We start from the raw sequence: 93,087 nt of genomic DNA, 5'->3' as shown, positions 1-93,087 counted from the left end.
GTTCGGTGTGTGCGGGATTCAGGAGTGGCGTTGCTGCCCGGGGTGAAGATCCTGCCGTTAGTGGCACTGGCCGAAGCGATCCGCTCCGGCGCGGCGATCAAAACCCTGTGGCTACCCGGCCCCGACCCAGAACCCCACTACCGCCCCTCAGCCAAACTGGCGGCGTTCGTACGTGCCCGGGACCTGTTCTGCCGCTACCCCGGCTGTGACGTGCCCGCCGAACACTGCGACCTCGACCACGTGGTGCCCTATCCGTACGGGCCCACCCACCCGTCGAAGCTTAGGTGCTAGTAAACTACCCTCATGGCGAAGGTAAAGAGTCCAGGTCAGCGCGTCGGGGTGCGGTCAGTGGCGATCTATGCCCGAATTTCGGCGGATGTGGAGGGCACCGGGCTCGGGGTGGCGCGGCAGTTGGAAGATTGCCGCAAGCTCGCCGCCGATCGGGGCTGGCCGATCGGCGATGAATATGTCGACAACGACGTTTCGGCCTACTCCGGTAAGCCGCGCCGCGAGTATGCCCGCATGTTGGCCGACCTGACATCCGGTGCCCGGGATGCGGTGATCGTGTACAACCTCGATCGGCTGCACCGCCGGCCAGTCGAACTGGAAGAATTCGTGACGCTGTGTGAATCGTCGGGCGTGCGCGATGTCGCTACCGTGACCGCCGACATTGACCTGGGTAATGATGACGGGCTGTTCATGGCCCGCATCTTTGCCGCGTTTGCTGCCAAAGAATCCGGGCGCAAATCCGCCCGCGTGCGTCGCAAGCTGTTGCAGAACGCCGAACAAGGACTGCCGCACGGCTCGGTACGCCCATTCGGGTACGAGTCCGACAAGATCACCCTGCGCGACGCTGAGGCCAAGGTCATTCGCGAGATGGTCGACCGCTACCTGGCCGGCGCCTCGATCCGGTCATTGACCATCTGGCTCAACGATGCCGGCATTGCCCCGGCCGTCGCGAAGTCGTGGCAGACCTCCGCGGTACGCCAAATCCTTACCTCCGGGCGTATCGCTGGCCTGCGCGAGCACCACGGCGAGGTGATCGGCCCCGCGACCTGGACAGCGATCATCACTCCGGCCGAACGCGACCGCATCTTGGCCCGCATGGCGACCCGGGCACTGACCAAAACCCGCGCCCCACGCACCTACCTTCTGTCGGGCATGTTGCGCTGCGGGCGCTGCGGGAATCGATTGTTTTCCCAAGCACGCCACAGCAATCCAGACAACCGGGTCCGCCGCTACGTGTGTTTGAAAGGCCCCGATCACGGCGGCTGCGGCCGTCTGACGGTGGTGGCGTCGCCGGTCGAGGAACTGCTCACTGATGCTGTGTTGACCCGGTTGGACTCCCCGCAGCTCGCGGAGGCATTGGCAGGTAAGTCCAGTGTGGATGCTGATGTCGCCGCATTGGCGACCCAGCTGGAAGCCGACCAGGCCCGCTTGGATGAGCTTGCCGGACTGTATGCCGCCGGCGCGGTGTCTGCGCGGGAATGGATTGCCGCCCGCGACCCCATCACCGAGCGGATCGCCCAGGCTCGCCGCGACATCGCGCACGCTACCGACACTAGCTCGGTGGTGGATCTGGCTGGCTGCGGCGAGGTGCTGCGCGGCCAATGGGACGACCTCGACATCGACCGCCAACAAGCCATCATCAAATCAGTGCTCGATCACGCCGTCATCGCACCCGGCAACCCCGGCTCGCGCAGCCTCGACATCAATCGCGTCCAGCCAGCGTGGCGCATCTAGATGTCGTTCGGCGTGCCGTTGGCTTCTCGGATTTGAGCCAGCGTCGGTCGATCGCCAGTTCGCCCGGGGACGCGCCCACCGAGCGAGCGGCTGGCCAGGTCGGCGACGATTGACACGTATCGACGCGCTTCTCGTGCGGCTTTGCTTGCGCCCCAGAAACACTCCACTGGGAACCCTCCGCTTGCCGAACGTTTCAGGTGTGTCGTGGATATTGGTACCCGTCGCGGAGATCGGGCCGAGAGTCGATGTGTGCCCACAACTTTGACGAGTACGTTTTGTCCCTGCGGATGGTGTCGACGAGGTCGGCGAGCATCACCAGCCATGCCCATGGTGAGGCTGTCTGATATAGCTGCGGCTCGACGTGCTTGAATTTGTTGAGTACTGGTGGCGGGACGTCGGGAACGCGATGCCATACACGTGAGTGGTGAGCGCAGATGTTGCGCAGGACGACCATCGATCTCATGAGTGATGCGGTAAATCCGGAGTGGGGAAACCCGAAGGTTTTGCACACGGCGGTGCGCACGGTGTGCTGATCGAGCAGTCCATACATCTTCGACAGTGTTCCGAAGCTGAACACCTCCACCGCTGCCCATACCGGCGGCGTCTCGTTCTTTGCGGTGTGATGCGCCACGAATTTCTCTTTTGAGCGGGTGAGTTCGTCGTGGATGTCGGCGATCAGCAAATCGCGAAGAACGTTGCCGTAGCGGTCTCGCCTGTCGATGTAGGACGCCGGTTCCAGATAGCTATCCACCGGCATATGCATTGCGATGTAGTAGGCAAAGCGCGAACGGAAGGTCACTTCCAGGATCGACAGTCCCTCCATCAGGATGCAGCGAAGTTCGTGGTCGAAAGTGTAGGTCGCAGTGATCTGTGCCACGGTGCCGCCGGCGGTGAACCGGTTGTCCCCGTGTCCGGGCCGGACCTGGAAGTATCTCCAGTAACCCGAGAGTCGGTAGTAGTTGTTGTCGATCAGCAGGCGTACCGCTGCGTGGTACTCGGCCTTGCGCTGCTCGTAATCGTCGTCCGGTGGCAGCGGGATGGGCAGTCCTCGTTGGACCAGCAGCTCGATCTGCTTGTCAATCGGCAGTGCGGGTTTGGCCATTCCGGGGATACTAGCCAATAAAAAGCCCCGCCTGGTTGGGGAAGCTTGCGCTCTAGCCCTGGCGGGGTCTGTTAACTACAACCTACACGACTTTGGCGACAATGAAAACTGCCCGTGCATCGCGATGTTCACCACTGTAGATCACAGTATGTCGGGGAGGTTACCCGCTGTTGACCGTTCGTATGCATCGAAATGCCTGATGAGGTCGGTGTTCCGATGCCCACCAGTTGAGCGTCGGGGCCGACGAACGTCGGGGGCAGATACGACGTCATCGCTCGGGTAACCGTGTGCCGACCGAGGGGTCTGCCCGGCCAGCGGCGGGACTAGCAATGGGGACGACCCCGTCTGCCCGAGCAGTCGCGACGTGGTCACAGCGAACGGTGCGTTGCTGGGCATCTTCACGCCGGAACGTGATCCGCCGAGACCGTTCTCAGACGCACGAGGCAAGCACGCGGCGGCCAGCGTGCCTAGCCGATAGACAGCCTGCGCGAGATGGTGGTGTGCGCCCCCGTTCGGGATCAGTATCCACGTAGATCTTTGATCTCCGGGGGAACGTTGGTTGCGTGCTGTTTTGTCCAGGTGCCGTCGTTGTCGGGCGCGACGTGGAAGGTTCCTACGTCGCTGGACAGGATCCACAGCTGATTAGGTTCTGTCGATAGCCAGGTGAACAGCACGCCGTGGCGGGTGCTGTAGGCGGCATCGTCGCGGTAGACCTCGTTGCCGTCTTTGTCGCGGATGACATCGACCAACGTTTTCACGGTGTTCTGAGGAGCGCCGTCCTCGGCGTAGGCGGTATAGAGCCCTGATGGCGAGGGTTTCGGTTCGCCGGGGCGCACGGCGCGCTCATCGGTCTCGCTGTCGCGACCGAAGAGGCCGCAGCCCACAACGGCCGCAGCTACGGCGAGTACCAGCGTCACAGTGGTGACGATTCGGAATGTCATTGGTACGGGTAGCCTTTCGCGGTGACCAAAGCTCCGCTTTGGTCGAGGACAAACTCGGTTTGACTGTGCCAGCCGATGTGAATCTGGTAAGGGTGCGCCTGACCGAGGGTGATGATCTCGGCGATTCGGTCTTTGAACGTGTCCGTCGCATACTGAGCGTTGGCATCGATGATGTCGTTCCACTGATAGCCGCCGTCGACCGTCACCTTGTACGTGCCGGCGGATAGCGGTTCCACGTGGGTTGTCCCGTTGATTCTGAAGCCGCCCGCGTCATCGTTGGTGCCGTTGAGGTACTGGTATCCGGTGATGGATTCGCCGTTCTGCGTTGTCGCCGCGAACTGCGCAGAGTAGTCACGCTGCGCCCCGTGGCCGGCCAAGTACTCGTTGAGTGACTGTTGCGCCTGGCCACGTACCTGGCCGTCGAGTTCTCGGGCCAGCCCGTTGTGGTCCATCATGTACTGCGACCATTCGGGGTTGTCCTGGATGGTCCAGTCACGGCCACCGCCAACCAGGTAGCGATCGAGGATGGCCCGTCCCGCCCAGTCGCTGTCGAGCCAGTCAGCGCCGCCGCTGTCTCCGCCTTCGGGTCGCCGGAACAAGCCATCGTCGCGCACCCGCCGCCCGTACTCGCCGTCGGGATCGCGTTCGCGTCCGTCGGGATGGCGGGCGTCCCGATCGCGGGTTTCGCTGTCGACGAGCTGGACGGTGCCGTCGTGGCCACCGTTCTCCTCGACGAAGGTGATTCCGTCGAGTTCGGTGGCTTTGGCGGTGATCCGCCGGCCGATTAGGGTGTCGGTGGCTACGAGTTGTTCAGTGTTCCACCGGATGTTCTCGGTGTGCTCGGCGGCGGCAGTGTGGCGGGCGGCGATGGTCGACAAATCGAGGCGCCGAGTATCGGTCACGCTCAAGTCGTCGCCGACCCGAAACCCGTCGGCTTCGGCTTCGGCGATCGCTTCCAGCGCAGCCCGCTGGGCCGCCCGCAGATCGTCGGCGCCGGCCTGCGCTAGGTCGGCAGCGGCGCGCACGGTGTCACCGGCCGCGCGTACGACGTTGGTGTCCTGTGTGACCCGGTCGAGTGCGGCGTCTTTGGCGGTGCCTTCCCAGTCGGTGCCACCGGGCGCGGCGATGTTGCGGCGGTGCTGTTCGAACAGTTCCTCAGATTCACTGGCTGATATTCGCCATCGCGCTGCCGCGTGCTCAAGGTGGGTCCTGTCCCAGGTTTCGATCTGTGAGCGCGTCAGTAGCGCACCTACTGGTGTTGTCACCGCGCTCATATAGTCCTCGTCACGTTCTCGGCGGCGGCCTCGTCGCTGTGGGTGTACACCGTCGCCGCGGTCCGCAGATCACTGCCCTGGCCCGCGACCCGTCGGGATTGGCCAACCCGCAGCGCGGCCAGCGCGCGGTCCAGCGCCGCCACACCAGCATGGCTTGGCTGGCTCCCTCCTGCGTTACCACCGGAGTCGGTGGCAAGTCCTTGCGCGATCTCCGCACTGCCGACCGCAGCCTTATCGAGCCCCGCCGCGTCAACGGCCAGCCGATCTGTCACCACATCCCCCTCGACCACAGATAGCTATCCAGCACAGTATCACCTGACCACCACACTGTTCGCCAGCGTCGACGGGTTTGCTGTCACTCGATATGGCCCGCATAGGACCGGGTCGGACAGCCATCCCGACCGAGGAAACGGTGCCGTGCTCGTGGGGGCAGGGTGAAGAAGGTGAACGGCACGCCTTCGCTGGGCCAGAGGGCGCCATGCCGCATCAGCCAAGCGGCTTCAGCACTCACTGATTGTCTGAAGCTCCCCCGGCAGTGGTCGGGCGTCGACCGGCCGCAGTTCTTCGACGATCGTCTCGACTGCGCCTTGTTGGCGCATCGCCTCCGCGCGGTGCTGACCGTTCATGAACCTCAAGGGCTCGCCCGGTTCGCGGATGAGGCTGATCGGGTCCCACCACAACGACCGCGCGGCCTCAGCGATATCTGCCGGCAGGTCCGCGGGCAGATCGTGTTCGCTGCTGCCCTGCAGGGCAGCGATGCTGGCTGCGGCCCAGTCGACGGCCAGGTAACGCCCCATGTCTCGGAACGGCTGGCTGCCGGGGAGTTCACGCACCGGGATACGCCGGAGCACGACGGCATGGGTGGGAGGCGGCGGGGTGTAAGGGACGTATCCCCCGCCATGATCCCACTGGGCGCCCAGACGGTGCAGTGTTGCCAGTTCCTCGGCGTCGACCTCCCGGCAATGCGCGAACCTACCCTGGGTGTCGTAGTCGATCGCGACGACGTTCGGCCAGCCCTTGTAGCGAAGACGCGGGTTGAGCAGGTTGAAGATGAGGGTCGGCGGCGCTGTGTGCTTGCCGAAGAACTCCGCCCAGATGGTGCGTCGGTAGGCTTCGGCGGCGTTAACGTGACTGGCGCCGCGGTCACCGTCGCGCAAGGTGATCAGTGCCAGGCCGTGTCCCCGTTCGTCGCGGAACGCCTGGACGCGGGAAGTGGCGACAGCGTCGAGATGCCACATGTGGATGTCGGCCGTGCGGCCGGGGCGCTGCCACAATCTGCGCAGCGTTGCTGCTGCGTGGCGATGCCAACCAGTCATGAGATCAATTCTGACGGTGCGGCGCCCACCGTGGGTGCGACGCGCCGTGTCCTGCCGTAGCGAAGGGACGCGTGGTCATGTTGTGGCGATCTTCGGACACCGTGAGCAGGGAATCCCACCAGCGACCGCCACACCAATGCGGTCGCCGGCGGGCCGTTGGCCGGGGGGTTTTCTGGCCGCGACTGATGGTGCGCGGCGGCCAGGGGCTGGCGTCAAGGCGCGAACCGGGGTTCGCCCGCGTTGCAGCTGTGGCCTGGACATCAGCCCCCGCCCACCGCAAAGTGTCGTGATGCGCCCAGAGACCGAAAACAATGCTTGACCGGGCAACCTATCGGTAGTGCTCGCCCACGTTCGGTCAGGTGCTGCGCAGCAGGGTGGCGATATCGGCGAGAACAGCCGGGTTGGTGATGGTGACCGCGAGCTGTTGCCGCTCACAAGACTGCACAAGCCAGGCGGTGAATTCTTCACGACTGTAGGACTTTTCACTTTGGTGGTTGCTCACGTGCGCCTGTGGGTTAGCCATCGGGCACCTCGCCCTGCATGTCACGACGCTGGTTCTGTAGCGCTTCGCACGCAGTGCGTCGTTGCTGGATGCGGTGTAGTGCGGCGGTGATGGTCAGGGTGCGCTCACCGAGGCTGGTGTGGCCGGCGCGGTCGAACTCCCACGCCACCAGTTCATCGCCGTCCCCGTCTTGGGTGACCGGGTTGTGCTGGTGTGCAGTATTTTTCGCGTTCTGTTCGCGGGTCCAGGTGGCGCGATGTTGGCGTAGTGCGGTCATTGTGGTCGAGTAGCGGCGGGATTTGCTGGTGATGTGACCTCGGAACCCGAGGGTGTGCAGCCAGCGCCTGACGCCGCTGAGTCCTCTGTCGGCGAGATCGCTGATGGTGGTCAGGATTGCGCGCACATGCTCGGACACGTCCAGGTCGGGTATGGCTTCGGTGGACAGGCGGCGGGCGCTGATGCCGAGGTCGGCTAGGGATTTGGTGACGTATTTGGCGAGGTAGCGCGCTACCCGCCGGCCAGACAGTGACCGACCGGTCGACGAATCCTGCTCTGGTGACACCTTCTTCACCGGATCGGTGGGTGTGATGGGGCGGGTGTCGATTTGGCCGCCGAAGAGGATCACCCGCACGCCATCGTCCGCGCAGGGGTCGTTGACGGTCAGGCTGACGCTGCGGGCGGCGTGCTGGATGATCGCGGCGAGCTCGGTTGCGCCCACGGGTGATTCCCAGTCACTCTGCTGACTGTCGTCGTGGGGGTCCAGCCGGATCAGGGTGTGGATGTGTGGGATGGCGCGGGCTTGCAGTTCAACGACTTTGAGGAAGCTCACCCGGATCCAGTCGGGGTCGACCCCGACGGCTTTTAGGTTCTTGCGGAGTGCGCGGCGCAGGGCGATGGTGAATCGTCGCCACAGTTCGGGCAGGTGCCAGGTGAACAGCACGTGCCCGACATAGTCATAGCATTCGGCACACAATGGCTGACCGACCTGGTCGTCATCATCGTCATGGACAGTGCTGCACCACAACGGTTTTCCGTGGCGGCAGCGCTGATAGCCACCGGTGCGATGGTGGTCCCGACACACCCGCTGCTTGTGCGCGCTATCGCCTGTGGTGTGGACGGGGCCGAAGCTGGGCGCGGTCAGCGTGAGGAACACTTGCGGGCGATCGGCCACCGTGATGGGCATGTCGTGGTGGCCGCCGGCGGCACCGGCGTGCACGAGTTGCCAGGTGTCGCGGGCGTAGAGGTCCGAGCAGGAGGGGCAGATGTGGGCGCGGCGGTTGTTGCACCGCGTCCATACCACCCGCTGCCGCCCGTATTCATCGGCGCCGACCAGTTGGATGGGGTGGGCGCAGAAGCCGACCGATTCCGCACGCCGCCACCATGATTCGTACCCCATCGAGGCCGCGCGGCGCACCATCTCATCGATCACTGTGGCGGTGTCGACCGTATCCGGAATGCCGGGCAGGGCGAGTTGTGGTGGTGTGGGGTTATTCACCAGTGCCCTCGTTCGGCGTCCGGCCGCTGTCGGTGCTGCGTGGCCGCTGGTTGTGTGTCGGCCGCCGAGCGGGGCGCGGGAACTGTGTGGCGAGGGTGGTGATGTCGTGGTCGGTGACGTGGAAGGCCCGTACCCGCACGGGTTGGGTGGTTCCGTCGATGAGCATGTAGCCCACGCCCGGGGTGGCGTCGGAGATGCGGTCGCATTCCGCCCCGGCATCGCGGGCGCCTTGTCCGAGGACCATGGTGGTTTGGGTGGCTTCGGTCAGCCGCAGCCCGATCCGGACGGTGAACAGCTGCCGCACCGGGAGAGTGTCTTTGGCGGGGTCTTGCACCGCGGCCACCACCGAAATCCCCACCGCCCGGCCTTGGGAGAGCAGTAGCCCGAGCAGTTGTTCGATTTCGGTGCGGATCTTGCGGTCGGTCACATAGGCGGTGAGTGCGGCGATCTCATCGATCACCACCACAAACAACGGCTCAGATGGGGTCGGGGTGTGCAGCCGGGTGTGGCCGCGCAGCCGATTGGCCCGCTCGTGCATCACCGTGACGAGCGTGCGCAGGAGTTCGAGGGTGGTGTCGGTGGCGTCGTGGCTGAATACCGTGAACATGGGTGCGCCGGCGCCCAGTTCCATGCCGCCTTTGGGGTCGATGACACACAACCGGACCAGGCCGGTCTTGATCCCGGGCGCGATCCCGGCGATCAGCGACCACAACACGCTGCCTTTACCCGCGCCGGTCGCGCCCGCGACCAGGAGGTGATGCCCCAACAGCGGCATGTGCCAGGGGTGGCGGGTTTCGGTGATCCCGACCCGCACTGACTCCAGATCCACCGGTGTGGCCGGGGTGGGCATCGGTAGGGCGATCGGGTCGGCCAGCACATCCCCGCGCATCAGCGTGATCCGCAGTTCGCCGGGCGCGGTGGCGGTGATGGTGATCCGGTCGGCGCGCCAGGCCGCGGCCAGCGCCTCGGATTGTTTGTGCCAATCTGTCGGGGAGTGGCCGGTGACGATCCGCACCGCCAGCACATCGGTGGTTCTTCCGATCGTTACGGTGCGCAGGGTTGGTGTGAGGGTGCGGTCACCGAGTTTTGCGGTCAGTCCGTGCAGGGTGCATGTCGATTCCCAGGCGCGGGTGTAGCGCGACCAGGTCAACCAGCGGCGCCGTACCGGTTCGGTCACCCACGAGCGAAACGACCGCGGGTCCAGCCACGCCCACCCCGCATACCCGGCGCAGAACACGATCGCACAGACGATCCCGCCGCGGGGTCCGTGGGTGATGCCGAGCGCCAGGCTGGCGATGATCGGGAGACTGATGGCGGGGAACAGCACCGCCCACCACAGCAAGTATCCCGCGGCGGTGAAGAGTGACATGACCAGATCCCCGAGCCAGTCGTCATTGTCAGATTGAGTGTTGTTGGTGTTCTTATTGTTTGAAGTCATTGCAGGTGCCCTTCGTGAGCGAAGTGGTCGACGACAGACCCGGGGCCGGGCGTGACACGCTCTTGGTGCCGCGCCTCGGCCGCGGGGTGTTATTTCTGGGTGCGCGACCCCTGCTCACCTGTCGTGGCGCCGGTGATGGCATCGGCGCGGAAGGCCACGCCGCTGCGATCACCTTGCGCCCAGGGGATGGCGACCAGGCTGGTCACCGACACCGGTTGGGTGACCGTGACGTTCGGGTCTCCGGCTACCGTCACGTTCAACACTTCGCCGCCGGTGTCGTCCAATGCCAGCAGCTGCACCGAATGCTGGGGCAGGCCGGTGGAGGTGTCGATTTTGGGGCTGCCCGTCTCGAAGTTGAGTCGCGGCTCGGCCGCCCGGGTGACGATGAACCGTGTCCCGGAGGTATCGATTCTCAAACGCATTGTTCTGCTGTCCTTTACTGGGTTGTGGTGTGCGGTCGTGTGTGCCGCGATCCCAGGACAGCCCTCGGGTGGTGGTCGCCGGAAGTGACAGCCAGTAACAGCCGGTAGCACCCCGACACGCGCACGGCAGTGCTGAGCTGCGCTGATGTGTCAGGCATGATCGAAAGATGGCCGCCGCCGATCCGAACCGTGCGCGCAACGCGCAGCGGCTTCGCGATGCGCGCGCCGAGTACGGGTTCAGCCTCAATGAGCTGGCTGTGGAGGTGCAGAACGTTCGCCGGCTACGCGGCGATACCGAGATCCCGCAGCGGGAATCGTTGCGTCAGATGATTCTGAGTATCGAGCGTGGCGGTGCGTTCGGCGACATGTGGCGCGCCGATTTGGCCGCGGTGTTTGGCCGCGAGCCTGATGAATTGTTCAGCGTGCCGATCGCCTCACCGCTGCCGCACCCGTTGTTGTTGCGGCTGCCTGTCGACGAGGGGGTGTCAGATGGTCTGTGTAAGTCCTGACGGAAGGATCTCAGGACATGGTGACAGGCAAGGACGAGGATTTGCAGCTGGGTGAGGTGGTTTCCACCGTGGAGATGGCCGAGGCGCTTCGGGCTTCGGGTGCGGTGGACGATTTGCTGGCTCAGATCGATTCCGGCGAGGTGGCGCTGACCGGTGAGGGTGGCCTGCTGCCCGGGCTGATCAAGCTCGCTCTCGAGCGGGGCCTGGCCGCGGAGTTGACCGATCATCTGGGTTATGAGAAGGGCGACCCGGCTGGTCGGGCGCTGCCCAATGCCCGCAACGGCAGCTCAGCCAAGACGGTGCAGACCGAGGCCGGCCCGGTCCCGTTGGATGTCCCGCGTGATCGTGACGGCTCGTTCACGCCGCGGCTGGTGCCCAAGGGGCAGCGCCGCATCGGCGGGCTCGACGACATGATCATCTCGCTGTATGCCGGTGGAATGACGTTGCGCGACATCCAATTTCACCTTGATTCCACGATCGGAACCGACGTTTCGCATGAGACGATCTCCAAGATCGTCGACGAGATCTCCGAGGAGGTGTTGGTCTGGCAGCGCCGGCCGCTGGACCCGATCTACCCGGTGATCTACCTCGACGCGATCGTGGTCAAGGTCAAAGACGGCGGCCACACCCGCAACAAGGCCGCTCACATCGCCGTGGGCGTCGATATGGCCGGAATCAAGCACGTCCTGGGCATCTGGGTCCAGCAGAACGAAGGAGCGGCGTTTTGGGCCTCGGTGTGTGCCGACCTGTCCAACCGCGGTATCCGCGACGTGCTGATCGTGTGCTGCGATGGGCTCACCGGCTTCCCCGAAGCGATCGCAGCGACCTGGTCGCAAGCAGCGGTTCAGACCTGTGTGGTGCACCTGATTCGCAACGCGTTGCGGTTCGTGTCCTACAGCGACCGCAAGACGGTGGCTGCAGCACTGAAACCGATCTACACCGCACCCAACGCCGAGGCCGCCCGCGCCGAGCTCGACGCGTTCACCGCATCGGAACTGGGTAAGAAAAATCCCACGGTGACACGGGTTTTCGAGCGGGCATGGGAGCAGTTCATTCCGTTCCTGGCGTTCCCGCCCGAGCTGCGCCGGGTGATCTACACCACGAACTCGATCGAATCGCTGAACTACCAGCTGCGAAAGGTCACCAAGACCCGCGGCCAGTTCCCCAACGACGCCGCCGCGGTGAAACTGCTCTGGCTGGCCATCTGCAACATCGAGGACAAACGCGCCGCTGAACGCGCCAAAGAACGCAAACAGAAACGTTGCCGAACAGCCCCCGGACGACTTGTGGAAGGACAGGTCGTCACCAACTGGAAGAAAGCCCTCGAACAACTCGTTCTGGTCTACCCGGACCGCATCGAGCCGTATCTGTAACGACAACCACCAGGAAAATCACACAACCGACTTACACAAAAAACTTGACACGCTCGTCGACGAGGACATCCTGGCGGTGATCACGGCGCAACGCTCGGCGCATATTGAGGCCGAACATGCTCTCGGCCCGCAGCACGCCCGCCCGTTGGTGGAACGTGATCTCGATACCGTCGAAGCCCTCATCAAAACGGCGCCGCGACGGCTCAAACGCGCGGTGACTGAGGCGGCCGGAACGATCGCCGAGGTGGCCGGCTGGATCGCCCAAGACCTCGGTGATCACGCCGCCGCCCAAACTTTGACGCATAAGGCGTTTCTGCACCTGCGGATGGCCAGCCCCGAGGTGCAGGCGATGATCTTGATGCGCCAATCCAACATTCTGGCCCACAGTGAGGCGAGTCTGGCCGTCGATCTGGCCGCCGACGCCGCCGAACTCGTCGAGGGCCGCGAAGCGGGGCGCTTGAAGGCCAGCATTGCCCGCCAGCAGGCCCTGGCCGCGCTGCACAATGGTGATGAACGCAGTTTCTACCGGCACGCTGCCGCCGCACTCGATCTCGGTGATATCGACCCGGTGCCTGGTGATCGGGCCCCCTATGCCCACGCCGCCTATGTGGCCAGCGACATCGCCGCCGGGCATCTACGGCTCGGCAACAACGACAAGGCGCTGGAACTGCTCACCGGTCATCACGCGCAGTGGACCTCCCAGCAGCATCGCGACCGCGCCGTGGCCGATATGCGGCTGCTGCACGCCTACATCGCTGTGCGCGAATACCGCCTCGCGCTGGTGTTGGCCGACACCGCGATCCCCGCCTACCAATCAGCACCCTCACAACGCGCGCACCGACATCTTGCCCGGGCACACACGCTCGTGCGTAACCGCCGCCGCAACGACGCCGACCCGCTGCTACAAGCACTCGGTGCACGCATCCGAAACGCCACCCAAGGAGACCCGTCGTGAGCCACGACATCATCCCCGACCTCACCACCACCGACCCCGCCGCGACCAGCGCGGTCGCGGTGCTGCCGGTGGGGGCCTTCGAGCAGCACGGCCCCCACCTACCGTTGGGCACCGACACCCTGATCGCCTGCGCGATCACCGCAGCCATCACCGAGCACCACCAGGTTCTAGCGCTGCCGCCGATCACGTTCGGCTGCTCACATGAACACGCTGCCTACCCCGGCACCATCAGTATCAGCGCCACCACCCTGGCCGCGATCATCGCCGATATCGGCCAGTCCCTGACCGGCCAGGGCATGCGTGGGTTGATTGTGGTGAACGCGCACGGCGGCAACGCCGTGCTCACCAATGTCGTGCAGCAAGCCAACCAGCCCGCCGGCCCGCTGAACGTGGGCCTGTATCCGAGTCGTGAAGACTGGACCGAGGCCCGCACTGCCGCCGCCATCACCAGCAGCAACCACGACGATATGCACGCCGGCGAACTCGAAACCTCCATCCTCCTCGCCAGCCACCCCGACTACCTGCGCGACGGCTGGGCACAGACCGATCACACCGCCACCGACCGGCGCCACCTGACCACCCTCGGCATCAGCGCCTACACCACCACCGGCGTCATCGGCTACCCCTCACTGGCGACCGAAGCCAAAGGGCACGCCGCCCTCGACCACCTCGGCTGCCACGCCGCCACCCTCATCGACCTCCTCACCATGGTGCGCCGAACCTAGGCACCGCAGCGCAGCAAGGCCCCCGCCACCTGCCGGAACACAGCACTGCCACGAACCGAAACAGCCCCTGGTGTATCCCGAAACGAGGCGTCGCCCCCAGCCTTAACGACAGGGGGCGACTTCAGACAAGCCTCAGACTAAAGCGGCCGAACACCGCTCCCGAGGATCGCGGCGCGCGCGTTTCTCGACAAACAGCGGAACGAAATCCCGGATCCGACTCGCATCGAACCGCGCATACGCCCGCCGCACCGCAGCATCAATGTCCACGCGGGTAGTGCCAGGAAAATCCTGCACCAGCGTGCCCGTGATCTCCATCAGTAGCGTCTGCTCGGCCACCGCACTCATCACCCACCAGCATCCCCACACCACGGCAGCGCCGTCAACACACCGCAGCCAGCGCACGGACCTGTGCCGACGACCTCACAGCCACCGACACCGGGCCGAATCACCGAACGCTCTCGGCAGTCGTGTCCACCACCGCACTGGCACGTCGTCGCCCACGCACGCCATCACCTCATCTCTGACCACGGTTCCGTCACTTTGGCGGCTCCCTGCGGGCTTCGCTTCGCTCCCTGTGCTCCCGTCCGCTGGCGCTCCCGTCCGCGCCGGTCGCTACGCTTCACCCTCCGTCCGCCGCCCGTACGACCAAGCAGCCAGGACAATCATCCGACGCCCGCAGATCAACAGCCACCGCGACGATCCACAGCCTCATCGCGTCCGCCAGCACGACAACCGCCACCGGCAACCCAGTCGACAGCCCGCCCGGCAGTGGCAACACGAGCCGACGCCAACCATCAAGTCGCGGATAAAAGAACGTCTCTGACCTGCAATGTGAGAACTTTCTTTACTGGTATCGAGGAAAGTCCGGACGTCACAGAGCAGTGTGCTTGTCAACGGCAATCCGGGGAAACCCGCGGGACAGTGCCACAGAAAGTAGACCGCCACCCGCAAGGGAGGTAAGGGTGAAACGGTGCGGTAAGAGCGCACCAGCATCCCGGGTGACCGGGATGGCTAGTGTCCTGAGTCATTAATTACGGCTCAGTTGTTAGACTGGGTCATGCCCACTCCTCAGGCTGCTGCGATCGTGTTGACCGATACTGAACGTGCCGAGTTGGAGGGGTGGGCGCGGCGTCGGAGCAGTGCGGCGGGGTTGGCACTGCGGTCGCGAATTGTGTTGGCGGCTGCCGACGGCGGGTCCAACACAGAGTTGGCGGCCAACCTGGGGGTCTCGCGGTCAACGGTGAAACGGTGGCGCAATCGGTTCGTGGAGTTGCGCTGTGACGGCCTGCTCGACGAACCGCGTCCAGGCCGGCCGCGGGTCGTGGGTGACGAGCAGATCAAGGCGTTGATCACCCAGACGCTGGAGTCTGCTCCCAAGGACGCTACGCACTGGTCGACGCGGTCGATGGCCGAGCATCTCGGGTTGAGTCAATCGATGGTCTCCCGTGTCTGGCGGGCGTTCGGATTGGCGCCGCACAAACAGGACTCGTGGAAGCTGTCGAAAGATCCCTTGTTCGTGGAGAAGGTCCGTGACGTCGTCGGGCTCTACCTCGACCCGCCCGAACGCGCGGTGGTGCTGTGTGTGGATGAGAAAACCCAGATCCAGGCACTCAATCGCACCGCGCCGGTGTTCCCGATGCTGCCAGGCACCCCGGCGCGTGCCAGCCACGACTACGTCCGTCACGGTACGTCGAGCCTGTACGCGGCGTTGGATCTGGCCACCGGCCAGGTCATCGGCTCGCTTCACGCCCGGCACCGTAGCCAGGAATTCCTGGCCTTCCTCAAAAAGATCGACGCCGAAGTCCCCGCCGATCTGGACTGCCACGTCGTCCTCGACAACGCCTCCACCCACAAGACGCCGGCGGTAAAGCGTTGGCTGACAAACCATCCCCGGTTCGTCCTGCACTTCACACCGACAAGCTCCAGCTGGCTCAACCTCGTCGAACGCTGGATCGCGGAACTGACTACCAAGAAACTGCGCCGCGGAACCCACACCTCGGTACGCCAACTCAACGCCGACATCCGCGCCTGGATCCAGCACTGGAACAACAACCCCCGGCCCTACGTCTGGACCAAGACCGCCGACCAAATCCTGGCCAACATCGCCAACTACTGCACCCGAATTAATGACTCAGGACACTAGGTAAACCCCACCCGAAGCAAGGCCAAGAAGGCCGCAACCTGGTTGTGGCTGCGCAAGCGTTCAAGGGCTGCTCGCCCGAGTTTGCGGGTAGGCCGCTTGAGGCACCCGGCGACGGTGTGTCCAGATGGATGGTCGCCACCTCGCCGGAAGATCCCGGCGAGGTACAGAATCCGGCTTACAGGCCAACTCGTCCCACCGCTATTCACCACGCGATATATGGACGCTGAATCCCTCTGCTACGCAGCGACCACGCACGGCAGCTTACGATCCGGCTATGAAACATTCGGTGAGGTCAGGTGTCGAAGACCAGTGGCACCGGGCACGCCGCAAGCGGACGGGCAGGTGTTCTGCCCCGTAGCCAACTGGGGTTCCCCAGAAAAGTGCAGCGCGGCGGAACACGTGGAGAGTTGTTTACGACTCCACACCTATCCGGTGCCCGGGGTCAAACCCCGCCCTTCTCGCCACTCAACTCGCGGAAGAAGGCACTCGTGACACACTTCCTTCGCACGCCTTCAAAAATCTCTGTTGATAGCTGATGACATGGGGGCTGCTCGCCCAGCGCGCCAAATAGCGTGGATCAGTCGTGAGTAACACGCGATCCTGGAGATCGATGAACTCTGGCTCGACCAGCATCGACATCACCATCGGGAACAGCGTGTCTCCGTCGAGAGAACAGACGATCAATCGTGAATCAGGCAGATTTGATGCGCGCAGCCAGCGCACTGAGGCACGAGCGCTGTCCAAGCCATCGCTGCTTTCATTGTGGCGATAAGCCACCATCCGCTTGGCCTGAGACAGGGTTTCAAGGAGGTCGAGTTCAGCGTCGCCCTTACCCAAGTAGTGGTTCGCAATCAAGTACTGCCGAAGTTCTCTGATGAACCAGGAATCCTCAGTGGCTTCGAATGCGGCCAGCAACCCCGATATACGACGCGTGGCACTGAGCCGGTTACGTATGAAAGCGTTGATGAAATATGGCCGGATCTGCAATGCGAGAGGTGTCTGATACGGCTCGAACATAAGCGTGAAGTTGACGCGGTGACCCAACTCATGCAGCTTGTGCGCCAAGGAATGTCCGCGTAGGAGATCCTCGGGAGATCCGTCATAGTATCGGTTGTTCAGTAGACCATCGCCAGTCAGGAGCTGACTCGAAGCTGAGGGTGAGATCGCTCCTGTATGAGGGACTTTGACCACCAGGCGGTAGCGCGACAGGATATCCTCGTACATCTGAATCTCGTCGAGTATCTTGGCGAAGTCCTGTTCGTACGGATCGTGGAGTTCGACGGAGATGTCACACCCGGGGCCGACCTCGTCTCCTATTGCCTGTAACACTTCGTTGAGATCAGAGAATTGGCCGCCAACGTTGGCCTCCGGGTTGTTGAGAAAAAGGTCGTAGACGATCCCCGGATTGCAGGTCACATTGGCAATCAGATCGCGACATTCGGCGATTTCGTACGGGTTGGCAGAGTCTGCCGAGAACAGCAATGACGTCGGCCTACGTTGCCCATCCCGGGCATAGCCGATATCGCGAACGAGATCCAGGGTGACAGAGTGTGTCCCGGTGGTCTCCACACGGAAACCGGCTGGTGTGGATTCTCGCTTCGGCTCGAACAGATCAACAACCTCGCGGAAGCGAGCAGAGACATTCACCGCCGAACCAGTCTCGACCTGCGCCAGGATCGAGGGGTGAACTGCGTGAACGTATTCCGAGGCCCCCGACTCGACCCGCAACTGTCGTTCCCTGATCACTGTGGCGGAGTCGAGGTTTGGGTGAAGGGATGTTACGAGCACTGCACTTCCTTTATCTCAGTGGTGGCTTTTACCAGACTTAGGCTGTCTTGGAACGCTTTGCTGGCGGCGATGTCGTCCAGGCGCGTCATACAGGCGCGGCTATAGGCGGAATGGTCGAACTCGGTGAAGTGCGTGGTGCTGGCCGCCGCCGCCCATAGCGCCTCGCGCAAGCGGCTGTGGAAGCGATACATTCGCAGAGCCGCGAGCAGATATTCGAGTGAATCCCCCGTCGAGTTGTACTCGTCGGCGAATTGGCGTTCCTCGACGGCACTCAACTCCCACTTCTCGGCAAAATCACCACAATCGAAGAACCTGTCTCCGCCGCCCGCATACTCCCAATCGATGAGGCTTACGCCCGACTGCGAGACCAGCACGTTGCCAACCGAAAGGTCTGCGTGTAGCAAGCAGGGTTCGTACGTGCCTCGAGCCCGCTGGCAGCGCCTACTCAATTCGATCGCCCACGTGAAGGGAGCGGACGCCTGCGGGATCAATTCCTCGACCCTCCGGAATAGCCACTCAGCGCCATCGAACGGGTCCGAGATGTAGTTTCGCAACCGAGTCCCGCGGGTGTTCTTATGCAGTCGAGACAATGCGGCGGCAGCCAGGGTGATTACCCGCGAGCGGTCTTCGGGTCCGGATGCGCCGGCGTTCTCGAGGAAGTCAGTGATCAGAGCACATGGATCGCCTTGTCGCCATGCCACGAGTTTCGGGCCCAGCTTCAGTTCTTCGACAATCGGCATTACCTGCTTCTGAGTGTGGCGGTTGATTCCGATACGCGCTGCGAGCTCGTTGGAGAGCAACAGTTGAACGGCGAAATCCTCTTGTGCGCCACTGGAATCTGATTCGACGGTGACCCGCCAATTACGATTCGTCATGCCGCCGTCTAGCGCGACCGACTTCCAGGGTCGGCTCGGCCATTGCGCTCGAACGACGGTTTCCAAGTCACGCTGTGCGGTGGAATCTGAGTTAGTCATGGGTCGCCCTGGCCGCTACGCGTGTGTGCCGGAGTCGAGGAACGGTTCGTCCTTCTGAGCCAATCGCTCAGCGGTGGGTACCGCGATGTAGCGTGCCAGGACGATGGCGAGAATGGCCGCAGTCAGCTTTCCTACGAGCACAGCGCCGATCAAGTTTGGCTGGAAGTTGGCCGTGAATGACAGGTGATCGCCCAGCAAGAAGCCACCACATACCACGAACGCGATCGATATCACCTTATCCCGCGGCGACATGTTCTTGACGACGTGGAAGAGCGCGAGCGCATTTGCAGCACCGCCGAGCATTCCGGTGACTCCGGTTTCGCCGATTCCTACCCGATTCCCCAGGCGGCTCAGTGGCCCGGCGAGAAATTTGTTGATCGCGTAGACCATGGGAAACGCACCTGCGAGCATGATTCCGACCGCACCGACGACCTCGAGGGCACGGAAGTGGTCATCCGCCGTGGCAATGATCGGCTCGAATCCCCACGCTCCGAACATCTTCGTGAAGATACCGGTGAAGTACTCGACGATCGACAGTGCGAGGATTATCTTCACGGCCGCATCGATCAGGCGGCCAAAGATGATGAACGCCTTGATCATAAATCCCGGTGCGAACTTCAGTCCGGCGGCGATGGCTACGACGATCAGCAGCAGGGGGAGCAGATTGGCGAGTAGCTCTTGAATGTTGAGGCCGTCAATCACAGTCTCCGAAGGCCCGGTTGTTCGCACATCTCCACGGATGAGCGGACGCGTGATCATTATGATCACCATGGTCACCAAGACCCCGATCGGGATTGTGAGCACGCCCGACATGATGCCCAATGCCATGTATCGCTGGTCGGTCTTCTGTAGCATCGCGAGACCAACGGGGACGGTGAACACAATCGTCGCACCGGCCATGAACCCTGTCACCATTGCCGTGATCCACGCTCCGCTATCACCCGCCGTAGCGAAGGCAAGTTGATACCCGCCCATATCGGAAGCGATGAATGTGGTTGCCGCGATCGAAGGGTCGGCCCCCAATGCTTGCCAGATCGGCCCGGCGCCCTTCTCGACCGCGGTGGTCAGGTATGGGATGGACGCCATGATCCCCGCTACCGGGACGAACAAGTGGCCGATGGAATGAATACCTTGAAGAAATTCCTTCCCAATTCCGGAATCACTGTTACGTATCGCAAATGCAGCACCGATGAGGACGAACGCCATCATGGTGTAGAGAACTATGTTACTGACTATTTGCATGACCCCTCACTTCTGTATGCGGAGCCTTGACGTTCAGGAGTTCTAATAGATGTCTGTATTCGACTACTCCGTCAGTCATGCTCTCGTCCAAACCTTTCCCAGCGTTCTGTATCGGTTGGCCCGGGTCTCCGAGCTCGCTGACGACCACTGCTGCAGCGCTGAGATCTTCATGGATCGTGTAAGTGCTTGGTGTCGCGATTACAGCAGTGATGCCGGCTGTGAGCGCCGCCTGTACACCTATCGCGGAGTCCTCGACAACAACTGCGTCCCCGGCCTTGACGCCCAACCGATTGAGGGCAAGCAGATAAATGTCCGGTGCAGGCTTCTTCAGCTGAACATCATCGCCCGCGCACACAGTGAAGTGGCCGGCCAGGTCCGCTCCCATCACCTTGTTCAGGACCGCACGGACTGATTCGTGCGCAGAGGTCGACGCGACTGCGAGTAGCCAACCTTGTCGAAGCGCTTCGCGAGACAACCGTCGAACGCCGGAGCGAGCCTTAATTGCACCAGAGTCGAGCAATTCGACATATAGTTCGGTCTTTCGCCGATGCCATGTCGCGATCAGGGTTTCGAGTTCGATTCCATTGGTGAGTTCGTGTTGCTCGAGGAATTCTCGGGATAGGAGAGCGCGTAGCCGCTCCTTGCCGCCGCCGACCTGCAGAGCCTGCCGGTAAGTCTCGTCGGTCCACTGGAATGCGACTTTGTTTTCCGCAAAAACCCTATTGAACGCGACTCGATGGCCGTCCCGTTCGGTGTCGGCAAGAACACCATCGCAGTCGAGAATAAGCGCTTTCACGACGACACCGAGCCGGCACTGCCGAACTGTCGGATGTAGTGGACCACGATCTGTTGAAGGTCTTGCCGTACTTGCGCGATTACTGTCAGCGGTTCCGCGGCCGAGGGGTGCGCAGTGAGATAATTTCGGTATCCCTCGATAAAGGCACGCTTCAATGCGGTCGAAATGTTGACCTTTGCACACCCCGCGGCGATCAGTTCGCCGAATTGTTCTGCAGAGAGTCCCGATCCGCCGTGCAAGGCCATAGGGATGTTTGTGGCGGCGACGAGATCCCGGACCCGCTGGATATCCAGCTGGGGCTCTTGCTTATAGAGGCCGTGTGCGTTTCCGATGGCTGGTGCGAAACAGTCGATCCCGGTGACATTGATGAACTCGATGACCTTCTCGAGCGGGTACAGAGTAGGAGCGTCGTCGCTGCCGATGCCGTCCTCGACGCCTTGGATTCCCTCGACCTCGCCTTCGACGTTCACCCCGCGGGCGTGAGCTTCCTCCACCACCTCTTTGGTCTGGGCAGTCGCCTCGCCCAACGACAAGTGGGATGCATCGAACAACACCGAATCCCAGCCCTCGCGGATGCATTCTGAGATGACACCCCGGTCCGGGCAGTGGTCCAGGTGCAGTGACACCGGCGATCCGGAAGCTGAGGATACCAGCTTGAAATGATCCGATAGGCGCCTTGCGCCAATGGATTTCACTGTCTTCACAGATGTCTGGATGATGATCGGCGCTTTCTCTGCCTCTGCAGCCTCAACGGCGGTTCGCAATGTCAACTCATCAAAGACATTGAGCCCCAGGACGCCGTAGTGACCGGCCAGCGCCGCACTGACGATCTCGTTGAAAATGTTGCTTGCCAATTTATTTCGTCCGTTTCGAGGAGGTTGACCAGCGTCCGATACCGAAGGCGGCCAGCGGTACAACGCCCAGAACTGCCAGAACGACGGACACCAGTGGTAGATCGGATCTCTCTAGCGTGACCTCGGATCGCCACGCACCCAGCGAGGCCTTCACGACAATACGGCGGTCTTGGATATGGACACCGTCGACGGTTACGGGGAATCTCCCTACGGGCGACAAGACTTGCATGATCTTCTCCAGTGTTCGTGCCTCAGCGGAGGCGGCTGTCTATTTGACGGACGGTTTCGGTCGCCACAGCCAGCGACTCGTGATCTGTCTTTGGATCCGCCGTTGAAAAGCACTCGTAGACCGTCGGAGCGTCGGAGAACACGGCTCCCTCGATGTTGCGCATAGGAATTCGCCCGGCGGCCAGGATCACCGAGTCCGCGTGAAGCTCTACAGGACCGTCCGCAGTCTCGATCACGAGAGTGTGAAGGCGCGGAAAGCCAAGCACGGCTTTGGGAGTCGCCTGGTCGTATACCTGCACGCCTGCTTGCCATACACCTGTTCCCGGCCCGGCAGTCACCACGGTCACTCGCTCAGCACCCTTGCTCAGCAGCTTGCTGCTCAGGTGATGCGCCAACTCGCCGGCACCGATAACGACGGGTCGACGGCCAGGCAGTAAGCCGGCGTCCAGAAAGTGAAGGGCTGCTGATCCCGGCAACACGCCACTTCCTCGCTCACCACCGATGTTGAGCTCAGCTCGGGTTCGGGGTCGCGTTCCAGTCGCGAGAACGAGCGCTGTGATAGCGGTGCTGGTGGCGCCGTCGATACCCAGTGTCGACAGGCTTCCGTTACGGTATTCGACTGCCAGCGTGCCCAAGACCAGCTTGACACCCGCGGCTTGTGCCGCTTTGACCAGTGTCGCCGCATCGCGCTCAGGCTCCTGCCCCCCGGCCTGTGGGAGTCGTTCCACCAGAGTCACCGTCAACCCTCGTTCGGCCAGCATCCGGGACGCGTGAAGTCCACAGCGGCCACCGCCGGCCACCATCACGTCAGTCATTGGTGTTTCCCACCCCCAAGTCGGAGCCTTCTTCGTGATATGGGATCTGCCAGGGCTCATGGCCCGTGTAGAGCGAGGTGATGAACGAAACACCGGACAGACACGCTGAACCTTGGCACCGGCCCCATGTTGCGTGTGTTCGGCGGGCGACGCCGGCGATCGACGTCGCGGGCAAAGGCGATGACAGCGCTTGGTGAATATCAGCCGCAGTGACCTTCTCGCACGCGCAGATGACGGTGCGCCCGAGCGGGTCGGCGGCTGCGCGTGCACAATCCAGGTCCTGCCAGAGCGGGCTAGAGTAACTCAGGGTGCGAACAGGATTCGGCGCCGCATGGGTGCTAAGGCCTCGTTCCCAGAGCAGGGTGGTCACGTACGGGCCAATCCCCGGCGAAGCCGAGACGCCAGTGGAGCGAATTCCGGCGACTTGCAAGAGATTCTCGGCAGACTCCGACCATCCGATGCGATAGGTCGGATCGGAATTGGCGCGCACGCCGGCAAAACGTTTGGTCACATAGCTCAAGTCGATAGACGGCATCATGTCCATGCACCGACGCAGGACGGCGTCGAGCCCGTCCTCATCCGTTGACCGGTCGAGCTTGTCGTCTTGGTCTTCGGCTGTCGGTCCCAACAACACCGAGCCGTGCGCGGTGGGCAGCACCATCGGGCCGTGCCCAAGCTTCCCCGGGACCCCGGTCAGCATGCCCGGGACCTGGGCGCCGAATTCGCGGTCGAGCAACGCCCACTGTCCGCGTCGCGGCGTGACCGTGAACTCTTCGCCGCCGAGTGCGCGCGACACCTGGTCGGCACCGAGCCCGGCGGCGTTCACCACGAACCTGGGCCGGAAGGTTCGTCGTGAAGTCTCGACGGACAACACCCGGCCGTCGTCGTTCTTCGCGCTCTTGACCGGTTCCGAGAAGTAGAAACGGACACCGTTGAGCGCAGCCTGCTCGGCATAGGCCACCGATAGGCGCACCGAGTCGACCACGCCTTCGTCGGGGATGTGGAGGCCCGCGAGCGTTTTGGTGGACGCGTGCGGTGCCTCCTGAGACACCTCGTCCCCAGTCAGGAGATGGGCGTCGACCCCGTTTTTCTGGGCACGTTCGGCCCACTTCGGCAACTCTTTGACCTCGTCCTCGGTCAATGCGAGCATCGTGATTCCCACACGACGGAAGGCGACACCGAGATCTTCCGCGATCTTCTCCCACTGGGGCGCCGAAGCCAGGATCAGCTGCGCTTCCAGGCTGCCCGGGGCAGCCGACCATCCGCAGTTGGCCACACCACTATTGGCTTTGGACGTCTCTTCTCCGACGTCGTGCCATCGCTCAACCACGGCGACGTCGATGTCGAGGAGCGAGAGCTCCCGCGCGATCGATGTTCCCACCACCCCTGCGCCGATGATCAAGACGTCAACAGCGTTGTCTCGCAACGACAATCTGGCACCTCATTCGATTAAATCTTGGTCCACCCACTGCCCATTTGGACGTCCACCGAAGAATAGGATTAGCCGATATCAAAGGCCAAGGAAACGGCGTCGTATATATGCAAATGGCATATGACCGAGATCGGACCTCGGAATTACCAATAGGTGGACGGTAGCCAACGCGCACATTCACAGCGGGCAGGGTGAAGCGGTGGCCAGCTACGGGCTGGCGACGCCTCAGGTTCCAGATCCCTTGGCGATCGCTTCGGTGAGCAGCGCCTGGAAGTATCGATCAGCGGGTGCCTGGACTACGTTCCGCAATGTCACCGCACGGACATCCCGCTGGCCCCAATCGACCCCCGAGACCGTGAAGTCGACGAGCTCACCGCGCCGTCGCTCATCCGTAATGGCATAAATGGAAACGAACCCGATTCCGGTGCTCTGGCGAGCTACGCGCTTGATCGCGTCGATCGAGCCCATCTCCCACACCGCACCCCAACCCGGATCTGCCGTGTGCAGCCGCAGGGCTTGCGCACGGGTGCTCGAACCATGTTCCTGAACCAACAGTGTTCGAGACTTCAACTGGTCGAGGGAAACGCAGCCATCGGAGGAGATGTCGACTGCGCCGGGACTGCAGATGCCGACGATCTCGTCAGCGCCGATGCTCTCGGAGCGAAGACCGGGCAACTTGGACTCACTGCAGATGATGGCAAGAGTAATCCGCCCCTTGTGTAGCCACTCCATCACGGCTTCAGTCGAACCGACGGAGACCCTCACGGCGACGTCTGGGCAGCGGGCGATGAAAGACGCGACGACAGCGGGCAAGATGTAAGTACCTGGCACCGACGACGCGCCGACGGATAACACTCCCGATCGCAATCCGGCGCGCGCGGCCAGCGTTGATTCACCTGCAGCGAGGCTGGCCAGTGCCTGCGAAGCGCAGCGTGCCAGGATCTGGCCCGCGGGGGTCAGTACCAGTGACCGACCAGAACGTTCGGCTACGGGCTCGCCGGCTGCCGAGTTCAACAGACGTAAATGCTCGCTGGCCGAAGGCTGGCTGATTCCGATGGCAGCAGCCGCTGCGGAGAGGCTCGAAGCCCGATCCAGTTCGATCAGCAACCTCATCCGTGTGGAATCCCACACATCCATCAGTGTCGGCATGACGTCATAGTTCCCTAGTCGGGGCGACATGACCAGCCTGAATCGCTTTGAAGCGCCCGAACCGGCGCTGGCGTGAAGTCGATGAATCTCACGCTGCCTTATCACGCGCACGCCGTCGAAGCGGGCCGGGTCGGCGATCAGCACTCGCTGGCCTTCGGCCAGGACGGCGTTGTTGGCGGTGTTCCACGATACTGCCAAGGCTTCGGCGACGCCGGTGACGGTCAGGTGTTGGCAGACAATGGCTTTGAGCGCCCACTGCAGAGCGCTCCGGGATAGCTTGGCGCGTGGTTCGGCGGCGTTGCTGAGGTCTTGGCGCCACACACGGGCACAGCCGGCGCAGCGGTAGCAACGGATCGTGACCAGCAGTGTGGTGGGGCGCCCGAACGGCTCATGAGCCAGTTCTCGGGTGAGGCTGTCACGGGCACGGCCTTCCTCGCCGCAGCGGCGGACCAGCGGTCCTCGTCGGTGACTCGGCACGCCAGTACCGCGTGATCGGGGTGGACCTGCTGGCCGGTCACCTCCAACCCGAGGTCGTCGAGGCGGCAGAAAGTGGTCAGGTCAGCGCAGGCGAAGCCCGCTCGACCGGTAGCGTTGGGCACGTCGAGGTCTTTCGGATGAGGCGTGTAGGAACCTTCATCTTCGAGAGACCTCGACCCCTATCCGGCAGCGACGCGCCGATCACCTCTACACCCTCAACTGCGAAGAGCCCCTTTACCCGGCTAATCTTGAGCCTCCTGGCGACCGGTATCGCACCGCGCTCCTTCTATTCCGCCGAAAACGCAGAATCCAGGATTACCGCTCACTTTGACGGCCTGCCGGCAGATTTCGTCGCTGCGGCAGTTGCAGCACTTGGCTCACAGTTCGAAGAAGGGTTTCATTCGTACAACGTCGTCAACCCGCATGAAGACGCCGTATCGTTGGATGTCATCGTCGACTGGCTCATTGAAGCGGGCGAGCCGATCCGACGCATCGACCACTATGGTGATTGGTTTATGCGGTTCGATACTGCTGTCCGCGGACTGCCAGAATCATTACGGAAGTACTCCGTCTACACACTGATGGACGGCTACCGGCAACCGCAAACTGCGCTGAGCGGCTCAGCCGTCCCGGCGGATAAATTTGCCACAGCTCTCCGAGAATCGGGTAATGGCACCTCGTCCATCCCGCACATTACTCCGGGCCTCGTCGCGAAATACGATAGCGGACCTGAGGAAACTTGGCCTGGTGGGACTCGCGTGACCTACCGCTCGTTGTGGCAGTCACTGAGCTGATCATCCTGAGCGCCATCAACAAGTTGACACGGGCGAATAGAAGCAAGCCATTAGTTATATAAGGAGACGCAAATGATACGACCCGGAACTACTGCACTAATTACGGGAGCAAGCGGCGGCATAGGCGCAGAGTTCGCAGCACAGCTCGCTGATCGAGAGGTCGACCTCGTCTTGGTGGCACGTAATACCGATAGGCTCGCTGAAGTCCGCGACGTGCTCAACAAGCGCAAACCTCGCGTCCGTATTGATTTGATAGAAGCCGATTTGTCGACTCCTCAATCGGGAGCGGAGATTTCTCGGCAAGTAGCCTTACTCGACCGGCATATCGATGTTCTGATAAATAACGCGGGCGCAGGTATTCATGGTGATTTTTGACTCAGAATATTGAAACGCATTTAGCGCAAATTCAACTTAATAGTATAACTGTAGTAGACCTGACTGCGCGGTTCCTTCCGGGAATGGTGAAGGCAGGCCACGACCTTGTCATCAACATCGCTTCGACCGCCGCGTTCTGGGGTTGACCCCTGATGGTGGACACCTGACTGGTGGGACTGCTGGTCTCACGGGAAGGATGTCCGTATGTCGGGCAAGCGTAAGAAGTACACCCCGGAGTTTCGGGAGCAGGCTGCCCGCCTGGTGATCGAGACGGGTCGTCCGATCGCTCATGTGGCCGCCGAGATCGGTGTCGGTGAGCAATTGCTGGGCCGCTGGGTGCACCAGGCTCGGCGCGCCGCCTGCGCCGGGGATAATGGCGCGGTGCTTGATGCTGATGAGCGGGCCGAGTTGGAGCGGTTACGCAAGGAGAACGCCGAATTGCGTTTGGACCGGCAGTTTTTGAAAAAAGCCGCGGCCTTCTTCGCCTCCGAACAGAACCCGTAGACGCCTACGTTCTGATCGAAGCGGAGAAGGCCACCTACGCGATCACCCGGATGTGCGAACTGCTGGAAGTCTCTCGCTCAGGGTTCTACAAATGGCGCAAAACCCAGGCCGCGGGACCCTCGCTGGCGGCGCAGCGGCGTGCCGAGCTCGACGCCAAGGTCGCGGCCTTCCACAAGGCCTCTGACGGCGTGTACGGCGCTCCACGGATCCTGGCCGACCTGCGCGATGGCGGTGAGACGGTGTCGCGCAAGACGGTGGCCGCCTCGCTGCGTCGCCAGGGCCTGGCCGGGATCAGCCCACGTACCTTCGCGCCGGCGACCACGATCGTCGATCTGGATGCCCCGGTGCCCAAAGACCTGGTCAAACGCCGGTTCGACGTCGGCGAACTCGACCGGGTCTGGACGTCGGACATCACGTATTTGCGCACCGGTGAGGGCTGGCTGTACCTGTGCGCGGTCCGCGACGGCTGCAGCCGGCGGGTGATCGGCTGGGCCATCGATGAGCACATGCGCACCGACCTGGTCGAGGCGGCCGTGGCGATGGCGGTGGCGATGCGCGGCGAGTTGGCCGAGCAGGTCGTGCTGCACGCTGACCGCGGCTGCCAATTCACCAGCGCGCAGCTGGCCCGGTTCGCCCGCGATCACAACCTGGCCCGCTCAGTGGGCCGTACCGGAGTGTGCTGGGACAACGCCCAGCAGGAATCATTCTGGGGCACAATGAAAGTCGAGTTCTATGACCGCTACTTGTGGCCCACCAAGGCAGCCGCTAAGCTCGCCGTCGGCGACTGGATCGAACGGGTTTACAACCGCCGCCGGCGCCACTCGGCCCTCGGAATGACCTCACCGGTCGACTACGAGAACCGGATCACTCAGACGGCACAAGCCGCCTGACCCTGTGTCCACCAAACGGGGTCAAGCCCAGTTCCAACCAACTCCCAGCATGGCGGTGTATGGAGCAACGAAGGCGTTTGTCCTCTCTTTCACCGAGGCTCTATGGCAGGAAACCCGCGAAGCCGGCGTCCGTGTGTTGACCGTATGCCCGGGACCAACCGAGACCGAGTTTTTCGCACGCTCGGGTGAGCAGTTCATGTCGGAAGCGCGACAGACGCCAAAACAAGTTGTAGACGCTGCCCTTAGTGCTGTTTCTAAGTCCACCCCTACCGTTGTATCGGGTGCACGGAACAGTTTACTTGCCTGCTGTTACCGCTTTATGCCAAGACGGGTCATGCTGAAGGTCACACAACGGATGATGAGGCCAGCAGCCGTTCACTAGTAACACAGGGGTGCGACCCGCGGCAACGAGTCGGGCAGGATTCCAATCAAGCCACCGAAGCAGGACCGGGCCGGCGTTGCCGCCCCCGATCGGATGGACAGATCCTCGGAAGAGCACCCTTCACGGGGGCCCGACGATTCACGAGTCACACCCAATCAGGAGGGCGACAGCGATCCTGTCAGCCAGCACAGGGCCAGCCATGCAAATACTTACAGACGGTTCACACTGCCCGAACACACCCCATAGCCAGGCCCGCAACACCAAAACACCGTGGGCTCCCGATGAAACCCCTTCAGTCCGAACGAACCCACGGGACTGGGACGTATTAACGACTTGTCACCAACCTGAACTGCAAATGCCGCACCCACCACCTCGGCAAAACCTTCGCCGAAGGCTGGCAGGAACAGCAACTCCCTGATGGCACGGTGATCTGGACCACCCCGGCCGGGCAGCGCCACACCACAGTCCCTGGCAGCCGGTTGTTCTTCCCCGCCTGGGACACCACCACCGCCGAACTACCACCGATGACCGCTCCGCCACCAGATCCCAACCGACTGGCCAAAATGCCGAAACGACGACGCACCCGCGCCGCCGACCAAGCCGCCCGCATCAAAACCGAACGCGAACACAACGCCACCCAACGCGCCCTCGAACGACAACAGGCCCTCGACCGACAACCGAGAACCGAAGCCGGACGAATTGGGTGCGAAGGCCTACCGCCGCCACCCGGCTACGGCGACGACCCACCACCCTTTTGAGCGGTGCGGGCATCAGCGACGCCTGCGAGGTACTGGGCGACGCGGTCGGTCAACGCAGCATGCGTCGCCCTCGGGTCGCGGTCACACTGGCGAATCCACATGTTGATCAGACGCATGTGACGCGCGCCCGGTTCCCTCTCCGGGGCTACCGGAAGTTTTCCGTTGTTCAGTCCTGGCAATCCATGATGCTCGCCTCGACCACCTGCATCGCCGGTTTCTGGCCGTCTGCGAGGGTCTCCCTACGGATGCAGTCGACGAGACGCTGCTGGTCGCCTCGGTGCGTCAGCTCCATGTACGCCCAGAAGCCCAGAATGCCGCCGGAGACCACAATGATTAGCGCTGACGAAAAGATCACCATTTTGAGCTGAAATGCCACTACCTTCGCCTCCTCCCTGGTGGAGACGGTAACTCCGTCCAAGCGGTGATAGCTGAGGAGAATCTGTGGGTTGATACGCCGTCGAACCGCCAACGTGACTAGTTCGGAGACATGCCACCGTTGCGAGCGGCGCGGGCAGGTTGATCAGACGCAGGTGACCTCAAATCGGTTCTCTGCCCGAGGCAGTCATCGATCCATCCGTGGATGTCGTCGAGGGCGGCGTGGGCCATCGCCGTGGGGTGCAGCGTGAAGCCGTGCGGAGATTCCGGATAGACGCGAAGTTCCACATCGACGCCGGCCGCCCGGCCGGCGTCTGCGCACTGAGGTCGAATGTCCCGTACTGCAGGACCGCCCCCGCGAAGGCGTCGATGCCCCGGTCTCGCAGGCGCAGCAGCGTCGTCATGGCCAGCGTCGCCCCCGCCGACACACCGCCGATGACGAGCCGGCCCGTGCCGAATCTTGCTTCCGCCGATTCGGCCAGCCACTTCGCCACAGTCTCACAGTCATCGGGCGCGGCAGGCCAGGGATGTTCGGGAGCCAACCGGTAATCGACGCTCACCACTGCCACCCCGAGCCGGTCGGCGAGCGCGCTGTTTCGCACATCGTTGTCGCTGGCGGCGCCCATGTAGAAGCCGCCGCTGTGAATGTCGAGCAGCACCCCGCACGGCGCGTCGGCAGGCGTGATGATCCGCACCGGGACGTCGCCGGCGAGCTCTTCGGTCGCCGGCGCAACGGAGACCGTCTCCTGGCGATGCTGGGCACGAACCATTTGCAGCTCATCCCAATTGCGCGGTCCCCGCGCACCTGACCGCCGCAGGCGGAATGCGTGGGCTTCGTCCGCATACTGCATCAACCGAGGGTCGATCAGATGGTCCAGCCCAGCCTCAACGAGATCCCACTAGCCGACGACGATCACATGCAGCGTACGCGGGCCGTGCACGCCTTCGACGCGGTCCAGCTCGATGTCGCTGGTTGCACTGGGACCGCTGATCCACGTCAACGGCCGCGTGTGGAGCTCCGAATCCATCAGCCGTGCAACTGCTTTCGGCATATCGTCGACGATCTGGTCGGCGCGGACCACACAGACGTGGACGTCGGGTACCAAGCTCAATGCCCGGCGGCCCTGTCCGGGTCCGTGCGACAGCACGATTGTCCCGGTGTTGGCCACGGCCACCGTCGCCGTGGTCACGACCGCATCGACACCGTCGAGTTGGGAGGCCGTCAAACCGCCGTCGCCGACCCAGTCAGCGCTGTCCGGCCAGGCCTCCCGCACCACCCCGTCGGCGACGACCTTCCGAAGTCCCCGCAGCGCCAGCGCGATCGCCTCGCCGACGCCTGCCTCACCGACCCGCTCGATCGTGGCCCGATAGTCCGCGACGCGCTCGACGAAGCGGTCGACGAGATCGAGGCCACCGGTGCCGACCGGTCGACCGTAGGTCCACGGCACTTCGGGGACCGCCGGCCGGTCACCCAGCGCCGCCCGGATGCGAGCGAGAATCTGCGCCCGAGCCTCACTCACGAGTGCCGCCGTCCGTCCGATCCCACCACGCCCGGAACGACTCGGCCGGCGGCACCGGCGCGTCCCGCGCCCCGGACCATGCGCCGGCCGGCCACGGCAGCGATCGCAACGTCTGCTTCCCACCGAACAGATTGCTGCGCAGGGCCTTCCCGCCGGCACCGGCGGCCTTCTCCACCGCCTCCAGCCTGCGGTGGTCGGCGAACACCCAGCCGGCGGCCTTCATCGCCAGCTGCTCCGCCGACGGCACGCCGCCCCGGTTCTCGTCGACCACCCGCGTGCGCAGATGTACGAGCATCGACGGGATGTCGATACGCACCGGGCACACGTCGAAGCACGCCCCACACAGACTCGACGCAAAGGGCAGTGACTTGTCCACGTCGCTGGCCGTACCGCGCAGCTGCGGCGTCAGGACAGCGCCGATCGGCCCGGGATACACCGAGCCGTAGGAGTGCCCGCCGGTCCGCTCGTACACCGGACACACGTTCAGGCACGCCGAACACCGGATGCAGCGCAGTGCGGCGCGCCCCTTCGCGTCGGCGAGCACCTGGGTGCGGCCGTTGTCGAGAAGCACGATGTGCACATTCTGCGGGCCGTCACCGCCCGCAGGACCCGTCCAGATCGAGGTGTACGGATTCTCCCGCTCCCCCGTGCTGCTGCGCGGCAGCACCTGCAGCAGCACTTCCAGGTCCCGCCACGACGGCAGCACCTTCTCGATACCCACCACCGAGATCAGTGTGTCCGGCAGCGTGAGGCACATCCGCCCGTTGCCCTCCGACTCGACCACCACCAGGCTGCCGGTGTCGGCGATCGCGAAGTTGGCGCCCGACACTGCGACCCTGGCCCGCAGGAACTTCTCCCGCAGATGCAGCCGCGCCGCCTCTGCCAGCCGGCGCGGATCGTCGGTCAGGTCCTCCGGAGCAGCCCGCCCCACCTTGCCCATCTCCCGCAGGAAGATCTCCCGCACCTCGGCCCGATTGCGGTGGATCGCGGGCACCAGGATGTGACTGGGCCAGTCGTCCCCGAGCTGGACGATGAGCTCGGCCAGGTCGGTTTCCCACGCGGCGATCCCGGCGGCGGCCAGCGCCTCGTTGAGCTCGATCTCCTGGGTGGCCATCGACTTGACCTTGACGACCTCGGACGCACCCTGCTCCCGCACCAGGTCGACGACGATCCGGTTGGCTTCTTCCGCGTCCCGGGCCCAGTGCACCGTGGCTCCGGCCGCGGTGGCTTTGGCTTCGAACGACTGCAGATGCTCGTCGAGCCTGTGCAGCGCCGAGTCCTTGATCGCCTCGGCGGCCAACCGCAGTTCCTCCCAGTTGTCCAGCTCGCCGACCACCCGGGCCCGCTTGTCGCGGATGATCCCGGTGGCGTGCGCAAGATTTCGCCGCAGCACCGAATCGCCGAGGGCGGCCCTGGCCGCGGCCTGAAACGTCGGATGGATGCGTTCGGTCATGCCGCATCACCTTCGGTGGAGGCGAGGATCTCGGCCAGGTGCATGACCCGCATCCCGCTGCGCTGGCGAGACAACAACCCGCCGATGTGCGCCAGGCATGAATTATCGCCGGCCACAAGGACTTCTGCACCCGTGTCGCGCGCCGCCCTGGCCTTGTCGAATCCCATCGCCACCGATGTGTCGGCGTTCTTCATCGCGAAGGTGCCACCGAATCCGCAGCACTGGTCGGCCCGCGGCAGCGCCACGAGGTCGATGCCGCGCACCGCCTCCAGCAGTCTCAACGGGCGGTCCCCGACACGCAGCATCCGCAGCGAATGACACGTCGGATGGTAGGTGACGCGGTGCGGGAAGTAGGCGCCGACGTCGGTGACACCGAGCACGTCGACGAGGAACTCCGAGAGCTCGTACACGTTGGGTGCAACCGCATCCACCGCGCTCCGCAACCCGGGGTCCCGAGCCCGTGCCGCGATGTCGCGGTGTTGGTGGCGCACCGAGCCGACACAGGACCCCGAGGGTGCGACGACGGCGTCGTAGCCGGCGAAGGCGGCGACGAAACTGCGCACCGCAGGGATGGCTTCGTCGGCATAGCCGGTGTTGGTGAACATCTGACCGCAGCAGGTCTGCGCGGCCGGGAACTCGACATGGCACCCGAGCCGGCGCAAAAGCCGCACAACGGCTTTCGGAGTCTCCGGCCACATCAGGTCGTTGTAGCAGGTGGCGAACAGCGCCACCCGCGTGTTCATGCGCGCATCCACACCACCGTAACCGATACGTCGGTCATACTGGCCGAATGGCAGACAAGGGTGGCAGACCAGTACGGACCGGCCCGGAGCGGATCCGCAAGCTCGCACAGGCGGCAATGAACGCCGACGTCACCGTCGAGCAGGTCGACACCATCCTCGAAGGCCTCGGGGAGACGCTGGAGGACCTCAACAAGGCCACCGCCAACCTCGACGTCACGCTGGAGCGGTTCAACGACACCATCAATCAGATCAACGAACTCGCGCCCCGCCTGCACGGTGTCGTCGATCGGATGGAGGGCATCGTCACCCGGGTGGAACGCATCGTCGGCGTCGGCGAGTCGGTGATCTCCCCGCTGGCCGCCACCGAACACGCGATCCGCGGCGCGGTCGACAGGGTGCGCCGGAGCACGGGGCTGTAGCCACCGTCGCGACAGCGACAATCCAGCCACCGTCGCGACAGCGACAATTCAGCCGCTGTTGCGCAGCGCGGTGGCCAGTCCGCTCATCGTCAGCAGGATGCCGCGCTGCACCAGTTCGTCCTGATCGCCGGAACGGTAGCGGCGCAGCAGCTCCACCTGAAGATGATTGAGCGGCTCCAGGTACGGGAAACGGTTGAACACCGACCGGGCCAGCGCCGGGTTGTCGGCCAGCAGATCGTCGTGCCCGGTGATCAGCTCGTGCATGCGGATCGTGCGTTGGTGTTCGTCGGCGATCTTGTCGAACACCCGTCGGCGCAGCGCCTCGTCCTCGACAAGCTCCGCGTACCGGTACGCCAGCCCCAGATCGGATTTCGCGAGCACCTGAGCCATGTTCGACAACACCGTCGCGAAGAACGGCCACCGTCGGTACAGGTCCTGCAGCACCGCGAGGCGCTCCGCACTGCCGGGGCCTTCGCCCACATACTCCTCGAACGCGGTTCCGGTGCCGTACCAGCCGGGCAGCATGACCCGGGACTGGCTCCACGCCAGCACCCACGGGATGGCGCGCAGGTCCGAGATGGACGTCGTCGGCTTGCGCGAGGTGGGACGGCTGCCGATGTTGAGCGCACCGATCTCGCTGACGGGTGTCGATGCCTTGAAGTACTCGACGAAACCCGGTGTCTCGTGCACAAGTTCGGCGTAGGCCCGCTGCGCGCGCGCCGCGAGATCGTCGAGCACCTCGTAGGCCGGGTTCGCGGCGTCTCCGAGCCCCTCGACGTCGAGCAGGGTGGCCTCCAGCGTGGCGGCGAGCAGCGTCTCCAGGTTGCGGCGCGCGATCCTGGGCTCAGCGTACTTCGCGGCGATGACCTCGCCCTGCTCGGTGAGGCGCAGCGAACCCTGCACTGCGCCGGGCGGCTGCGCCAGGATCGCGTCGTAACTGGGTCCACCGCCGCGGCCTACGGTGCCGCCGCGGCCGTGGAACAGGCGCAGGCGGATGCCGGTCCTGCGCGCCGACTCCACCAGGTCCAGCTCCGCGCGGTAGAGCGCCCAGTTCGCGGCCAGATAGCCGCCGTCCTTGTTGGAGTCCGAGTAGCCGAGCATGACCTCCTGGCTGCCGCCGCGGGCCGTGACGACTGCCCGGTACAGCGGAAGGTCAAGCGCCGCTTCGAGAATGGACGCGCCATGCTGGAGGTCGTCGATGGTTTCGAACAGCGGCACGATCCCGACGGGTGCGTACGGGTGCGCCGAGGTCGCATCGAGCAGTCCCGCCTCTTTCAGCAGGATCGCGGCCTCGAGCATGTCCGAGACGGACTGGCACATCGAGATGACATAGTTCGGCACGGCCTCCGGCCCGAACACGTGCACGGCTCTGGCCGCGGCCGCCACGATGTCGAGTTCCTTGCGCGCCAGTTCGGACAGCTCGGCGTCTTGGCCGATCAGTGGGCGGCGGGTACCCAACTCGGCGGCCAGGATCTCGACGCGTTCGGACTCGCCCAGACTCGCGTAGTCGGGGTGCACACCGGCCCACGCCAACAGCTCGGCGACGACCTCTTCGTGCACGTCGGAGTTCTGCCGCATGTCGAGCCCTGACAGATGGAACCCGAACACCCGCACCGCTTCCCGCAGACGAGCCAGCCTGTCGTCGGCCAGGACCGCGCTGCCGTTGGCGCGCAGCGACGCGTCGATGACGTCGAGGTCGTCCAGGAGCTCGCCGGGTGCGGAGTAGGGATCCATTCCGAGGTCGAGCTCGTGCTCGGGCTGACGGTCGAGGATCTGCCGGGCGGTCGCGGTCAGCCGAGCGTGCACCACACGAAGGGCCCGACGGTACGGTTCGTCGGCCCGCGCCGGCTCGTGGCAGGCGTCGGCAAGGGCTCCCAGCTGATCGCTGATGTGCACGAGCCGCGCCGACATCGACAGCTCCTGCTCGAGGGCGGTGAGCTCGGCGAAGTAGTGCGCGAACGCGGTGTGGGCGGCGCTTCCGGTGGCGAGCCGGACCACATCGGCGGTCACGTTCGGGTTGCCGTCGCGGTCGCCACCGATCCACGACCCGGGCCGCACGATCGGCTCTTCGAGCAGCCCGCCCTCCGGCCAGCGGGCCTGCAACGCCGTGCGCACCTCGGCGTTCACCTGTGGGATCACCTCGAAGAACGCCGCCGCGTAGTACCGCAACCCCGTCTCGATCTCATCCTGGATCTTCAAGCGGGACAACCGGATCAAGGCGGTCTGCCACAACGTGAGGATGTGGCGGCGCAGTTCGCGGTCGATGTCCCGGCCGTCCGCGGTGGTGTGCCCGTGCAGTCGCAACCGCATCAGCTCGGTGATGCGGTGCTGGGTGTCGAAGACGGTGCGGCGGCGCGTCTCGGTGGGATGGGCGGTGATGACCGGGGAGACCAGCGCGCCGGCGAGAGCGTCGGCAACGGCGACCGCATCGAGTTCGGCGCTGTCGAGTTTGAGGTAGGTGGCGGCAAGGCTGCTGTCCTGCGGCGGTTCCCCGGCCGCTTCGTGGACTGTCCTGCGGCGTTCCCGGTGGATGTCCTCGGCCACGTTGGCCAGCAGGGCGAAGTGCGTGAAGGCGCGGATCACCGGGAGGGCGAGGTGGACGTCGACCCCGTCGAACAACTTGGCGATGTCGGCACGGTCGATCTCGGAGCGGCGCACCCGGAACGCCTCGACACGGGCCCGCTCGATGAGGTCGAACACCTCGTCGCCGTTCTGCTCGCGCACGGTGTCACCGAGGATCGCCCCGAGCAGCCGGATGTCCTCGCGCATCGGCTCGGTGGCGTCCCGGCCCACCTGGGTGCGGTGGACGGCTCCGATCGGTTCGAGCGCGGTCTCGGACATCTCCGGAGCTTGACCCATCAATCGATTATCTCCGCTGCCCGTCGAGGCTGCAGAACGAGACAGGTCAGGTGGCAAGCAGAATTAGCCGTACTTGATCTGCAGGGCCATCCCCACGATGGAGACGATCCAGATGCCGGTGACGAACAGCGTCAGCCGGTCGAGGTTCTTCTCCACGACGGTGGAGCCGGACAGGCTTGACTGCACACCACCACCGAACAGGCTGGACAGGCCGCCGCCCTTGGCGCGATGCAGCAGAACCAGGAGAACGACCAGCACGCTGGTCACGACCAGGGTGATCTGCAGGGCCAATTGCATAGCGGCCAGACTACCGAACGACGCAGACGGTCAGGGAAGAGGCCCGCCTGCGGCGATTGCCGACAGCATCGAGAACTGCTCGCCGTCCAGCGACGCGCCACCGACCAGCGCACCGTCGACATCGGCCTGGCCGACGATCTCACCGACGTTCTTCGCGTTCACCGAACCGCCGTAGAGCACCCGCACACCGGCGGCGAGCTCCGGTGAGGCCAGGTTGCCCAGCTCGTCCCGGATCGCTTTACAGACCTCTTGGGCATCGGCGGCGCTGGCCACCCGGCCGGTGCCGATCGCCCACACCGGCTCGTAGGCGATAACAGCCTGACCGATCTGCTCGACACTCAGTCCGGCCAGCGAGCCGCGCAGCTGGTTGACGTTGTACTCGACGTGGTTGCCGGCCTCGCGGACGTCGAGGTGCTCACCGATGCAGATGATCGGGGTCAGCCCGTGCTTGAACGCCGCGGCCGCCTTCGCCGCCACCAGCGCGTCGTCCTCGTTGTGATAGGTCCGCCGCTCGGAGTGCCCGACGACGGCGAACGTGCAGCCGAGCTTGGCGAGGAACGCGCCGCTGATCTCGCCGGTGTAGGCCCCGGAGTCGTGCTGCGACACGTCCTGCGCACCGTAGGTGAGCCGCAGCTTGTCGCCGTCGACCAGTGTCTGAACGCTGCGCAGATCGGTGAACGGCGGGATGACCGTGACATCGACCTTGTCGAAGTACTTGTCCGGCAACGAGAATGCGATCTTCTGAACCAGCGCGATCGCCTCGAAGTGGTTCAGGTTCATCTTCCAGTTGCCGGCGATCAGCGGCTTACGGGACAAGTGGCTCTCCTAGGTTTGGAAGTCAGGACTACTCGAGTACTTGGATACCGGGCAGCTCTTTGCCCTCAAGGTATTCCAGCGACGCGCCGCCGCCGGTGGAAATGTGCGAGAAGCCGTCTTCGGGCAGCCCGAGCTGGCGCACCGCGGCGGCAGAGTCGCCGCCGCCGACCACGCTGAACGCACCCTTGCCGGTGGCACCGATGATGGCCTCGGCCACCCCCTTGGTGCCCGCGGCGAACGCCGGGAACTCGAACACGCCCATCGGGCCGTTCCAGAAGATCGTCTTGGCGTTGGACAGCAGCGCGGTGAAGCGCTTCACCGACTCCGGGCCGATGTCCAGGCCCATCTTGTCGTCGGGGATCCGGTCGGCGGCGACCGTCTCGGCGGGTGAGTCGGCGGCGAACTTCTCCGCGACCACGATGTCCACCGGCAGGTGCAGCACGTCGCCGTAGTCGTCGAGCAGCTTGCGGCACGTCTCGACCATGCTCTCTTCGAGCAGCGAGCTGCCCACCGAAAGCCCTTGTGCGGCAAGGAAGGTGAAGCACATTCCGCCCCCGATGACCAGGCTGTCGGCCTTGGTCGCCAGGTTCTCGATGACGGCCAGCTTGTCCGACACCTTCGAGCCGCCGAGCACCACGGCGTAGGGTCGCTCGCCTGCCTCGGTCAGCTGGGCCAGCACCTTGATCTCGGTGTCGACCAGAGTGCCTGCGTAGTGCGGCAGCAGCGTCGCCACGTCGTAGACCGACGCCTGCTTGCGGTGCACCACCCCGAAGCCATCAGAAACAAAGGCAGCAGACGAACCATCTTCTCCACCGACGAGTTCGACGAGCGCCTTGGCCAGCTTGAGCCGCTCCGCGTCGTCCTTGCTGGTCTCGCGCGGATCGAAGCGGATGTTCTCCAGCAGCAGGATGTCGCCGTCGGTCAGCCCTTCGGCGCGGGCCAGGGCGTCGGTGCCGACCACGTCGCCGGCCAGCTGCACGTGCCGACCGAGCTTCTCCCCGAGCGCCTTGGCGACCGGCGCGAGGGAGAACTTCGGATCCGGCTCGCCCTTGGGCCGGCCGAGGTGGGCGGTGACGACCACCTTGGCGCCGGCGTCACTCAACGCCTTCAACGTGGGCACCGAGGCGATGATGCGTCCCGGATCAGAGATGTTGCCATCGTCGTCGACGGGCACGTTCAAATCGGAGCGCACCAACACGCCCCGCCCCGTTACCCCTTCGGAGAGAAGGTCGTCGAGTGACTTGATCCCCATTGCAGTTAGAGCGACTTGCCGACGAGGCCGACGAGATCGACGAGGCGGTTGGAGTAGCCCCACTCGTTGTCGTACCAGGAGACGACCTTGGCCTGATTGTCGATGACCTTGGTCAGGCCCGAATCGAAGATCGAGCTGTGCGGATCGGTGACGATGTCGCTGGAGACGATCGGTGCGTCGTAGTACTTGAGGATGCCCTTGAGCGGTCCCTCCGCCGCCGCCTTCATCGCCGCGTTGATCTCGGCGGCGGTGCCCGGCTTGGCCAGCTCGGCGGTCAGGTCGGTGCACGAGCCGGTGGGGATCGGAACCCGCAGCGCATAGCCGTCCAGCTTGCCCTTGAGTTCGGGCAGCACCAGGCCGATCGCCTTGGCGGCGCCGGTGGACGTGGGCACGATGTTGAGCGCGGCCGCCCGCGCGCGGCGCAGATCCTTGTGCGGGCCGTCCTGCAGGTTCTGGTCCTGGGTATAGGCGTGCACGGTGGTCATCAGGCCCTTGACGATGCCGAACTCGTCGTTGAGGACCTTGGCCAGCGGGCCGAGGCAGTTCGTGGTGCACGACGCGTTGGAGATGATGTTCTGGCTGCCGTCGTACTTGTCGTCGTTGACGCCGAGCACGATGGTGATGTCCTCGTCGCTGGCCGGCGCGGAGATGATGACCTTCTTGGCGCCCGCGTCCAGGTGGCCCTGCGCCTTGGCGCGGGCGGTGAAGATGCCGGTGGACTCGACGACGACGTCGACACCCAGATCGCCCCACGGCAGTGCCGCCGGGCCTTCCTTGACCTCGAGGGCCTTGATCTTGGTGTCGCCGACGACGATGGTGTCCTCACCCTCGAGGCTGACGTCGTAGGGCAGCCGGCCCAGGATCGAGTCGAACTTCAGCAGGTGCGCCAGCGTGGCGTTGTCGGTGAGGTCGTTGACGGCGACGATCTCGATGTCGGTGTTCTTGCCGTCCGCCTTCTGCGCGTCCAGTGCGCGGAAGAAGTTGCGCCCGATACGGCCGAAGCCGTTCACGCCTACCCGGATCGTCACGTCTGTCTCCTCTGGTTCGATCATGAATCGTCGGCAATGCTCGGCAGCCAGCCTAGTAGTAGCCCTTCCACCTGCGCACGGTCGCCCCTGCCGCCGCTAGAGCATTCCTGAACTCTGGTCGACGTACGGGTTACCGAGCCATTTGCGTCGGATGCGCTGCATCGTGCCGTCCTCCTCGAGCTCGGCCTGGGCGACCTGGAGGCGCGCGAGAAGCTGCTGGTCCGCCGGATTGACGGCGATCGCGATGTTCTCGGCAGACAGATTGCGCTGCACCACCTCCACGCCGGGCACGTCTTTCACCAGCTCGGCCAGCACCGGGGCGAGCTTCATCACGGCATCACAGCCGCCTGCGACGAGGTCGGCGATCGCGGTGCTGATCGCGCCGTAGTCGTAGACCCGCACGCGTGCGGCCTTGCCGTCGGCGACCAGCCGCCCGGCGATCGACTCACTGGTGTTTCCGCGCTGCACGCCGATCGTCAGACCGGCCAGGTCGTCGACGGAGTGCACGTGCGGCAGCCGCGTGGTGTCCACGGCAAGGCCCTGACCGGAGACCAGGTACGGCGGCAGGAACGCGGCATTGTGCTCCCGCGCGGGCGTGACGGTGGTCCCGGCGATGACGCAGTCGTAGTCGCCGGCGGCGAGCCGGTCGAAGATGCCGTCGAAGTCCGCGCCGTCGTAGGCGATGAACTCGGCGTTCTCCCCGAGCGCGTCCGCGAGCGCGGTCATCACGTCGATGTCGAGACCGGACTGGCCGGGCATGGCATTGAAGGGCGGATCCGGATACGCCACACCGACCCTCAGAACACCCATGAGGCCACGGTATAGAACGCGATACTCGGTGCATGACCGACTGGGTGATTCCGGCGATCACCGCCTCCGCGAGTCTTCTCGGCACGATGGTAGGCGGGTTCGCGGCGTACTGGACCTCGAAGAAGACGCATGAACAGCAGAGCATCCAGGAGGAAGAACGGCAGAAGTTCGACCTGCTGCGCGACGCCACGGTCCGGTTCGTCGCCGCGATGACCGAGATCTCGGTGGCCAGCGCCGGACTCAAGCAGATCTCCCCGGAATGGGTCGGGTTGACCAAGCGGCTGGCGAACGCCGAAGACCACGCACAGCTGGTCGAAATGGCCCGGGAGATCGACCCGTCCATCCCGGAGAACCTGAACCGCCTCGCCGTCCTGTTCCGGGTCGTGCGCGTCACCGGACTGCTCGAGGACGACATCAAGCGCGCCATCACGCTGCTCACCGAACTTCGCCTGGTCGCGCCGAGCGACATCGCCGACAGCGCTCAGCGGGTGATCTACAGCGCGTTCGCGCAGGAGATCACCTCGGCGCTGTCATCGGAGAAGCTCAGCGCGGCCACCGACGTGTTCAACGCGTCGATCAACGACTTCGTCAACCGGGTCCGGCATTACATGCACGTCGAAGACCACGACTTCCAAGTCTTGGACCGGAGGGCGCTCGACACACTGCTGGACTAGGCGTCCTCGAGCAGGTCCGGCGTGACGGCGGACTCGGTGTCGGGGATCCCGTCCTGCTTCGCCTTCCGGTCGGCCATCGACAGCAGCCGCCGAATACGGCCCGCCACAGCGTCTTTGGTCATCGGCGGGTCGGCCAACCGACCGAGCTCCTCCAGTGAGGCCTGGCGGTGCGCGACACGCAGGTTGCCCGCGGCGGCCAGATGGTCGGGCACCGTGTCGCCCAGAATCTGCAGCGCGCGCTCCACCCGGGCGGCCGCGGCCACCGCGGCGCGCGCCGACCGGCGCAGGTTGGCGTCGTCGAAGTTGGCGAGCCGGTTCGCGGTGGCCCGCACCTCGCGGCGCATGCGCCGCTCCTCCCATGTGAGCCGGGTGTCCTGGGCGCCCATCCGGGTGAGCAACGCGCCGATGGCCTCCCCGTCGCGGACCACGACGCGGTCGCTGCCGCGCACCTCGCGGGCCTTGGCGCTCACCCCGAGTCGCCGGGCCGCGCCGACCAGCGCCAGCGCCGCCTCAGGCCCGGGGCAGCTGACCTCCAGCGCCGACGAGCGGCCCGGCTCGGTCAACGAACCGTGGGCCAAAAACGCTCCGCGCCAAGCAGCTTCGGCGTCGCCCACGCTGCCGCCGACCACCTGGGCCGGCAGTCCGCGCACGGGCCGGCCGCGCAGGTCGAGAAGTCCGGTCTGACGGGCCAGCGCCTCCCCGTCCTTGGCCACGCGCACCACGTACCGCGTGCTCTTGCGGATGCCGCTGGCCGAGAGCACGTGCACCACCGCGTTGTAGCCGTAGAGGTCGTAGATGTCCTTGCGGAGCCGGCGCGCGATGATGCCCAGATCGACCTCGGCCTCGACCACCACACGGCCGGACACGATGTGCAGCCCGCCGGCGAACCGCAGCAGCGAGGCCACCTCGGCACGGCGCGCACTTACCGAGTTGACCACCAACCTGCTGAGTTCATCCTTGACCTCGGCTGTCATCGCCACGGGTCGTCACCTCTCGGTCCGTTCGCTGTCGGGGTGGGCACGGTCGGCTGCTGGACGCCCTGGTTCATGCCGTTGGGCGAAATGCCGCGCTTGCGAACCCCCTCCAGCGCCGCGGCCAGCCTCGCCGGGTCATGTAAAGGTGTACCAGGTCTGGATACGTCAGCAAACTCAACGTCGGCGTCGAGGATGGTGGCGGTGCGGCGCAGTTGCTCGCGCTCGCGCTCGCTCGGCACCCTGGCCGAATCGACGATGATGTCGTGCACGGTGAACCCGGGCGCGTGCTGTGCCAGGACGTGGATGTGACGCTCCACCGAGAAGCCTGCCGTCTCCCCCGGCTCAGCGACCAGGTTCAGCACCAGCGCGCGCCGCGCGGTGGTGGCCTGCAGCGCGGCGGCCAACTGCGGCACCAGCACGTGCGGGATGACGCTGGTGAACCACGAACCCGGGCCGAGGACGACGAGGTCGGCGTTCATGATCGCGTCGACGGCCTGGTGGGTGGCGGGTGGGTCGCTCGGCAGCAGCCGCACCCTGCGCACCTTGCCCACGGTGGTGGCGATCGCCACCTGGCCCCGGATCGCGCGGCTGACGCGCGGATCGGATTCCAGCCCCACCACGTCGGCCTCGATACCGAGGCCTACGGGGCACATCGGCAGCACCCGCCCCTTGACGCCCAGGATCCGTCCCAGCTCGTCGAGGGCGGCCACCGGGTCGGCCAGCACCTCGTTGAGGCCGGCGATGATCAGGTTCCCGATCGGGTGGCCGGCCAGCGCGCCGCTGCCGCCGAACCGGTGCTGGATGATGGTGGCCCACAGACGACCGTGCGGGCTGTCGGAAGCCAACGCCGCCAACGCCATTCGAAGATCACCGGGCGGCACCACGTCGAGTTCGCTGCGCAGTCGTCCCGACGAGCCGCCGTCGTCGGCGACGGTGACGACCGCGGTGACGTGCGGGGTGAGCCGGCGCGCCGCCGACAGCGTGGCGTAGAGGCCGTGCCCACCGCCGAGCGCGACGATGCGGGGGCTCATCGGTCCTCCTCGCGTGCGGAGAAGCTCATTTGTCCTCCTCGCGTGCGGAGAAGCTCATTCGCGCCCCAGATCCCGGTGCAGCACGCGCACCGTCAGGTCGGAGTCCTGCAGGCGTTCGGCGAGCGCCTCGGCCATCGCGACACTGCGGTGTTTTCCTCCGGTGCATCCGATGGCGACGGTCATATAGCGCTTCCCCTCACGGCGGTATCCGTCGATCACCACGTCCAAGAGCTGATGGTAGGAGTCCAGGAATTCGAGGGCACCGGGCTGGCCGAGCACGTAGTCGCGGACCTCGTGGTGCTGGCCGGTGTTCGGTCGCAGCCTGTCCACCCAGTGGGGGTTGGGCAGGAACCGCACGTCCATCACGGTGTCGGCGTCCATCGGCAGCCCGTACTTGTATCCGAACGACTCGACCGTGACGTTGGTGTGGGCGACCGTCTCACCCGCGAAGGCCCGCTCGATGCTGTCCCTCAGGGCGTGCACGGACAGCGACGAGGTGTCGATCACCAGGTCGGCCGACGCCCGCACCGGGGCCAGCATGGTGCGCTCGGCGGCGATGCCCTCGGCAAGAGTCTGGTTGCCCTGCAAGGGATGGCTGCGCCGGTTCTGTTCGTAGCGTCGCACCAGGATGTCGTCGGAAGCCTCCAGGAACAGCACCCGCGGCACGATGTTGCGGGTGGCCAGTTCCCTGCGCACCCAGTCCAGATCGCCGGTGAAGCCCCGCGAGCGTACGTCCATCACCACCGCCAGCTGGGTGATCCGCGAGCCCGCGGCCAGACCGAGGTCCACCATCTGTGCGATCAGCTCCGGCGGCAGGTTGTCGGCCACATACCAGCCGAGGTCTTCGAGCACCTTGGCCGCGGTGCCCCGCCCCGCGCCGGACAGACCCGTGACCAGGACGACGTCGATTCCGTTGTCCGCGCCACCGTCCATGGCAGCTGCTTCGAGGCCCCCCTCGCCACCGGCGGTGCCGGCTCCCCCACGCAGTTCCTGATGCATGCCCTGCTCTGTCATCCCGATATCCTGCTCTGATCATTGCCGATATCCGTGGGCGCCGCTCCGGAATCGGCTCCCAGCGCTTCCAGGACGGCCCGCGCGGTCGCCGCGCCGATGCCGGGCACCGCGGTGATCTCGTCGACACTGGCCTGCTTGAGTCGGGCCAGTGACCCGAAATGCGTGACAAGGGCCTTGCGGCGGTGCTCGCCCAGTCCGCGCACCGAGTCCAGCGCGGAGGCCGTCATCCGCTTGGACCGCTTGCTGCGGTGGTAGGAGATGGCGAACCGGTGCGCCTCGTCGCGGACCCGCTGCAGCAGATACAGGCCGTCACTGTTACGCGGGAAAATCACCGGGTCGGGCGCCGTGCCGTCCAGGTTCGGCACCCAGACCTCCTCCAGCCGCTTGGCCAGACCGATCACCGCCACGTCGGAGATGCCGAGTTCGTCCAGCACCGCTGCTGCAGCATTGACCTGCGGTGCGCCGCCGTCGACGACGAACAGGTTGGGCGGGTACGCGAACCTGGCCGGACGAGCGCTCGGAGGCCCTTCCGGTTCCGGGGTTTCCTTCAGGTGGCGGTGGAACCGCCGCCGGGTCACCTCGGCGATCGAGGCGACGTCGTCGGACCGACCGTCGCCCGCCGCCTCCCTGATCGCGAAGTGCCGGTAGTCGGACTTGCGCGGCAGGCCGTCCTCGAACACCACCAACGAGGCGACCACATCGGTGCCCTGCACGTGGCTGATGTCGACGCACTCGATACGCAGCGGGGCGTCCGCCAAACCGAGCGCTTCCTGAATGCTCTGCAGCGCCGCACTTCTGGCGGTGAAGTCACCGGCCCGCTTGAGCTTGTGCTGGGTGAGCGCCTGTTCGGCGTTGCGCTTGACCGTCTCGGCGAGCGTCCGCTTGTCCCCGCGCTGGGGCACCCGCAGCGACACCCGCGAGCCTCTCAGCTGCGACAGCCAGGTCTCCAGCTCCTCCGCCGTGTCGGGCAGGACCGGGACGAGCACCTGTCTGGGCACCGGGTTCGTCGCCTCGTCGGCTGCGCCGCCGAGTTCGGCCTGGTCGCCGTAGAACTGGGTGAGGAACTGCTCGACCAGGTACGCGGGGGTGGATTCGCCTGGCTCGCCGGACTTTTCGATGACCCAGCCGCGCTGGCCGCGGACCCGGCCACCGCGCACGTGGAACACCTGGACCGCCGCTTCGAGCTCGTCGTCGGCGAACGCGACGACGTCGGCGTCGGTGCCGTCACCGAGAACCACGGTCTGCTTCTCCATGGCGCGGCGCATCGCCCCGATGTTGTCGCGCAGCCGGGCGGCCCGCTCGAAGTCCAACTCCTCGGCGGCGGCGTTCATCTGTTGTTCCATCTCGCGGATCAGCCGATCGGTCTTACCCGCGAGGAAGTCGCAGAAGTCGAGCACGATCCGCCGGTGCTCCTCGGCACTGACCCGGCCGACGCAGGGCGCCGCGCATTTGTCGATGTAGCCGAGCAGGCAGGGACGGTCAATCTGGCTGTGCCGCTTGAAGACCCCGTTCGAGCAGGTGCGTGCCGGGAACACCCGGGTCAACAGATCGAGTGTCTCCCGGATCGCCCACGCGTGCGAATAAGGGCCGAAGTAGCGCACCCCTTTGCGGCGCGGACCACGGTAGACCTTCAGCCGCGGGTATTCCTCGTTGAGGGTCACCGCGAGGACAGGATAGGACTTGTCGTCGCGGTAGCGGATGTTGAACCGGGGGTCGAATTCCTTGATCCAGTTGTATTCGAGCTGCAGCGCCTCGACCTCGGTGCTGACGACCGTCCACTCGACACTGGCAGCGGTCGTCACCATCTGCCGGGTCCTCGGGGCCAGACCCGAGAGATCGGCGAAATACGAGTTGAGCCGGCTACGCAGGCTCTTGGCCTTGCCGACGTAGATCACCCGGCCGTGCGGGTCGCGGAATCGGTAGACGCCCGGTTCGACGGGAATCGACCCGGGGGCGGGTCGGTATGTCGATGGATCGGGCACGGCTCCCAGGTTACTGCCGGGCCCCGACGGCCCCGTCAAGGACGAGGTGAGGTGGCGTCCGCCTGGTAGCGCCGCAGCAGGGCCCGAACGCGGTCCATCGCCTCGACCGCGCGGCGCTTGTCGACGGCCTGGATCGCCATCACGGGGACGTACTCGTCGTCGGGCAGATCCAGCCGGGCCCAGCGCGCGCCCTTGTGGAACGACACGTCGATCACCTGATCCCACGGAAACAGCCGATATCCGAACAGGTTTCGCACCGCCACGCCCGACGGCCCGACCCGCAGCCGGGGCCGCGCGAACAACGAGACGAAACACGCGATGACCACACCGACCATCGCGATCGCGACCTGGTCCCAGGTACGGAAGACCACACCGGAAGAACCCACCTTGAGCAACGCGCCGACGATGACGTGCGCGGCCACGATCAGCGCTGCCGCGCCGTAGGCGAAGTACGGCGTCAGGTGCGGCCTGACCTCGATGTCCCAGTCGCTCCCGCTCATGACGTCAGCTGGCGCAGAGTCAGCGCCGTCGACAGCGCGGCGGCCGCCGCCTGGGCGCCCTTGTCCTCGGCGGAGTCCGGCAGCCCGGCCCGGTCCAGCGCCTGGTGTTCGGTGTTGGTGGTGAGCACACCGTTGGCGACGGGCGTGGAGGCGTCCAGCGACACCCGGGTCAGGCCCTGCGTCACGGCGTCACACACGTAATCGAAATGCGGTGTCTCGCCGCGGATCACCACGCCGAGCGCCACCACGGCGTCGTGAGTGCGCGCGAGCGCCTGTGCGACCACCGGGATCTCGATCGCGCCGAGCACCCGGACCACGGTCGGATCGTCGATACCGGCCCCGGCGGCCACCTTGCGGGCACCGTCGAGCAAGGCGTCGCAGATGGTCTCGTGCCAGGTGCTGGCGACGATGGCCAGCTTCAGGTCCTTGGCATCGAGTGCGGGCAGTTCGGGGACACCGGCCGCAGGGCTCATACCGCGCCACCGAGCTCGCCGGGGACCGCTTCGTCGAAGTCCTCAAGGCCGACCAGGTCATGGCCCATGCGGTCGCGCTTGGTCATCAGGTACCGGATGTTCTCCGCGTTGGCCCGCACCGGAAGCGGCACGCGCTCGATGATGTGCAGGCCGTAACCGTCCAGGCCCACGCGTTTGGCCGGGTTGTTGGTCAGCAGTCGCATCGACCGCACACCGAGGTCGACGAGGATCTGGGCTCCGGTGCCGTAATCGCGGGCATCGGCGGGCAGACCGAGCTTGAGGTTGGCATCGACGGTGTCGTCGCCGGCGTCCTGCAGTTGGTAGGCCTGCAGCTTGTGCATCAGGCCGATGCCACGGCCCTCGTGCCCGCGCATGTAGAGCACCACGCCCCGGCCTTCGCGGGCCACCATGGCCAGCGCGGCGTCCAGCTGGGGCCCGCAGTCGCAGCGCCGGGAACCGAAGACGTCGCCGGTGAGGCATTCGGAGTGCACGCGCACGAGCACGTCGTGTCCGTCGCTGTGCGGCCCGGAGATCTCTCCCTTGACCAACGCGACGTGTTCGACGTCCTCGTAGATGCTGGTGTAGCCGACGGCCCGGAACTCGCCGTGGCGGGTCGGGATGCGGGCCTCGGCGACGCGTGCGATGTGCTTCTCGTGCTTGCGGCGCCATTCGATCAGGTCGGCGATGGAGATCAACGCGAGGTCGTGTTCGTCGGCGAAGATCCGCAGCTCGTCGGTCTGCGCCATCGCGCCTTCGTCCTTCTGGCTGACGATCTCGCAGATCGCGCCGGCGGGCTGCAGCCCCGCCAGCCGGGCCAGGTCGACGGCGGCCTCGGTGTGGCCGGGCCTGCGCAGCACGCCACCGTCCTTGGCGCGCAGCGGCACCACGTGGCCGGGTTTGGTGAAGTCGTCGGCGACCGCGTCCGGATCGGCGAGCAGCCGCATCGTGGTCGCCCGGTCCATGGCCGAAATGCCGGTTCCCACACCCTTTTTCGCATCGACGGTGACGGTGTAGGCGGTGCCGTGCTTGTCCTGGTTGACCGCGTACATCGGCAGCAGCCCGAGCCGGTCGCAGATGTCGCCGGCCAGCGGCACGCACAGGTAACCGGAGGTGTAACGCACCATGAACGCCACGAGCTCGGGGGTGGCCTTCTCGGCGGCGAAGATCAGGTCGCCTTCGTTCTCACGGTCTTCGTCGTCGATGACGACCACGGCCTTGCCTGCGGCGATGTCGGCCACCGCGCGCTCGACCGAATCCAGCCTCGTCATCCTCACCACCCTTGCCGGTTCCGGCACCCCGGAACCTCGTGTCAATACCCTTCAGTATGAACCACGGGTCGGGGCGCAATATTGCCGCCGGTCCGATGCGCGGTCAGTCGGTACCGCCGGTGGGGGCGTCTTTCTTCTCCAGGAGCCGTTCGACGTACTTCGCGATGACGTCGACTTCGAGGTTGACGTGCGCACCGACTTCGGCGTGGCCCAGCGTCGTCAGCCCGAGCGTGGTGGGAATCAGCGACACCTCGAACCAGTCGTGACCGAGGCCTGACACGGTCAGCGACACGCCGTCCACGGTGATGGAGCCCTTCTGGACGACGTAGCGCGCCAGTGCCGCGGGCAACGCGATGCGCACCACCGTCCAGTGTTCCGACGGCGTCCGCGAGATGACATGGCCTGTTCCGTCGACGTGGCCCTGGACGATGTGACCGCCGAGCCTGCTGCTGACCGCCGCGGCGCGTTCCAGGTTGACCTTGGCGCCCACGTCGACGCCGCGCAGACTCGACCGGTTGAGCGTCTCGTCCATCACATCGGCGCTGAACGAGCCGTCGGCGAGCACGTCGACGACGGTCAGACACACCCCGTTGACCGCGATCGAGTCGCCGTGACCGGCGTCCGAGGTCACGACGGGCCCGCGGATGACCAGCCGGACGGAGTCACCGAGGTCCTCCTTGCCGACGACCTCACCCAGTTCTTCGACGATTCCGGTGAACACGCCGCCCAGCCTAGGCGTCTTCGCGCCCTCGAACGTGCGGCGGGTGTGCGGCGCCCACGTGACCCACAGAGACGCGGTGAAAGTCCCGATCAGGGGCCATCTTTGCGCTTCCGCCCCGGCACCGGGCCGCGCGTCCACACGTCCGCACCCTCTACGATGCAGGCATGCAGACCCGCCTGTTGGCGATCTTCGCCGCCCTCTTCGCCGTCGTCGCCCTCGTCGCAGGGTGCTCCGGATCGTCCTCGAAGGATTCCGGTAAGGAACTCCCCGACGCCGCGACCCTGCTGCAGCGGTCGAGCGAGACCACCAAGGCGCAGACCAGCGCGCATCTGAACCTGAGCGTTCAGGGCCAGATCCCGGACCTGCCCGTCGAGTCACTCGAGGGCGACCTCACGCAGTCCCCCGCAGTGGCCGCCAAGGGCACCGCGAACATCATCTTCCTCGGACAGCGGCTCAACGACGTCGCGTTCGTGGTCTCCGACGGCGATCTCTACGCCGCGATCACCGCGGGTGGCGCCCTGTCGAACTTCGGACCCGCCTCCGACGTCTATGACGTCGCCGCGATCCTGAACCCCGACGTGGGTCTGGCCAACGTGCTGGCCAACTTCTCCAATCCCACCGCCGACGGCCGCGAAGAGGTCAAGGGCGCGCAGACCGTCCGCGTCACCGGTGAGGTCAGCGCCGACGCGGTCAACAAGATCGCGCCGCAGATCGCCGCCACCGGCCCCGTCCCGGGCACCGCATGGATCACCGAGGACGGTGACCACGAGCTCATGCAGGCCCGCCTGGAGCCCAGCCCCGGTAACAGCGTGACGATGACGCTGTCGCAGTGGGGCGAGCCGGTGACCGTCGACAAACCCGCTGTGTGATGCACCGGACGCCGATTACGGCCAAGCCGGCGCCCCACGCAGGTCGGGGGGCGATCAACCGGCGCATCGCGATCAGCGCGGGCAGCCTGGCGGTGGTGCTCGGCGCGCTCGACACCTACGTCGTCGTCACGATCATGGTCGACATCATGCGCGACGTCGGCATCGGCGTGAACGAGATCCAGCGCGTCACCCCGATCATCACCGGCTACCTGCTCGGCTACATCGCGGCGATGCCGTTGCTCGGCCGCGCCTCGGACCGCTTCGGCCGCAAGATTCTGATCCAGGTCAGCCTGGCCGGTTTCGCTGCGGGATCGGTCATCACCGCGATGTCGACGGACCTGGTGGTGCTCGTCGTCGGCCGGGTGATCCAGGGCACTGCCAGCGGCGCCCTGCTGCCGGTCACCCTCGCGCTGGCGGCCGACCTGTGGGCCGCCCGTAACCGGGCCGCGGTGCTCGGCGGGGTCGGCGCGGCGCAGGAACTCGGCAGCGTCCTCGGCCCCGTCTACGGCATCTCGCTGGTGTGGCTGTTCGGCCACTGGCAGTCGGTGTTCTGGGTCAACGTGCCGTTGGCCGTGATCGCGATGGTGATGATCCACTTCAGCCTGCCCGGCCGCTCACCGACCGAGGACCCGCAGAAGGTCGACGTGGTCGGCGGCCTGCTGCTGGCAGTCGCCCTCGGCCTGGCGGTGATCGGGCTCTACAACCCCAAACCCGACGGCAAGACGGTGCTGCCCAGCTGGGGCCTGCCCGTTCTGATCGCGGCGGCAGTCGCGGCCGTGGCTTTCTTCGGGTGGGAGAAGTTCGCCAGGACCAGGCTGCTGGAGCCGCGCGGTGTGCACTTCCGGCCCTTCCTGGCCGCGCTGGGGGCCTCGTTGACTGCGGGTGCGGCGCTGATGGTGACCCTGGTCAACGTCGAACTGTTCGGGCAGGGCGTGTTGGGTCAGGACCAGAACGAGGCGGCGTTCCTGCTGCTGCGTTTCCTGATCGCACTTCCGGTCGGTGCCCTGCTGGGTGGCTGGCTGGCCACCCGGGTCGGGGACCGCCTCGTGACGTTCGCCGGGCTGCTCATCGCCGCCGGCGGCTTCCTGCTGATCTCCAAGTGGCCCGTCGACCTGCTGGCCGCCCGGCACGACCTCGGCTTCGTCAGCCTGCCGGTGCTGGACACCGACCTCGCGATCGCCGGCCTGGGCCTCGGCCTGGTCATCGGCCCGCTGACCTCGGCCACCCTGCGCGTGGTTCCGGCCGCCCAGCACGGTATCGCCTCGGCCGCGGTGGTGGTCGCCCGCATGATCGGGATGCTGATCGGCATCGCGGCGCTCTCCGCGTGGGGCCTGTACCGCTTCAACCAGCACCTCGCCAGCCTGCCGGCCAGCACCGCAGGAGGCTCCCTCGCGGAACGACTGGCCGCCGAGGCCAACCGGGTGCGTGAGGCCTACGTGCTGCAGTACGGCGAGATCTTCACCATCACGGCGGTCGTCTGCCTGGTGGGCGCGCTGCTGGGACTACTGATCGCGGCCAAGGACGACCACGCCGAAGAGCCCTCGGACGAGGCTCAGCAGCGCTCGAGTCCGGGCCCCATCAGCTGAGGCTCCTGACCCTCGCCGGCCGGGCTGGACGTCAGTTCCCGCCACACGTCACGAATCGCGCCCATGACGTTTCGGGGATCGACGGGACTGAGCCAGTGCTGCAGTGCAGTCATGCTCGTTTCCTTTGCTCGTGCTCACCATGCGCAACTCATCGGTGAAAGCGCGAATTCCCTGCCGATTTTACCGGCAGCCGGGGCCGGATCTGCGGCCCAGCGCGCCGGGCCGCGGTGTGAGACCGCGCACTCACACCTCTAAACGGGAGTGAGGCTGAGCAACACGTCGGGCCCTACGGCGGTCATCCCGTCGAAACGCCAGCGCTGGGCCTGCGCGATGCTGAGCACACCGACGTCGTCGACGGCGGTGATCGGACCGCCGAGCAGGATCGGGGCGACGTAGGCCAGGATCCGGTCGATCACCCCGGCGCGCAGGAACGCCCCGGCCAACGTGGGGCCGCCCTCGACGAATACGTCCGTGCGATCCGCCAGCGCCTTGATGACCTCGTGCGGGTTGTGGGTGCGGATCACCATGGTTCGCGAATCGTCGTTGAGAACCGTTGCATCAGGCGAGATTTCACGTTTCCCGACCACCACCCGCAGGGGCTGGTGGTCGGCGAGACTGCCGTCGGGCAGCCTGGCCGTCAACGCGGGGTCGTCGACGAACACGGTGCCGGTGCCCACGATGATCGCGTCGGCCGTCGCGCGCCTGCGATGCACGTCGGCGCGCGCCGCCTCGCTGGTGATCCATTGACTCGAACCGTCGGCCGCGGCGCTGCGCCCGTCTACGCTCGTCGCGAATTTCCATGTCACGTGCGGCATCCCGGTGCGCTGCTTGTGCAGCCATTCCCGCAGCGGCCCTCCGGTGACGTCGGCGGCGAGCACGCCCGCGCTCACCCGCACCCCGGATTCGGCCAGCCGGGCCGCTCCGCCGGCGGCCACCGGGTCGGGGTCGGCGACCGCGAACGCGACCTCGGCGATGCCGGCATCGAGGAGGGCATCGACGCAGGGCGGGGTGCGGCCGAAATGATTGCACGGCTCCAGCGTCACCACCGCGGTGCCGCCGACCGCCCTCTCCCCCGCCCGCCGCAGCGCCACCACCTCCGCGTGCGGTCCACCCGGCGGCGCCGTCGCACCGACGCCGGCGATCTCACCATCGCGATCCAGGATGACCGCTCCCACGGGGGGATTCGGATACGTCCGGCCCTTGACCCGCTCGGACTGCTCGATGGCCGCGGCCATCGCGGCGTCGAGGTTCACAGCGTCAGGTGTTTGGACGCCGACGCGGCCTGCTTGCGCAGCGAGTGCACCGCCGCCGCGGGGTCCTGCGCGCTGTAGACCGCAGAACCCGCGACGAAGCAGTCGACGCCGGCCTCGGCGGCCGCCTCGATGGTGTCGGCGTTGATGCCGCCGTCGATCTCGATCACGATGGTCAGCTCGCCCGCGTCGACCAACCGCCGCGCGATGCCGACCTTGGGCAGCACCTCGGCGATGAACTTCTGCCCGCCGAAGCCCGGTTCCACCGACATCACCAGCAGGGTGTCGAACTCGCGCAGGATCTCCAGGTACGGCTCCAGCGGCGTGCCGGGCTTGACCGACAGACCCGCCTTGGCGCCGGCGGCACGGATGTCGCGGGCCACCGCGACGGGGTTGTCGGTCGCCTCGGCGTGGATGGTCACGTTGTAGGCGCCCGCCTCGGCATAGGGCGGCGCCCACCGCTCGGGGTTCTCGATCATCAGGTGGCAGTCCATCGGGATGTCGGTGGCCTTGAGCAGCGATTCCACCACCGGCAGACCGAGCGTCAGGTTCGGCACGAAGTGGTTGTCCATCACGTCGACGTGCAGCCAGTCCGCACCTTCCACGGCGGCGGTCTCCTCGGCCAGCCGGGCGAAATCGGCGGCCAGGATCGACGGGGCGATGAGCGGCGACTTCTTGGCTTCTCGGGCGAGCGGTCCAGACATGGGCAACACCTTATCGGTGCTCAGTTCACCCGAAGTGCGGCGGCGAACATCGCGTCGGTGCCGTGCCGGTGCGGCCACAGCTGCACAGACGTCCCGTCTCCGGTGTCGGTGGCGGGCTCGAACAGCTCACGGGTGTCCAACGCCGTCACCGGATGCCTGCGCAGCGCGTCGGCGACCACACCGGCGGTCTCGGCCAGATGCGGCGAGCAGGTCGCGTACAGCACGACGCCGCCCGGTCTGGTCAGCCGGATCGCCGAGGCCAGCAGCTCGCGCTGCAGCTTGGCCAGTGGGGGCACGTCGCCGGGCTGACGGCGCCAGCGCGCCTCGGGTCGGCGGCGCAGGGCACCGAGCCCGGTGCAGGGGGCGTCGACGAGGACCCGGTCGAATCCGGGCGCCAGCCCCGGTTCGCGGCCGTCGACGCGCACGACCTCGACGGGAAGGCCCGCGGTGTTCTGCTCGACCAGGTCGGCGCGCCGGGGCGCGGGCTCCACCGCGGTCACCGTCACCCCCTCGGGCGCGCCGAGCGCGGCCAGCAGCGCGGTCTTGCCACCCGGCCCGGCGCACAGATCCAACCACCGCCCACCGTCGGGGCCGACCAGCGGCGCCAGCGTGAGCGCGCGGGCCACCAGTTGGCTGCCCTCGTCCTGGACCAGCGCTGTGCCCTCGCGGACGGCCGCCAGCTGGCCGGGGTCGCCCTCGCCCAGATAAACGGCGTAGGGCGAGTACCTGCCGACCCCGCCACCCACCTGTTCGGCGAGCTCGGCAGCCGTCAGCGCCCCCGGCCGCGCGACCAGATGAACCTCGGGGCGGGAGTCGTCACTGGCGAGCAGCGCACCGAGCTCACCTGCGCGGGCGCCCAGCGCGTCGGCGAAGGCCTGCGCCACCCACCGCGGGTGGGCGTGCACAAACGCCAGATGCCCGATCGGATCACCGGTAGCCGAGGGCGCGAGTTCCTCGACCCAGGACGCCTCGTCGCGGCGCGCGATGGTGCGCAGCACTCCGTTGACGAATCCTGCTCGGGAGGAATCGAATTCGATGCCGGCCTGGTCGACGGTGGTCGACACCGCGGCGTGGTCGTCGACGCGGGTGCGTAGCAGCTGGTAGCTGCCCAGCCGCAACAGGTCCAGCAGCACCGGATCGATTTTGTCCACCGGGCGGCCGGCGGCGGCGGCGATGACCGCGTCGAGCAGACCGCGCGTGCGGCAGGTGCCATAGGTCAGTTCGGTGGCGAAAGCCGCGTCGCGCCCGGTGATTCCGCGGTCCCGCAGCAACGCGGGCAGTGCCAGGTTGGCGTAGGCGTCCCGCTCGGACACCGCCCGCAGCACGTCGAAAGCCGCCTGGCGGGCGGGGTCGAGACGTTTGCGCTTCACCGGGCCCACCCGTTCTCGTCCAGTCGGGCGCCCCTGGCCCAGTCCGCTGCGTTCATCGGTTTCTTTCCGGGCGGCTGCACGGTGCCCAATAGCACCGCATCCGAACCCGTGCCGACGTGAATGTGCTTTTTGTCCACCCGGATCTCGCCTGGCTCAAGACCTTTGGGTCCGTCGCCGGCGACCGTGACGGGACCGACCTTGATCCGCTGGTCACCGATCATCGTCCAGGCACCCGGATTGGGGGTGACGGAGCGGACGCGCCGGTCGACGACGTGTGCGGGCAGCTCCCAGCGGATCCGGGCGTCGTCGACGGTGACCTTGGGCGCGACGCTCACCCCTTCGGGCGGTTGCGGCACCGCGGTGAGGGTGCCGTCCTCGATGCCGTCCATGGTCGCTTCCAACAGGCCGGCGCCCGACACCGAAAGCCGCTCCAGGAGATCGCCGGCGGTGTCGGTGGGCCGGATCGTCTCGGTCACCACACCGTAGACCGGTCCGGAGTCCAGGCTGCGCTCGATCTGGAACGTCGTCGCCCCGGTCACCTCGTCGCCGGCGGCGAGCGCGGCCTGTACGGGCGCTGCGCCCCGCCACGCCGGCAGCACCGAGAAGTGCAGGTTCACCCAGCCGTGGGCGGGCACCGCGAGCAGAGCGTCCCCCAGCAGCGCGCCGTAGGCGACCACCGCGCAGCAGTCCGGGGACAGTGCGCTCAGTTCGGCGACGAACTCCCCGGAATTCGGGCGGGCGGGCTTGAGCACCGGGATGCCGTGCGCGGCCGCCAGCTGCGCCACCGGCGAGGGCGACGGGCGGCCGCGACGTCCGGCGACCGCGTCCGGGCGGGTCATCACGGCGATCACCTCGTGGCGGTCAGAGTCGATCAACCGTTGCAGTGAGGGCAGGGCGGGCTCCGGGGTGCCGGCGAAGACGAGACGCACCGCGTCAGTCTAGGGACGCTCATCTGGGCGTCTGGTAGTACTCCTTCTCGGCCACCCCTGTCAGCGGCGCGACGAACATCCACGGAATCGTGGTGAGCTGCCGGTTGAGGGTGGCCACGGCGTCGTTGTAGTACTGCCGCGCGAAGGCCAGCTTGTCCTCGGTGTCGGCGAGGTTGCGCTGCAGATCCAGGAAGTTGTTCGACGAGTTCAGCTGCGGGTAGTTCTGGCCCAGCGCCAGCAGCGGCACCAGCGCGGAGTCGAGTTGCTTCTCGGCGGCGCTGCGCTCGGCGATCGACTTGCCGCCGGTGGCCGACGTCAGCGCCGCCCTGGCATCGGTCACGCGGTCGAGGATGCCCTTCTCGTGCGTGGCGAAGGTCTGCACGGTGTGCACCAGACTGGGGATCAGCGAGGCACGCCGGGTCAGTTCGACGTCGATACCCGACAGCGCCTCGGCGACGCGGACGTCAGCCGAGCGGATCCTGTTGTATCCGACCACGAAACCGATCAGCACCAGCACCGCCAGAACCAGAGCCACGATCAGCAGGAATCTCACCACGATCCACCACCTCCTCCGCCGCCGCCACCGCCGCCGCCACCGCTGCTGGAGCTGCCACCGCCCGATGAGGACGAGGATGACGACTGAGAAGCGGTGTAGGCGCCGATCGAGGACGACAGCGCCGATTCGAAACTGTCGAAGTCGGCGCCGCCTCCGCCGCTGATCCCCCGGCTCGTCGATGACGAGGTCGACGTGCCGTACCAGTCCGGTTGCGGCGCAACGGCACCCGTATAGGCCTCGTACTTCTTCGCCCACAGCGCTGCGACCCCGGCCGCGACGGCGAACGGGATGTAGGCGGTGTAGAGATCTTTGCGCGCCGAGAAGTCGAAGCGGGTCTCGGCGGAGTCGGTGGCCAGCATGCGGTGGAAACCGCCCGCCCGGGACCACAATTCACGCCCCGCCGCGGTGCGCCGGGTGCCGACGCCGTCCCGCCACGAGCCCGCCGAGAACAGGAAGAACGCCGCGAACGGCAGCGCCCACATCGTGGCGGGGAATCCCCAGCGGAAGAACCCACAGATCATCAGGACGAACGCGGCCACGTTCGCCGCGCGTAGCCACAATTCCTTCTTGCGCGGCACGAGCAACCCGGACTCGACGGCCCACTTCTCGACCGCCTTGGCCATGTCGGCCTTCGCCTTGTTCAGCTTCTCCCCCGACTTGACCGTCTTCTTGGCGTCGAACTCGGAGCCGGGGTTCAGCACCTTCAGCCTGGAGGCGACCGCGATGCTGACCGGGTCCACGTCGGCCCATTTCCCGGGTTCGGCGATGCCCTTGATCTCCCAGTGCTCGTCGCTGACCTGGCGCAGCGCGACCAGGTTCCGCTCGGCGAGGTAGAACAGCGTGGCCGTCAGACCGTGCTTGGACACGGACTCGGTGCGGATGTACTCGGCCTGCACCGGCCCCAAGCCGGGTGGCGGGGCGTACTGCAGCGGGAATCCGGGCGATCGCTCCAGGACCGAGCGGAACCACAGCAGCGCGAGGATGCCGAACGCCACGGTGAGCCCCACCATCCAGGCCACGCCGTCAACCGACCGGCCCAGCACCCGGTCCCAGGTGTGGGGCCACAGCACTTCGGCCCTCGGCGGCGTCGGCACGTCGACCCCGGCGCGGAGCGTCACCGGGGTCCGCGGCGGCAACGATTCCGCGGTCAACTGGACACGGTTGCCGTCGACGGTCAGTTCGTCACATTCGCGGCCCACCCCGAAGCCGACCGAGCACTGCGCGGTACCGATGTCGCCGGGCAGCGTGACGGTGATGTCGGCACGGTCGATGCGGTTGTTCCAGGCGGGGGCGATGACGTTCCAGTAGAAAACCGACGGTGATGAGTCTGGGCCGCCGGTGGATCCGGCGAACTGCCGGTCCGCACCGGTGCCTCCCGGGTCCAGGACGCCGGGGATGGTGTAGCGGATCTCGAAGACGTGCGTGCCGTCGCTCAGGTAGCGGTCGGGGTCGCCGATCTTGGCCACCCGGAACCGTCCGGCGTCCTCCCACAGCATCTGGTAGGGCACCGGCCGGCCGTCCAGCAGCACCGAGGTGACCTCGGGTTTCTGCCGCACATACGGGCTGTTCGGGTTGGCCACGTCCCAGTACCGGAAGATGCCGTGCCGGGCGGTGGTGTAGAACTCGGTGGTCAGTGTCTCCACCGCGGTCATGTCGCCGGCGTCGTCGACGACCATGTCGACGTCGTAGTCGGCGATCACCACGGGGTCGTCGATCTCCGAGGCGCTCGACCCGCCGTGGAACACCACGGGCCACAGCACCCCGAAGGCGATCAGGATCAGCGGGATCAGCGCTTTGACCAGGCGTCCCACCGACATGGGCATCACCCTATGTGCAACGGGTCGATCTGGACGCGAACCGGCTCCTGGTCGTGGCGCGCGCTCTGCACGGCGGTGGCCCGTCGCAGGGCGGCAGCGAGCGCCAGCCCGTCGTCTCTGGGCACCCGGACCAGCATCCTGTTGACCGGCATGTCGGTGTCCAGCCCCGCGGGTCGGCGGGCTCCCAGCGGCAGGTCGACCGGTCCCAGCACGTCGGCTGTCTGCGGCAGCGCTGCGGCGCCGAGCAGCGCGTTCACCGCCTGCGACGGCCCGTCCACGGCCGCCATGTGCACGGCGGGCGGCAGTCCGACCTCGCCGCGCGAAGCCAACTCCGACTCGGCGTGCCCCACCGGGTCCCACCGGATCAGCGCCTGAACAGTGGGGATCGAGGAGTCCGCGACGACCGCGACCACCCCTCCGTCGGCGCGGCTGCGGACCAGCGCGGCTGCCGCCATCCAGCGGCGCAGGGCGTCCTCGGCGGCCCGCAGATCCTGACGTCCCAACAGCGCCCAGGTGTCGAGCAGCAGCGCGGCCCCGTATCCACCGTCGGCCCGGGGTTCGACGCCGGGTGTCGCGACGACGACAGCGGCCCGCTGCGGCACCGTCGCAACGGCGTCGTCGCCGCCGGAAGTGACGACGGGCGTCCCGGGGAACGCACGGCCCAGTTCCTCGGCAGTGCGGCGGGCGCCCACGACGACAGCGCGCACCGCATCGGATCCGCACCGGGTGCAGCGCAGCGCCGGTTCCTCACGCCCACACCATCGGCACAGCGCACCGGGGGCGTCCCGGCCGGGCAGCGACAGCGGCCCCGTGCAGTGCCTGCACCTGGCGACGCTGCGGCAGCGGGCACAGGCCAATGCGGGCACGTAACCCCGGCGCGGCACCTGCACCAGGACGGGGGCGTCACCGGCGAGTGCCTTGCGCGCCGCGTCCAGGGCCACTGTCGGGAGCCGCGCGGTGCGGGCGGCGGGGTCGCGCTCCTGGGCGTACGCGCTGTCCTCCAACGCGATCACCCTGGGCGAGTGCGCACGGACGGTCTGCCTGGTCGCGGTCAGGTCGTGGGCCCAGCCGCTGTGCACCAACGCGTGTGCTTCAGCGGTGCGCGCATAGCCGCCGATCATCGCCGCGCAGCGCACCTGGTGTGCGCGCAGCATCGCGACCTCCCTGGCGTGCGGGTAGGGTGCGCGCGGTTCGGACAGCGAATCGTCGCCGTCGTCCCACAGCATCACCAGCCCCAGATCGGCGACCGGCGCGAAAACCGCACTGCGCGTACCGATCACGAATCGCGCATCGCCCCGCAGCACTGCCAGCCAGCGCCGGTACCGCTCGGCCGGACCCAGGCCCGCCGACAGCGCCACCACCCTGTCGGCGTCCACGTGCTCGACCGCGGCCGCGTGGAGCGTGTCGATGTCGCGCTGATCGGGGACCACGGCGAGCACCCCGCGCCCGGAATGGACGGTCACCGCACCCGCCTCGGCCAGTCGCTGCGGCCAGGACTCGCCGGGCAGGGCCTGCCACACCGCCCGCGCGGCCCGGCCGTCGCCCAGCGCGGCGATGAACTGCGGTCCGCCGCTGTAGGCCTGCCATGCGGGGGTCTCGACGGTTGCGGGCGTCAGCGGCGCAAGCGGTTCGCGGATCTTCTTCTCGGCGTTGGCGTGCCGGGGCGGCACCGCCAGCCGAAGCACGTCGGGGCGGGTGCCCGCGTACCGGGCGGCCACCGCGTCCACCAGTCGCCGCACGTCATGGGTCAGCACACACTCGGCGGACACCACCTTCTCCAGCCAGCCGAGCTTGCCGACATGGTCGGTGTCCGAACGTCTTTCGAGGATGAAAGCGTCGACGAGGCGGCCGTGGAACCTGACCCGCACCCGCACCCCGGGCTGGGCGTCGTCGGACTGCTCGGCCGACACCAGGTAGTCGAACTCGCGGTCGAGGTGTGGCACCGTGAGCATCGGCAGCACACGCGCCACGGGCTCGTGCTCGGCGGCCTGCCGGGTGATGGTCACACCGCAGGTGTAGCAGACGGGACGGACGCCCGGCCGAACAGCAGCCCCGCGGTGATCAGCAGCAGCGACGTGGCGTAGGCCCACCAGATCGGCACCGCCAGCGCCTCTGATCCGAGCACGAACCTGCTGATGCCGATCATCGCGTCCGACACCGCGAAACACACCGCGCCCAGGGCGGTCCACGGGGTGGGCAGGTCTGCCAGCAGCGCCGTACACACCATGGCGCCCAACACCGCGATGTAGACGGTGACCGGCAGCGCCATCCCCTGCTCGAGCAGTCGCGGCCAGAACCAGACCAGCAAGGCCGCACAGGCCGCCACCACGGCGCCTGCCGCGGCCAGCCGGGGCGGTGACGACACCGCGAGCGGCAGCAGCGCCGCCAGGAAGCACAGGTGCGCGACCAGGAACGCGGCCAGCCCCAGCACGAACGACGGCTCCCACCACGGCATGGCGAGCAGGTAGTCCCCGGCCGCGGAGAACAGCAGCGCACCGACCAGCCATCGGCGCTCCCGGCCGATGCGGTGGGTCAGCGCGGCTCCCGCCAGCAGCACCGCGGCCAACGCCTTGACCGCCGGCTGCAACACGAACTGCCCGGTGAGCTCCGCCCCCGCCGGCAGCCGGGTCGCGGTGATGATCAGGAACACCCCGTAACCGGCCGCCACCACCGCGGCGGCCGTCCACAACGCCCGCCCTCGGAGCCTCGGCGCATCGCGTCGGTCGACTGTCGTCATGCGCCAGAAACTACAGAACGGCTCCGGCCGTCATCAGCAAGAACCCCGGAATCCGGGTCGCACCGGCGTAACGAGGTGTTCTGATAGGTTCGGCAGGCAAATGCCCCTTTCTCTACGCCGCAGGCGGCTGGGCACAGTTCGAGTGGCCGCGCTGGACGTCCAACACAGCCACCGGCGCTCGGCGGTGGTACTCGGCCCGGTCGAAGTGCCGCCGCTCGATACGCTCCGAGCGCGTTTCGCGGCGATGTCAGCCGTGGGCCCGGAGACCCGCATCGGTCTGCGCCCCGCCACGACGAGCACCTGTTGGCACTACGCACCTGATGGTCCCGGACAAGCCGTCACGGCGTCGACCATGCTTGTCCCCGGCGCGAATCCTGTTGCGCTGCTGGCCGAATTACGACAGTTGCCCGACGGTGGCATCAGAGTCCTCGCAAGCGACCACTACCTGGCCATCGACTTCAGCCACGGGCTCGGCGAGATCCCGCTGCTGGACATGCTGGTGGCTGTGCTGTTCGGCTGCGCCGATGCCGCCGACACCGGTCTGTGGGCTCCCTACCGGCACTCGGTCTCGCCTCTGCTCGCCGCCGCGGTGCGCACCGTTGCACTGGGACCACAACGACTGCTGCCGCTGTGGCGGCAGCACCGACGCAACAACACCGGCCCGGTCGAGCCCACCGCGGTGCGCAGCGCCGACATCCACCCGTCTCCCGCGACGCGGGTCGCGCGCATTCCCACCCACACCGTGACCGAGCTACGGCGGCAACGTGATTCGGCTCTGCCCGGGGTGAGCATGTTCGCGCTCTTCACTTGCGCGCTGCACGAGGCATTTTCGGGTGTCGGATTCGACGTCGACCCGACCGTCACGCTGCCGTTCGATGTTCGCCGCTACCTGCCGGACGGGTGGGACACCCTCGCGTCGTTCTCCGCCGGACTGGATTTCACCGTCGACCGCCACGCCGGTCCGCGCGGACTCCACGACGCGATGACGGCGGCCGTCGGGATGGGCCGGCCGGTAGCCAATCTCGCGGTCAGCTCGGTGAAGGCCAGGGCGGCGATGCGGAAGGATCGCCGCACCGAGTGGACGGTCTCCACGCAACCACAGCTGCGGCTACTGCACTCGAGCATCGGCACGGTGCCGCGCGCGGGGTGGTCGTTCAGCGACCCGGAGGAGGCCCGGATCCTCGTCGCCAGCGATCCGGTCGGCCCGTGCGGCGTGACGGTCACGACGGCGACGGTGACGGGGGCATTGTGGATGACGGCCGAGTTCCACGACTCGGTGTTCGATGCTGAACGTGTGGCTGCGGCGCTGAATTCGGTGCCGACGCGGGCACAGTCCTTTCTGCGCAGCACATCCCCCACCTGACTCGCGTCATCCGCTTCTGTCAGCGGTGGTCTGCGCAGGCACGTCCCATTCATGTGCGGTGCGGAACACGACCGTCTCGCCGTCTTCGTAGAACACCGTCCAGTTCGGCGATCGGCGCAGCGCGTCCTTCACGATGTCGACGGCCTCGGGCCGGAAGTCGCCGTAGTAACGCACTGCCTTGGTGGACTGCTCGCTGAAGAGCACGTAGGCCCGGAACGCATCATATTGCGCATAGTCGTCGAGAGTCTTGATGTCTTGCGGCGTCGGGAATTGCGCCTTCAGCTGGGGAAGATCGGGATCCAGACCATCCCACAGGTCATAGCCGATCGTCGCGTCGAAGAACGGATTATGCAGCGTCACTTCGGCATAACTGGCGTTGAGCCGGGTCGGCATACCGCCCAACCGCAGCGTCACCAGCCGGGTCCGCACGTCGGCGCCGTCGGTGATGCGATCCATCAACTCGACCTGTTCCCGCGTTTCGTAGATCATCGGCCACAACGCCACATACCCGTGCAACCCGGCAACCGATGCCGCCGTCAGACCGGCGATCGCCGCGGCTTTGGCCGGCGCGCGCCGCACCCCCGAGGCGACACCGTCCACGGCGGCGATCAACGCGGGGGCGATCAGCAGCGCACAGCCGAGCAATGCGTACATGTAGACCCGAAAGATCGCCTCGCCTCCGTAGCTCTGCCCGAACAGCAGACCAAAGGAACTGAAGGCGAGGATTCCCAGCGCGAACACCGGACGCTTCCGTCGCCAGCGCCAGACGGCACAACCGAAAGCGGTGAGGATCACGACAATCGACAGGCTACGCACCACCGCCGACGTGAAATCCTTGGCGGGCAGCCCCGACGTCAGCACATTGCTCGCAGCATTGTCGATCGGACTTCCACCGGACAACAGCCCGTACGGCAGCACCGCTTCCAGATTGAGCAGCAGATAGCCGAGCGCAATCGCGGCCATCGCGAACGCCACCCACCTCGGTCGGGCACGTTTGAAGCCGCACAGCAGAAACGCGACCCCCACCACCCAGAACGGCGTCAGCTGATGGGTGGGCACCATCGCCGCGAACACCACGATGCCCAGGATCCCGCTCGCCTTGCTGCGCGGAGACGCCAGCAGCAGCCCCAACAGCCCGAAGCCCAGCACCAAAGCCCATGCCTGCGGTGCGAAATAGTCCTGTCCCACCCAGTTGACGACCTCGACGATGAACGCCGCGGCGAGCGCGGTCCGGCGGGACTGACCGACGATCCGGGCCGCGCTGTACACGGTCAACGCGATGAGCACGTGGATGACCGGGGTGAAGTAGTGCGCGGCGGTGATGGCGGGCAGTCCGGTCGTCTCACAGAACCATGCCCAGACCGCGAAGAACGCCGTCCACTGCGCGTAGATGTCGGTGCCGTCGGGCATTATCCGGTCGTGCACCATGAGGTAGTCGACGACCGCCAGATGCTTGTACGTCCAGTCCCACAGCGGGACCTCGGTGGCGGCGACGGTGGTCACCCGCGCGACGATGATCGCTGCTGCGATGGCCGTCGCTGCCGGAAGTAGTTTCCTGTCGCGCACCGCGACCAGGAACGCCCAACTGCACAGCGCGATGGACACCGCCAGCAACGGGCCGCTGCCGGAGAACAGCAGACCGTAGTAGCTGGCGTCCACCCCCGGCAGACCAGGCACCGCGGCCAGCCAGATCGCCACCGCAAGACCGCTCAGCAGCAACGAGAGCTGGCGGCGCACAACGGATCTGTCCTGCATGGCCGGTAGTGGTGCCGCCGATCGCCAGTGCCACCGGTGCGCCATCGCCAGCACACTGGTGCGGTTGCGGTGATACCAGTACGCGCTGCTGCCGGCGACCGCCACCACCTGTGTCCAGAGTATGTCGGGCGGGCTCCACCGGTAGGACCACATCGCGGTGATGGTGACGAGAGTGACGACGGCCATGCCCAGCACCGGCACGCCCGACACCAGCGCCCGGCGCGGAATCCGCACCCACGTCAACACTGCGGCGCCGGGACCGATCAGGATGAACACCACCAGGCTCACCGCGCGCACGGCACTGGGTAGGCCCGTCATCGCAATCACACCCGCCGCCGCACCGACGACGGCGAGATCGGCCATCCGCAGCGGCATCACGGGCAGGCGGCGCGGCGGCACGGGTTCGCCCACCGCGGTAGGGGCGGACCTGGCGGTTGTCGGTTCCATCGTCGCCGTCATCGAAGGACCGTCGACGGCACTCTGCCGGAGATGCTTCTCCTACCGCGCCACAGCGCTTTCGGACCTGCAAGGACCGCCAGCACCTCGGTGCGCCCCACCGATGAAGGCAGGTCGTCGCGAAAATTGGGCAGGCTGCTGGGCATGGCCATGATGGCGCCGTAGTCCGCCCCGGCCCGCAGCGACGAGCGGAACCGCCGGCGGAGCACCCGCATCGCCAGCCGTCGATTCGAATGCTCCATTCCGACCTTGGTCAGCCAGGCACCAAGGCCGACACCATATCCGCGAACCTGACTGAGTAGGGCCTCGTTGTCGCTGCGGTGGCGGTGCCAGACGATCGCCGACGGTTCGGCGGCAATCGTGTCCCCTGCGGTCACCACGCGGAAGAAGAGATCGAGGTCTTCGCCGCCCCGGGCCGCGGTTCCTGCGCCCAATGCCTCGTCGAAACCACCGATTCCCAAGATGCGGTCCCGGTTGACCGCGAAGTTGGCGCCGGCTCCGATCCGGCCCACCTGGAACGGGAACAGCGGCAGATCCTCGGGCGGCTCGGCCATGCTGAACAGCCGGGGGCGCAGTGACCCGGCCCAGGAAACCCGCTGATCGAAATACGCCTGCGCCGGTGTGCGGAGCTCTCCGCTGGGAATCAGACCCGCCACGCAGGTGACGCGCGGCGCCCGGGCGAAGCCGCGAGCCAGCCCGCGCAGCCACTGGCGGTCCACGACCACATCGTCGTCGGTGAAGGCTACGACCGGGTGCGCGGCGTGGCGCAGGCCGGTGTTCCTGGCCGTGGACAGCCCGGGAATCGGCTCGGCAACGCGGCGCACGCGGGCGTCACCAAGTTGCGCGACGACCCCGGCGGTGGCATCAGTTCGCGCGGCGTTGTCCACCACAACCACTTCGAACTCGGGATAGTCGAGCGACAGAATCGATTTCAGCGCATCTGCCAGCTGATCGGGCCTGTCTCGGGTGCAGAGAACCACCGAGATCGGCATCAGTCGCGCCGGCTGACCGGCGTCCAGGTCCTCGGGCAGCGGGCAGGCCGGCAGGCGTATCAGGGCATCGCGGACAGGCACCTCGACGAAGGCGACGGGCTGGCCCTGATGGCGCACCAGAACGCGGGCGTGGTGGTATCCGTCAGCGTGACGCGCGACGAACTCCATGCCGCCGTCGGCGTCGGATGCGCAGTTGTCGAGATCGATCAGTCCGATCCAGCGCGCCTTCGACCACGTCGGCCGGGCCTGTGGCGGCATCGCTGGGTCGAGCACATGGGACAGCTTCACCGCTCCGTCACCCTCACCCAGTCCACCAGCATTCGGGAGGGATTCGGCGTCGTGGCGTCCGGTGGCCCCGGCCAGTTGCCGCCGACGGCAAGGTTCAGCAGCAGGAAGAACGGCGCGTCGAACACCCAGGTGCTTTCCGGAGCCAGATCCGCGGGGGTGACGCTGAACAAGGTCACATCATCGACACCGGTGACGATCCGCCCGGGGGCCTTGTCGACCCAGTAGGTGCGAAACTCGCCGGCGAGCGGGAACGGAACGGGACCTGCTGCCGAAACCTCCTGCCCCCTGGGCGATCCTGCACGGGGAGCGTGCACCCCGGTGTGGTACTCGTCGGCGAGGTTGAGGGTCTCGATGACGTCGATCTCACCGGCGGCGGGCCAACCGACGCGGTCGACGTCGCTGCCCAACAGCCAGAAGGCCGGATGCAGGCCGACACCGGCCGGCAGGGCGATGCGCGCCTCCGCGCGGCCGTTGGTGAGTTCGACGGCTGCCTTGGTGGTGGCCCGGGCCGAGGTGATGTTGCTTCCGTCGGCATCACCGCGCGCGACGATGGCGAGATGACCGGCTCCGTCGAGGCTGACATTGGCGGGGTCGCTGGTGTAGACCTGCCATTCGTTGTTACCCCAGCCCCCGCCGCCGGTGTCGAACCGCCACTGCGCGGAGGGGCGGGCACCCGCGGGACCGTCGAACTCGTCACTGAAGACGACCCGGGGACCAGCCGGCTGTGCCCTGCCGACGGTTTCCGGCAGGGCACAGCCGCACAGGGCGAGCACACACATCACGCCACCGAGACGGCGCAACTGACGCCGCAATGTATTGCTCCTCAACGCACGTCCTCGGCAAGTTCGATCGCTGCGACCTTCTGTGACCGCATGCCGGCTGCGCCCAGGGCGATGACAGCGACCAGGATGCCGTAGATGGCCATTCGCTGCGCGCCACCGGAGCCGAAGATCTGTTGCTCACCAACGAAACTGAGGACGCCGACGATGCTGACGAGACCGCTGAACACAGCGATGCCGCGTCGCTCACCGGACATCTTCGATGTCGAACTCACCGCGATGAGCAGCACGCTGATCGAACCCAACGTCACGAAGGAGGCGGTCGCGGTGAGGTTCCACGCATAGTCCACGTTCTGGGTGATCACACCGGAGCACGCCAGCCCGAGTCCCGCGACCAGCAGCAGGACGGCGTGACTGCGGCCGGTGACACGCTGCGCGACGAAGCCGGCGGCGACGAACGCCACCGCCAGCCCGGTCGCCAGAAGCGCGACGTTCATCGCGCGGTACAGATCGCTGCACGGCCAGTTACCTTCCGGTCCGCAGAAAGCGATTCCAAGCAGGCCCACCCGGTCATCGCGATACGCGTAGTAGCCCCGCCACGAAGCCGACACCACCCACTCGGTCGCGAAATAGATGAGCGGCACCAACGCAACCCAGCCGGTGATCCGACCGTCGTGCAACCAGCTGGCAATCCTCGTCAAGTTGTCATCCCCCGTGTGAAGAGTTCTGGATCAGACCAAGGAGGTATCCCACCGTGGTGACCGTCAAGCCGATCGGCAATGCCAGCATCCGCAAAGGGTGCCGCCGCGCATGCCACATCCCCGACGGCAGGATCCGCGTGGTGTAGGCGCGCTCGCTCTCCAGGGACGAGCGCTGACCACACAGCCGGGTCAGAACGGCTTTGCTCCGTCCTTCGTGGAAACAACGACGCACAAAGTAGGACAACGTGCTTCGCTCCCGTGTCACCGCATGTGACACTGCGAACGCAGTGCGCCGCAGGATTCGGGCCTGCGGGTCGCGCCGGCGCAGCGCGATACCCATCAGCGTCTCCTCGCATCCGGTCGGCAGTGCCCCGATGCGCCCGAGGCGGTCGGAGAAGCCGCCGATCTCGATGAGTTCGGCCCGCCTCACCGCCATTGCCGCACCGATCGGGTTGCGAATCTCGTCACCGTCGGGGGGCAATCCGCGATAGTCGCAACCGACCACCCACCCGAACTCCGGCGGAAACCATGACGGCGCCGAACCGCAGTGCCAGTCCGGATGAACTGCGCCACCGAGCGCTACGACGGTGGGGTCGGCGAAGGCGTTGCGAACGCCGTCGAGAGCGGCGCATCTCAGCATCGCATCGTCGTCGAGAAAGACCACCACGTTTCCGGAAGCCGCGCGCAGGCCGGAGTTTCGCGCGCCCGACAGGCCTCGCCGGTGGGTGTTCGCCATGACGGTCACCCGTTGCCGGTAGCTTGCCGTGAGGTCGTGGAGCAGCAGCTCGTTTCCGTCGACGACGACGATCAGTTCATCGCGATCGTCCAACTGCGCGAGGGCGGCAGTGACCGCAGCGGCCAGGCCGGCACGACGATCGGCCGTGTAGCAGCAGATCACCACGCTGATCGAGATCGCAGTGGTGAGCGGTTCGCTGCCGGGAGGTGCAGACGTCGTCATGGCGACCATCCGGCGCCGACGACGGCGTGCGCCGCCGCGCGATGCTTGCGCTGTTCGCGACGAATGGTACGAAGCACGCGCAACCCGTCGGTGACCGCATTAAGATTGCTGCGACCGTAGATTCGCCTGCCTTCGAAGCTGTTGACCTCACGGATCAACCAGCCGCTGCGGGCGGCGCGAACGTTGATGACCGTCTCGATCTCAAAGCCGTCACCCCACTGCGGCGCAGTCAGGTCGGTGGCGGGGAGGTCCAGGCACTCGAGATTTCGCCGCCAAAACGCGTTGTAGCCGTAGCACAGATCGCTGAATTCGGTACCGAATAAGCAGTTCACCAACCAGTTCAGGCCCAGATTCCCGATCCGGCGGAAGCTGGTGATGTCGTCACTGCCGCCGTCACCGCGAAACCGAGTGCCCTTGGCGAGATCGGCCCCGCCGAGCAACGCGTCGACGAACCGCGGAATCTCTGCGGGATCGGTCGAGCCGTCACCGTCGATCATCACGATGATGTCGCCGGTGGCGGCGCGGAAGCCGCACGCCAGCGCATTCCCCTTGCCCTTTCGAGTCTGCTCGATAACGGTGGCATGAGGCCAGAGTTCACGTGCGACATCGGCGGTGCCGTCACTGGATCCGCCGTCGATGACCACGATTTCGTCGACGGGCGGCATCCGCTCCGCGACGTGCGGCAGATTGCGGGCCTCGTTGCGGGTGGGTAGCACCACGGTGACACTGGCCCGCCGCATCCCCACCGAGGCCACATCGCGTACAGCGCCCGCACCGACAGCCTTCAAAAAGGCATCGATGTTTGCTCTGACGCACGCACCCGAACCTGGCGCAATCTCGGTCACGTAACGAAACTCCTTGATAGATAGCGACTCAACGACGCGATTCGGCTGAACGGATGCCATTTTCAGGCATAGCCACATCAAGCCTGTGAATTAACTGAAAGTCACCATAGCGGGACAGATGAGTAAATTGACGCCTACCTCGCACGGTATGACGAGGCTCACAACTTTGGCTAGCCTAACCACACTTTGTTGGACTTAGTATCGTCTTCGCGTGTACATCGAGCGCCCACACCCCGAGGAACTTCATGCCCATGCCAGGCCACAAGTCGGGCCCCGGCAGCCAGCAAACCGATTGCCAGGCTTCTGAATTGGTTGATGCTACGCAGGCCGGCCGCGACAGCAGCGGTGCGCGCGTACTCGCCAACGGCCGCGCGCTGGGCATCGACATCGTCGCCGTCATGACATCGAGCGCGGCGACGGGCATCCTGGGGTTCGCCTTCTGGACCGCGGCCGCCCGTGGTTACGACACCGCCGAGGTCGGCCGCGCGTCCGCGATCATCTCCTCGGCAACGCTGATCGCGATTCTGGCGAACCTCAGCCTGGGCAGCCTCTACGAGAGATTCCTTCCACTGGCCGGTGCCAGCACCCAACGACTGGTGCGGTCGGGCACCTCGATCGTGATGTGTATTGCGCTGCTCTTCGGAGTGGCGTTTCTGTTCTTCGGACCGCGCGAGGCGCTGTTTCCGGCTGTTCTTGAGCTGACCCTCTTCCCGGTGGCCGTCGTGATACTCGCCGTCTACGCGCTGCAGGACCAGGTCCTCATCGGACTCAGCCGCGCCCGCACGATTGCGATCAAGAACATCGGGCAGTCGGCGGCCAAGCTGATCGCCGTCGTCGCGCTCATCCCGGTCGCCACAGGTGCTGCGATCGTCTGGTCGTGGGTGCTGCCCGCAGCGTTCATCACCGCGACCATCGGGTTCCTGGTGATCAGGCGAGAGTCGCGGCGCCGCACCGGCGCACCCGCACTGCCCGCCCGTCGCGAACTCTTCCACTTCTTCGCCAGTTCGTACGCGATCAACGCCGTCGACGTGACCGTGCCGCTACTGGTGCCGCTCATTGTGGTCGCTCAACTCGGCACCGAGATGAACGCCTACTTCTCGATGTGCTGGCTGGTGGTCAACACACTCGGCGTCCTGGTCGGGGCGACCGCCGCTCCTTTCATCGCCGCAGCATCCACGCCGGGGGCTGACCTTCGTTCGTGCACAAAGCGATTCGTTCTGTTGTGTGGGGGCGCGGCGACGGCCGGGTGCGTGGCGCTGCTGGTCGCCGCACCGTTGCTCCTCGGCATCCTGGGTCCGGGCTACGCCGAAAACGGTACCGTGCTCATCCGCCTGATGGCGCTCACTCTGCCCGCCGTGGGCCTGATGACGATCTTCACCGCACTGGCACGGCTGCAGCGCCGACTGCGCCTGGCGGTGGCCTCGCAGATCGTGCTCGGGATCGTGGTGGTCACCGGGACCATCCTTACGACGCCACGATGGGGCATCGACGGCATCGGTTACACCTATCTCGCCGCCGAGGCGATCTGCACCCTCATTCTGGTCGGCCCCACCGTCGCGCTGTTCCGCAGGGCTGTCGCGACGCCCACCGGACGGACACTGGACGCGCCGGCCCCCGTGGCCGTGAGCAGACCCGACTCATCGCCGTACGGCGAAATCGAATACGACTCGGTCACCCACCGGTTCCACGAGGTGGCCTGCGCGCGCTCACCGCACGTGGCGCTGCGCGCCGGTGAACTGTCGGTCACCTACGGTGAGTTGCACGCCGGCGCCGACCGGTGGACAGCGGCGCTACTGGCGCGCCCCGATTCCGGCGCCGCGGTGGCGCTCGTCGGTGACCTCACCCCGGACACCGCCGCGGTGATCCTCGGCAGTTTCGCCGCGGGCGCCCCGCTGGTGCCGTTGGACACCAGCCTTCCGCGCGACCGCGTGACGCACATCCTCGCGGCGCTCACCGAGCGGGGCCACCGCGTCGGTACCGTCGTTGTCAGCGGCCGCCAGGCGGAACTCGCCGAGCCCGGCGGCACCGGCGCGGTGTGGCCGGCCGAAGGCCCCCCCGCGCCACCGGCAGTCCCGGCTGACAGGCCCGCGCTCGGGCTGCAGAGCGTGACGAGCATCCAGTTCACCTCCGGGTCGTCCGGCGTGCCCAAGGCAGTCCTGCACGTCCACGGCACTTGGCTCAGCGACTGGATACTGCACCGTGACCGGTTCGGCATCGTCGAAGGCAGCGTCGTCGCCCTCTGTATGCCGGTAAGTTTCGCGGCCGGACTCAACGTCCTGATCGGAGCACTACTGTCCGGGGCGGAGATCATCGCCATCGATCCGCGTGACTGCACGCCCGCGGCGGCGATGGAGCGTTTGACCACGGTCGACATCGTGATGTGCACGCCGTCGTTCCTGCAAGCGCTCACCGACAGCGCGGGCGGGCGCATCCTCGATAATGTCAAGCGGATCGTCACCACCGGAGAACCGGTGTACAGCAACGTTCTTCGCCGCGCCCGCCAGTTGGCGCCGGATGCCGTGCTGACGAACTGGGTCGGTTCTTCGGAGACGCTGGGCATCGCCCACTTCGACATCTGGCCCGGTGATGACGTCCCGCCGGCGGTTGTTCCGGCCGGACTCGCTGTCCCGCACAAGCAACTCGACATCGACGACAGCGGACGGCTCACCGTGACCTCGCCGTACCTTGCCGCCGGCTACCTGAATCCGGCCGACGCCAGCACGGTCTTCGTCGAAAACCCGGACGGCAGCCGGACTTTCGTCTCCAACGACCGGGCCCGCTTCACGGAGTCCGGCGATCTGATGGTGGTGGGCCGCATGGACGCGGCGGTCAAGATCCGCGGCTACCTCGTCGAACCCGCCGAGGTCGAGGCGGCTCTGCTCGGATGCCCCGGCATCCGGGAGGCACTCGTCGTCGCCAGGCAGGACCGCGAGACCCCGGTGCTGGCGGCGTACGTGGCTCCCGCACCTGGGACGCGCAGCCCGGCGGTGGCCGACGTTCGCGCGCGACTTCACGGGCAGCTTCCGGCCTGGATGGTGCCGACACACATCGTGATGCTGCCCTCCCTGCCCCGTAACGAACGCGGAAAGGTCGACCGGCCGGCGCTGCCGGAACCCCAGCGCGGGCCGATCGTGGCTCCCGAACCGGGGCTGGAGACCGAGATCGCCACCGTCTGGGCAGAGGTGCTGTGCCTCGACGCCGTCGGACGCGACGAGAACTTCTATGCGCTGGGCGGAGATTCACTGAACGTGCAGCAGGTACTCAGCGCGGTCGGCTCCCGACGTGGCGTGCAGCTGGCGCCTTCCGACCTGGCCGCAGCACCGACGGTAGCCGAGTTCGCCGTGATGGTCGGCGCGCACCGGGACGGCGTGCAGGCGCCACGCTCGCACCGCCCGGCGCCGACGACCGTCCTGCTGCGCGCACCGTCAGACGACACCCGGGAGACGTTGTTCTGCTTCGCGGGTGCGGGAGCCTCCGCGTTGTCTTTCGCGCCGCTCGCCGGCCGGGTCGGCAACGACGTCGCCGTCGTCGCCTTCCAGGCACAGGGCCTGGAGAACCGTGCGTTCCCGGACTGGACGGTCGCGGCGGCGGCCCGCCGCCATCTCGGGGCGCTGCTGGCCCTGCAGAGTGAAGGCCCGTACACATTGATCGGCCATTCGCTGGGCGCGTTCATCGCCACCGAGGTGGCCAACCGGTTGCAGGCGCTCGGTCACCAGGTCGATCTCGTCGCCATGCTGGACCCATTCCTGCCCGCCCGGACCATACGCGCGGCCCGACAGGTCCTCCCGGACGCGACGTCGACCCTGCTCGAGCAGGCACCAGCCGATCGCCGCGTGCTGTGGCGCCGCAGGATCTGGCTGCCGTTTGCGGGCATCGCCGGTCGCACGCCCGCACAGAAGATCGAGCCGATGCGTGAGGTCGGGGTACGTGTCGGACGGCTGCACAAACCGCGTCCGTACGACGGGCGAACCCTTCTGGTGCTCAGCGCATTCAATCGCGATGACGAACGCGTGTGGCCGCAACTGCTCACCGGCGATCTCCAGATCGAGCGGGTCGATTGCGACCACGACTCCGTGATCCGTGATCCGCACGTCGAACGTGTCGTCGAACTGCTTGCGGCAGAACGTGTTCAGCGCTGACCCGGAGCGGGCAGCAGCACATCGCCGATCACACCGTGGTGGTCGGAGCCCGGGATCTCCACTCTTCGGAACGTTGAGGGCGTGACGCCACGGGTGAGGATCCGGTCTATTGCCAACACCGCGGGAACCCAGCTGTCGGCCGGGTAGGTCGCCACGATTCCGGAACCGAGGAATTCGGCGGCATCGACGAGCGATGCACCCTCCCGTGCGCCGGCATGAAGCAGGCTGCGGTACCGCTCGTGATCAAAGGTCGAATTGAAATCCGCACCAACGATCAACGGAAGCGGCTCGGCGGCAAGGGTTGCCGAGATCCGGTCGAGCTCCAAAGCCCAACGCCACGACGGCAGCGGATACGGCGGTTCGGGGTGCAGCGCATAAACTGCGACGGGTTTCGCGCCGGCGACGTTGATCGTGGCCCGCAGATTGTTGTGTTGCAGGTCGGGCAGTTTCGCCTCGTCGGTGAGCGGATAGCGGGAATAGATGCCCTCTCCCCCGCCGCCGCCTTTGGGCATCAGGTAGCTGTACGGCAGGGTCTGCCCGATGCCGGCAGCTGCCAATCGTTCGGCGGCCGGCGCGGTCAGCTCGGCGACCGTGAGCACATCGACACCCTCGCTGCGGGCGCGGCTGACCAGCGCGAGCACGTCAGCCTCGCCGAGCTTGATGTTGGCCTGCAACAAGCGTAGTCGCGCCGACGCAGCGTGGTGGGCCGGCGCCGCGTCGCCGATGTAGAGCGGTAATTCGGCGACCGATCCCGCCCCGACGACGAGCAACGCCGCGAGCGCCCCGTACCGGAGTCGGGCGGACACCAACATGAATACGGCCACCGCGGCCAGCACGATGCACAGTGGGGTGAACGAGGCCAACAGCGTCACGACGGTGCTGACCGGCCCGAAGAAGTGGGCCCCGACACCGACGCCGGACGCGAGCAGGGCGACCAGGCCGGCGGCACCGACCAACGTGCGCACGCGGCCTCGGGACCTGCCGCGCCGAAACAGCGGAACGTCCCCAGAACGGGCCGTCCTCACGACAGCGCAGCTGCGCCGCGCCGGGTCCGGTTCACGCCGACAACGGCAGGCGGGAAGCGTCGGCGCGACCGACCACCGCCCGTGCCGCGCGCAGCGCCGCGCGGGCACGGACCCCTGCCGGCGCAGGCCACTGGACCGGCGCCTCGATGCTCACCGGCACATCCGGCAGGACCCGCAACATGCCCGTCAGGTCGATGCCGCCTTCGCCCGGGAACAGTCGCGCGTTGCGGCCTTGGTATCGAAGTTCGTCGACGGCTGTGGGACGCGGCGAGAGACCGTCGCAGATCTGCACGTAGGAGATCCACTCCGAGGGCAACGCGTGCAGGTCATCCGGCGTTGCCAGTTCACGGTCATAGTGCAGGGCGTCGACCAGAACCCCAGCTCCGTCCTGACATCGCTGCAAGATGGCCGTCGCCTCGGCGAGGTTACGCACCTCGGTCCACGGCATCGGTTCAAGGTTGGGCCGGATTCCGAATTCCGCTGCGATATCGGCAAGTTCGGCGAGGTTGTCGGCCAGCCGGGAATGCTCCCGATCATTGCCGGTCACCAGCGCCTGAGTCGCCCCGAGATAGGCGGCGGTTTCGAGCACACCGCCGAAGTCGCGGCGGACATCGGTGTCGGGCCGCAACCGCAGGACCTCGACGTCGAGCACGAAAAGCCCGGTGTCGTCCAGTCTTCGGCGCGTCTCCCGAATCACCGGCGTCTGCCCGATGGTGGGGCGCACCGGTTCTTCGTCGGTCGCCCGGATCAGCCGGAGCCCGACGCCGTCGTAGCCGGCCTCGGCCGCGCACGCGACCAGTTCCGGCGGACTGAGTTCGAGCACCGTCAACGGGGCCAAAGTGACAGGGCGGGTGCCGCCGATGTCCTCTGCGGCCCGGCGTCGCGTCAATCTCACTGCGAATCCTCGTTTCGTCGACGGTTGTCGGTGGTGTGACGATGGTTGCCATTGTCGAGGAAGTGCCCGAACCGTGGGGCGCTACCCTGCCAGCATGACTGTCAACCCCGCCACACTCGACGCCGTCCTGCAGAAGGTGCTTGAAGCCGTTCCGTTCAAGTTGACCACCGAGGGTGGACCCGAGCCGGCCCGGCAGCGGTTCAAGGAGTTGCCCCGCAACGCGATCCTCCCCGAGGTCGCCGCGCAGGACCTCAGCATCGAAGGGCCCGCGGGTCCGGTCCCGGTGCGCGTCTACCGTCCGCCGTCAGACGAAGCGGCACCGCCCACCGTGGTGTTCATCCACGGTGGCGGGTGGACGGTCGGCGACCTCGACAGCTACGACGGGACGGCACGTCTGCACGCCGCAGGTGCGGGCGCTGTCGTGGTGTCGGTCGACTACCGGCTCGCGCCCGAGCATCCGTATCCGGCCGCCGTCGACGACGTCTGGGCCGCCACCCGGTGGGTGGCGGAGAACGCCGCCGAACTCGGCGCCGACCCGGACAGGCTGGCGGTGGCCGGTGACTCCGCGGGCGGCAACCTCGCCGCCGTGGTCGCCCAGTCCGCCCGCGACGCCGGTATCCCGTTGCGGTTCCAGCTGCTGTGGTATCCGTCGACGACCTTCGACACCTCGCTGCCGTCGTTCGTCGAGAACGCGCAGGCTCCGATCCTGGACCTCGCGGCGTGCAAGGGATTCACCCGGTGGTACATCGGCGAGACCGACCTGTCGGAGCCACCCGTCACGCTGGTGCCTGCACGGGGGAACCTCGCCGGACTGCCGCCGGCCTACATCGCGGTCGCCGGTCACGATCCGCTGCGTGACGACGGTCTGCGTTACGGGGAGCTGCTCACCGCGGCCGGGGTGCCGGTTGAGCTGCACCACGCGGAGTCGCTGGTGCACGGCTACCTCGGCTATGCGGGCATCGTGCCGGCCGCCACCGAGGCCACCGAGCGCGGGCTGGCCGCGCTGCGCGCCGCGCTGGCGTAGAACCGCCGAAGCCGGTGGACGCCGGCCGCTGCGGCGTTATCGTCGTCGGGGAGGTTTCCTGACGATGCATGAAGTTGAAACCGTTATCGTGGGCGCCGGCTTCTCCGGGATCGGTGCCGCCATCGGGCTGGACCGCGTCGGCATGTCCGACTACGTCGTCGTCGAAGCCGGTGACGAGCCCGGCGGCACGTGGTACTGGAACACCTATCCCGGTATCGCGGTGGACATCCCGTCGTTCTCCTATCAGTTCTCGTTCGAGCAGAGCAGCGCCTGGTCACGCACCTACGCGCACGGACACGAGCTCAAGACCTACGCCGAGCACTGCGTCGACAAGTACGGACTGCGACCCAGGATCCGATTTGCGACGACGGTGCGCAGCGCCGATTTCGATGAGGCTCAAGGCATTTGGCGACTCGCGCTGGACACCGCGGACGGGCCGGCCACCCTGAGCGCGCGGTTTCTGGTCAACGCCGGCGGCGTGCTGACCGTGCCGAAGCTGCCCGACATCGCGGGCGTGGACTCCTTCGCCGGTGTGACCATGCACACCGCTCGCTGGGACCACACCCAGGACCTGCGCGGCAAGCGCGTCGCGATCATCGGCACCGGCGCCTCCGCAGTGCAGGTGATCCCGGAGATCGCGCCGATCGTCGAACGGCTCACGGTCTTCCAGCGCACGCCGATCTGGTGTTTCCCGAAGTTCGACGTCCCGCTGTCCAAGACCGCGCAGACGATGATGCGATTGCCGTTCGGCAAGTCGCTGCAGCGTCTGATCAGTCAGGCTTTCGTGGAGTTGACGTTCCCGCTGGCGGCCCAGTACTTCACGGTCAACCCGATGGCCAAGCGGATGGGCGCGGTGGGCAGGGCATATCTGCGTAAGCAGGTCGACGACCCGGTGCTGCGGGACAAGCTCACACCGCGCTACGCCGTCGGCTGCAAACGCCCCGGCTTTCACAACACCTACCTGTCGACGTTCAATCGCGACAACGTCGACCTGGTGACCGAGCCCATCGACAAGATCACCGGATCGGGTGTGTCGACCACCGACGGCAGCCTGCACGAGGTGGACGTGCTGATCCTGGCCACCGGCTTCAAAGTGTTTGCGGCACACGACGGTGACGACTCGGTGGCCACGTTCCCGGTGACCGGCCCCGGCGGACGCTCACTGGCCCGGTTCTGGGACGACAACCGGTTACAGGCCTACGAGGGCGTCAGCGTTCCGGGCTTCCCGAACTTCTTCACCGTGTTCGGGCCGTACGGCTACGTCGGCTCGTCGTACTTCGCGCTGATCGAGGCGCAGACCCGCCACATCGTGCGCTGCCTCGATGCGGCACGGCGGCGGCGCGCCACCCGCGTCGAGGTGCGCCGGGAGGCCAACGACCGCTATTTCGCCGAGATGATGCGCAAGCGGCACCGCCAGATCTTCTGGCAGGACAGCTGCCAACTCTCCAACAGTTACTACTTCGACCAGCACGGCGACGTGCCGCTGCGGCCGGCCAGCACACCGGAGGCGTACTGGCGCAGCCGCCGCTTCCCGATCGACGACTACGAATTCAGCTGCTAGACGGCGGCCTTGAGGTCGTCGACCTTGTCGAGCTGCTCCCACGGCAGTTCGATGTCGGTGCGGCCGAAGTGGCCGTACGCCGCCGTCGGCGCGTAGATCGGACGGAGCAGATCCAGGTCGCGGACGATCGCGCCGGGGCGCAGGTCGAACACCTCGCCGATGGCCTTCTGGATCTTGACCGGATCCACGGTCTCCGAACCGAACGTCTCGACGAACAGCCCGACGGGCGCAGCCTTGCCGATCGCGTAGGCGACCTGGACCTCGACGCGCTGGGCCAGGCCGGCGGCGACGACGTTCTTGGCCACCCAGCGCATCGCGTACGCGGCCGAGCGGTCCACCTTGGACGGATCCTTGCCGGAGAAGGCGCCGCCGCCGTGACGGGCCCAGCCGCCGTAGGTGTCGACGATGATCTTGCGGCCGGTGAGACCGGCGTCGCCCATCGGCCCGCCCAACACGAACTTGCCGGTCGGATTGACCAGGATCCGCGGCGCGGAGGTGTCCAGCGTGTCATGCCCGAGCTCGGTGAGCACCGCGTCGATGACGTGCTGCTTGATCTCCGGGGCCAGCTGGCTCTCCAGGTCGATACCGTCCGCGTGCTGCGTGGAGAGCACCACGGTGTCCAGCCGCACCGGCGTGGTGCCGTCGTACTGCACGGTGACCTGCGTCTTGCCGTCCGGGCGCAGATAGTCCAGGGTGCCGTTCTTGCGCACCTCGGTCAGCTTGCGCGACAACCGGTGCGCCAGCGCGATCGGCAGCGGCATCAGCTCGGGGGTGTCGGCGATCGCATAGCCGAACATCAGCCCCTGATCGCCCGCACCCTGCGAGTCCAGCGGGTCGGCCGCCCCCTCGACGCGGGTCTCGTGCGCGGTGTCGACACCCTGCGCGATGTCGGGCGACTGCTTGCCGATGCCGATGTTCACCCCGCAGGTGAGGCCGTCGAAGCCCTTGTCGGAATGGTCGTAGCCGATCTCCAGGATCCGCTCGCGGACGGTGTTGGTGATGTCGGCGAACGCAGCCTTGGCCGTCGTCGTCACCTCGCCGACGACGTGCACCTGTCCCGTCGTCACCAGCGTCTCCACCGCGACGCGGGACTTCGGATCGTCGGCGAGCAGCGCGTCGAGTACCGAGTCGCTGATGGCGTCACAGATCTTGTCGGGGTGCCCCTCGGTCACCGACTCACTGGTAAACAGCCGAGCATCACTCACGTCCGATTCCTTCCACTCAAGCGAACCTGAGATAGTTAGTCAGTCAACTTATACCGCGAACGGCCACACCGGTGCGGGCGCCCCCAAGCACCCAAGCGTGTCCCCCCGCTGCGCGCAACCCTTACGCGCACGTGCGAAGGAAGGCCGCGATCGCGTCCACAATACGGCTCGCGATCACGGTCTTCGATCCGTGCTCCAGTGCCGACTCCGTTCCGTCGGCCGAGAGCAGCCAGCCGTCGTTGTGGTCGACCTCGAAGGCGCGGTTCTCGCCGACCGCGTTGACGACCAGCAGATCGCATCCCTTGCGCCTGAGTTTGGCGCGCGCGTGGAACAGCACGTCGCCGTTCGCGTCGCCCGTCTCGGCGGCGAAACCGACGATGGCCTGCATGTTCGGCAGCTGCCCGTCGGCCCGGGCACGGACCGCGCCGGCCAGCACATCGTCGTTACGGACCAGTTCGATGGTGGGCTCGCCCTCGCCCGCGGGACCCTTCTTGATCTTGTTGACAGCTGGATGAGCGGGCCGGAAATCGGCCACTGCCGCCGCCATCACCAGGACATTCGCGTCGGGCGCGTGTTTGGACACCGCGTCACGCAACTGGGCGGCCGAACCCACGTGGGTCACGTGCACGCCCGCCGGGTCGATCAGACCGGAGGTGTTTCCCGCGATCAGCGTCACGTCCGCGCCGCGCTGGGCCATCACCCGGGCCATCGCATAGCCCTGCTTGCCGGAGCTGCGGTTGCCGATGAAGCGCACGGGGTCGATCGGTTCGCGGGTACCACCCGCGGTCACCAGCACCTTGACCCCGGCCAGGTCGTAGGGCAGCGCGTCGTTGCGCGCGAGGAGCAGTTGCGCCAGCGTGGTGATCTCTTCGGCCTCGGGCAGCCGGCCGGGACCGGTGTCGGCGCCCGTGAGCCGTCCGGACGCGGGCTCCATCACGATCGACCCGCGCCGCCGCAGTGTGGCCACGTTGTCGCAGGTCGCCGGGTGCAGCCACATCTCGGTGTGCATCGCCGGTGCGTAGAGCACCGGGCACCGCGCGGTCAGAAGGGTGGCGGTGAGCAGGTCGTCGGCGCGGCCGATGGTGGCGCGGGCCAGCAGGTCCGCGGTCGCCGGGGCCACCACTACCAGATCGGCGGCCTGGCCGATCCGGACGTGCGGCACCTCGTGGACCTCGGCGAATACCCCGGTGTGAACCGGGTTCCCGGAGAGCGCCTCGAACGTCGCTGCGCCGACGAACTTCAGCGCGGATTCGGTCGGGACGACGCGGACGGAGTGACCGGCCTCGGTGAGCTGACGGACGACCGTGGCCGCCTTGTAGGCGGCGATGCCACCGGCGACGCCGACGATGATCCGCTTGCGCTCCACGTCAGCGGCCGCCTCGGCTACTCGCCCTCGGTGTGTTCGAGAAGGTCGCCGTGGATCTCGCGCATCGCGATCGACAGCGGCTTTTCCTGCAGGCCGGGCTCGACGAGCGGTCCGACGTACTCGAGGATGCCGTCACCGAGCTGGTTGTAGTAGTCGTTGATCTGGCGAGCCCGCTTGGCGGCGTAGATCACCAGCGCATACTTGCTCGACGCGCGGTCCAGCAACTCGTCGATGGGCGGGTTGGTGATGCCCAACGGCGTGTCGTAGGCGCTGGCGGCGGACGGGTCGATGTCCACGGCGGCCAGCCGCGTGTCGGCGTGCGGGGTGCTCACGTAGAAGTTCTCCTGGCAGGTCTGAAAAGCAGTTTTGTGGATTAGTGCGGCGGCGATCAGGACTGATCGTGCTGTACCGGCGTGTGGGCCACCAGCAAGGATACCAATTCCGCGCAGGCAGACTCCAATTGACCGTTGACGACGACCTCGTCGAAGTCTCCCTGGGCCGCCAGCTCGTCCCTCGCGGTCTGCAACCGGCGCGCGATCACGTCGGGCGTCTCGGTGCCGCGGCCCACGAGCCGGCTCTCCAGCACCTCCCAGCTGGGCGGGGCCAGAAAAACCGTGGTGGCCTCGGGCATCGCCTTCTTGACCGCCCGCGCGCCGGCGAGGTCGACCTCGATCAGAACGGGGTGGCCGGCCGCGGCCGCCGCCCGCACAGGCGCCGCCGGGGTCCCCGAACGGTGCAGACCGCCGTGGATCTCTGCCCATTCGAGGAGGGCGCCTTCGTCGATGAGCTGCTGAAACTGCTCTGCCGTCACGAAGAAGTAGTCCACGCCGTCGACTTCTCCGGGACGCGGCGCGCGCGTGGTCACCGACACGCTGAAGAACAGGTCCTCGACACGCTCGCGCAGGCACCGGACAACGGTGGACTTCCCGACGGCAGACGGGCCGGACAGCACCAGGACCGCGGCCCCGGTAGCGCTGTCCGGCCCTCCGCCTTCGTTCACTGACCTCCCTTTACGAGAAGTCGAACTTTTCCAGCAGAGCCTTGCGCTGACGATCGCCCAGGCCGCGCAGCCGGCGCGTCGGGGCGATTTCGAGCTCGGTCATGATCTCCTGCGCCTTGACCTTGCCCACCTTCGGCAACGCCTCCAGCAGCGCGGAAACCTTCATCTTGCCCAAGACCTCGTCGGTCTCGGCGTCCTTCAGCACCTGCTTGAGGTTGGTGCCGCCGCGCTTGAGCCGGTCTTTGAGCTCAGCTCGTGCTCGACGTGCGGCAGCAGCCTTCTCCAACGCTGCCGCGCGCTGTTCGTCGGTCAACTGGGGAAGGGCCACGGGTTCCTCCGTCTCTCACCATCAACTGATTTGTCTCGGCCGGTAGTGGCGGAACCAGAACCAGCCAGCGTGGACGACCGTACCCACGCAGGCTGACGAAAGCTAACCCCACCCCCGGCTTGTCGCGTCAAAAGCCCAGCGTGTAGGGCGGCCCCGCGCACCCGCGCGGGTCGCGGGAGCACCGCAGCGACGTACCCTCCGCAGCCCGTAGATCAACTAAACAGCCTGCATAACAGGGGTATCGGTGCACTCGGCGGGTTTGCCGGCGGTGGTCGGAGCCGCCGGCAGCCGGGACGGCGGTCGCCGCGACGCGAAAATCTGAGAATTTTCGCTGGTCATCGCGCGTCGGGCGTGTCGCGGTGCAGTGCTCGACCTCGACGGGTCAGGGATTCTCGCCCAGGTAGGCGACGGCGTCGCGCATCCGCTCGGCGGCCGCACGCAGGGCTGCGACGTCGGGACCCGCCCGCAGCACCTCCCGGGAGACAGCGGGCAACAACTGGCCGCGCCGCGCCCCTCCCAGGCCCGCCAGGGCCTCGGGGCGGCCGCCCTGGGCCCCGACCCCCGGCACCAGTACCGGGCCGTTGAGGGCGCTGACATCGGGCGGCGCGCTCAGTGTCGCACCGACGACCACGCCGACAGAGCCGCGCGCTGCGCCCGCGTTGACCTCGGCGGCGGCGTCCACGATCGCTTGGGCGACGGTGCGTCCCGGTATCGCACCCGGCGCGACGGCGCACTGCACCGAGGCACCCTCGGGGTTGGACGTCGCGGCCAGCACGAAAACGCCACGGTCGTGCTCGCGCGCGGTGTCCAGCAGCGGCTGCAGCGAGCCGAACCCCAGATACGGCGAGGCCGTCACCGCGTCGGCGGCCAGCGGCGAGTCGCCGGCCCAGGCGGACGCGTAGGCGGCCATGGTGGAGCCGATGTCGCCGCGCTTGGCATCGGCGAGCACCAGCACGCCCGACTCGCGCAGAGCCGCGATCGTGCGTTCCAGCACCGCGTAGCCCGCCGATCCGTACGCCTCGAAGAACGCCACCTGCGGCTTGACCACCGCGAAGCCCGCGAACGCGGCCACACAGATGTCGCTGAACCCGGCCAGGCCCGCGGCGTCGGTGCCCAGCCCCCAGGCGCGCAGCAACTCGGGATGCGGGTCGATGCCCAGGCACAGCGGGCCGCGTCGCGCCGTCGCGCCTGCGAGGCGGTCACCGAACCCGCTCACGCTCAGGACCCCAGCGCGCTGTGGAGTTCCTGCAGCGACCTGACCCCGATGTCGCCGCGGATACCGGCCTCGATGCCCTGGACGGCCGCCGACGCGCCCTGCACCGTCGTCACACAGGGGATGTTCATCGACACCGCGGCCGAACGGATCTCGTATCCGTCGATGCGCGGCCCGGAATTGCCGTACGGGGTGTTGATCACCATGTCGACGTGCCCGGCCTTGATGGCGTCGACGGCAGACATCTGCGGAAGCCCTTCGCTGAACTCCTGGAAGTGCTTGCGCACCTCCTCGCACGGAATTCCGTTGCGGCGCAACATCTCTGCGGTGCCCTCGGTGGCCAGCACCCGGAAGCCCAGGTCGGCGAGGCGCTTGACCGGGAACACCAGCGAGCGTTTGTCCCGGTTGGCCACAGACACGAACACCGTGCCCTGGGCCGGCAGCGAGCCGTAGGCGGCGGTTTGGCTCTTGGCGAACGCGCTGCCGAAGTCGGCGGCGATGCCCATCACCTCGCCGGTGGACTTCATCTCCGGCCCGAGCAGCGAATCGATCTGGGATCCGTCGGCCTTGCGGAACCGGTGGAAGGGCAGCACGGCCTCCTTCACCGCCACCGGGGCGTTGCGCGCGGTCACGGCCCCGTCCCCGGTGGACGCCAGCACGCCTTCCTCCCTGAGCTGGGCGATGGTGGCGCCGAGCATGATCCGCGCGCACGCCTTGGCCAGCGGGACCGCGGTGGCCTTGGAGACAAAGGGCACGGTGCGGCTCGCCCTCGGGTTGGCCTCCAGCACGTAGAGGACATCGTCCTTGAGCGCGTACTGCACGTTGAGCAGGCCGACGACGCCGATGCCGAACGCGATCGCCTCGGTGGCGCGCCGCACGGCCTCGATGTCGCTGCGCCCCAACGTCACCGGCGGCAACGCACACGCCGAGTCCCCGGAGTGGATACCGGCCTCCTCGATGTGCTCCATCACGCCGCCGATGTACACCTCGGTGCCGTCGCAGAGCGCGTCCACGTCGATCTCGATCGCGTCTTCGAGGAACCGGTCCACCAGAACCGGGTGTTCCGGCGAGAGCTCGGTGGCCCTGGTGATGTAGCCCTCAAGGGTCTCCTCGTCGTAGACGATCTCCATGCCGCGGCCGCCGAGCACGTAGGACGGCCGCACCAGCACCGGGTAGCCGATCTCGGCGGCGATCCGACGGGCCTGGTCGAAGCTGGTGGCCACGCCGAACCGCGGCGCGGGCAGCCCAGCCCGGCGCAGCACCTCACCGAACTCGCCACGGTCCTCGGCCAGGTCGATGGCCTCGGGCAGGGTGCCCACGATCGGCACGCCCGCCTTCTCCAGCCGCTCGGCGAGCCCGAGCGGGGTCTGCCCGCCGAGCTGCACGATCACCCCGACCACGCCGGGACCGCCCTCCCCGGAGGCCTGCTCGGCGTAGTAGATCTCCAGCACGTCCTCGAACGTCAACGGTTCGAAGTACAGCCGGTCGGCGGTGTCGTAGTCGGTGGACACCGTCTCCGGGTTGCAGTTGATCATGACGGTCTCGAAGCCCGCCTCGGTCAGCGTGGTCGCGGCGTGCACGCAGCTGTAGTCGAACTCGATGCCCTGACCGATGCGGTTGGGACCCGAGCCCAGGATGAGCACCTTGGGTCGTTCGGCCTGGGGCGCGACCTCGGTCTCGGCGGACGGATCCAGCTCGTAGCTGCTGTAGTGGTACGGCGTCCTGGCCTCGAACTCGGCGGCGCAGGTGTCCACCGTCTTGAAGACCGGATGGATGCCGAGCCGTTGCCGCAGCACGCGCACCCCCATCTCCCCTGCCAGTTCCGGACGCAGCGCGGCGATCTGGCGGTCCGAGAGCCCGTTGTGCTTGCTGCGGCGCAGCAGTTCCTCTCCCAGCACCGGTGCGTCGATCAGCTCGGCGCGCAGTGCCACCAGTCTGCCGATCTGTTCGACGAACCACGGGTCCACACCGGAGGCCACGGCGACCTGTTCGACGGTCGCCCCGAGACGCAGCGCGTACTCGATGTCGTAGAGCCGTCCGTCGGTGGCGGTGTGCAGGCGCGTCAGCACCTCGTCGACGCTGCCCTCGGGATCGGGCCCGGTCCAGAAGCCCGCCCGGCCGGTCTCCAGCGACCGCATCACCTTGCCGAGCGCCTCGATGAAGTTGCGGCCCAACGACATCGCCTCGCCCACCGACTTCATCGTGGTGGTCAGCGTGCCGTCGGCGCCGGGGAACTTCTCGAACGCGAACCGCGGGGCCTTGACCACCACGTAGTCCAGCGTCGGCTCGAAGCAGGCCGGCGTCTCCTTGGTGATGTCGTTGACGATCTCGTCGAGGGTGTAGCCGATCGCCAGTTTCGCGGCGATCTTGGCGATCGGGAAGCCGGTGGCCTTCGACGCCAGCGCCGAGGACCGCGACACACGCGGGTTCATCTCGATGACGATGAGCCGGCCGTCCTTCGGGTTCACCGCGAACTGGATGTTGCAGCCGCCGGTGTCCACCCCGACTTCGCGCAGGATCTCGATGCCGAGCGTGCGCATCGTCTGGTATTCGCGGTCGGTCAGGGTCATCGCCGGCGCGACGGTGACCGAGTCTCCGGTGTGCACACCCATCGGGTCGAAGTTCTCGATCGAGCACACCACCACGACGTTGTCGTGACCGTCGCGCATCAGCTCGAGCTCGTACTCCTTCCATCCGTAGATGGACTCCTCGATGAGCACGTTCGCCGACGGGGATGCCGCCAGACCGTCGCCGGCCATCCGCTCGACATCCTCGGCCGAGTACGCCATGCCCGAGCCGAGTCCGCCCATCGTGAAGCTGGGTCGCACCACCACGGGCAGGCCGAGGTCCGCGACGGTGTCACGCACCTCGTCCATCGTGAAACAGACTCGGCTGCGGGCGGACTCGCCGCCGACCTTGGTGACGATGTCCTTGAACTTCTGCCGGTCCTCGCCGCGCTGGATGGCTTCGAAGTCGGCGCCGATCAGCTCGACCCCGTACCTTTCCAGGGCGCCGTTCTCGGACAGCTTCACCGCGGTGTTGAGCGCGGTCTGGCCGCCGAGGGTGGCCAGCAGTGCGTCGATCTTGTTGCCGCGTTCGGCCTGCTGGGCGATGACCTTCTCGACGAACTCCGCGGTGATCGGCTCCACGTAGGTGTGGTCGGCGTACTCGGGATCGGTCATGATCGTGGCCGGGTTGGAGTTGATCAGCGTGACCTGCAGGCCCTCGGCCCGCAGCACCCGGCACGCCTGCGTGCCGGAGTAATCGAACTCGGCGGCCTGACCGATCAGGATCGGGCCGGACCCGATCACCAGCACGTGGTTGAGGTCTGGACGACGTGGCATCTGTTACTTCTCTCCCTCTGCGCGAGCGTGCGTGTCTCCCTCTGCGCGAGCGTGCGTGTCTGCACGCGACACGCCGCGAGATTTCATACAAAAGCGCACACTCGCGCCCGACGACAGTGCTGTCCCTGTCACTTGTTCTCCCCCGCCATCAAGTCGATGAACTGGTCGAACAGGTACTCGGCGTCATGCGGGCCTGCGGCCGCCTCCGGGTGGTATTGCACCGAGAAGGCACGCCCACTCTTCAACCGCACCCCTTCCACCACACCGTCATTGGCGCAGGTGTGGCTGACTTCGGCGTCGCCGAAGGGCGTGTCGAACGTCTGTCCGGCTTCACCTTCCAGCGCGAAGCCGTGGTTCTGGGCGGTGATCGCGACACGGCCGGTGGCGTGGTCGATCACCGGGATGTTGATGCCCCGGTGGCCGAACACCATCTTGTAGGTGGACAGGCCCAGCGCCCGGCCCAGGATCTGGTTGCCGAAGCAGATGCCGAACAGCGGGATCCCGGCGCCGAGCACCTCGCGGGTGACCGCCACGATGTGGTCGGCGGTCGCCGGGTCACCCGGCCCGTTGGACAGGAACACTCCGTCCGGCCTGAGGTCGGCGATCTGCGCGAAGGTCGCCGAGGACGGCAGCACCACACTGCGAACTCCGCGGCGGGCGAAGTTGCGCGGGGTGTTGGTCTTGATGCCCAGATCCAGCGCGGCGACCGTGAACCGTTGCGGCCCTTCGGGTTCCACCACATAGCCGGCGTCCGTGCTGACCTCGCCGGCCAGATCGGCGCCGAGCATCGGCTTCTGCCCGCGGACCCGGGCCACCAGTTCGTCGACCGGCGCGTCGGCCGCCGCGCCGCTGAACACCCCGGCCTTCATCGAGCCGCGGCTGCGCAGATGACGCACCACCGCGCGGGTGTCGATGCCGGCGATTCCGACGATGCTCTGGCGCTGCAGTTCGTCGTCGAGCGTCCCGGTGGCGCGCCAGTTCGATGCCCGCGGCGACGGGTCGCGGACCGCGTAGCCGGCCACCCAGATCTTGTCCCCGCGGCTCTCGCTGTCATCGAGGTTCCAGCCGGTGTTGCCGATCTGGGGTGCGGTCGCGACGACGATCTGGCGGTGGTAGCTGGGATCGGTCAGGGTCTCCTGATAACCCGACATCGCGGTCGAGAACACGGCCTCACCCAATGTCTCCCCGACCGCGCCGAAGGTCGTGCCGGTGAAGATACGGCCGTCCTCCAGGACCAGTAGGGCTTTCTGTGTGGTCATGCGGCCTCCTCGGGGAGCCATCTCACGTAGTCACGGCGGTCGTCGGCGCGGAATCCGGTGTCGATCTCAGTGCCCGACGGCAGCCGCCAGCGGATCGCCAGGATGCCCTCATGGGTGAGGGCCTTGCCGGCGAGATTCTTCTCGGTGCGGATTTCGGCGATGGCGTCGTCGGGTATCCAGATCGGCCCGGCGCCGGTGCGCTGCAACATGATTCCTTCGGGGTAGCGGGTGAGGACGGCCTTGGCGCGGAAGCCGAGGTCGCCGGCGGCGACCCGGTCGTTCCAGTGCGGCACCAGCGTGCTGCCGACGTAGAGACCTTTGGTGGCGGGGACGAGCGCAGGGCCGACGGTGTCGGGCAGCGGCGGCAGGGCTCCGATGATCTTGGCCTGACGTTCCACCCGCCGGCGCCAACCGCGCATCATCGCCTGGATCAGCACTGCGATCAGCACCGCCAGGATAGCGGCCATCACCAGGGAGGCGACCAGCGTCGGGGTGTTCACGCGCCGACCTTCCCGTCACGCGCGGTGACCTTGCCCCGCAGCAACGTCGCGGTGACCACGGCGGGCAGTTCCATGTCCTCATACGGTGTGTTGTCCGACCGGCTGGCCAGCTCCGGACCCTTCACCGTCCACCGTGCCGCGGGGTCGACGACGGTGAGGTTAGCCGGCTCCCCGACCTCCAGCGGCCTGCCCTGGTCCGGCAGCCCGACGATCCGCGCGGGCGCCTCGCTCATCACCCGCGCCACGTCGCGCCAGGTCAGCAGGCCGGGGTTGACCAGGGTTTCGACGACCACCGACAACGCGGTCTGCAACCCCAGCATGCCGGGCCGGGCGTTGGCGAATTCACAGCACTTCTCGTGCGCGCCGTGCGGTGCGTGATCAGTGGCCACGCAGTCGATCACACCGTCGGCGAGGGCCCGCCGCAGCGCGACCGCGTCGCTGACCTCACGCAGCGGGGGGTTCACCCGGTTGACACCGTCATAGGTGTCCAGCCGCGAGTCGTCGAGCAGCAGATGGTGCGGGGTGACCTCGGCGGTGATCGAGATACCTTGGCTTTTAGCCCATTTGAGTAACTCGACGGTGCCTGCCGTCGAGGCGTGGCAGATGTGCACGCGAGCCCCGGCATCGCGGGCCAGCAGTGCGTCACGGGCGACGATCGACTCCTCGGCCGCCCTCGGCCAGCCGGCCAGTCCCAGTCGGGCGGCGTTGGGGCCCTCGTGGGCGACCGCACCGACGGTCAGGCGCGGCTCCTCGGCGTGCTGGGCGATCAGCACACCCAGGCCGGAGGCGTACTCCAGCGCGCGGCGCATGACCAGCGGGTCGTCCACGCACACGCCGTCGTCGGAGAACATCCGGACCTGTCCGGCACCGGCGGCCATCAGGCCCATCTCGGTGAGCTGCTTGCCATCCAGGCCGACGGTCACCGCACCGACGGGATGCACGTCGACCAGACCGACCTGCTGACCGCGGTGCCACACATGGTCGGTGACCACCGCCGAATCGGCGACCGGGTCGGTGTTGGCCATCGCGAAAACGGCGGTGTAGCCGCCGAGAGCCGCTGCCGCCGAGCCGGTTTCGATGTCCTCGGCATATTCTCGGCCGGGCTCGCGAAGGTGGGTGTGCAGGTCGACGAAGCCGGGCAGCAGGATCTTGCCTTCGCAGTCGATGCTGTCGGCGTCTGTCGGCGCGGTGAGCCGCTCGCCGATCTCGGCGATCTGTCCGTCGCGCACCAGCACGTCGACCGGGTCGCCCTCACCGTAGAGACGGACCGACTTCAACACGATCGGCGGGCAGGAGCGCAGCGACTCTGGGCTGGATGATGTCATGCGCTGATCGCCTCCTGCTCGGATCCGACGAGCAGGTGGAACAGCACCGCCATCCGGACGTGAACACCGTTGGAAACCTGTTGCAGCACCGCCGATTGCGACGAATCCGCCACCGAGTACGCGATCTCCATCCCGCGCAACATCGGTCCCGGGTGCAGCACCACGGCGTGCTCGGCGAGCCGTGACTGACGCTTCTCGGACAACCCGTAGCGCACCGAGTACTCCCGCGAGGACGGGAAGAAGCCGCCGTTCATGCGTTCGGCCTGCACCCGCAGCATCAGCACCGCGTCAGCGAGCGGCAGCTCCGCGTCGATGTCCTGGGACACGGTCACCGGCCAGTCCGCGACACCCACCGGCAGCAGAGTCGGCGGGGCGACGAGCACGACTTCCGCGCCGAGCGTGTGCAGCAGCGCCACATTGGAGCGGGCGACGCGGCTGTGCAGTACGTCGCCCACGATGACGACGCGCTTGCCCTCGACGGAGCCCAGCCGCTGCCGGATGGTCAGCGCGTCCAGGAGCGCCTGGGTGGGGTGTTCGTGGGTGCCGTCCCCGGCATTGATGATCGACGGACCGCCGTGCTCGTCGAGCGTCCATGCCGCCAACTGCTGGGCCGCACCCGATGCGGGGTGACGGATGATCAGCGCGTCGGCACCTGCGGCGCGCAGGGTCAGCGCGGTGTCGCGCAGCGATTCCCCTTTGGCCACAGAGGATCCCGACGAGCTGACGTTGATCACGTCGGCACTCATCCACTTGCCTGCCACCTCGAACGACACCCGGGTGCGGGTGGAGTTCTCGTAGAACATCGTGATGATGGTGCGACCGCGAAGCGTGGGCAGCTTCTTGACCTCGCGGCCCACCAACGCCTCGCGGAACCGGTCGGCGTTGTCGAGGATCGCGGTGGCATCTTCGCGGCTGAGATCGGCCGCGGTCAACAGGTGCTTCACCGGGCAGGCCCTCCATACGGTGCGATGCGGACGCCGTCGTGTCCGTCGTCTTCGGTGAGACGGACCTTGACGTTCTCGGCCCGCGACGTCGGGACGTTCTTACCGACGTAGTCGGCGCGGATCGGCAGCTCGCGGTGACCACGGTCGACGAGCACCGCCAGCTGCACGGACTTGGGTCTTCCGAGGTCTCGCAGCGCGTCGAGCGCCGAGCGCACGGACCGGCCGGAGTAGAGGACGTCGTCGACGAGCACGACGAGCGCCCCGTCGATGCCGCCCTCGGGGATCGAGGTGGCCGCCAGTGCGCGCGGCGGCTTGGTCATCAGGTCGTCGCGGTAGAGCGTGATGTCGAGCGCACCGTGGGCGACCTCGACACCGCTGAACTCGGCGATGTTGCGCGCGAGGCGGGTGGCCAGCGTCACGCCGCGGGTCGGGATGCCGAGCAGGATGACGCGCGGGCCGTCCGGGCCGTCGAGCGCGGTCTTCTCGATGATCTGGTGGGCGATACGGGCAATCGTGCGGCTGACGTCCGCTGCGGACATCAGCTCCCGGTCGGGACCGGTCTGGTCGGGTGCGCCCACGAGTGAGCCGGACCTCCTTCTCCGCCTCACGGGACGGATCGTTAAAGGATGTCGGAAACTGCGGCGAGCTTAGCAGGTGTCAAGGAGTGCCTGCGCATCCCGTTTCACTCCGACCGATCAGGTTCTGGCCACTGCAGGTAGCCTCGGCCGGATGAATCTGGACCGCAACAAGGCATCCATCGCCGAGGCGATCGACGCCGGACTGCTGGCGGGGGCCGTCACGCTGGTCTGGCAGGCCGGCGAGGTGCGGCAGGTCAACGAGCTGGGCTACCGCGACGTCGAGGCGCGGCTACCGATGCAGCGGGACACGATCTTTCGCATCGCGTCGATGACCAAACCGGTGACGGTGGCCGCGGCGATGTCGCTGATCGACGAGGGCAAGCTCCGGCTCAGCGATCGGATCGCCACGTGGCTGCCCGAACTCGCCGACATGCGGGTCCTCGTCGATCCCCGTGGCGGGCTGGATCGCACCGTGCCGGCCCAGCGCCACATCACCATCGAGGATCTGATGACCCACCGCAGTGGGCTGGCGTACATGTTCTCGGTGCTCGGCCCGCTGTCGGACGCCTACCGCAAGTTGCCGACCCGGCAGGACCAGGACCGGTGGCTGGCCGAGCTGTCGGCCCTTCCGCTGGTGCACCAGCCCGGCGAGCGCCTGACCTACAGCCACGCCACCGATGTGCTGGGCATCGCGCTGTCGCGGATCGAGGGCAAGCCGTTGAGCGAGGTGTTGTCCGAGCGGGTTCTGGGCCCACTCGGCATGTCCGACACCGGCTTTCATGTCGGCCCCACCGGCCGTCGCCGCGCGGCCACCATGTACCAGTTGGACGCGGACAACACGCTGCGCCACGACGTGATGGGTCCGGCCCCGATCGTGGATCCCCCGTTCTGCACCGGCGGCGCCGGACTGTGGTCGACCGTGGACGACTATCTACGATTCGCACAGATGCTGCTGGCCGGTGGCGAACTCGACGGGGTTCGGGTGCTGTCCGAGGAATCGGCGATGTCGATGCGCGCCGACCGGTTGACCGACGAACAGAAACGGCACGACTTCCTGGGCGCGCCGTTCTGGATCGGGCGCGGGTTCGGGTTGAACCTGTCGGTGGTGACCGATCCCGCCAAGTCTCGGCAGTTGTTCGGGCCCGGGGGCGTCGGCACGTTCTCGTGGCCCGGCGCCTACGGCACGTGGTGGCAGGCCGACCCGTCCGCGGATGTGATCCTGATCTACCTCATCCAGAACATGCCGAACCTGACCGCGGATGCGGCCGCGGCGGTCGCCGGGAACACGTCACTGGCGAAGTTGCAGAGCGCACAGCCGAAGTTCGTCCGCAGTACCTACCAGGCGTTGGACCTGTAGCCGCTTTTTGTCGGGGGCGCGGTGTAGCGTCGGGTTTATGTTCGAAAGTTTGTTCGATGTTGATGTGGGGGCGTCGCAGGCCGAGTTGCGGGCTGCGGTGGAGCGGTTCGAGCGGCTGAAATCTCAGGCCGCGGCCGCCCAGGCGCGCGCGACCGCGTTGTGGGCGGCCAAACGGCGTGCCGCCGAGCAGGCTCGTGGTGTGCCGGCGGCCAAGCGTGGCAAGGGGTTGGCGTCGGAGGTGGCGTTGGCCCGCCACGACGCCCCGGTGCTGGGCAACCGGCACCTGGGATTCGCCAAGGCGTTGGTGAACGAGATGCCGCACACCCTGGCCGCGCTGGAGAGTGGGGCACTGTCGGAGTGGCGAGCCACCCTGATCGTGCGGGAATCGGCCTGTTTGTCGGTGCAGCACCGGCGGGCGTTGGATGCCGAACTGTGTGGGGATGTCACCACACTGGCGGGGTGGG

General features: G+C 66.8%; 85 protein-coding genes, 1 other RNA gene and 4 pseudogenes. 23 read left to right on the top strand and 67 right to left on the bottom strand.

Features of this window, described 5'->3' with window-relative positions:
- Both BN976_RS28580 and BN976_RS28575 read left to right on the top strand, forming a co-directional pair.
- A partial coding sequence (locus BN976_RS28580; protein WP_235622161.1) for an HNH endonuclease signature motif containing protein occupies nt 1-291 on the top strand: 291 nt, incomplete at its 5' end.
- A gap of 12 nt (nt 292-303) precedes the next feature.
- Nucleotides 304-1,743 (top strand): recombinase family protein, encoded by a 1,440-nt coding sequence (locus tag BN976_RS28575; protein WP_073908059.1) that lies wholly within the window; start codon nt 304-306, stop codon nt 1,741-1,743.
- A 193-nt stretch (nt 1,744-1,936) separates the two neighbouring features.
- Here the strand turns inward: BN976_RS28575 and BN976_RS28570 are convergent, their stop codons facing one another.
- The 9 genes from BN976_RS28570 to BN976_RS28535 form a co-directional block, all read right to left on the bottom strand.
- Entirely contained in the window at nt 1,937-2,845 is a 909-nt protein-coding gene (locus BN976_RS28570; RefSeq protein WP_051558597.1) for an Abi family protein, read from the bottom strand.
- A 518-nt stretch (nt 2,846-3,363) separates the two neighbouring features.
- On the bottom strand, nt 3,364-3,762 hold the full coding sequence (locus tag BN976_RS28565) for a hypothetical protein (RefSeq protein WP_185291709.1): 399 nt from the start codon (nt 3,760-3,762) through the stop codon (nt 3,364-3,366).
- A 20-nt stretch (nt 3,763-3,782) separates the two neighbouring features.
- Nucleotides 3,783-5,060, bottom strand: a complete 1,278-nt coding sequence (locus tag BN976_RS34105) for a hypothetical protein (RefSeq protein ID WP_067991401.1) — start codon at nt 5,058-5,060, stop codon at nt 3,783-3,785.
- Nucleotides 5,057-5,332 (bottom strand): hypothetical protein, encoded by a 276-nt coding sequence (locus BN976_RS28555; protein WP_036376325.1) that lies wholly within the window; start codon nt 5,330-5,332, stop codon nt 5,057-5,059. The genes BN976_RS34105 and BN976_RS28555 overlap by 4 nt, the downstream gene beginning before the upstream one ends.
- Nucleotides 5,333-5,560: 228 nt before the next feature.
- Nucleotides 5,561-6,376, bottom strand: coding sequence for a hypothetical protein (locus BN976_RS28550; RefSeq protein WP_051558595.1), 816 nt, complete (start codon nt 6,374-6,376; stop codon nt 5,561-5,563).
- Between the two features lie 355 nt (nt 6,377-6,731).
- Nucleotides 6,732-6,899, bottom strand: a complete 168-nt coding sequence (locus tag BN976_RS34100) for a hypothetical protein (protein WP_165804665.1) — start codon at nt 6,897-6,899, stop codon at nt 6,732-6,734.
- A complete protein-coding gene (locus BN976_RS28545) occupies nt 6,892-8,373 on the bottom strand; it encodes a replication initiator (protein ID WP_229480067.1) in 1,482 nt (493 codons plus the stop codon). Before BN976_RS28545 ends, BN976_RS34100 begins: the two co-directional genes overlap by 8 nt.
- The gene (locus BN976_RS28540; RefSeq protein ID WP_036376246.1) at nt 8,366-9,811 is read right to left on the bottom strand and encodes an FtsK/SpoIIIE domain-containing protein; all 1,446 of its coding nucleotides are present in this window, start codon (nt 9,809-9,811) and stop codon (nt 8,366-8,368) included. Before BN976_RS28540 ends, BN976_RS28545 begins: the two co-directional genes overlap by 8 nt.
- A gap of 89 nt (nt 9,812-9,900) precedes the next feature.
- Nucleotides 9,901-10,233 (bottom strand): hypothetical protein, encoded by a 333-nt coding sequence (locus BN976_RS28535; protein WP_036376243.1) that lies wholly within the window; start codon nt 10,231-10,233, stop codon nt 9,901-9,903.
- Nucleotides 10,234-10,400: 167 nt separating this feature from the next.
- On the opposite strand from BN976_RS28535, the gene BN976_RS28530 reads away from it, so the two are divergent.
- From BN976_RS28530 to BN976_RS28515, 4 genes are read left to right on the top strand one after another with little or no spacing between them, the layout of a single operon-like run.
- Nucleotides 10,401-10,742 (top strand): hypothetical protein, encoded by a 342-nt coding sequence (locus tag BN976_RS28530; RefSeq protein ID WP_036376240.1) that lies wholly within the window; start codon nt 10,401-10,403, stop codon nt 10,740-10,742.
- Between the two features lie 17 nt (nt 10,743-10,759).
- On the top strand, nt 10,760-12,115 hold the full coding sequence (locus BN976_RS28525; protein WP_036376147.1) for an IS256-like element ISMva4 family transposase: 1,356 nt from the start codon (nt 10,760-10,762) through the stop codon (nt 12,113-12,115).
- Nucleotides 12,027-13,070, top strand: a complete 1,044-nt coding sequence (locus BN976_RS28520) for an NsdA family TPR-like regulatory protein (protein WP_235622160.1) — start codon at nt 12,027-12,029, stop codon at nt 13,068-13,070. The genes BN976_RS28525 and BN976_RS28520 overlap by 89 nt, the downstream gene beginning before the upstream one ends.
- A complete protein-coding gene (locus BN976_RS28515; RefSeq protein ID WP_036376238.1) occupies nt 13,067-13,795 on the top strand; it encodes a creatininase family protein in 729 nt (242 codons plus the stop codon). Before BN976_RS28520 ends, BN976_RS28515 begins: the two co-directional genes overlap by 4 nt.
- Before the next feature lie 132 nt (nt 13,796-13,927).
- Here BN976_RS28515 and BN976_RS28510 read toward each other — a convergent pair whose 3' ends face one another.
- A complete protein-coding gene (locus BN976_RS28510) occupies nt 13,928-14,140 on the bottom strand; it encodes a three-helix bundle dimerization domain-containing protein (protein ID WP_036376236.1) in 213 nt (70 codons plus the stop codon).
- 482 nt (nt 14,141-14,622) lie between these two features.
- Between BN976_RS28510 and rnpB the strand changes: the two genes are divergently transcribed.
- Nucleotides 14,623-14,819: RNase P RNA component class A (gene rnpB / locus BN976_RS33005), an RNA gene on the top strand.
- Between the two features lie 33 nt (nt 14,820-14,852).
- Nucleotides 14,853-15,938 (top strand): IS630 family transposase, encoded by a 1,086-nt coding sequence (locus tag BN976_RS28505; protein ID WP_036376233.1) that lies wholly within the window; start codon nt 14,853-14,855, stop codon nt 15,936-15,938.
- 465 nt (nt 15,939-16,403) lie between these two features.
- Here the strand turns inward: BN976_RS28505 and BN976_RS28500 are convergent, their stop codons facing one another.
- The 9 genes and pseudogenes from BN976_RS28500 to BN976_RS28460 form a co-directional block, all read right to left on the bottom strand.
- On the bottom strand, nt 16,404-17,666 hold the full coding sequence (locus BN976_RS28500) for a transaldolase (RefSeq protein WP_133167750.1): 1,263 nt from the start codon (nt 17,664-17,666) through the stop codon (nt 16,404-16,406).
- A gap of 50 nt (nt 17,667-17,716) precedes the next feature.
- Entirely contained in the window at nt 17,717-18,700 is a 984-nt protein-coding gene (locus tag BN976_RS32995; RefSeq protein WP_073908056.1) for a phosphotransferase, read from the bottom strand.
- Nucleotides 18,701-18,715: 15 nt separating this feature from the next.
- The gene (locus BN976_RS28485) at nt 18,716-19,909 is read right to left on the bottom strand and encodes an ethanolamine utilization protein EutH (RefSeq protein ID WP_158498048.1); all 1,194 of its coding nucleotides are present in this window, start codon (nt 19,907-19,909) and stop codon (nt 18,716-18,718) included.
- Nucleotides 19,910-19,925: 16 nt separating this feature from the next.
- Nucleotides 19,926-20,738, bottom strand: coding sequence for an HAD-IA family hydrolase (locus BN976_RS32990; protein WP_073908053.1), 813 nt, complete (start codon nt 20,736-20,738; stop codon nt 19,926-19,928).
- Nucleotides 20,735-21,592 (bottom strand): class II fructose-bisphosphate aldolase, encoded by an 858-nt coding sequence (locus BN976_RS28475; protein ID WP_067991392.1) that lies wholly within the window; start codon nt 21,590-21,592, stop codon nt 20,735-20,737. Before BN976_RS28475 ends, BN976_RS32990 begins: the two co-directional genes overlap by 4 nt.
- A gap of 251 nt (nt 21,593-21,843) precedes the next feature.
- Nucleotides 21,844-22,635: an FAD-dependent oxidoreductase gene (locus tag BN976_RS32985; RefSeq protein ID WP_067991389.1), complete on the bottom strand. Its 792-nt coding sequence runs from the start codon at nt 22,633-22,635 to the stop codon at nt 21,844-21,846.
- Nucleotides 22,628-24,067 carry an NAD(P)/FAD-dependent oxidoreductase gene (locus BN976_RS28465; RefSeq protein WP_082902014.1) on the bottom strand — a complete coding sequence of 480 codons (1,440 nt, stop codon included), beginning with the start codon at nt 24,065-24,067 and terminating at the stop codon, nt 22,628-22,630. The genes BN976_RS32985 and BN976_RS28465 overlap by 8 nt, the downstream gene beginning before the upstream one ends.
- 225 nt (nt 24,068-24,292) lie before the next feature.
- Nucleotides 24,293-25,180, bottom strand: coding sequence for a LysR substrate-binding domain-containing protein (locus BN976_RS32980; protein WP_229480072.1), 888 nt, complete (start codon nt 25,178-25,180; stop codon nt 24,293-24,295).
- A gap of 135 nt (nt 25,181-25,315) precedes the next feature.
- Nucleotides 25,316-25,815 (bottom strand): annotated as a pseudogene (locus BN976_RS28460) (ISL3 family transposase); the annotation flags it as partial.
- Between BN976_RS28460 and BN976_RS33645 the strand changes: the two are divergent.
- The 5 genes and pseudogenes from BN976_RS33645 to BN976_RS32965 all read left to right on the top strand — a co-directional run.
- Entirely contained in the window at nt 25,714-26,487 is a 774-nt protein-coding gene (locus BN976_RS33645; RefSeq protein WP_185296625.1) for a hypothetical protein, read from the top strand. The pseudogene BN976_RS28460 and the gene BN976_RS33645 sit on opposite strands and share 102 nt — an antisense overlap.
- 72 nt (nt 26,488-26,559) lie before the next feature.
- On the top strand, nt 26,560-26,862 hold the full coding sequence (locus tag BN976_RS32975) for an SDR family NAD(P)-dependent oxidoreductase (protein WP_084182408.1): 303 nt from the start codon (nt 26,560-26,562) through the stop codon (nt 26,860-26,862).
- Nucleotides 26,863-27,066: 204 nt separating this feature from the next.
- A protein-coding gene (locus BN976_RS28450) for an IS3 family transposase (protein ID WP_109489527.1) occupies nt 27,067-28,256 on the top strand; the annotation gives its coding sequence in 2 pieces (ribosomal slippage) (nt 27,067-27,337 and nt 27,337-28,256; 1,191 coding nt in all).
- A gap of 4 nt (nt 28,257-28,260) precedes the next feature.
- The gene (locus BN976_RS32970) at nt 28,261-28,638 is read left to right on the top strand and encodes an SDR family NAD(P)-dependent oxidoreductase (RefSeq protein WP_222949735.1); all 378 of its coding nucleotides are present in this window, start codon (nt 28,261-28,263) and stop codon (nt 28,636-28,638) included.
- Nucleotides 28,639-28,976: 338 nt separating this feature from the next.
- A pseudogene (locus tag BN976_RS32965) lies at nt 28,977-29,396 on the top strand (HNH endonuclease signature motif containing protein); the annotation flags it as partial.
- Nucleotides 29,397-29,562: 166 nt separating this feature from the next.
- On the opposite strand, the gene BN976_RS28445 reads toward BN976_RS32965, so the two are convergent.
- The 5 genes and pseudogenes from BN976_RS28445 to BN976_RS28425 form a co-directional block, all read right to left on the bottom strand.
- A complete protein-coding gene (locus BN976_RS28445) occupies nt 29,563-29,772 on the bottom strand; it encodes a hypothetical protein (RefSeq protein ID WP_041306424.1) in 210 nt (69 codons plus the stop codon).
- 98 nt (nt 29,773-29,870) lie between these two features.
- Nucleotides 29,871-30,622 (bottom strand): annotated as a pseudogene (locus BN976_RS28440) (alpha/beta hydrolase).
- A gap of 48 nt (nt 30,623-30,670) precedes the next feature.
- Nucleotides 30,671-31,291 carry a LutC/YkgG family protein gene (locus BN976_RS28435; RefSeq protein ID WP_036376213.1) on the bottom strand — a complete coding sequence of 207 codons (621 nt, stop codon included), beginning with the start codon at nt 31,289-31,291 and terminating at the stop codon, nt 30,671-30,673.
- Entirely contained in the window at nt 31,284-32,744 is a 1,461-nt protein-coding gene (locus tag BN976_RS28430) for a LutB/LldF family L-lactate oxidation iron-sulfur protein (RefSeq protein ID WP_011779925.1), read from the bottom strand. The genes BN976_RS28435 and BN976_RS28430 overlap by 8 nt, the downstream gene beginning before the upstream one ends.
- On the bottom strand, nt 32,741-33,487 hold the full coding sequence (locus tag BN976_RS28425; protein WP_011779924.1) for a (Fe-S)-binding protein: 747 nt from the start codon (nt 33,485-33,487) through the stop codon (nt 32,741-32,743). Before BN976_RS28425 ends, BN976_RS28430 begins: the two co-directional genes overlap by 4 nt.
- A gap of 47 nt (nt 33,488-33,534) precedes the next feature.
- Here BN976_RS28425 and BN976_RS28420 point away from each other — a divergent pair, with 47 nt between their 5' ends.
- The gene (locus BN976_RS28420) at nt 33,535-33,906 is read left to right on the top strand and encodes a hypothetical protein (RefSeq protein WP_011779923.1); all 372 of its coding nucleotides are present in this window, start codon (nt 33,535-33,537) and stop codon (nt 33,904-33,906) included.
- Nucleotides 33,907-33,954: 48 nt separating this feature from the next.
- On the opposite strand, the gene ppc is transcribed toward BN976_RS28420, so the two are convergent.
- The 6 genes from ppc to BN976_RS28390 all read right to left on the bottom strand — a co-directional run bounded on the left by ppc (nt 33,955) and on the right by BN976_RS28390 (nt 40,968).
- Nucleotides 33,955-36,765, bottom strand: a complete 2,811-nt coding sequence (gene ppc, locus BN976_RS28415; RefSeq protein ID WP_036376210.1) for a phosphoenolpyruvate carboxylase — start codon at nt 36,763-36,765, stop codon at nt 33,955-33,957.
- A 63-nt stretch (nt 36,766-36,828) separates the two neighbouring features.
- The gene (gene secG, locus BN976_RS28410; protein WP_011779921.1) at nt 36,829-37,062 is read right to left on the bottom strand and encodes a preprotein translocase subunit SecG; all 234 of its coding nucleotides are present in this window, start codon (nt 37,060-37,062) and stop codon (nt 36,829-36,831) included.
- A gap of 30 nt (nt 37,063-37,092) precedes the next feature.
- Nucleotides 37,093-37,878, bottom strand: coding sequence for a triose-phosphate isomerase (gene tpiA / locus BN976_RS28405; protein ID WP_036376206.1), 786 nt, complete (start codon nt 37,876-37,878; stop codon nt 37,093-37,095).
- A 28-nt stretch (nt 37,879-37,906) separates the two neighbouring features.
- Entirely contained in the window at nt 37,907-39,130 is a 1,224-nt protein-coding gene (locus BN976_RS28400) for a phosphoglycerate kinase (RefSeq protein ID WP_011779919.1), read from the bottom strand.
- Between the two features lie 5 nt (nt 39,131-39,135).
- A complete protein-coding gene (gene gap, locus BN976_RS28395) occupies nt 39,136-40,158 on the bottom strand; it encodes a type I glyceraldehyde-3-phosphate dehydrogenase (RefSeq protein ID WP_036376319.1) in 1,023 nt (340 codons plus the stop codon).
- Nucleotides 40,159-40,254: 96 nt separating this feature from the next.
- Nucleotides 40,255-40,968 carry an ABC transporter substrate-binding protein gene (locus BN976_RS28390; RefSeq protein WP_036376203.1) on the bottom strand — a complete coding sequence of 238 codons (714 nt, stop codon included), beginning with the start codon at nt 40,966-40,968 and terminating at the stop codon, nt 40,255-40,257.
- A gap of 32 nt (nt 40,969-41,000) precedes the next feature.
- Between BN976_RS28390 and BN976_RS28385 the strand changes: the two genes are divergently transcribed.
- Nucleotides 41,001-41,642 (top strand): hypothetical protein, encoded by a 642-nt coding sequence (locus BN976_RS28385; RefSeq protein WP_036376201.1) that lies wholly within the window; start codon nt 41,001-41,003, stop codon nt 41,640-41,642.
- Here the strand turns inward: BN976_RS28385 and whiA are convergent.
- From whiA to BN976_RS28345, 8 genes are all read right to left on the bottom strand, one after another.
- Nucleotides 41,639-42,616, bottom strand: a complete 978-nt coding sequence (gene whiA / locus BN976_RS28380; RefSeq protein ID WP_011779915.1) for a DNA-binding protein WhiA — start codon at nt 42,614-42,616, stop codon at nt 41,639-41,641. The two genes, BN976_RS28385 and whiA, sit on opposite strands and share 4 nt — an antisense overlap.
- Nucleotides 42,613-43,647 carry a uridine diphosphate-N-acetylglucosamine-binding protein YvcK gene (yvcK, locus tag BN976_RS28375; RefSeq protein ID WP_036376195.1) on the bottom strand — a complete coding sequence of 345 codons (1,035 nt, stop codon included), beginning with the start codon at nt 43,645-43,647 and terminating at the stop codon, nt 42,613-42,615. Before yvcK ends, whiA begins: the two co-directional genes overlap by 4 nt.
- A 54-nt stretch (nt 43,648-43,701) precedes the next feature.
- Nucleotides 43,702-44,580: an RNase adapter RapZ gene (rapZ, locus tag BN976_RS28370; RefSeq protein WP_105389079.1), complete on the bottom strand. Its 879-nt coding sequence runs from the start codon at nt 44,578-44,580 to the stop codon at nt 43,702-43,704.
- A gap of 77 nt (nt 44,581-44,657) precedes the next feature.
- On the bottom strand, nt 44,658-46,643 hold the full coding sequence (uvrC, locus tag BN976_RS28365) for an excinuclease ABC subunit UvrC (protein ID WP_036376190.1): 1,986 nt from the start codon (nt 46,641-46,643) through the stop codon (nt 44,658-44,660).
- Between the two features lie 35 nt (nt 46,644-46,678).
- The gene (locus BN976_RS28360; RefSeq protein ID WP_036376187.1) at nt 46,679-47,143 is read right to left on the bottom strand and encodes a PH domain-containing protein; all 465 of its coding nucleotides are present in this window, start codon (nt 47,141-47,143) and stop codon (nt 46,679-46,681) included.
- Complete coding sequence (gene ribH, locus BN976_RS28355) at nt 47,140-47,616, bottom strand: 6,7-dimethyl-8-ribityllumazine synthase (RefSeq protein WP_036376185.1); 477 nt, start codon at nt 47,614-47,616, stop codon at nt 47,140-47,142. The genes BN976_RS28360 and ribH overlap by 4 nt, the downstream gene beginning before the upstream one ends.
- Nucleotides 47,613-48,884 carry a bifunctional 3,4-dihydroxy-2-butanone-4-phosphate synthase/GTP cyclohydrolase II gene (locus BN976_RS28350; protein WP_011779909.1) on the bottom strand — a complete coding sequence of 424 codons (1,272 nt, stop codon included), beginning with the start codon at nt 48,882-48,884 and terminating at the stop codon, nt 47,613-47,615. The genes ribH and BN976_RS28350 overlap by 4 nt, the downstream gene beginning before the upstream one ends.
- A 103-nt stretch (nt 48,885-48,987) precedes the next feature.
- Nucleotides 48,988-49,605, bottom strand: a complete 618-nt coding sequence (locus BN976_RS28345) for a riboflavin synthase (protein WP_036376318.1) — start codon at nt 49,603-49,605, stop codon at nt 48,988-48,990.
- A 164-nt stretch (nt 49,606-49,769) separates the two neighbouring features.
- Between BN976_RS28345 and BN976_RS28340 the strand changes: the two genes are divergently transcribed.
- Nucleotides 49,770-50,474 carry an LppX_LprAFG lipoprotein gene (locus BN976_RS28340; RefSeq protein WP_011779907.1) on the top strand — a complete coding sequence of 235 codons (705 nt, stop codon included), beginning with the start codon at nt 49,770-49,772 and terminating at the stop codon, nt 50,472-50,474.
- Nucleotides 50,474-52,060 (top strand): MFS transporter, encoded by a 1,587-nt coding sequence (locus BN976_RS28335; protein WP_011779906.1) that lies wholly within the window; start codon nt 50,474-50,476, stop codon nt 52,058-52,060. The genes BN976_RS28340 and BN976_RS28335 overlap by 1 nt, the downstream gene beginning before the upstream one ends.
- On the opposite strand, the gene BN976_RS34095 is transcribed toward BN976_RS28335, so the two are convergent.
- The 9 genes from BN976_RS34095 to BN976_RS28295 form a co-directional block, all read right to left on the bottom strand.
- Entirely contained in the window at nt 52,027-52,173 is a 147-nt protein-coding gene (locus BN976_RS34095) for a hypothetical protein (RefSeq protein WP_165804725.1), read from the bottom strand. The two genes, BN976_RS28335 and BN976_RS34095, sit on opposite strands and share 34 nt — an antisense overlap.
- Nucleotides 52,174-52,311: 138 nt before the next feature.
- Nucleotides 52,312-53,313: a bifunctional diaminohydroxyphosphoribosylaminopyrimidine deaminase/5-amino-6-(5-phosphoribosylamino)uracil reductase RibD gene (ribD, locus tag BN976_RS28330; RefSeq protein WP_084182406.1), complete on the bottom strand. Its 1,002-nt coding sequence runs from the start codon at nt 53,311-53,313 to the stop codon at nt 52,312-52,314.
- Nucleotides 53,310-54,014 carry a ribulose-phosphate 3-epimerase gene (gene rpe, locus BN976_RS28325; protein ID WP_051558591.1) on the bottom strand — a complete coding sequence of 235 codons (705 nt, stop codon included), beginning with the start codon at nt 54,012-54,014 and terminating at the stop codon, nt 53,310-53,312. Before rpe ends, ribD begins: the two co-directional genes overlap by 4 nt.
- A 20-nt stretch (nt 54,015-54,034) precedes the next feature.
- Nucleotides 54,035-55,426, bottom strand: coding sequence for an RsmB/NOP family class I SAM-dependent RNA methyltransferase (locus tag BN976_RS28320; protein ID WP_036376182.1), 1,392 nt, complete (start codon nt 55,424-55,426; stop codon nt 54,035-54,037).
- Nucleotides 55,381-56,313 carry a methionyl-tRNA formyltransferase gene (gene fmt, locus BN976_RS28315; protein WP_011779902.1) on the bottom strand — a complete coding sequence of 311 codons (933 nt, stop codon included), beginning with the start codon at nt 56,311-56,313 and terminating at the stop codon, nt 55,381-55,383. Before fmt ends, BN976_RS28320 begins: the two co-directional genes overlap by 46 nt.
- A 19-nt stretch (nt 56,314-56,332) precedes the next feature.
- Entirely contained in the window at nt 56,333-56,869 is a 537-nt protein-coding gene (locus tag BN976_RS28310; RefSeq protein ID WP_036376179.1) for a LemA family protein, read from the bottom strand.
- Entirely contained in the window at nt 56,863-58,686 is a 1,824-nt protein-coding gene (locus tag BN976_RS28305; protein ID WP_109489683.1) for a DUF2207 domain-containing protein, read from the bottom strand. The genes BN976_RS28310 and BN976_RS28305 overlap by 7 nt, the downstream gene beginning before the upstream one ends.
- 5 nt (nt 58,687-58,691) lie before the next feature.
- Nucleotides 58,692-60,638, bottom strand: coding sequence for a primosomal protein N' (locus tag BN976_RS28300; RefSeq protein ID WP_409366023.1), 1,947 nt, complete (start codon nt 60,636-60,638; stop codon nt 58,692-58,694).
- 50 nt (nt 60,639-60,688) lie between these two features.
- Nucleotides 60,689-61,423, bottom strand: a complete 735-nt coding sequence (locus tag BN976_RS28295; RefSeq protein ID WP_011779898.1) for a lysoplasmalogenase — start codon at nt 61,421-61,423, stop codon at nt 60,689-60,691.
- Between the two features lie 100 nt (nt 61,424-61,523).
- Between BN976_RS28295 and BN976_RS28290 the strand changes: the two genes are divergently transcribed.
- A complete protein-coding gene (locus tag BN976_RS28290) occupies nt 61,524-62,786 on the top strand; it encodes a hypothetical protein (RefSeq protein WP_036376169.1) in 1,263 nt (420 codons plus the stop codon).
- Nucleotides 62,787-62,792: 6 nt separating this feature from the next.
- Here BN976_RS28290 and BN976_RS28285 read toward each other — a convergent pair whose 3' ends face one another.
- From BN976_RS28285 to BN976_RS28260, 6 genes are read right to left on the bottom strand one after another with little or no spacing between them, the layout of a single operon-like run.
- Nucleotides 62,793-65,000 carry a hypothetical protein gene (locus BN976_RS28285; protein ID WP_036376166.1) on the bottom strand — a complete coding sequence of 736 codons (2,208 nt, stop codon included), beginning with the start codon at nt 64,998-65,000 and terminating at the stop codon, nt 62,793-62,795.
- Nucleotides 64,997-66,277, bottom strand: a complete 1,281-nt coding sequence (locus tag BN976_RS28280) for a glycosyltransferase family 2 protein (RefSeq protein ID WP_011779895.1) — start codon at nt 66,275-66,277, stop codon at nt 64,997-64,999. Before BN976_RS28280 ends, BN976_RS28285 begins: the two co-directional genes overlap by 4 nt.
- On the bottom strand, nt 66,274-67,056 hold the full coding sequence (locus BN976_RS28275; RefSeq protein WP_036376301.1) for a glycoside hydrolase family 16 protein: 783 nt from the start codon (nt 67,054-67,056) through the stop codon (nt 66,274-66,276). Before BN976_RS28275 ends, BN976_RS28280 begins: the two co-directional genes overlap by 4 nt.
- 44 nt (nt 67,057-67,100) lie before the next feature.
- Nucleotides 67,101-67,757, bottom strand: coding sequence for a hypothetical protein (locus tag BN976_RS28270; RefSeq protein WP_036376164.1), 657 nt, complete (start codon nt 67,755-67,757; stop codon nt 67,101-67,103).
- A gap of 4 nt (nt 67,758-67,761) precedes the next feature.
- Complete coding sequence (locus BN976_RS28265) at nt 67,762-68,715, bottom strand: glycosyltransferase family 2 protein (protein ID WP_036376299.1); 954 nt, start codon at nt 68,713-68,715, stop codon at nt 67,762-67,764.
- Entirely contained in the window at nt 68,712-69,455 is a 744-nt protein-coding gene (locus tag BN976_RS28260) for a glycosyltransferase family 2 protein (RefSeq protein ID WP_235622163.1), read from the bottom strand. Before BN976_RS28260 ends, BN976_RS28265 begins: the two co-directional genes overlap by 4 nt.
- A gap of 413 nt (nt 69,456-69,868) precedes the next feature.
- Between BN976_RS28260 and BN976_RS28255 the strand changes: the two genes are divergently transcribed.
- Nucleotides 69,869-73,699, top strand: a complete 3,831-nt coding sequence (locus tag BN976_RS28255) for an alpha/beta fold hydrolase (RefSeq protein ID WP_235622159.1) — start codon at nt 69,869-69,871, stop codon at nt 73,697-73,699.
- On the opposite strand, the gene BN976_RS28250 is transcribed toward BN976_RS28255, so the two are convergent.
- Nucleotides 73,690-74,664: an endonuclease/exonuclease/phosphatase family protein gene (locus BN976_RS28250; protein ID WP_235622156.1), complete on the bottom strand. Its 975-nt coding sequence runs from the start codon at nt 74,662-74,664 to the stop codon at nt 73,690-73,692. The genes BN976_RS28255 and BN976_RS28250 overlap by 10 nt on opposite strands.
- Before the next feature lie 91 nt (nt 74,665-74,755).
- Nucleotides 74,756-75,619, bottom strand: a complete 864-nt coding sequence (locus tag BN976_RS28245) for a sugar phosphate isomerase/epimerase family protein (protein ID WP_051558588.1) — start codon at nt 75,617-75,619, stop codon at nt 74,756-74,758.
- 94 nt (nt 75,620-75,713) lie between these two features.
- On the opposite strand from BN976_RS28245, the gene BN976_RS28240 reads away from it, so the two are divergent.
- Nucleotides 75,714-76,643: an alpha/beta hydrolase gene (locus BN976_RS28240; protein ID WP_036376158.1), complete on the top strand. Its 930-nt coding sequence runs from the start codon at nt 75,714-75,716 to the stop codon at nt 76,641-76,643.
- A 64-nt stretch (nt 76,644-76,707) separates the two neighbouring features.
- Nucleotides 76,708-78,204 carry a flavin-containing monooxygenase gene (locus BN976_RS28235; protein WP_036376156.1) on the top strand — a complete coding sequence of 499 codons (1,497 nt, stop codon included), beginning with the start codon at nt 76,708-76,710 and terminating at the stop codon, nt 78,202-78,204.
- Here the strand turns inward: BN976_RS28235 and metK are convergent.
- The 12 genes from metK to pyrR all read right to left on the bottom strand — a co-directional run bounded on the left by metK (nt 78,201) and on the right by pyrR (nt 91,266).
- Nucleotides 78,201-79,409 carry a methionine adenosyltransferase gene (metK, locus tag BN976_RS28230; protein WP_011779885.1) on the bottom strand — a complete coding sequence of 403 codons (1,209 nt, stop codon included), beginning with the start codon at nt 79,407-79,409 and terminating at the stop codon, nt 78,201-78,203. The genes BN976_RS28235 and metK overlap by 4 nt on opposite strands.
- Before the next feature lie 121 nt (nt 79,410-79,530).
- Nucleotides 79,531-80,775, bottom strand: a complete 1,245-nt coding sequence (coaBC, locus tag BN976_RS28225) for a bifunctional phosphopantothenoylcysteine decarboxylase/phosphopantothenate--cysteine ligase CoaBC (RefSeq protein WP_011779884.1) — start codon at nt 80,773-80,775, stop codon at nt 79,531-79,533.
- A gap of 17 nt (nt 80,776-80,792) precedes the next feature.
- A complete protein-coding gene (gene rpoZ / locus BN976_RS28220; RefSeq protein ID WP_011779883.1) occupies nt 80,793-81,107 on the bottom strand; it encodes a DNA-directed RNA polymerase subunit omega in 315 nt (104 codons plus the stop codon).
- Nucleotides 81,108-81,163: 56 nt separating this feature from the next.
- Entirely contained in the window at nt 81,164-81,775 is a 612-nt protein-coding gene (gmk, locus tag BN976_RS28215; RefSeq protein WP_011779882.1) for a guanylate kinase, read from the bottom strand.
- 10 nt (nt 81,776-81,785) lie between these two features.
- Nucleotides 81,786-82,103, bottom strand: coding sequence for an integration host factor, actinobacterial type (gene mihF, locus BN976_RS28210; RefSeq protein WP_003932123.1), 318 nt, complete (start codon nt 82,101-82,103; stop codon nt 81,786-81,788).
- Between the two features lie 382 nt (nt 82,104-82,485).
- Entirely contained in the window at nt 82,486-83,319 is an 834-nt protein-coding gene (gene pyrF, locus BN976_RS28205) for an orotidine-5'-phosphate decarboxylase (protein WP_011779881.1), read from the bottom strand.
- 2 nt (nt 83,320-83,321) lie between these two features.
- Complete coding sequence (gene carB, locus BN976_RS28200; protein WP_036376153.1) at nt 83,322-86,660, bottom strand: carbamoyl-phosphate synthase large subunit; 3,339 nt, start codon at nt 86,658-86,660, stop codon at nt 83,322-83,324.
- Nucleotides 86,661-86,788: 128 nt separating this feature from the next.
- On the bottom strand, nt 86,789-87,919 hold the full coding sequence (gene carA / locus BN976_RS28195) for a glutamine-hydrolyzing carbamoyl-phosphate synthase small subunit (protein WP_036376151.1): 1,131 nt from the start codon (nt 87,917-87,919) through the stop codon (nt 86,789-86,791).
- Nucleotides 87,916-88,419: a PH-like domain-containing protein gene (locus BN976_RS28190; RefSeq protein ID WP_011779878.1), complete on the bottom strand. Its 504-nt coding sequence runs from the start codon at nt 88,417-88,419 to the stop codon at nt 87,916-87,918. Before BN976_RS28190 ends, carA begins: the two co-directional genes overlap by 4 nt.
- A complete protein-coding gene (locus BN976_RS28185; RefSeq protein ID WP_011779877.1) occupies nt 88,416-89,744 on the bottom strand; it encodes a dihydroorotase in 1,329 nt (442 codons plus the stop codon). The genes BN976_RS28190 and BN976_RS28185 overlap by 4 nt, the downstream gene beginning before the upstream one ends.
- Complete coding sequence (locus tag BN976_RS28180) at nt 89,741-90,688, bottom strand: aspartate carbamoyltransferase catalytic subunit (protein WP_011779876.1); 948 nt, start codon at nt 90,686-90,688, stop codon at nt 89,741-89,743. The genes BN976_RS28185 and BN976_RS28180 overlap by 4 nt, the downstream gene beginning before the upstream one ends.
- Nucleotides 90,685-91,266, bottom strand: coding sequence for a bifunctional pyr operon transcriptional regulator/uracil phosphoribosyltransferase PyrR (gene pyrR, locus BN976_RS28175; protein WP_011779875.1), 582 nt, complete (start codon nt 91,264-91,266; stop codon nt 90,685-90,687). Before pyrR ends, BN976_RS28180 begins: the two co-directional genes overlap by 4 nt.
- Nucleotides 91,267-91,417: 151 nt before the next feature.
- Here pyrR and BN976_RS28170 point away from each other — a divergent pair, with 151 nt between their 5' ends.
- On the top strand, nt 91,418-92,623 hold the full coding sequence (locus tag BN976_RS28170; protein WP_011779874.1) for a serine hydrolase domain-containing protein: 1,206 nt from the start codon (nt 91,418-91,420) through the stop codon (nt 92,621-92,623).
- Between the two features lie 37 nt (nt 92,624-92,660).
- Nucleotides 92,661-93,087, top strand: a pseudogene (locus tag BN976_RS28165) (HNH endonuclease); the annotation flags it as partial.

Source organism: Mycolicibacterium austroafricanum (genome assembly GCF_000612725.1).
GTDB lineage: Bacteria > Actinomycetota > Actinomycetes > Mycobacteriales > Mycobacteriaceae > Mycobacterium > Mycobacterium austroafricanum.
Note: the sequence above shows the minus strand (reverse complement) of the source record. Positions and strands in the feature narration are given on the sequence as shown.

Bases quoted from the DNA above. Each gene is read 5' to 3' on its own strand.
- BN976_RS28575 (WP_073908059.1), top strand. From the start codon at position 304: ATGGCGAAGGTAAAGAGTCCAGGTCAGCGCGTCGGGGTGCGGTCAGTG.
- BN976_RS28570 (WP_051558597.1), bottom strand. From the start codon at position 2,845: ATGGCCAAACCCGCACTGCCGATTGACAAGCAGATCGAGCTGCTGGTC.
- BN976_RS34105 (WP_067991401.1), bottom strand. From the start codon at position 5,060: ATGAGCGCGGTGACAACACCAGTAGGTGCGCTACTGACGCGCTCACAG.
- BN976_RS28550 (WP_051558595.1), bottom strand. From the start codon at position 6,376: ATGACTGGTTGGCATCGCCACGCAGCAGCAACGCTGCGCAGATTGTGG.
- BN976_RS34100 (WP_165804665.1), bottom strand. From the start codon at position 6,899: ATGGCTAACCCACAGGCGCACGTGAGCAACCACCAAAGTGAAAAGTCC.
- BN976_RS28540 (WP_036376246.1), bottom strand. From the start codon at position 9,811: ATGACTTCAAACAATAAGAACACCAACAACACTCAATCTGACAATGAC.
- BN976_RS28535 (WP_036376243.1), bottom strand. From the start codon at position 10,233: ATGCGTTTGAGAATCGATACCTCCGGGACACGGTTCATCGTCACCCGG.
- BN976_RS28530 (WP_036376240.1), top strand. From the start codon at position 10,401: ATGGCCGCCGCCGATCCGAACCGTGCGCGCAACGCGCAGCGGCTTCGC.
- BN976_RS28525 (WP_036376147.1), top strand. From the start codon at position 10,760: ATGGTGACAGGCAAGGACGAGGATTTGCAGCTGGGTGAGGTGGTTTCC.
- BN976_RS28510 (WP_036376236.1), bottom strand. From the start codon at position 14,140: ATGAGTGCGGTGGCCGAGCAGACGCTACTGATGGAGATCACGGGCACG.
- BN976_RS28505 (WP_036376233.1), top strand. From the start codon at position 14,853: ATGCCCACTCCTCAGGCTGCTGCGATCGTGTTGACCGATACTGAACGT.
- BN976_RS32995 (WP_073908056.1), bottom strand. From the start codon at position 18,700: ATGACTAACTCAGATTCCACCGCACAGCGTGACTTGGAAACCGTCGTT.
- BN976_RS28485 (WP_158498048.1), bottom strand. From the start codon at position 19,909: ATGATGGCGTTCGTCCTCATCGGTGCTGCATTTGCGATACGTAACAGT.
- BN976_RS32985 (WP_067991389.1), bottom strand. From the start codon at position 22,635: ATGACTGACGTGATGGTGGCCGGCGGTGGCCGCTGTGGACTTCACGCG.
- BN976_RS32980 (WP_229480072.1), bottom strand. From the start codon at position 25,180: ATGAGGTTGCTGATCGAACTGGATCGGGCTTCGAGCCTCTCCGCAGCG.
- BN976_RS32975 (WP_084182408.1), top strand. From the start codon at position 26,560: ATGATACGACCCGGAACTACTGCACTAATTACGGGAGCAAGCGGCGGC.
- BN976_RS28430 (WP_011779925.1), bottom strand. From the start codon at position 32,744: ATGACCGAACGCATCCATCCGACGTTTCAGGCCGCGGCCAGGGCCGCC.
- BN976_RS28425 (WP_011779924.1), bottom strand. From the start codon at position 33,487: ATGAACACGCGGGTGGCGCTGTTCGCCACCTGCTACAACGACCTGATG.
- BN976_RS28420 (WP_011779923.1), top strand. From the start codon at position 33,535: ATGGCAGACAAGGGTGGCAGACCAGTACGGACCGGCCCGGAGCGGATC.
- ppc (WP_036376210.1), bottom strand. From the start codon at position 36,765: ATGGGTCAAGCTCCGGAGATGTCCGAGACCGCGCTCGAACCGATCGGA.
- secG (WP_011779921.1), bottom strand. From the start codon at position 37,062: ATGCAATTGGCCCTGCAGATCACCCTGGTCGTGACCAGCGTGCTGGTC.
- BN976_RS28400 (WP_011779919.1), bottom strand. From the start codon at position 39,130: ATGGGGATCAAGTCACTCGACGACCTTCTCTCCGAAGGGGTAACGGGG.
- BN976_RS28390 (WP_036376203.1), bottom strand. From the start codon at position 40,968: ATGGGTGTTCTGAGGGTCGGTGTGGCGTATCCGGATCCGCCCTTCAAT.
- BN976_RS28385 (WP_036376201.1), top strand. From the start codon at position 41,001: ATGACCGACTGGGTGATTCCGGCGATCACCGCCTCCGCGAGTCTTCTC.
- whiA (WP_011779915.1), bottom strand. From the start codon at position 42,616: ATGACAGCCGAGGTCAAGGATGAACTCAGCAGGTTGGTGGTCAACTCG.
- yvcK (WP_036376195.1), bottom strand. From the start codon at position 43,647: ATGAGCCCCCGCATCGTCGCGCTCGGCGGTGGGCACGGCCTCTACGCC.
- rapZ (WP_105389079.1), bottom strand. From the start codon at position 44,580: ATGGACGGTGGCGCGGACAACGGAATCGACGTCGTCCTGGTCACGGGT.
- BN976_RS28360 (WP_036376187.1), bottom strand. From the start codon at position 47,143: ATGAGCGGGAGCGACTGGGACATCGAGGTCAGGCCGCACCTGACGCCG.
- ribH (WP_036376185.1), bottom strand. From the start codon at position 47,616: ATGAGCCCTGCGGCCGGTGTCCCCGAACTGCCCGCACTCGATGCCAAG.
- BN976_RS28350 (WP_011779909.1), bottom strand. From the start codon at position 48,884: ATGACGAGGCTGGATTCGGTCGAGCGCGCGGTGGCCGACATCGCCGCA.
- BN976_RS28340 (WP_011779907.1), top strand. From the start codon at position 49,770: ATGCAGACCCGCCTGTTGGCGATCTTCGCCGCCCTCTTCGCCGTCGTC.
- BN976_RS28335 (WP_011779906.1), top strand. From the start codon at position 50,474: ATGCACCGGACGCCGATTACGGCCAAGCCGGCGCCCCACGCAGGTCGG.
- BN976_RS34095 (WP_165804725.1), bottom strand. From the start codon at position 52,173: ATGACTGCACTGCAGCACTGGCTCAGTCCCGTCGATCCCCGAAACGTC.
- rpe (WP_051558591.1), bottom strand. From the start codon at position 54,014: ATGTCTGGACCGCTCGCCCGAGAAGCCAAGAAGTCGCCGCTCATCGCC.
- BN976_RS28305 (WP_109489683.1), bottom strand. From the start codon at position 58,686: ATGTCGGTGGGACGCCTGGTCAAAGCGCTGATCCCGCTGATCCTGATC.
- BN976_RS28300 (WP_409366023.1), bottom strand. From the start codon at position 60,638: ATGCTCACGGTGCCACACCTCGACCGCGAGTTCGACTACCTGGTGTCG.
- BN976_RS28295 (WP_011779898.1), bottom strand. From the start codon at position 61,423: ATGACGACAGTCGACCGACGCGATGCGCCGAGGCTCCGAGGGCGGGCG.
- BN976_RS28290 (WP_036376169.1), top strand. From the start codon at position 61,524: ATGCCCCTTTCTCTACGCCGCAGGCGGCTGGGCACAGTTCGAGTGGCC.
- BN976_RS28285 (WP_036376166.1), bottom strand. From the start codon at position 65,000: ATGACGGCGACGATGGAACCGACAACCGCCAGGTCCGCCCCTACCGCG.
- BN976_RS28275 (WP_036376301.1), bottom strand. From the start codon at position 67,056: ATGTGTGTGCTCGCCCTGTGCGGCTGTGCCCTGCCGGAAACCGTCGGC.
- BN976_RS28265 (WP_036376299.1), bottom strand. From the start codon at position 68,715: ATGACGACGTCTGCACCTCCCGGCAGCGAACCGCTCACCACTGCGATC.
- BN976_RS28260 (WP_235622163.1), bottom strand. From the start codon at position 69,455: ATGCGGCGGGCCAGTGTCACCGTGGTGCTACCCACCCGCAACGAGGCC.
- BN976_RS28240 (WP_036376158.1), top strand. From the start codon at position 75,714: ATGACTGTCAACCCCGCCACACTCGACGCCGTCCTGCAGAAGGTGCTT.
- BN976_RS28235 (WP_036376156.1), top strand. From the start codon at position 76,708: ATGCATGAAGTTGAAACCGTTATCGTGGGCGCCGGCTTCTCCGGGATC.
- carB (WP_036376153.1), bottom strand. From the start codon at position 86,660: ATGCCACGTCGTCCAGACCTCAACCACGTGCTGGTGATCGGGTCCGGC.
- carA (WP_036376151.1), bottom strand. From the start codon at position 87,919: ATGACCACACAGAAAGCCCTACTGGTCCTGGAGGACGGCCGTATCTTC.
- BN976_RS28185 (WP_011779877.1), bottom strand. From the start codon at position 89,744: ATGACATCATCCAGCCCAGAGTCGCTGCGCTCCTGCCCGCCGATCGTG.
- BN976_RS28170 (WP_011779874.1), top strand. From the start codon at position 91,418: ATGAATCTGGACCGCAACAAGGCATCCATCGCCGAGGCGATCGACGCC.